We start from the raw sequence: 115,343 nt of genomic DNA on the forward strand, positions 1-115,343 counted from the left end.
CTTTGTTCTTGTGTTTGTATTTATGATGGGTAATTGGCCTATAATATTCTTTATTTACTTCCATGTATCTGCCTTTCTTAAATCATCCAATGGTAATATTTTCACCTTTTCAGTTTGTTCTTCTTTCATAAATAACAAGGTAATACCTACCCCAACATCTCCCAAGTCAAATTTAACGCCCATATGCCTTTCCTTATTGTTCAAAATCAAGGGAAAACCTGGGGCATTTTTATTAATTACCTGTAAGGCAAACAATACCTCGCTGGAAGTGCTTACCATATTCCTAACTTTGTTCGGTATTGTAAATTTCAATTTTAATTTACTTGGGTTATTATCAACTTGATTAATATTAATTAATGCTTTTTCAAGAGGTATTTCGTTACCGTTTTTAATTCCGCGTGGATACAAATACAACTTATAACCATCGTGCATATTACTATTTAGGTCTACAAACTGAAGAAAAGTCATTTCGAGCTCAAAAGCATAAAACTGCTGAGTAATGGAGGTACTAGGTACACTAACACCTCCTGGACCATAAGACGCGGGTGTTGTATAAGTATTACTTCTCTTTTCGGTAGGTTTAAAATTAATAAAAGGGCAAACTATAATATCGTATAAAGATATTAAAGCGTCTTGGGGTTCCATCCAAATTGCTTTTATATCTTCATTTGCATCATCCATTAACAATTCCTTATCCGCCAATATATCCTTTGAATACTCAACCGGAAACTTTTTATCCGAATTGGAAAAAGCCACTGCATCGCTTAATAAAAAATTTTTAAAATATTTTTCAAGGTCACTATCCTTTAATGTCGCCGCCAAAACAATAAATCCGGTACCCAGTAATGCCCCAATCCATCCTATTGGGCCAGCCACCGAACTAGTTGCCCAAATTAAGGGAATTAGGGTTGAAGCTGCAAACGTAACACCTGCAGCAGCATAAGCTATGGACGAATCCGTATCACGCACCTTCATAGCCTGGTATGAATCCGCAAAACAAATAGCAGCCGTTACACCTCCGCCTACAGCACCGAAAAACTTAACTTGTTTTCCTAAATTTAAAAGTTTTAATTCTTTCACATTGGTAACCATTTTAGCATTCTGCCTTACAAACGACATCCTTAACCTTGTGCCAGCCTCTGCTAAATCAGATCCAATCCCCGCAGCATTAACCAAGTTTTGTGCATTATAGTCATTAAATGCATCATTTACAGCCACACCAAAGTTTAATATTTGCAAACCTGTTAACACCCCATTAAATGCTTTACTATCCAATAATTGTCCGGCTTTTACGTTTTTATCGTTTTGCACCAATTGGTCAGGGGCTATTTCCGCTCCATTCTTTATCACTGGCATTTCAACAATATTGGCGCCTCGTTGCACCTGTTTAATTTCCACATCCGTAGAGCCATATAATATTCGGCTAACATCTTCTTTTCCCCTGTATTTTCCATACTTTACAAAATTAGGATCAAGAGTTGCCTCCATGGCATTTAGCCTCATATTTAGTTCCCCATTTCTAATTTCAAAGGAATGTTCCCCATATACATGAACATCTCTTTTTAATCGCTTAAATAGAAACTCTACCTTTTCGTTTACCGTTTTATAAGTGGTGCCATTGCGTGAATGGTATTTAAAATCGAATACACGTTTCTTTTGGGCATCCAACCTAATTTTATATACACTGGACAGTTTGGCACTTATATCGGTATAATTAACTTTGGTTAAAGCTGTAATATTTAATGCACCACTTAACAAGGCATACAATGGATCGGAACCAGTAAAACCCGGGGCTTTACTTTTTACAGAACTATTTTTTGATTCATCTGGCTCCTCGTAGGTGTCAGTGTAGTTATAAACAAAATCGTTCCACTTATCAACAGTACCAGGCTTTTCTTTTTCTAATAATAGGGCATTATCTACATCACTTGGACAAACCAACAAAGCATTCACCAACTGCATCAAGCCAGCCTTCCCATCTAAAGTACCCTCTGGGCAATTATGAAGGTAATCATCCAAACTTTTTTTTACATATTCCGAAGTAATAAAATCACCATATATATCCCTAAGAGTATTTAACTCATCCCTCAGTTCCTTACGCTCCGATACTCCAAGTATTCCCTCAACTTTTGCCCTATCAATACCATATCCAATAAACTCTGGATATATTCTATTAGGATCGCGTTGTTGGGTTGACTGCATGGCTTTTCCTAATTCCATATAGCCATTGCCATATCCTCCCACACTTCTTGAGTTAGCCTTCCTTATCTTATCCAATTCCTGCTGCTTTGCATATTCTCGCGGGTAATTGGTATCCGACATGTTCCACCCTGGAGCTCCTCCATCATATTTCTCAATATTTTCTTTATTTTCGTAAACCAACTTATAACAAGTTAACGCTAGCATAAATAAAGACTGATATTCACTATCAATTTGTATTGGCTCGTAAATTTCAGATTTATATCTTTCTTTTACTTCTTCTATAGTTTCTCCTGTTTGCAAGGCATCTACATAAGCTTTAAAATAAAGAAACTTCTCATCTAAATGATAGTATATATCTTTAGCACAAGCTAAAGGCGAATGCAAAGTGATAAACATATCCTCTTTAATGGATTGCGGATCTTTTTCAAGAGCAGCATTGTCATCAGCAATAATTTCTTTTAGTTTATTATTGAACCAAAATGGCTGCGCTTTATTCTCCGAGAAAAAAGCATTGTGAGTATTATCAAAAGGGGTAATAAAGTTTGTGCTACTTTCAGCTCCTCTTTCGAAACCAGTGCATTCCACTTTAACCATTCGTTCTTCTCGTCGTTGTGTATCGGTACGTATAAGCGTATGATAGTCAATGGACCATTGAACAGGAGAATAGGCAATCCATAGTACAGTACCTTTTTTAAAGGTTTTATCAGAAACAATTTTGCCTGACGATGTTCGGATATCAAGGTATTTACCATCAGAACTTTTATTATTTGCCCATAAAATAGAACTTAGATTTCCTAAATCATCTACTTCGTACTCGTACCAAAGATTCGGATTTCCTTCATCCATAATATACACATAGCCCGCATTCAAGTATGTTTTTGCATAAAAGAAACCTTCTACTGGTGGAACTCCCTCTGGAAAAACTTCTTCAATGGTTTCTGATTGTTGTCCTAGATGTCCACTAATTAATCGGTTAGGTTGCGATTGATCTTTTGCATTATTTGGAAATAGGCCATATCGGGAAAAATGCAAACGAATTCCAGGTTTAGTTGCTGTGAGTTTAGGCCCTACCACTTGCGGTGCACCTGCTCCCTCAACACAAACACTATATTCTGATAATTTATCTGTATGCTCCTTAACCTGATTTTCTTCTAACTGTAAATTTTCATCTGCCATAACTTAAGAATTTTCATTCTCTTCAGGATCTTCAATTTCCCAAATTACTTCTACTTCTTTATTGCTAACTATTCCTGTCAGTTCTACAATCTCTTCTTCCTGTTCTTCAGTTCCATCAGAATTTGGAACTAATTTTTTTACTTTAAATGTTACGCTCTCTCCATCATCTATATTTAGAACAGAAGCACGCAATGTAACTTCTTTAAGAATTTTTGATTCTCGTATAGTATTTTGTTCTTTCACCCACCTCACATTATATATCCTCGGCTCCACTTCCGCATCCCCCCTCTGGATTGCTTCAATATTTCCTTGGGCTTCTTGAAGATCTACCGTATCGCTGTTTAAGGCGGCACCAATATGGTCGAACAGACGAATTTCGGGAAAAGGTATTTGAGAAAGTGGCATGGTAGCTCTTGCATTTGGTTGAGCCACACTAACCATTACGTTTGGTTCGCCTGCAGTAATAGCACCACCATGAGCTGTTAAGTCACCTTGGCAAACTACTGGTACGCCATTAATGAGTACAAATGGATTGCCTTGAGCTACTACGTCGGGTGGACCAACACAAACACACATATCGCCCATAAGTGCTGCGGGTTTTCCATTAATTAAAACATTGGGTGCTCCAGGACCTGAAATAGGACCGCCAACATGTGGTACGGTTCCACTACACATCGGACACACGTGCATACTTCCCATTGTTGCTATTGGTTTTCCGGCCATAATTTTCTATTGTCTAAATAGTAGGTGTTAGTTTATTTGTATGGAAGACAGAGTTTTGGGCTTTTTCGTTGAAATATGAACTTAGAAACATGTAAACTTATGATACGAAATGCTACTTTTTGCAACTGTTGTTGAATCATCTAACACCTCATACCATATTGTAAAACGATAAGCCGAATCTAGCTCCCATGTAGCTTCTTTCATGTTAATAGTTCGCCGTGCACGTTCCTCCTCATTGTACATATCATATAAAAAAAGCCTAAATGGATTTATTCCTTCATTAACTGTGAAATCGTAACAGGTTAAGGGTTTCCCATATATAACAACTGATGAATCTAATGATAGATCAGTTATGTTGTCCTTATTAAATCTCTTTTGATATTCTTCTATCGTAGTATCCGAAATTGTCAACGGTACACTTTTAATTGTATCTTTTTCATTTCCTGTTGTTTGACATGAATATAAACTAAGTACAAATAAAAAAGCTAATAAGTTTCTCATTACTATATGTTAACACTATTAATTAATTAGAACCAATCAGAATGTTTAAATTCAGTATCTAAGATCATCATATTAAGCACAGCCAATACATAATCTAAATGACGATACCTTAGCTTCATTCCAAGATTCATCATGCTTGTTTTGTCATAATAATATTTGCTCTCTTCGCGATATTCATCCCAATGCATATTTTGAAAATCAGGAACATTCCCAATAGAATGACCAAACTCATGGGCTACAGTTACGTGATCAAAAGCCCCATAAGATCTAACAATGTCAATTTTTTTATAGTCCTGCTGTGTAAGCCAAATTTTTCTTTCAGCCCAACACATACGGCTATATGGAGCATTTGGATCGTTTACTTTTTTAGCATCAACGGTCCAATGCTGGTTACTCTTAACCCATTCAATATCAAAGTTTACTTGAAATAATTTATTCTTATTTCGTTTAACAAAGTCTGAATCTCCAAAAGCTTCCAAATCATAATAATTACCCCATATTCCCCAAATCTGTTTATCACATTTATGATGAAACTCTTTCTTTTCCATATAAGTCCATGGGCTGGTTCCTTCTTCGTTTAACCAGTTATATTTCCATCGTTGCTTAATTAGAATGGTATTTCGATATTCTTCAATATGAATATCCATTTCATCGGTGTATTTTGATATATAGTCCATTGCTTCAGCTGGATTATTTCTTACATGATTTCAATCTTCCCACTAGCACCTTGCACAGCTGTTATTTGTCCTTCAACGCTAACTTGCATTCCCGATAAGCCTGCTTCTGCTTGTCCCGAAACACTTGCATTTTGACCACTCATAGCGGCATCGGTTGTTGCAGCAAGCGTTAATGCAGCACTACTATTTACAGTAGTATCTCCAGTCGATTGAAGTGCTAAATTGCCTTCAGCCTGAATGTTTGCATCGGCTTGTGCCGCTACATCAATATTTTGCTGAGCAGCAATTTGGATATTTTCTTCGGCAGATATATTGATATTTTTGGCACTAATGTCAATGTTTTCAACAGAGCTAATCGTTAGTGATTTTGCTTGTGTGTCGAAAGTGATGATACTGCCTTCGTTATCGTAAATATTAATTTTTTCTTCACCTTCTAAATCATTTAATTCGATGGTATGTCCACTACGAGTACGTATGGCTTTAACATCATTGGTATCGCTTGCAAAACTTTCTGGCTTGGCAGCACCATGGTATAGAGCACCAATTACGAAAGGTTTTTCTGCATTTCCAGCTTCAAAACCAACCATTACTTCTTCTCCTATTTCTGGAATAAAATGGAATCCTTTTTCAACGCCACCATGCGGATGAGTCATTCGAATCCATGGTGATGGAGCAGTCAACTGCCAGCTAAACTGAACGCGTATTCTTCCCATACTTTGCGGATCGGCATTGTCTACAACCAAAGCGGTTTGTGTGTGGCATTGCGGAAAGAGCGACACATTTGTGTAGGGTGGATAAACAACATTTTCGGGAATTGCCTCGAAACTATTTTTGTAATCGCCCGACATTTGGCAGGTGTGCATTAGTTTGGTAACAATGAAAGTACCGTAAGGTGTTTCTCCATTGGCTGTTTTTTGTGCGATAGATATTAAACCTCCAATTTTAAGTCCTGGATTCATTGTACTTCCGGTTAAAACAACCATTCGGGCAACATTTGCTTCCCCTTGCTTTACAATCGAATTTTCCAATGCCTGATTTAAATCTCCATCGGCAGTATGCCTGTGAAAATCGACAATGGTTTCTTGTCCAAACATGGCTTCCGATTTTTCGGCCATAAAAGCATGATATCCTGGCAATTCTGTTCCTGCAGCAATCGAGCTTTCTAATTTTTCATTGGAATAGTAATCTCTTGTTACGTAGTTAAATGTTTTGGGATGCGTTTGCATTTTCAGGTTAAAATCGAGTAAGTCGATACCGTATTTTAAGGGTAGGGGCTCAGCACTTTCCGATCCGAAAATTATTTTTTGTCCATCGTAGTAGAACCATTCGCCAAAGCGAGATGCCAAATGACTTAAAAAGCCATAAGCACTTTGATTGTATTGTACGATATAAGGAAAAACATCTCTTGTTATGGGATTGATAGTTGGTGGCGTTTCAATTTGGTAGGATGCAGTTGCCAAACGAACAATTTCGGCCAGGTCTTTTTCTTCGTAACCAATGCAATGAGGTCCATCATCAAGTAAAATGGTAGGACTATAGCCTTTTATTCTGATGTGATCGCCAAGCGATGAAAATTCTGATTTTACCGATTCAGCTTCGGTAATAATTCCAACAAACTCACCTTCAGGAATCGTTGATCCTTCAGCAATATCAGTAATGAGAATTTCTATTTTTTGCCCAATAAAGGATTGTGTTTTATCGATGATGGCAGTGCCTTCTTCGGTAAATTGCTCCCACAATATGCTGATGTCAAAATGATGATGCGTGTTTATTCCTTGAATAATCTGTAAATCAAGAAAATTAGGATATTGCACACCATTTATTTTTATGACTGTATTTGTTTGCAGTGCCATGCTGTTAGAATTTTATCTAGTATATAAATTATTGGAATAGATTTCTTTCCGGAATTAATATTGCTTTAGGATCCTTTCTCTTTGAGAAATACGCTAAAATAAACTCAACACATTCATCGATATTATTTTAGGGGCTTTGCTTTCTTTTTAAGCTTCAGCATTCCAGTCGTTAACAACTGAAACATCTTCGAGAGTGATTTCACGTGCCGATAATTTCATTTTGGTAACCATCGGATGCGATCCTTCAGCATGAAAATATTCGTGATAGGAAACGCAAAGAGCATCTGTAAAATCGAGCCTTTTTAGTCGCGACATAGCATCGCGGCGGTAAAAAGTTACACTTCCACTTTTGCGTTTATCGGGCGAAGCCATCCAATCGAAGAATTCGGTACTAGATGTTGATTCCAATTCCAATTCAATAATTCCTCCACCAACAGGTTTTTGAGAAGCACGTCCGTTAACGGTAATCGATTGATCCATTCCAAAATGGCAATTAATTACTTTTGCTACAGAGTTGTCTATAATAAATTCAGCCAAAAATGACATATGGATAACGTTTTAGTATGGTTGAAAATCAGGCTTGTCCGTTTATTGATTAAGAACTTTTTAATTTGTAAACCGATAAACGGAGGCTGTAAAATGAAAAAATGAAGCTATCGCAAAATACGATAGCTTCTTTATCAGGATATTTTTATTCTTTTTTCAGATAATTCTATACTTTTACCTTATTGGGAATACGTGAAGGTATCCTGATAGTAGTTGAGAGGGACGACATTAGTATGTCGTCCCTCTTTCTTGAGTAAGATTATACCCACTCATTAACATGCTCACCGTTACCCATTTTAATTTCACGGGCAGAGATGGTAAACGATTCAGCCATTGCCATATTATCGAAGGCATTGAATTTTTCCTCATACTTTACAAGGTAACCTTCAGTAAACGACAATTCTTTCTGTTTAGCATCGGTATCGCGCTTTAAGAAAGTTACTGTGCCATCTTTTCTCTCGAAGTTGTTACACATCCATTCGAACATATCGGTATCACCAGTACTTTCTACTGTTAACATGACACGACCGCCACGAGTAACAGATGATGGACGACCTGTTGCATCAACTTCTTGAGTTAAATCGTAATTGCAGGATAAAACATTCATTGTTTTTCCACCTACGTTTAATTTCGCCTTAAATGACATAATAGTAAAATTTAATGTTAATAATAATAATAATACAATTGTGAAATTATGAATAGAATTTATAATTTCCAACAATGCATTGAGTAAAATTACTTGTTCGAGTAATGTTCATTAGAAATTAACATATAATATATTAGCTGTGTTCCTTTCAATAAAGAGCTTTCGTGGTTTTTGTAATTGTTATAAAATTTTATTAATTTTTTAATTTATATGGAATCATTGTAAATTAATAAGTTATGAAAGTATATTGATGTAGATTATTTTTTAAATTTTAATTTGCAATTCTTTTGTGAAAGCGTGTATTGATGAATATAAGCACAATTAGTCATTATTGTAGCTAAATAATTAATTGCAAGCAAGAAACATAAAAATGTCTATTTTACAGGACTTCTAGAAGCATTTGATAATTTAAGCAAAAAATTATGGTTTAATATTTTTACTTGGTAGTAATCTTTCATAATTTTGTTAGTGTGTTTTTATTCCATAATGGGAGTACATTAAACTTAGATTGAATATTCGATGCCTGTAAATAAGACTTCTATAAATAGAGAAAAACGATATGGGAATGCCATTATAGCAATTGGTCTGATCATTTATTTGAGCAGTTTGTTTTCTTGTGGATCAAAAAAAATAGTTCACAATACCATTTATAATGATGAACCTGCAATTGTAGCTTTAAAAGAAAAATATGCGGGAATTCTTCATGTTGAGAAGGATAAAATAAGTAATATTTCTCTTTATCAGGTAATTGATGAGTGGGAAACTGTTAAAGATTCAAATATGCTTAAGCTGGGATCTTTAAATATGAGTTTTGTCCAATATTTATATTATTTAAATCTTAAAACTAAATTACCGATAGGGATTAATGAGCTTTACAAAGGGCGTAAAACTTATTTATTTAATGATTGTCATTTTTTAGAAGAGGGCGATTTGGTTTTTTTTAAAGAAAAGTATCGAGCTGTTAAAGAGGTTGGTTTTTATTTAGATAATGATGTTTTTGTTGCTGCCGATGCAGGTGGAGACCTTTGTTTCCATCATTTACGGGATTCTATTTCCAAATTCCATGTGATTTCAAATGCTAAGATTATTAAGGATGGAAAATGAGAAAACCTTAGGGGATTTCGTGAAGGACATAAATGTGATGCCTTTTAATCTAAAAGCAGAGATAATCGCAAATCTATTGTTTGATCGTGGAGTTTCTTCTGAAAACCTGTTAATTCATTTAAATAGTGCTTTTAATCGCCCTTTTAGAAGGGATATTGAAAAGGCTCAATTGGGAATGAAAGAAGAGAGTGATCAGCTAAGTTTATTTCTTTCTCGAAATGGCATTTACGATTTGTTGCCGGAGGGAATTATTCACGAAAGAATTGAAGGAAAAGGGAAAGAGAATATACAACAACTAATTCAGATTCATCAAAAACAAAAGAAAGAAGAAAAAGAAGCGAGGAGTTTTTTTAAGCCGTTCGAAAATGAATTGTTTAGAGTTTTAGTTAAGATTGAGCAGCAAGAAGTAGGTTTGCTTAAAAATCAGGATCATCAATTTCAAAATTTTTTAATTCGATTTTGGGATATAGATCCAGATATTACGGAAGGTCAAAAACAATTTCTCCTTAAGCTTGCTCCTTTGGCCTATTCTTTAAAGGGAAATATTGCCAAGATGTGTAAAGTGTTACAAGTATTCTTGGAGAAATCGGTTTCTTATAATAGAGAGTTGATCTGTATAAGAAGTGATGATAGAGAAGTGAATAAGGAAATTATTTTGGGGCGGAATTTTATAGTTGGAAATTCAACAGAAGAGCTTCCTATGATTAAGTTTCAGATCGATGGAATTGAGGATGATGAGGTTAAGGATTACTTGGAAGGTGGTTCTATGCATAAGTTTATTGTAGAGTTTCTGGAGTATTTATTGCCAGCAGAATATGAGTTCGAGATTAAGTGTAAAACGGATCTGGAATATGCAACTACAGGCTATGGTGTGCTTGGCTATTCGTCCGTATTAAATTCCTAAAAACAGATTAGAGTTATGATATTAAAAAGTTTATTAGCTGGGGATATTAATGCGATCTCTATCCTGTTTATTTTTTTTGGAGCGATGTTTTTTGCTTTTGCAAAGAGCTTAAAGAAGTTATTTTCGCACGATAGGAAGAAGATGATTCTATATTTGTTAGTTGCAGCACTAGCATATGCAGTTTGTTCTTTGTTTACCATTCAAAATCTAATGTTTTACGGAATAACATCGAACTACATCGCAATTATGGTGATGAGTTTGTTGTTTGGGAGTTTAATGATCATGGCTTTGGAAAAGTATTTCGAATGGCCAGATAAGTTGAAGTGGCTGGCGCAACTAATGTTAATACTTGTTAGTGTGTTAATTGGCTTTGTTGTATTTGTTCAGATTGCCGGTCGATTTGGTGTTGTTGGAATGCATTATTTCTTTTCAACAGCAACAATTGGTGTTATTTTTCCATGGTTATTTCTTCATTTGTTTAATAGTGCAATGGATATTCCTTTGGCTATTTACAAGAAGTGGGAGTATCCGATTAATAAAAAGTACGTAAGACCAGATCATGAAGATTTAAAAAACCCATATATCATTACGCTAGAGTTTTTTAAGTCGAAAGAAGCTGAGTTTATTTCAAGATTTAGAGTTCGCGCTCCAGAGAATATGGATTTTGGAATGTTCTTCTATCATTTCATTAATGATTACAATCAGAAGCATCCTGAGGAGTTGATACATTACGGTGCAAAGGAAGAAAAATTACAGAGTTGGATCTTTTATCGTAGACCACGCTTTATTGGAAGATGGAAACAAGTGAATACAGAGCAAACAGTATTTAGAAATAACATTAAAGAAAACAATGTAATTGTGTGCCAGAGGTTGAGTGATTAATATTGTTTTTTAACAAATAGGATATAACAAAACAGGCTTGCTATTTATTTAGCAAGCCTGTTTTTGTTATGGTCTCATAAATTAGATGAGTTAATCTTGTTCGTATTCGCTATCCCATTCGTTTCCATCATCTCCTTTTTGTCCTTCCATTTTTATTAGGAAGTTCTTAGCCGGAAAATATGGCTTCATATGAATATCAAGATGAACGCGATCTTTTTGAATTGGATCTTGTTCGAAGCGTTTGATGGTGAAATTTTCAATTAATTTGTCAGGACCTGATATGGTATCCAAAAATTGAATGATCTGCTTTAATAGCTCTTTACGTGTTTTTGCATTGAAATTTTCAAAAGCTCTGCGGTTTAAGAAATCCATCATAACCTTGGTTACGTAATCGAATACTCTAACAACCGAATAGGTTTGAAGACCTAGGTTGGCACCATTAAAAAGGGTTTTAGCTGAAAAAGCCATTACTTTTCCATACTCGTTAACCATTGGGATTAAGCCCATTTTTTCAAGGCTAGAAATTTCGCTTTTACGAAGGTCAAATTTCACACCTTGTACTTCGTTAATTCCTCCAAACTTTTTACCTGCAGTTACCTGCGACATAAGTGTTTGATAAACTTTACCAGCTAATGCTCCAGCAGGTGGAACGTAAAGATCGTCATCTTCGTTTAGTTCGTCAAATTTGCCGCGGCCAACAAGCCAGTTACAGGTCATCATTACATTGGAGCGAAACATATCACCACCAGTAAGATTTGCTGCACTAAACATCTCCATAACATCGTCAGCTTCGTCCAAATGTTCAAAATCGGTTACCATCATTACTTTGTTGTCGTAAGCGATTTTTCCCCACTTTTCAATTAGCATGTTTGAACCAAGGTAACCTGGCAATACCATTAAGCCATAGTTGTCGCTAAGGTCAAGTCGATCGTAAGTATTTTTTATTTCGGAGGATACTGCATCGATGAAACGTGTGTTGTCCAAATCTTTTATTTGATCTGGATCGGCATTCATAATGGAAATGTTGTTCACCTTATCCAATTCTGAATTTTTGTAGAATAAGGCAGTGCTTCGATATGATCTTTCTAAGTCTCTGGTTTGTTCAACAACAGTACTTAGGTTTTTCTTAAGTGTTTGAGCGGTTTCAGTAGCTTTCTCTTTGCTGCTGTCAATCATCTCATTAAGATCGTTTGAGCTGTTGATTGCTTCAGACCATATTTCAAGAGTTCTCTTTAATTGTTCGCGCTCTTCTTTTTTTGTATTTTCAGTAAAGAAGATTTTTTTTCTAGCCTTGCGTTCAGGGTTCATGTTTTGAACTCCTTCTATTGCAGTTTCAAGCAGATCAAAACCACCATATTTAGCTAGTGTGTTAAGATTTTCTTCTAATGGCAGATCGTTAGTTGCTAACGAATTTGCGACTTGTTCTTTATTTTGTATCATCGTGTTATCTCTCCAATTCGTTTAATTCTTCAATTAATCCACTAATAGCAGCAGAAAGGGCAGCTTTCGCTTCAGGATCGGTAAGTGCAGCTTTAAGAATTTTATTTGTTTTTAGCTGTTTAATGATTTTATTGTGTTGTTCTTTTTCAGTGGTTAGACTTTTAAGGAACTCGCTTTGCGCTGTTATGCCTTTAATGCCAAAATCACCTAAATTTTTAAATCCAAGCGTTTCTTTTTGACTAGTTCCTTCTGAGGTTTCAAAATCCACTTCAATTTGTGGTTTGTAGTGTTGAAAAACTTCTTCCACAGTATTAAGTCCCTTTATGATGTCTGGTTTGATAGGAGCATCGTAAGTTAACTTTTCAATTAAAAGAGTTTTGTTTTGTGGAATTTCCTGGATAGCCTCACCGGCATCTAATTTTACTTCTGATCCACCAAGCTCAAAATTTCCGTTCATGCTTTGTATTTTTTAAATGTTTATTAATAGGTTTCTATCGTAAAATATAATTGTCGGATTTGCAGAGGCGTTGAATTACGCTTCTTTAAAATCCAGCTGTTTTATTTAACTTTTAGTTTTAATGTATTTTTCTTGTCGAACGATACTGTTACTTTTTGTCCTGATTTAAGCTCATTACCTATAATCATTCGTGAGAGAGGTGTTCGAAGTCGAGTTCGAATAATGTTGCGAAGAGGGCGAGCTCCGTACTGAGGAGAATATCCTTCTGCAGCAAGTTTTTCTCTTGTTTTGTTATTGATTTCCAATTCTATATCCTGTTGTTTAAGTGCTTCGGTAAGCTCCTTAAGTTGTAGGTTGAAAATCTTGGTAATATTTTCTTTTGTTATTGGGGCGAAGGGCACTATTCCAGTTAGTCTACCTAGGAATTCAGGGCGAAAATGATTTGCCATGTTTTCCATTAGTTTGTCTGAAGCGGGCAGTGTTTGGTTTTCACCAAATTGATCAACAATAGATTGACTGCCGATATTCGATGTGAAAAGGATAACTGCATTTGAAAAATCACCGGTTTTTCCTAGTCGATCGTGTATGGTTCCTTCGTCAAGTATTTGAAGGAATATGTCGAAAACTGAAGGGTGAGCTTTTTCGATCTCATCAAAAAGAACAACAGAATAAGGTTCTTGCCTGATTTTATTTACAAGCATACCTCCTTCTTCATAGCCAACATATCCCGGAGGCGCTCCGTATAATAAAGCTGCAGAATGCTCTTCTTTAAATTCAGACATGTCAAATCGAATTAAAGAAGCTGAAGACTGAAATAGAAAGTTTGCCAATTGTTTTCCCAATTCTGTTTTCCCTGTTCCTGTAGGGCCTAAAAAGAAAAATGAGCCGATTGGTTGCCCTGGTCTGTTAAGTCCTGAGCGTGATTCTAGGATGGATTCACAAACCGCAGTTACTGCCTGATCTTGACCAATTACAGAAGATTTTAATGTATCCTCCATGCCTAATAGTCGATCGCGTTCGCGAGTCATGATCTTACCAACAGGAATTCCACTTACTCTGGCAACAGTAGTTGCTAAATTGTGAAAATTTATTTTGTCCGATTGGGTTGATATTTCATGTCGTAAAAGATCGATCATGTTTCGACAGTTTTCAGTCGTAACAATTACATCACTCGATTCGTCTTGCGGTTGACCAATATAAGTAAGGAATTTTCGAAGTCCTGCATCAGCAAGACCAATATCATTAGATTCGCAATTTGTTGCTTCTAGTTGTTTTTCTAATTGATCAATTTCACTTGGTAATGTGTCCATTTGAGCACGTGTACCTGCCATTGTTCTATCAATAAGGTCAATGGCTGAATCTGGTAGTTTTCTTTCGCTAAAGTGACGAGAGGCAAGAGTAACCGCTTCTGCAATTTGATCCAAATGGATTGTTAGTTTATGATGATCTTGAAGTTGAGAGATGGCACTTTCCGTCATTTCAATTGCATGAGCACTATCTGGTTCTTCTATGTTTACATGTTCAAAAAGCCTTTTTAAAGCACTGTCACCATCAATTAATTTACGAAAAGAATCGTTCGGAATCGTCGCAATAAGTACAAAGTAGCCTTTGTTAAGTTCCGATTTTAGTAGGTGAATAACACCTGTATTTCCAGATTTGTCGTCAATTAAGGTTTGTAGGTCATCTAAAAATAAAATTGGACGCTTAAGCTGTTCTAGTTGCTTGAAAACTTTACGAAGGCGATCTTCAATTTCTCCTTTATAGGTTGCTCCGGCTAGAATGTTTTCCAGTTGAAGCTTAAATACTTTTGACTGAGTTAAAAGTTCGGGAGCTTTGCCTTGTGAAACAATTGTAGCTAAGCCATTTATGATTACAGATTTGCCAACTCCAGATTCTCCTGTAATAAGTACGTGAGGTTTGGTGAATCGGCCAATTGTCTCAGTGATATTTAATAGTTCCTGATCTCTGGCTACTACTGGAGAGAGCTGGTTATTTTTTGCTAAAAGGCTTAAGTCAGTTAGGTACTCAAACTCACTTTTTATTTCTTTTGTATTCGTTTTGTTTGATGTTGCTTTACTTTCGCTAGAGAATTTGCTAAGTAATTGATCGCGTTGAAGTGGAAAAGTTTTTAGCTGATCGAAAGTAAATCCTACACCGGGCGTTGTAAGTGCTGTAAGTACGCTTAAAGAGGTAAGTTCATCTTGTTCCGATAGTAAATTGATTTCTTCTGCTTCCTGAAAAATATTATCTACGCCATCATCGGCAGGAATCGGATTGGACAATTTTGTTCCTTTTGGATAGCCTTCCATTCGTACTTCAGCCCATTCTTCCATATAATAAACATCAATATCCATAGAAAATAGTTCTTCACGGATACCGCTGTCTTTGTGTAATAGTCCTTTTAATAAGTGAGCAGGGGAAAAGCAAGGATTGCTATATTCTTTGGCGCAAGATTGAGCTACTATGATGGCATTTTTGATCTCTTCAGATAATTTTAATAAGCCATTTTCGATTTCTACCATGTTAAGTTTTATAATTTAACAATATGTATAAATAAGGCTTGTAATTTAAGGCCTTATAGATCATAAAGTTTTAATATTTTAATTAATCAAGCATAACAAATATAATTATTATATTTTATTAAGTTATTTATTAGAATATTTTTTAGTTAAATAAAAATGGAAGTATTTAATTTTTTTGATAAATTCGTAATTTCTTTACTGTTTGATAATCTATAATTAAAGCTTGTTTGGTTGAGTTAATAGTTTTGTGTCAATAATGATATTTAGAGTAAGATGTACTATACGTTGCCATTGAAGTTTGGGAAGTTATGTGAAAAAAAAGATCATGAACATTGTTCATTGAAAGAATCGATATCTCAAAACTTGTATTTAATAATAACAACTGCTTTAGGGGATTGTTTGTATGATGAAACCTTCGGTTGTTCCATATGGGATAGTGACTTTGATAATAAAGTTAATGATAGTAGGTTGAAAGAAGAAATCAAATCAGGATTATGTTTATCGATTAAAAATCATGAAAGCAGATTGGATGATTTGGGTGTAGAAATAAGCTTCTCGCAAGCTTTAATTGGTGTTGGAGAGAATGTAACTAGCATGAAAAAGAAGTTGGATTTGATCGTGACTGGGAAATTATCACAAACGGATGAACCTTTTGCATTCTCAGGGTACTTTTTCATGGGACCATTGTCCTATTATTAAATTGATTAGAAGTAGATGGAGCATAAAGAGCTAATAAAAGAGAGGATGTTGAGGCAGGCATCACGCATGTGGGCCATTGATGAGGTGTATGATGAATCCTCTTTTGATCCTTTGGTAAGAATATTAATTTCGGCACTTGCAGCAGAAACTGAATCGATCTATCATGAAATGGATCAGGTACAGGATCGTGTCGCCCAAAAATTAATGAATCAGTTGATTCCTCATATCCATGGAGGTGTACAACCGGGTTATTCTGTTGCCATAATTAATCCAACAGATTCAGTTGCAAGCTTACCTGCCAATTATAAATTTTTAAGTAGGGTTCGGAATGAGTTTGACGCGCTTCGGGAAATGCAATTTATTTCACTGCAGGAGGCCTTCCTTTTTAAAGGAGGCATTAAGTATATGCTTTCTAATTCTGCGTATTATCAAATGACAGACTATCGCTTTAAGTCTCGGATTGAATCTGAAGTTCTTAAAGATATTTCTGTTGAAAAAAATGATGTACTGCTAGGGATTGAGATACCAGAAAATAAGGAAGGATTAAACAAGTTTCGTTTGTTTTTCGATTCGAAAGAAAACAGCGTGATTAGAGATACTTTTTATCGACAATTAAAAAATGCAAAATTCTATTTTAATGATGAGAGGTTAGATGTTGACTTTGGTTTATTGAGCGAAGAAGATGATGAGTTATCAGTTGACTGGGGAAGCTCGAATAGTGAACTTGTAGGAATTAAAAAAAGAGTACTATCCTATTACAATAGGCAATTTGTAAAAATAACAAGACCTCTGGGCTCAGAAGCAGATTTTAGTGCCAATGGTTCCCAAAACGAAGGAAATATTTGTTGGTTGAGAATCTGTTTTAATGAGGATTTTGATTCGGGAATATTATCGTCGGTTAATTGTTTTGCAAATGCCATTCCGGTTGTAAATCTTACCGAACGAGAGAAAGTTTTTAAGAGTAGTGAAAACTTATCAGTAATTAGTTTGCAGGATGAGGAAGCTTTCTTTGCTCTGGATGTGGTGGAAGGTGATGATGGAGTTGTTTATGAAGAGTACGGAGTGCAAAATGGAGGCGAATGGGAAAATGGAACTTTCTTATTGCGTAGAGATGGAGTTGCAGGTATGTCGACAGAAAATGCTAACGAAGCTATTAATTTCTTAATCGGAAAATTAAGGAATGAGAGTGCTGCATTTGCAATGCTCGATAATGGTAAGTTCTCCGATGACCTAAAAGTACTTGGTCAAATTGTTTCCCGTTTGCAACAGTCGGTAACTCAAAAGAAAAGATATCATAGTCCTGTGTATATGTTTCTTAAGTATAGAGAAATTGCTGATACAATTTTTGTGAAATATTATACTACCGCAGGAAAGGTTTTGAAAGGAATAAAACCGAATACGCCAATATTGCCATATAAAGGGGTGTCCATTCAACAAACGGGAGGTTATTTTATTACTCCTATGGTGGGTGCTAGAAATGTTTTAAACTCCGATGAGCAATTGTATAACAATAGATATATGATGTTGTCGGGAGGGCGAATTGTTACCAAAAAGGATATTAAATCTTTGGTGTATAATATTTTTGGCGAGATCGTTGAACAGATTGATATTGAAAAAGGATTGATGGAGAGTGAAGATTCTCATACTGGTTTTGTAAGAACCATTGATATAAAATTAAATATCAATCGGGAATTAAGCGAAGATGATGCAATAGTGTTTGAAGGACGCGAAGTTTTGCATGTTTTGGAGGAAAGAGGAAGTAATATTTATCCTTACTGTTTATTTATTAATGGAATGCAAATATTCAAACAATAATGGCAAAAAATACTGTTGAACCTCGTCAGTTTAGGATTGACTCAATGATTTCTAATTTTTTCATAATTCTTTTAATCCCTTTGGCCGCAGCAGTGGGATTTAAATACTATGAATATCAAGCTCCACCCGAAGTGAGTTTTGATGTCTTAGGAGATGATCACATGGAGAATGAAATGTTGAAGTTTCGGAACAATACAGCAGGTGATCATTCTTATGAGTGGAATTTTGGAGATAGTACAGAACTAGTTCAGGAAAAGTCACCAATACATACATTTACGAAGCATGGCGATTATATGGTTAGCCTTACTGTAGATGGCCAGTATGAGTTTCAGGAAGTAGTTCATGTGGGGCAGATAAAGAAGGAAAAGCCTATGGTTATAATTCCAAGAATTGCTGGCCCTAAAAGAATGTATGTTGGAGCCTCGGCTTTTTTCACTTGTAGTACAAAAGGGGGAAGCTCATGGGCATGGCGACTAAATGGTTCTAGTAAGGTATATTCTAAAAAGAAATCTGTTAAATTTTCATTTTCAAAACCTGGTTATAAAACAATTAGTTTGGTTGTTGATGGGAATAACGAGTTTACTGCTCAGAAGAAAGTGTATGTTCGGGTTAAGCCAAGTGAGAAACATAAAATTACAGAGAGTAATAATTCAATTGTCAAAAAGGAAGAGGATTATATTCCAGAGACTCCAGAGGTATACGATATCTTTAAAAGTATTGAAAAAGAAAATGCAAGTAAAAAAGACGAATCATTGCCTGATGATGCGGAACTTACAGCGATGTTTTTGAAGATTGCTAAAGGAGGTGGAGACAAAGAGAAATTCATGAAGTATTTCTATGATAACAATAAAAACCTGATGGTAAAGTGCAATGGAGATCTGATAACATTCGAAAAGTTGGTAAAGGATGTTGAAGGAAAAAACATTGTATTAAAGGAATTTTCTACGATAAGAAAAAATAGTACCAAAATTATGACAGTTACTATTCGCTACAAGAAAAAAAGAGGGTTTAAAAACGATTTGCTATGATAAACGAAAATGAAATGCATTTGCCTGTGAACTGGGTAGATGGTATGAATATTAATAAAAAACATTTTATTGCCCAAGAAAACTCATTTGTTAAGAACAGTATGGGTTTGGCTAATTTATCTGTATCTCCTTTAAGTTTTGGACTGGTTAGGAGTGAGGCAGATTTTTTATGGATGGATATAGATAATGACCTACAGCTTTTGGTAAATTTTAAGCCTGTGGATGTTATTTTTCCAAGTGGCTTTCAATATCGTATTGTAGACGGAAAAGAATTTAAAAAGGAGTTTACGTGTGATTTGCCGAATACTGAAAGTGATGCTGTGTATTATGTTGTTTTGTCGGTAGATCCATTTTCACGCCAGCCAATTGGAATGGCCGATGTAGCAGAAAGCCCAATTCGAAAGCCTTTTGTGACATCAGAAATGAAAATTTCTATTGTGGAAGAGAATGAATTGTCTGAGATGTTATTAGGGCTTAATCATTTAGTAATTGGTAGAATAACAAAGTTCGAAGCAACTTGGACTGTTGATACGGATTATATCATTGCATCAACTTTTGTATCATCGAACCAAAACTTGTTTGATGTTTATAAAAAAGTGGAAATTTACCTTAGCTCAATAGAGAGATTTTCGTCTTCGATTATTAATAAAATCCGCTTAAAGAAACAAGATAACCCACTGGCAAAAGCATTAAATGAAATTTGTTGCAAGTTGTTAGATTTTATGAGCGTTAGCTTATCGAAATATAGAATTTCGACACCATATGGTGCACCTGTTGAAATGGTGATATTGGTGATGGACCTGGCTCGTATTGTGAAAAATTCACTAGATGGATGGCAAGGCTGCGGTAGAGATGAGTTTATGACCTACATTTCAGATTGGTGTAACATTAATGAAGCTGAATTTGAAGATGCATTAAGTCAGGTTATTAAACATCGTTACGACCATAATAAGATAGATTTTTCGGTAGAGAAAATAGTAAGCTTGCTTAGTTTGTTAGAGCAGATGCTACATACTCTTTCTGGTTTAGATTATATCGGTAAAAAAATAGAAACAGACCTATTTGTTAAGGAGGAGACACTGATGGAAGAGGAGATTGAGGGAAGTACTACAGCAAAGAAAAAAAGACCATTCTTTTTTGGTAAAGAGTAGTGTTACGTAATTTGAGTATAAAAAAGTAAAGCTTATTATAATATGAAATCACTTAATGTAAAGCAACGAAGAAAGGCATTTATTAGCTTTCTTTTCTTATTTCTACTAACGTCTTCCTTGGTTGTTGTTATCGTGTTCTTTAATCTAAAAGTTCCTGAAAAGGAAAATAGATATCTTCATAATAGACTTGAGTATCTAAGTTTGGAAGAAAAAAACACAAATCTTTTTGGCGAAAAGATGGATAAGGTAAAAAACTTGATTGATTCCATTGAAATAAAGGGGACCAATATAGAATTTACAGATCAGTTGATTTCCACAGAATTAGCGATAATGAGAAGCAAATTTGTTGCAGAAGACAGCACTTCTCATGTTGGCATGTACAATAATATTATTCTTACTTATCTTGAATTAAAGGAGGCAAAAATTGAATTGCTTAATTTGGAGGATGCTAAAACAGATATTGAATCTTATATCAAGATAATAGAAGAATTGAAAGAGAAGTTAGAAGCAAAACAAAGAGATTTAGATATTTATCGGCACAATGCGAAATAGTCTGAAGTCATTTTAAAGCATAAAAAAACACCTAATGGCAATATTAGGTGTTTTTTTTGTTGTGGGTAAATTGCTTATTCTGGGCTGTGAAAAAATCAGAATAACTTACACACTTTATGTGGTACTACTGATTTTCCGCTACTACTTTTTTAGCATTTTTGTTGTCAGGATTTAATTCTAAAGATTTCCGATAAGCCTTAACTGCCTTCTCTTTGTCTCCTAAATCTAACAGGCATTCACCGTAACTATCAAACGTATTAAAACTATTTGGGTACAATTCTGTATTTAGTTTAAAGATCTTTAATGCCTCTTCTTTTTTACCTTGTCTAATGAGCTGATAGCCGAAATTGTTCATCCAATTCTCACGCAAATCGTATGGGGAGTTCTTAATTTCAATTTGCTTGACAATTTGTACTATTTCATCAATGGTTTTTCCTTCCTCTAGCAATTCTGTTAGTTTTTTTCGATTCAAATTTTTTATTTTCTCTCTTTGCTCGGCTAAAGTTTCAACCTTGCATTCGATTCTTTCGGCGTCAGTAATTTTTGTTGAGTCCATTTTTTCTCTCACAACAATTTTATTGTCTAATCTCTTGTATTGCGTACCATAAATTTGAGGTTTATTTGTACTCAACAAATATCTGTCAGTCGCTACAGCCAGGAACCATTTGTTTATTGTTGAATCCAATTCTATCGCTTTGGTTATTAGTTTTACTGCCATTCCATAGGCAACAGAGTCTTCTCCATGATGAAAAATTAATGCCGCATTATTGTAGTCCTTTGATGTACGTACTTTATTTGAATCTAATAATTCATAGACTCTTGCTTCCCTTATGCTATCGTTTTTTTGTACAATATTCCAATCGATATGATTTGTTCGATCTGCTTGGTCATTTTTAAACATCTCAACCAGTTCGGCATTATCTGCAATATTCTCTTGGGTTAGGTTCGTCGTTTTGCTATTCATAGAGTCGCAGGAAATGAATCCAATAATTGTTGCTAGTAAAATAAAGTTTTTCATGGGTTTATTAGGGTTTAAGTTTCTCGTTTATAAAGCTCAACGTTCTTGCTGATTTTTTTGGGCTCCCGATAGCTATCGGGATCAAACTACTCATCAACGCCTAGGATAATTTTGCTTTTGTTAGCAATAGTATTTATTCCATTTTCTTAAAATCATTCAGTCCAATTTGATGAATCATATAAGGCCACATTTCTGTACCTTTTGCTCCTGAGAATGTCCCAACATTTGATGTTCCTTTAAACTCTCCATTTTCATCAGTTTGAATATCTGAATTGTATGTTAAAGAATATTCAGTCCTGTTTTTCATCAATAAAAGGACTTTCATGTTTTTTTCTTTTTCTTCTTGAGAATCACCACTTGTTGATAAACAAAAATAAAATTCTATAGTTCCTTTTTGTCCATTCTCTTTAAAAATAGAGTCATTTTCCCACGTATCAATTATCTCCTGAAATGGTTCATATTCTATAATCGAGTAGTCAAATTTTGTTGAGTCAATAGGATGTAACTTAATAGTGAATTTACTACCAATTGGAAATGCATATCCATTTGCTGGTTCTGTAGGTAATTCTTGAGAATAACCTATCATGTTTATCGCAATTAAGGTTAATATTAAAAGTATGTTCTTCATATTTATTGAATTTCTGTTGGTTCTATATTATTGCTAACAATCTTGCTAAAATTTTGTGGGCGATTTAATGAGATTTCCTTATCAGTGCGCACCGAAATAAGCCGAGTAAATTTGTTTATATTTTGAACAAACCAATTTTAATTGGCTTGCTGGTTTTTCTTAATTGTACGAAACTTTCAACTGGCTCATCAGTGCCCATGACAATTTAGCTTTTGTTAGCAGCTTTAAATTTTCACAAGGTCACATTCTTAAATCTTTTTAATTTGGGCTGTTTAAATATTTTGTCCTTTAAAGATTCCTTAGATACTTTGACTGCAGTGAATACTTCATTATAAAATACATCTTTACCTGATTTTATAATTTTCAATGGGAGTGCTCCACATTCGTATATATATTTTAGAAACCGATAAGAATCATTTTTAAGATATTTTGTGTCTAATTTATAGTCTCTTGAAAAATATACTGTTGTTGTCCTAAAAGGCTTTATACTTGTTGTTATTGTTATTGAATGGCATTTATGCCCTAATACATTTATTGTGTCGTTAATATTCTCTGTGACAGGCATTGATCTCTGAAAATATTCCTCAATGTTATACTCTTGATATATTTTATTCTCCCAATTCATAAATCGAATAGCACATCTCGAATTCGGATTGTAGTAATCTATAGTGTGGAGTTTTTTCTTATTTCCATAATGAGTTGCCAATTTGTATTGATTTTGCCTTATATATAAAACAGATGTTGCTAGTGGATTAACAAAATATGCTTTAAATTCTTTTTCTGTTATTTTTTCAGGATTAGCATTTTCTATTGCCTTTTGGTATACGATTTTGCCTTCAAAACCTTGTGCATTTACACTATTTGAAAGTCTAAATAAAAGAGTGCTAAATGTTAAAAGTAAAAATAGGTTTCTCACTGTCTTGTTTTTTATTGCTGCTAACGGGCTTGCTAAGTTTCGTGGGCGATTAAAAGATTAATCTTATCAATGCCCCAAATAAGCAAGCCGAGTGAAATTGTTTATATTTTAGCAAACCAATTTTAATTGGCTTGCTGGTGTTTCTTAATTGCACTAAACTTTCAAACTGCTCATCAATGCCCATGAAATTTAGCTTTTGTTAGCAACTGGGCTTTTGTTAACTATTATTCTATTTATCATTTAATACACCTACTCAAAAAACTCATTAGCATATTTGTATGAAAATTGATGATTCAACATTAAGCTTATATCACCCTTTTTCAAATTATCCCCAATAGCAATTAAATGGTTAAATGCTGATCTAACAGCACCTGAACCGACACTTAATCTTCTGACTCCTATTCTATTTAATTTCTGAAAATCGTTGAATAATGGATTGGCTATAATATTCAACGGGGCGTCAATTGCTGACACTAAAGTTTCAACTATTTCCTCAGATAATGCTCCTGGAATAAATACACAGTCGGCACCAGATTTCACAAATGCGTTTCCTCTTTCTATTGCTGTAGCAATTTTTGATGCATCATCGGCAACATCCAACCAATAAACACAAGTCCGTGCATTGATTACAAATGGAATTCCTAATTCTTCTTTCAGTTGAACTAATGATTCAATCTTTTCGAGCTGAAAATCTAAATCGTTTAAGTTTCCGTTTGGCAAGCCATCTTCGATATTAATACCCACTGCACCTGCAAGGATTAATTTCTTAGCATTCTCTTTAACCTCTGCAACAGATTCGCCGTATCCACACTCAAAATCTACCGATAGAGGTATAGATATCCTCTTGGTAATTTGTTTAACTACCGTACAGAGATCTTCGAAATGAATACCCTCTCCATCTGGATAACCAAGAGAGTAAGCAATACCAGCGCTAGTAGTCGCTACCGCATTAAATCCCTGCTTTTCAAAAACAATGGCACTTCCAGCGCTCCAAGCGTTAGGCAAAACAAGCATTTGCTTCTCTTGATGAAGTTGATGAAATTTCTTAGCTAACTCTATTTGTTTTTCTATAATCATCTTAAAAAATATTTTCTATGTTTATACATATCGCCAATACTGTAGTCTATAAATCTATTCCCTTTCAAGCAAAATGATATTGCATGCACAAATAGTTATACTTAGTTGCTTTGCCTTGTTGCTAACTAGTTTATAACACCAATATTGTTGTTATTTCTTATGTGTCAACAACTCATATCAAATTGAACAGTACCAAAGCTAATAAAATTCAAATAAGTGTAAGGCCGTCAGAGTTTTCAAGTTTCAAATTCTTTCCAATTTATTTTAAAGACTGATTAAAAGCTTTAAATGTTTCAAATGATTGTTCTGAATATGGCTTTGATTTATAGATTCTTTCGTTGATTCCTTTTGCATATCCATCACAATGCATAAGCCGATTTTCTGATATGGTAATTTCAAATCTCGCTTCAGTAATAAAGTCTGAAGGCAGGTCATTATTTTTTAAAGTCTTCGCAATAATGGGAGGTAAAGAGTCCAAATAGTACAATAATGGTTTAATTTCCATTTCTTTTGGTGAGATTCTTTTTTCCAATACATCAACCTTCACTTCATCCATTCCTAATTCAGATGCGGCATTCACAATCCAATCGCTCATGTATCCGCCATCCCAATAATTCAAAGTAGAAAAGTAGGAATGAGCTAAACTGTGAATTAAGCTATTTAAGGTCTTTGTTTTTGCCATAGCTTGTCTTTTATCTATTCGTGGTATGTATGAATATAAGTGGTTGCGTGGCTTAACACTTAACTTTGTAAGTGCTTACTACGTAGGATATTCCTTTAGAAATTCCTACGTAGATGAGAACAAGCAATTACCTATAGCCATTGTTGTACGGTGGCTAATTTCTATAGGTAAATTGCATATTACTAATGGTTTGAAATTAATCGATTCTTCTACCTTTCATTTCACGCCCTCCTTGAAAAAGGGTTAAACTATCTATGTTGCCAGCATCATTTTTATTAAAGGTTAATTGTGCATCAACTACTTTTAGATAAAATTCATTTTCAGATTTTGGAAATATATCAACTATCGGTTGTCCTGTGGCTTGCGTTTTTAATTGATTTCCTTCTCTGCTAACGGTAATAATAAATCCCGGTTGGAGTTCGTATTTACCGATATAAGTATCTAAAACAGCATTGGATACTTTTACTTCTTTTATCAAATCGCTTACATCATCCCCAAGTTTTTTTAATGCATTGATACCACCTTGATTATTGGGGTTTAGTGTTACTGATTTTCTGTAATTTTTAATCGCTAGCTCGTTTTTACCTAACTTCATTAAACTTTCTCCAAAACTATCATAGGCATTCGACGATGTAGGAAATTCTGTAATAATAAGTTGGAATACCTTGCTGGCTTCTTCCACTTTATCAGAACCCATAAGTTGATAACCAATATTATTCATTTCTCTTTCACTTAAGTTATAAGCTTCAGAATCTTTTATGCTATTGTAATGAGATATTCCAGCATCAATACCTTTTTCTTTAATAACAAGCAATACCGCATCGGCTACCGACTTTTTAGGTCTATTATAGTCTTTGCCATGCATGATACCTCGAATAGCTATTGTCATTTCGTTAAGCGGTGCACCACCGGTATTATTTAGAAGGACTACCAAAGATTTATCAGAAGTTGCTCTAGAAATATTAGTATTAAAACCATTAATACCGCCACCATGACTTATGGTATAGATACTATCTTTTGAGGATCCTATTTTATCATAGCCAACAGCCCAACCATACGCATAATGCGTGTTGCCAAAAGCAGATATGTTAGGCTTAAAATACATTGTCATATATTCTTTTGGTAAAAGAGTAGTGGTATAAAGAGCCTGATCCCATTTATAAAGATCATCAACAGTTGAATACATCGAACCAGCTGAATATGGAATCGTCATATCTAAGTATTTAGAATTTACATACTTTCCACCTTGTTTTTCGTATCCTGTAGCTCTATTTTTTAAGATATCCCCATGATTATCATAACCCGTATCTGTCATGTTTAGTGGGTCGAAAATTTTATCTTGAAGCATTTCTTCATAGCTTTTCCCAGATACTTTTTCAATAAGAACACCGAGAAGAAAATAACCCGAATTACTATAGCTAAATTTTTCACCTGGTGTAAATTCCAATTCCTTATCAGCAAATTTTCCCACAAATTCTTCCGGAGTATATGGATTGCGACTTTCGTCATCCATGAATTTAGGAAATGCTGTGTAATTTGGTATTCCTGAAGTGTGTGTTAGTAAATGATGGATAGTTATAATATCACCACTGGTTTTTGGATAATCTGGCAGATAGGTGGTAATTGGCGCTTGTAAATCTAATTTCCCTTCCGCTACTAATTGTAAAATTAGCATTGCAGTAAATTGTTTGGTAATTGACCCTAAACGATGTTTTGTATTGGCTTCATTTGGAATATCCCATTCCATATTTGCCATACCAAATCCTTTCTTATAGATAACTTTTCCTTGATCGGATACTAAAACGGAACCATTAAACTTACCATATTCTTCATAGGTACTTAAAAGTTCTTCGATTTGCTCAACTTTCGTTTGAGCAAAACTTATATTGCTTATTAATATTAAAAAAAGTATGAAAATTCCATTTTTGTAAATTGAATAGTTTGAATTTGATTTCATAATTGAATATTTAAATGGTTCATATTTCATTCTAATAAAGCACTAAGTAAGCAAGCCGATTAAATTTACTTATTTATATTTTGAGCAAGACAAGTTTAATTGGCTTGCAGGTTTTTCTTAATTAAGTTGAACTATCAAATTGCTCATCAACGCCCATGAAAATTTAGCTTTTGTGCCTGTTGTTATTTATAAGAATTCCTTTTTTAATATTTTAATCAATTTTTCTGATTCAGTAATGTTATTATCAAATAGACTTAAAGCTTCTCTTACTTTTGGATATTCATCAACAAATTCAATTTCAGTTACTTCTTGTAAATTAAAAAACTCCATGATTTTTAAGAACGACTTTTGATTAACACCCCAAAATTTAATGTATTTTGATTCAGGAATAAATATTTCAATTAATTCAGATTCTGTATGAAAAATTAATCCAATATCAATGAATGTGTCTCCAGTTACTTCTTTTTTGTAATGACTTAAAAATTCGAGGACGTATTTTTTATCTAAATATTTCCCATAATTTGGTTCCGAATCTGCATGGTTAAAGATCAAAGCTGACTCTTCTGGCAATTCTTCACTTAATGCAATGATTAAATCCCATAATCTTGAATTGTCAATATTTATTTCAGCAAAGAAATTAAATGGTAATTCCGAATGCTCTTGATTGTTATCCTTAGGTAATATTTTATATCCTTCAACAATTCTTGCTGTTTCCCGCAGTTCAATTCTCTCTTTCGCAGAAGAGTTCTTTGGGATTTCATCCAATCGTAGAGGACGAATTGTCTTTGGTAGTTCTAATGTTGGTTTCATAATTACAGGTAACGTTTCGCGGGTATGGCGACGTGCCGCATTTCCCGCAGGTCTGTTGATTATAGTTTTGTCGTTCAAATTCTCACTTCTGCATCCAGCCGAGACAGACCGCGGCATGCGCTATGACCCGCTGTTGGCAAACGTTATTTTATTAATTTTGAGTTTAATATTTCTTCCAAGTCATTTTTCGATTTTCTACTCTCAAATTTGAAACTTACAATCATCATGAGGTATCCTGCTAACAACATACCCAATAGAACAAAAATTGCAGGTTCAAACTTGTTTTCATCAATACATGACTTTAATAAAGTAATAAGTCCAAATCCAACTCCACCAAACCAAATAGTCATGAATATGTATGCAATAATATACATTCTCATTTTTACCTTTATTTGTGTACTGCCACATATTTGAGATATTTCACCTATTATTATTGGACGAAAGGAGTTTTTATTGTTTATAATCCTTTTTATTTTAAAAGTATTCTCTTTCAAATATCCTTCGTATGGTTTTGATTGATTGTTCTTTAATCCTATCCTAAAGGTTTTCTTTGGCTCGATATTATGACTGATATTGTTTTTTATTACACTCTCAGATAGTTCAGATTCATATATTAAATATTCTAATGGGAAGAATCTCATATTAATTCATTTTAGGCATTTCTGTAATTGGAAATATATTTATTGAACCAAAGAAATTAATTTATAGCACTGTTGTCTTTAATGTTTGCCAACTAGTTTATAACACCAATATTGTTGTTATTTCTTATGTGTTAACAAATCATATCAAATTGAACAGTACCAAAGCTAATAAAATTCACATAAGTATAAGGCTGTCAGAGCTGTCAAGTTTCTTATTCTTGCCAATTATTTTCTTATTTCAAAGTGAGTTTAATTGCAAATAGTGCTTTATGTAATAAAAAGGACTTCATTTTAGGATCGCTTTTATTATAGCGAAACATGTTCTAATAAAGTCAAAACAAAGTAATCTAGATATTTTTATTGGTGATTGAGGCTTTGCCTATTGAAGTCTACCCGCTTTTACTAAATTGCTTGTGTAGCTTGTAAAATGAAGGACTACAAACTGAGGACCAAGCGAAAGCCTAAACTGTCGTAATTGCTACTTGGATAGCAGTTGCTACGATTCGAAACGGGGCAACGGTTTTCGCCACTGAACCAACCACCACCACGATTATCCAGGTAAGATCCTGATGAAGAACCCTGTGGATTTGTTTGGGAATTGCTGCTATAGCTGCCGTAGATATCAGAACACCACTCCCATACATTTCCACTCATATCGTAAATGCCCAATTCATTGGCTTGTTTGCTTCCTACCTTGTGTGTTTTATTGCCTGAATTATTGATATACCAAGCTACATCATCGAGAGTATTGCTGCCCGAATAGGTGTAGCTATGTGTTAAATTACCACCTCGAGAGGCAAATTCCCATTCAGCTTCGGTTGGCAAGCGATAGTTTAAGCCGGTTTGTTCATTTAACTTGTTAATAAATGTTTGTATTTCGTTCCAGTCGACTTGTTCTACGGGCAGGCTGTCACCTTTAAAGTGGGATGGATTATTATCCATTACTGCAGTCCATTGTGCCTGCATCACCTCATATTTGCCAATTTCAAAACTACTTATAGTAACCGAATGAATCGGTTTCTCATCTGGATCCCCATTATTGCTACCCATTTGGAAGTTGCCACCTTGTACACTAATCATATCCATTCCATTAGCAGTAGTAAACTCTCTTTCTTCGCCATATGTTGTTCCCAAATCATTTGTAGCATATGCGCGTACATAATAGCTTGTGTTCTTTTTTAAATTGAGTAGGGTACTTACAAATTTACCGGCTTTATTTTCGTCTACTGTTTTCCCAGTATTAACATCTAAACTAACATTTGCTGAAGTATGCCAAACAAGGCCTTTTGCTGTAATTTGCATATGCCCGTTACTAGTTAAATTACCACCACAAGTAGCTCTTGTATTTGTTATTATGGAAATTCCCGAAGTGGTGATTTCAGGTTGGTGATAGCTTTCATCTTCTTCTTTGGAACATGCAAATAGTGCCAATAGTAGACTTAGCTGTAGAAAGAGGTGTTTAAGTTTCATTAATCTAATTTTAAGTATGGCAAGCCGTAATAGCTAAGAAGATATTGCTGGTGTTTGCACAAAAGTAAGGCTAGGTTAAACATCATTTTAAGCTGAGAGAATACAAACTTAAGTGAATCTATATAACTATTATCTTGTCAAATGTGTCAAGTTTAACTTTGTGATATAATTCACTCTTATTTCAGATCTGAATTACTTTGATGAAATGTATTTATTGATTTTTCTGGTGAGAATCGGTGGTAAATTTTTATATCCGTAAAGAATTTATTTACATCCAGTATTTTTAACCGCTACCGCACGATTGAGTCGTGTGGTTTTTACAATACCAATAGAAATGCTTAAGTATTTAAAGCCATAAAGACTAAATAGCAGAAGCATTCAGGTATTTTTTTTTTCTCGGTGACACTCCGTGTAACTCGGTGATAGATTTTTGTATCAGTAATGATTTTATTTACATCCAGTTTTTTAAACCACAGAGGGCACTGAGGCGCACAGAGGATTTGCATGACTTGGAAGAATATAAGAATTAGACTGATTTTTTCTCGGTGATACTCCGTGAAACTCGGTGGTAGATTTTTGTATCAGTAATGTTTTTATTTACATCCAGTTTTTTAAACCACAGAGGGCACTGAGGCGCACAGAGGATTTGCATGACTTGGAAGAATATAAGAATTAGGCTGATTTTTTCTCGGTGATACTCCGTGAAACTCGGTGATAGATTTTTGTATCAGTAATGATTTTCTTTACATCCAGTTTTTTAAACCACAGAGGGCACTGAGGCGCACAGAGGATTTGCATGACTTGGAAGAATATAAGAATTAGACTGATTTTTTCTCGGTGATACTCCGTGAAACTCGGTGGTAGATTTTTGTATCAGTAATGTTTTTATTTACATCCAGTTTTTTAAACCACAGAGGGCACTGAGGCGCACAGAGGATTTGCATGACTTGGAAGAATATAAGAATTAGGCTGATTTTTTCTCGGTGACACTCCGTGTAATTCGGTGGTAGATATTTTTTAACTACTAATAGTCTTACTTACAAGAGGTTTTATGCTAATACGAAATGATGTTTGGACATTTTAAAGCATAAAAAAACACCTAATCAAAAGATTAGGTGTTTTTTATTGGGGGTGGGCCCACATGGGCTTGAACCATGGACCCCCTGATTATGAGTCAGGTGCTCTAACCAGCTGAGCTATAGGCCCGACAAAAACAAGACGGTAAAAGTATTTTATTACCTTTGTTTTGCGACTGCAATGTTACATATTTGCATTGAATTATTCAAAATTTGAAACAATTTTTTTTATGCAAAAATACAATTCCATCCCTAATATAATTTTCGATTTTGGAGGCGTGCTCCTTAATATTGATACGGATCAGGCAGTTAAGAGTTTCCAAGCGATTGGTCTTTCCGATGTGGATCGCATTAAAAAAGAATATCAAGAAAATGGATTATTCGATCGTTTGGAAAAAGGAATCATAAGTCCAGAGTTTTTTAGAAGCGAATTAAGAAAATACATAGATGCCGAAGTAACGGATCTGCAAATTGATGACGCATGGAATTCGATGTTGTTGGATTTGCCAGCTGAACGTTTAGAGCTTTTAGATCGCCTAAAAAAGAATCACCGCATATTTCTATTGAGTAATACCAATATCATTCATTGGGAAGCTTATATGGGTATGGTAAAAGAACAGCACAATGTTTGTTTATCTGATTTTTTCGAAAAAGATTATTATTCGCATAATATGGGTTTACGAAAGCCCGATCCTAAGATTTATACAAGCGTTTTAGAGCAAGAAGGTTTGGTGCCATCAGAAACTTTATTTGTTGATGATATGTATGCGAATTACGAAGCCGCAAAATCGGTAGGCATGAAGGCACACTTTTTGGATTTGGAAAATGGGGAAACAGTGTTGGATTTGTTCTAGTAGAGGAATCTATTTTTTACGGAAGCTTCCCATTGTATTGTCGTAATTGATGTAATACAATCCGTTTTGTAATGTTTCCAGCTTTATTTTATTTCCGAATCCTTTAAAAACGATATTTCCGTAATTATCGTAAATCTCGTATAAGGTAGCGTGGGTAAAAAGCAATTCGTCTTTTACCTTTTCGGGTCCAAAAGTAATGGCTGAAAGGGCAGATTCATGCTTAATATCTGCAGAATAATTAGGTGTCCCTGTATAATCAGTTTGATATATTCTGTAAGTGTTTTCGCCAGAGTGCGGACGAACATCCAATTCATACTTATTAAGTTGAGGCTTTCCATTTCCTTCAACTTCTCCTATGGTAATCCATTTATTCCATCGATATTGTTGAACTACAAAAGCTAAGGAGCCTAATTCTCCTTTGGTAGTCCAATGAAGGATGCCTTTTTTATCGACACTAGCAGTTTGGAGGTTAAAAGACGAGCTTGGTTTTATGGCTTCTGGATTAATAACCTTTGGAAAACATCCATTTTTGTAGTGGAGATTAATGTGTAAGTTTTCGCCAATGGCAAATTTAAATTGACTTAAATCAATTTCGAAAGCACTGCTATTAATTTCATCAGTAGAAGTTTGACCATTAACTGTAACCTCATATACACAGAAACCAACACCCGAGTCGGAAAATGGATTCATGACATAGATATTTTTGCCTAAGAAAACGCCATTAAGTTCTAGCTTGTCTCCGTAAGCAAAATTAAAAAGGAAAATGAAGATGATAAGTAATACTTTGTTTTTCAATGTATACAGTGCATTTGGTCTATATGCAAGATATAAAACAAAGAGTGATTAAAAAAAATTAATAGATATTATTTATGAATCCAATCTCCATGGCTTTTAATGATCTCTGTAAGCTCATGAATGGCACTATCACTCGAAATATTCTTTTTAATTAGCTCATGCCCTTTGTACAAGCTAACTTTTCCAGGACCAGCGCCAACATAGCCATAATCCACATCGCCCATTTCTCCTGGGCCGTTTACAATGCAGCCCATAACCCCAATTTTAAGATGAGTTAAATGAGAAAACTGTTTTTTAACCTCGGCAACTACCTCGTGCAACTTAAAAAGAGTTCTTCCGCATCCAGGACAAGAGACAAATTCTGTTTTGGTGGTTCGAACCCGTGCCGCTTGCAATATACCAAAGGCTGTAGAATTGACCTCCTCATGAGAAATGTCACCATTGTTATCGAGCCAAATTCCGTTGGACAAACCATCGAAATATAAGCTTCCTAAATCTGCGGAAGCTTTAATGTGAAGGTTTTCCAGATTGGATTCGCTAAAGGATCTTTTAAAAATAACTGGCGCTTTGCATTTTGCTTCAATCAATCGTAGAGTAAATGCTCTTTGTTCGGCAAAAGCATTCTGATGATTCGATGAGCATACCAAAACCACTTTGGGATTGTCCTTTACCGCCTGAATAAATGCATCAGTTAATTGCGAATAGCTGCATTCTACAAAAAAGAGATCGCTGTGGAAGAAAGATAAATTACCGGTAAGAAACTCATCTGCCTGAAACATTGGATAAGTGTTTTCGGCAAAATTATTCGCCATTTCCCAACATTCCTGATCTACAATTATGCCCAAATCTTTTGGGTAATCAGCAAAAATGGCATCAAAACCATTTACAAAAAGGTAATCGGCAGCTAACTTGCCCTTTTCCCATTCAAAAGTATCTTCGTTTAAAACATAACCTGCCTTCTCTGGCAATTCGGTAGAAATATACGATTCGTGACTAGCATCGGTAACCACAACAGGAACTTTAGAGCTTCCAATATTGCGGATTACTAGCGTTGATCTTTTGTAAAAATCGAATAGGTTAACATCTACATTTTCGATTGGAGCAATCGGCTGGTGCCCTTCTTTTTCTAGAACGTAATCAACCAATTTTTTTCCTACAGGAGATTCAATTTCTGGATCTTCGGTAAGAGAGATGCGAACCGTATCGCCAATACCATCGTTTAATAAAGCTCCAGTTCCAACAGCCGATTTAATACGTCCATCTTCGCCTTCGCCAGCTTCAGTAACGCCTAAATGCAATGGGTAAAACATGTTTTCGTTCGCCATTTCGCTTACCAGCAAACGAACTGTTTTCACCATCATTATCGTATTACTCGATTTAATTGAAATGGCAACATTCGGAAAGTTTTGTTCTTTACAGATTCGTAAAAATTCTAGCGTTGCCTCTACCATTCCTCTTGGCGTATCGCCATATCGACTCATGATTCGATCCGATAAAGAGCCGTGATTGGTTCCAATTCTAATTGCCGTATTGTGTTCTTTGCACAGACGAATTAGTGGAATAAATTTGTCTCGTATTTTTTCTAAATCTTCCTGATACTTTACATCTCCATATCCTGGATTTGCAAAATCAGCTCTTTTATCAACAAAGTTTCCAGGATTGATACGAACCTTATCGACATATTTGGCAGCAATTAAGGCTGCTGCCGGATTGAAATGAATATCAGCAACCAAAGGCGTGTTATAGCCTCTTTTTACCAATTCCTCTTTAATAAATTTAAGGTTCTCGGCCTCTTTTGTGCCTTGAGTAGTAAGGCGAACATATTCTGCTCCCGATTCAATCATTCGAATCGATTGCTCTACACTGGCTTCAATATTATTGGTATCGGTATTGGTCATCGATTGAATGCGAATCGGATTGTTACCGCCTAAGGCAGTAGTTCCAATTAAAGATTCAGACGATTTACGACGAGAGTAGTTAAACAGATCTTTACAAAAAAGTTGATGATTTGAGAGACTCATTTCCTTGGTTTTAATTTAGAAGTACAAAGGTAGCTAATTATGAATTATTAATTACGAATTACGGATTTCTCATAAAAAGAACGGAAGAATGATTAAATTCAACCTCAGATTAGTAGTTTAAAATACATTTCAATGTCAATAAAGGTTCAGGAAGTAAGCAAGTTATACGGAAAGCAAAAGGCTTTGGATAATTTGAGTTTTGAAATTAAACAGGGCGAAATTGTCGGATTTTTAGGGCCAAATGGTGCTGGAAAATCCACAATGATGAAAATAATTACCGGTTACATTCCGCAAAGTTCAGGTTTGGTAGAGGTAAATGGCTTGAGTGTAAGTACTGATTCTCTTGATATAAAAAGACAAATTGGCTATTTGCCAGAGCACAATCCGCTGTATTTAGAAATGTACGTGAAAGAATATCTAGATCATGTAGCATCCATTTACAAGCTAGGAAAATCGAAAGCGAAGCGAATTGCTGAAATGGTTGAATTGACAGGCTTGGGCTTAGAACAGAACAAAAAAATTGCATCTCTTTCGAAAGGATATCGCCAGAGAGTAGGAATTGCACAGGCATTAATTCACGATCCTAAAGTGCTAATCTTAGATGAACCAACAACCGGCTTGGATCCCAATCAATTAATCGAAATCAGAAACTTGATTCAGGAAGTTGGCAGAGAAAAAACGGTGATGTTATCAACTCATATTATGCAAGAAGTTGAAGCTTGTTGTAAGCGAGTGTTAATTGTAAACAAAGGTCAGTTGGTTGCCGATCGAGATATTGATTTTCTAAGCAATCGAAAAGAAGCTAAAATTGTGGAAGTCGAATTCGCAACCGAATTTCCATCAGAACTGCTAAGCGAAATTGCTGGGATAGATAATTACAAGTCTTTAGGAGAGAATCGTTTCTCAATTGTTTCTAATGAGGATATCCGAAAAGATATTTTTGAATTTGCGGTTTCCAAAAACCTCATAATCCTTGAAATGAACACCCAATCGAAAAATCTGGAAGACATTTTCCACGAATTAACAGTTTGATTTAAATTGTTTTGATGTAAATTTAATTTTACAAAATAAACAATATGAAAGAAGATCAAATTACTCAGAAAATAATTAAGGCTGCAATGAAAGTGCACTCTAAGCTTGGGCCTGGATTGTTAGAATCAGCGTATAGTGCATGCCTGTATTATGAACTATTAAAGGCTGGCTTAAAAGTTGAAAAAGAAAAAGCCTTGCCATTAATTTACGATGAAGTAAAATTAGATTGTGGATATCGTATTGATTTATTTGTTGAAGATCAGGTTGTGGTAGAATTAAAATCTATTGTTTCCTTTAAGGATATTCATTTAGCACAAACACTTACCTATCTAAAATTGGCTGATAAACGAATTGGTTTGATGATTAATTTCAATGTTGAAAAACTAAAGTACGGCATTAAGAGAGTTATTAATGGGTATTAACATCTCTGTGCTATGTATTTAAAAATTAAAAAGTAGTTCCATTTCATTAAAAAAAATATCTACCACTGAGCTACACAGAGTGTCACCGAGAAAAAGTTAGATTTAGGTTTCCCTTTGTAATTCTTTGTTCGTATTCAGTATTTATTTCTTTCGGTAATGTAAATCCTCTGTGCGCCTCAGTGCCCTCTGTGGTGGAAGAAAAGAATTGTTAGTTAGATTACATTGTGTAAAATGATTCTACCACCGAGTCCCACAGAGTATCACAGAGAAAAAAAATAAGTCTTTTTTTTCTAAGTCTTGCTCTTCCTCTGTTACCTTTCGTGCTCTCGGTGGTAAAGAAATCTGATATGGATTGATTTTACCTTGTGTGAAATAATTTTATGTGTTCTCTCTTACAAAAATAGAAATCTCCACTACAATAAAGACTTGTAGCTCTTTATTGGCTTGGAAGTCCCTGTTTTTCAGATCAAGCATTTGTTAAAATGTTGTAAAACCAAGAGTTTAGTTTTGTTTCTTTCCAAAATAATCATTTCCTTTGCCTCGAATTAAGTGGAAAGATTTGGCTGCTTGCGACCACAGAAAAAAATGCTAAATGGTGAACTATGTGCTTTTCTGCACCTAGACAACCAACCATTGCTTTCCCGTATCGTGTACTCCGCTATTTACTTAGCGGACTTAAACAACAACGCTTGTCGATTTATTAATTCGTTTAATAATATCGACATCACAACTAATTATTATTTAAATTATGGGATATTTATTTACATCTGAATCCGTTTCAGAAGGACATCCAGACAAAGTTGCTGATCAAATTTCAGATGCTTTATTGGACAAATTTTTAGCTTTCGATCCTAACTCGAAAGTAGCTTGCGAAACTATGGTAACAACAGGACAGGTTATCTTAGCTGGAGAAGTAAAAACCAAAACTTATATCGATGCTCAAGATGTGGCTCGTCAGGTAATCAACCGTATTGGTTATACCAAAAGCGAGTACCAATTCGATGGCACATCATGTGGTGTGTTAACGGCTATTCACGAGCAATCGGATGACATTAATCGTGGTGTAGATCGTGAAGATCCAATGAGCCAGGGAGCGGGTGATCAAGGGATGATGTTTGGTTACGCTAGTAAGGAGACTGACGACTATATGCCTTTATCTCTTGACCTGTCACACCGTTTGTTAATCGAGATGGCGGCTATTCGTCGCGAAGGTAAAGAAATGACTTACCTACGTCCTGATTCAAAATCACAGGTAACTATTGAGTATAACGATAATGACAGCATTAAGCGTGTGCATACCATTGTCGTTTCTACTCAGCACGACGATTTTGGTCCTGATGATGAGAGCATGTTGGCTAAGATTAAAGACGATGTTCGCAATATCCTAATCCCTCGTGTGATTAACATGTTGCCAGCACGTGTTCAGGCTTTCTTCGATGCAGATTTTATCCTTCACGTTAACCCAACAGGGAAATTCGTGATTGGTGGCCCTCATGGTGACACGGGGCTTACTGGTCGTAAGATTATTGTTGACACTTATGGTGGAAAAGGTGCTCACGGTGGTGGTGCATTCTCGGGTAAAGATCCTTCAAAGGTAGACCGTTCTGCGGCTTACGCTTCTCGTCATATTGCAAAAAACCTTGTTGCTGCTGGTGTAGCCGATGAAATTTTGGTTCAATTGTCGTATGCTATTGGTGTGGCACAGCCTGTAGGTATCTTTGTTGAAACTTATGGCAAAAAGAATGTTGAGTTAAGCAATGGCGAAATTGCTGATAAAATTGCTGAGATTTTTGACCTTCGCCCTGCTGCTATTGAGCAACGTTTAAAGCTACGTAACCCTATTTACGAAGAGTCTGCTGCCTATGGTCATATGGGACGTACGCCTCGTACTGTTACGAAAACATTTGCTTCGCCTTATTTCGAAGATAAGACAATGGAAGTAGAGCTTTTCACATGGGAGAAACTAGACTATATCGAGAAAGTAAAAGAAGCTTTTAAGCTTTAAAATCGATTAAAAAATTGATTATTAGCCATTTCATTTATTTGAAATGGCTTTTTTTATGCCGATAATTCAACTCAAAAAAATTTATTTGGGGCTTCCCCTTCGGGTCGGGCTTTCCGTTTCAACTCCTCATTCGTTCCTCATTGCGGGGTTTCCACTATAATCCCTAAGCCAAAAAATAGCATTATTCATACTTAAGATCGTATCATTCGTCCTAAATATTAGATACTTACTTGTATAATCGTATTTTAATCGCTAATTTCAGATAAGAAAGTCTTTTATTATTCAAAGAACTCTTTAAAAACACAATTAGTATTTATTTAAGATCTAAGGTATGAAAAATTGGTATTTATATATTGCACTGCTTTTGTTTACAGCCTGTTCAAGCAGCGGGGATATGATCGATGAAATGGAAGAAATGGTTGAAATTCCCAATGATCAGGAAAACATGATGGAAGAAGAAGAAACAACAACAGCTAATTTTGTTTCCGATGCTCATCCAACATCAGGAACCGCAAGCATTAGTGAAGATGGCTCAACACTATCATTAACCGATTTTAAATCGGACGATGGACCTTTGTTAGAGCTCTATTTAGCTAGCGATTTAACTGCAGAAACCTACGTTTCTCTTGGTGAATTAAAAGGTCTTGATGGAGATTATCAGTACAGTATTCCTACTGGAACCGATTTGGAAAGCTTAAAATACGTTATTGTTTGGTGTGTCGACTTTAAAGTAAGTTTCGGACATGCCGTGTTGCCATAAACGAGTTAAAACAATTAAAAACAGTAAAGTCAGATCTTAGGATCTGGCTTTTTTTAGTTTGCGTCCAGTCCTGAAATAAGCTGACAGTAAAGAGACTTATTTTCGAATAAATGATTTTATTTTTTGATTACACTTGTTTTTTTCTGCTTAATACTTGAAAAGAAAGGTAAGCAAGCCCAACAAATATCATAAACCATACAAAACTAAGCAGAACACTTTTAATCATTACATCAGATTTAATTAAGTATTCTGGAAGAGGCAATTGTATTAGATTTGTGATAATAATTCCTATTATTATTGATATGAATATTTTAAATTTTCTATTCATTTTATTTTTCAGTTTTTTTAATTTTTGCCTCAATAGGGTAATGTATTAAGGTATCCTTAATGCTCTTTTCAATTGGAATGAACTCAAAACCCAATGCTTCTTTAATTTTCTGATTAGAATAGTATTTCACATGATGTGCCGATCGTGCATTTTCTTTGGTAAAACCAGGTTCTTTAAACAAAAAGATTCTTTTTAGAAATGCTACTCTCCAAGCTAACCCAGTCATTTTTTTGTTTGCATATCTTGTTGGTCCTTCAATTCCAAGCTGTTTTGCAATGGTCTTAAAGATGAATTCGAAAGAGCAATTGTCACCATTAAGGATAAAGCGCTCATTTTCAATCTTACTTTCCATTAATTCATGCATCGAACGGCTCACATCTTGAACATCAACATAGCCGGTAATTCCTTTGGTATAGTATTTTAAACCTTTGGCAACCGTACTAAAAAGTTGAGAACTGCCTTTGTTCCATTGCCCTGGTCCCAAAATAATCGATGGATTTACGATTACTGCGCTTAATCCTTCTTCAATGCCACGCCAAACTTCCAGTTCCGAATTAAATTTACTAATCGAATAACCTGATCGTTTTTCTTCAGGACTCCAAGCCGTATTTTCACTTACCGTATCTTCACCTTCTTCCGGAGAACCTAATGCAGCAATAGAACTTACCATGCAAAATTTTCTGATATCAGCATCTAAACAAGCATTTACCAGGTTGCGAGTTCCCTCAATATTAATATCCTGCATGTTTTTATGATCGTCTTTTTTAAAGGAGACCAAAGCAGCACAATGGTAAACATCTTTGATTCCTTTAAGCGCATCTTCCAAAGAAAAAGGATCTAACATATCTCCATCGAACCATTCAATTTTATTAAAAAGCTCATCTGCTTTTTCGGAATAGTAAGCAAAAGTTGTACGTACCATCTCAATGTTGCTGCTCTTGCGTTTCAATGCACGAACCTTTTTTCCTTTCGAAAGCAAATCGAATAGTAAATGTGAGCCAACAAGGCCTGTTCCACCGGTAACTAAAATCATGGAAGATTATTTAAAATAAGTAGTATCCTGTAAGGGATGTAAAGTTAACATCGAAAAGCTATTTCGCCCAATTCAGTTTTATGGTTTGTATCATTTGAGTTGATACGCTCAATGGCACTGGACTGGTTCCGGCTACATTTTCAATAATTTGTTTTTCTTCGGCAGTATAACTTTTATCAGGAAAATTGAACTCTACGATAACTTCCGAAACTCTTCTTGGATCACTCTCCATTATTTTAGTAATGTTCAGCTCAGTTCCTACAATGTCGATATTGTTATCGCGAGCAACAATTCCCATAATGGTCATAATACATGAACCGAATGAGGTTGCCATTAAATCTGTTGGAGAAAAAGCTTCGCCTTTCCCTTGATTATCAATAGGAGCATCGGTATAAATCTTATTTCCCGATTGTAAGTGAATATTTTCTGTTCTTAGATCGCCTAAGTAAGTTGTTTTTACTGTTGTCATGTTGTTTTTGTGTTTAGTGAAAAGTATCAATGTATATTTTGTTTTGTGAATTTACGCTTTACCATTAAACTTACAAATAGCATGATGTGGATAAACACAAAAAAAAATATTTATCTGTCACCTTTTTTTGAGATCAGACTGTTAAAGCTTTATATAAATCAACATAATAATTAAACAAATGAATAGAACAAAAGAGAATATCATATTCGTACTAATTTTTAGTGTGGTTTTTGCGATTGTTACAACAGCTTTTGAATTTTGGATATATGATTGGGTCAAAATTGAGAAAAATATAATTGTAGGTTTAACTGTAAGCATTTTACTTCTTCTTGATAAAATCTATAAATTTTCAGATAAGATAAAACAGAAGCTAACATTTATAAAATAGCTTGTAAATCTTTGCAATTTTCTTTCAAATTAAAACCTAATTAAATTTAAAAATTTCGAATTATAAGCAATCGGAATTCTAGCGAGAACAATCTGCTTTTATGTGTCGATAAAATTGTACTTATACCCTTGATTCTGCAATCACTATGATCATCATGTCTTGTATTTTTTCTATATTTGTGAACTTTTTGACGAATTCTAGATAAATATTACATATAAATGAGCACAAAATTTCCAGATTACAAGAACTTAGATCTTTCACAGATCAATAAAGATGTCTTAAAGGAATGGGAAGAAAACAAGACTTTCGACAAGAGTTTAGAAACTCGTGAAGGAAATCCATCTTTTGTTTTCTATGAGGGACCCCCATCAGCTAACGGTATGCCTGGTATTCACCACGTAATGGCCCGTGCACTTAAAGATATTGTATGTCGTTATAAGACGCTTAAGGGTTTTAAAGTAGACCGTAAAGCAGGTTGGGATACACACGGACTTCCAGTTGAGTTGGGTGTTGAAAAGGAATTGGGTATTACCAAAGAGGATATTGGTAAGAAAATTACCGTTGACGAATATAACGAAGCTTGTAGAACGAACGTGATGAAATATACACGTGAGTGGGAAGATTTGACTTCGAAAATGGGTTATTGGGTGAATATGGATGAGCCATATATCACATACGACAACCGATATATTGAAACTTTATGGTGGTTGCTTAAGCAATTGTTCGAGAAAGGTTATTTGTATAAAGGATATACAATCCAGCCATTCTCACCAGCAGCAGGTACGGGATTGTCAACTCATGAGTTGAACCAACCTGGTTGCTATAAGGATGTAAAAGATACAACAGCAGTTGGTCTATTTAAGATTGAGAAAGACGAAAAAAGTAATTTCCTTTTCGAAGGAATCGACTGTGATGTATACTTCATGGCCTGGACAACTACGCCTTGGACTTTGCCATCGAATACGGCACTAGCGGTTGGCCCTAAGATCAACTATGTACGTGTACGTACTTTCAATCCATATACAGGTAAAGATTGTGTGGTTATTCTTGCTAAAAACTTGTTCTACAATTTCTTTGATAAAAAATACGAAGGACTTGAATTGGGAGAATATGAAGTTGGAAGCAAGCGCTTAACTTTTAAAACTCTTTCGGAACATGTTGGAGCAGATTTAGAAGGTGTTCGTTACGAACAGTTATTACCTTGGGTTAAGCCTGAAGGTGATGCTTTTCGCGTGATTTTAGGTGATTTCGTAACTATTGAAGACGGTACAGGTATCGTTCATATTGCGCCAACTTTTGGTGCGGATGATGATAGAGTAGCGAAAGCTGCTGGAATTTCTCCACTTATTTTCCGTGATAAGGAAGGTAAGATGCAACCAATGGTTGATCGTACAGGTAAGTTCTTCAAAATTGAAGACCTTGATGAGGAATTCGTTAAAAACCATGTAAATACCGAACTTTATGCTCCATATGCAGGTCGTTACGTTAAGAATGCTTTCGATAGCAGTTTAACTGAGAAAGATCCTACTTTGGATGTTGATATTGCTGTTGATTTGAAGAAGAGCAGTCAGGCGTTTAAGGTTGAGAAACATGTTCACAACTACCCACATTGTTGGAGAACTGATAAGCCGGTATTGTACTATCCACTGGATTCATGGTTTATCAAGACGACAAAAGTTCGCGATCGTATGATCGAGCTAAATAAGACGATTAACTGGAAGCCAAAATCAACTGGTGAAGGTCGTTTTGGAAAATGGTTAGAGAACCTGCAGGACTGGAATCTTTCTCGTTCTCGTTATTGGGGAACACCTCTACCTATCTGGGTAAGCGAGGATCGTAAAGAAATGAAATGTATTGGTTCTGTACCTGAGCTTAAGGGCGAGATTGTTAAGTCAATCGAAAAAGGATACATGAGCGAAAACATGCTTGAGAAATATGTAGAAGGTGATAACTCAAAAGAGAACTATGAGAAGTTCGATCTTCACCGTCCGTATGTTGACGATATTGTATTGGTAAGTGAGTCGGGACAGAAATTATTCCGTGAACTAGACCTTATTGATGTTTGGTTCGATTCAGGAGCAATGCCTTATGCACAGCAGCATTATCCATTCGAAAACAAAGAGGATTTCGATAAGAAATTCCCAGCACAGTTTATTGCTGAGGGTGTAGACCAAACACGTGGATGGTTCTTTACGCTACATGCTATTGCAACCATGTGTTTCGATAGTGTAGCCTTCGAAAATATTATTTCAAACGGTTTGGTACTAGATGCGACAGGAAATAAAATGTCTAAGCGTCTAGGTAATGCGGTTGATCCATTCTCAACAATTGAGAAATATGGTTCAGACCCATTACGTTGGTATATGATTACCAATGCTCAACCATGGGATAACTTGAAATTTGATTTAGGTGGTGTTGAAGAAGTTCGTCGTAAATTCTTCGGTACACTATATAATACTTACAGTTTCTTCCAATTGTATGCTAATGTTGATGGATTTACCTATTCAGAGGCAGATGTACCAATGGAAAAACGTCCTGAAATTGACCGTTGGATTCTTTCTCTTCTTAACTCATTGGTGAAAGAGGTTGAAGAGTGCTACGAAGCATACGAGCCAACTCGTGCTGGTCGTGCTATTCAGGATTTCGTGAACGAAAACCTATCGAATTGGTACGTTCGTTTATGTCGCAAGAGATACTGGGGTGGTGAGTATGATACAGATAAAATTTCGGCATATCAAACACTTTATAAATGTCTTGAGACCATTTCTATCTTGGGATCACCAATTGCACCATTCTTTATGGATCAATTGTTTAAAGATCTTAATTCAGCTACAGGTCGTTATACTGATGAGTCTGTTCACTTGGTAGATTTCCCTAAGTACGATGCTGAAGTTATCGATAAGGATTTGGAAGAACGTATGGATATGGCTCAGAAGATTTCTTCTATGGTGTTAGGTCTTCGTCGTAAGGTGAAGATTCGTGTACGTCAGCCATTGAGTAAGATTATGGTTCCAATTCTTGACGAAGCAATGATTCCTCAATTGGAAGCTGTAAAAGGCATTATCCTTTCTGAGATTAATGTAAAAGAGATGGAATTCATTACGGATACATCAGGTGTATTGATCAAGAAGATTAAACCGAACTTTAAGACTCTTGGACCAAAGCATGGTAAAATCATGAAGCAAATTGCTGGTGAGATTGCTAAGATGAATCAGGATGATATCGTGACTTTCGAAAAGGCATCTGAATTTACAATTGTTGTAAACGACGAGAATGTAGTTTTGACTCTTCAAGATGTTGAAATTATCTCTGAGGATATTCCAGGTTGGTTAGTTGCTAACGAAGGAAAGCTTACTGTTGCTCTTGATGTAAACATAACTGAGGAGTTACGTCAGGAAGGTATTGCTCGTGAATTCATCAATAGAATTCAAAATTTGCGTAAGGATAGCGATTTTGATGTTACTGATAAAATTTCATTGGAAATTGCTATGCACGATGCCATAAATGAAGCAGTAAATACTCACAAAGATTATATTGGAAGTCAAACCTTAGCTGTGAGCGTTGAATTGGTTGAAAAATTAGCCGAAAATGAAGCCAAAGCAGTAGAGATTGAGCAGGGTGTAGAGAGCTTTATTAAGATCGAAAAAGTTAGCGAATAATCGATTTTTTGTTATCTTTAAAAAAAAAAGATACTATGACTGAAAAAAAACGCTATACAGACGAAGAATTGCAAGAGTTCAAAGACTTGATTTCTCAGAAGCTTGCAAAAGCAAAGAAAGACTATGAAACCTTGAAAGCTGTTATATCTAATAGCTCGGGAAACGATATTGAAGATACTTCTCCTACTTTTAAAGTTCTTGAAGAAGGTGCTTCAGTTTTATCGAAAGAAGAGGCAGGAAGATTGGCACAGCGTCAAGCAAAATTCATTAGTCATTTAGAAGCTGCTCTAATTAGAATAGAGAACAAAAATTATGGAGTTTGTCGTGAGACAGGAAATTTGATTTCTAAAGAAAGATTGCGTGCTGTTCCTCATGCTACACTTAGTATTGATGCGAAGAACAAGCAACTTTAAAAGCAAATTATAATATACAGAAAATGATTGGGAGAGAAGTCTTCCAATCATTTTTGTTTACCACCATTTGTTTTTATTTATTTGATATCTTAAAATTGATGGTAATTAACGTTTAAAGAATCATTATGTCCTTATTTAAGAGATCGGTAGCACTAATTGTGTTGCTTCTTGTTTTAGATCAGATTGTTAAAATATGGATCAAAACCAATTTAATGCTATCGGAAGATATTCCGGTATTTGGCGATTGGTTTATCATTCACTTTATCGAGAATAATGGAATGGCATTCGGAATGGAACTGGAAGGCAAGTGGGGGAAGGTATTGCTTAGTCTTTTCAGAATCGTTGCTATTTGTGGTATAGGTTGGTATTTGAATGATATTTGTAAAAAGAAAGCACCTAAGGGGCTAATTCTGTCAATAGGATTAATTTTTGCAGGAGCCATGGGGAATATTATTGACTCTGCTTTTTACGGTATGATTTTTAACGATAGTTACTATCAGGTAGCGAGTTTTCTACCAGAAGGAGGAGGTTACTCTTCATTTCTTCATGGTAAGGTTGTAGATATGCTTTACTTCCCTTTAATAGATGGTAATTTCCCATCCTGGTTTCCTATCTGGGGAGGAGAACATTTTGTATTCTTCCGTCCTGTTTTTAATATTGCAGATTCATATATTACAATAGGTGTTGCTTTAATCCTGTTGTTTCAAAGAAAATATTTTATAAAAGAACATGAATAAAAAAAGGCTCCTTTAAGGAGCCTTTTTTTATGATTTAGCCTGACTGGCTTTTCGTCTTCTTTGTGCTTTAAAATACAATATTTGGCTGCGTAAGCTCCATATACCTCCAGCAATTATTAAAAGGAAGATCCATTGTTTGCGTCCCCATTCTGCATCGCCAAATAAGCCTTTCGATAGCATTACAAGCGACATTATCACCAGAAGTAAAGTAACTAGTGCTGCAACATGTCCTATGGCCGCATTTTCTTTTCTAATACCTGGTGTACAGAAATATAGAATAAGGCCAAAAAATGCAGGAATTAAAGCTGTAAACTGCCAATCTCCTACTTCTAAATATCTAGTTACAAAGCCAAATAATCCTGCAAGTAGCAGTACTATTGAATAAACTTTATTGATTTGATATGCTTCTTTCATGAGTCTTATTTTTATTTAAATTAAATTTAAATACTAAAGTACAAAAACTCAAGAACTTTCAAAATAGCTTTCTAATTTAAGAAAGTATAAAGCATAAGAAAGGCCGCCACTCCTGACAGCCTTTCTTGGACAACCTTAAAACTCAACCATGTATTGATTATCTTACCGATACTACTAGGTATTTTGAAGACTTCCAGAATTCAACTGGATCTAGTATAGTAATTCCTTCAACTGTTTCAACTCCCTCAACCTTATAAGAGCTACTTGGATGATTGGTTACTAAACTAATCTTCTTCCCGATAACAGGAATCGTAGTAGTTTTGGTGATATCAATCTTTTCAAATTCACTTGTATTAAAATCTTTACTAAGAACAGCAGTTGTTCCAATTCCGATGAATCCACCGTCTTTAGAAATTACGTTCTTTTCTTTTAGTTCTTTACTAGTTCCAAATACATAGTAAGCTGTATTTAGATTGCTTGTTGTGTTCTCAATTTGTTTTGCTTTGTTTTCGTTTTCAGTATTCAAAGCCAACACAGTTCCGTTTAATTCAGTTACTTTTCCATTTAAGTTTTCTACTTCAATGTTTAGTTTTGCAACTTTATCATTAAGAACAACAATTTCGCCTTCTTTTGTTTCCAATTCTGCTTTTAAACGATCAGTTAACTTGCGTAACTTAGAGTTTTGGTACCAGCTATTGTTTAATTTTTTATCTAGTTCTTCAATCTTTAGCTTATTTTGTTCTAGTAAGTTATTGATTGATGTTAAATCACTTGCAATTTTTTGTTTCTGAGATTGATTTGGATTCTCAGCGTTTACTGCTATGATATTTTCTTTCTGCTTAATAATTTCAAGGTTTTCTTCAATTGTATTTAATGCACCAATAAAATCATTAATAGAAGAATCTTTTTCCTGAGCCATTACAGTTAGTTGCTGATTTTGCTCTCTTAGTTGTTTTAATTCTTTTTGATTACACCCAACAAAGAAAGGAACGATCAACAATGCTATAATAATACGTTTCATAAATTAGTTTTTAGAGATTAGGTTTCGTTACTTGTTTCCAATACATATGTGAATATCATGCCAAAAGTTTCTGATCAGTTAATTTATTGGATTTACTTTCGCAAAGTGCAGCTAATCAGGATGAAATGTAGAGCTTATTTTGTGCTCTAAAAAGAGGTGAGATTTAAGTCCCCAATTTGCATGGGGAATAATTCCCCAGTTTTTGGGTATATAATCCCCAGAAATAGTTAGCAGACTGCGAATAGCATATAGAAAATTTAAGAAATACGACTAAAAAAATTCTTCTTAACTTTACAAGTAGTGATTCAGTTTCTACACAAAAGATTCAAATTCTAGATAAGCGAATGGTCTCAGAGAAAAAAAGCAATATTAAGATTAAGGTGATACTTGGATATATTTTCGTTTTTATAGCGATTTTATCCTCACTCTTTATTGCTTACGGAAGCTATAATAAGCTTCTCGATTCGGTGATTTCACTTTCGAAGCCAGACGCTGAAATGACCAGAATGAATCGTGTGCTTACCAACCTATCGGAAGCGGAGAACAAAATTAGGATCTATTCTTTAACCAAAAAGGAAAGATACCTAGCGCATTATGCTGAAAATATTTTAAACATACAGTCTGACCTTGATTCCTTAAGAGCATATAGTCCGGATAGTAGTAAATCGATCTTTTTAATTGATTCAATGAACTTTTTATTAGAGGAACGTGCTGATAAGTTAGAGCGGTTTGTTTGGTTAAAAAGGTCGAAAGAGAAAGAGAAATTATCTGAAAAAGCAATGAAACAATTAAGTGAAGTTTCGGATGCCACAAAGACAAAAATTAAAACGACTACGACCACAACAACCATTTTAGACACTGTTGTAAGGGCTGTAGAAATGCAGAAAAATGAACAGGAGAAGAAGAAAAGCTTCTTGGCAAAGTTATTTTCTAAAAAGGAAGATGAAAAAGTAGATTCTTCAGAGACGGTAATTCAAAGAACAAAGGTTACTGTTGATACGACCTATTTGCCACAGGCAGATAGTTTATTGAGAAGTTTGGAAACCATGTTGCAAACTGCACAGGCAAAAGAACAATTGAATAGAGAGATTGTGTCTCGAGAAGAGTTGAGATTATTAGAGGAGAACACGATAATTTGGGATAAAATAAAACTCTTGCTTCGACAATTGGAAACGGAGCGTTTGGAGCAATTAGCTATTGATACAAGTCTTGCAAAGAGAGCTGCAAATGATTCTATTTTCATGATCTCTGTTATTATTATCGTGGGATTCGTTCTCGGAATATTGTTTATCATCTTCATTTTAACAGATATCACGAAAAGTAATTTTTACCGTTCTGAGTTGGTTGTAGCTAAGGGAAAAGCTGAGAAATTGGCGAAGGTGAAAGAGGATTTCTTAGCGATAATGAGTCATGAAATACGAACGCCTTTAAATGCAATTATTGGTTTTACGAATCAATTGAATAAAACCCAACTAGAAGAAAAGCAAAAAGGATTTGTTAGAGTTCTTAAGAATTCTTCGAAGCATTTGTTGGGATTAGTGAATGAGATTCTTGATTTATCTAAAATTGAAGCTGGGAAATTGCACATTGAAAACATCCCATTTCGTCCTCATACTTTGATTTTTGATGTTTATGATGTTTTAAATGTGAGTGCAGAAAATCGCAAATTCAATTTCAATTGGGAATATATTGGCGACCCTAAAATTAATTTAGATAGCGACCCTTTTCGAATCAAACAGATTCTTTTAAACCTAGGTAGCAATGCCATAAAGTTTACCAACGAAGGAGAGGTGACGATAAAGGCCTCGGTTATTCCTAGTGATAATTATTCCATTTTTGAAGTGAAAGTTATTGATACCGGAATAGGGATTGATGAAAGTAAATTAGAAACTATTTTCGAAGATTTTTCTCAGGCAGATTCCTTCTCGGCCAGAAAATATGGAGGAACGGGTTTGGGTCTTGCCATTAGTAGAAGACTAGCCAGATTACTTGGTGGCGATTTGTTTGTAGAGAGTGAGTTGGAAAAAGGTTCCTGTTTTACTTTACGCATACCTCTTTTGGAATCAAAGGAGGAAACTATTGATTCTAAAGGTGTAAAGGAGATTCAAATTCCAGAAGCACTTAAAGCAAAAAGATTTTTAGTTGCTGATGATGATCCGTACAGTTTGTTATTGCTGAAAACGATTTTTGGAGGTTGGGGTTTGGAAGCCGATTTTGTTGAAGATGGCTTAAAAGCTTTTGATTTAGTTCGAGAAAAGAACTATGATCTGATTCTTACAGATATTCATATGCCAGAAATGGGAGGGATTGAGTTGTGTCGACAGATTCGAAAATTAACTCAAACTCAAAAAGCTGAGATTCCAATTGTGGCTTTAACTGCAAATGTAAGGGAGTCTGATTTGCAAGAGTACTTGCATTCAGGAATGACAGAATGTTTGGTTAAACCATTCGATGAGGCCAAACTTATTAAAATGCTTTTGGACTTATTTGAGCATAAGGTAGATGATGAATTGCTTGAACTTCAGCTTGCTGATGCTGTTCTTGAAGAGAGTTTATTTGATTTAAGCCAAATAAGGCAGTTTACAACCGATCAGGAATTAATAAATCAAATACTACAGCAATTTATTTTATCGGCGAATGAGAATGTCGCTTTACTGAAGGATGGATTGCAAAAAAAGGATTACTTAGGGATTGGCGAAATATCACATAAGATGCTAAGCTCATTTAACCAATTAAGGGTGATTGATGTGGTGCCTTTATTGACGGAATTGGAAGAATTACTGCATAAAAAGGAAAATGCAAATCCTCAATTTGATGATATTAGTGATTTAATAAAGGAGGTAGAAATCAATACAGAAATTGTGATTTCTAGCATTCAGGAAGAGATATCGGTTTAGAAAAATTTAGATTTCAATTCCGTATTGCTTTATCTTATTGTACAAGGTTTTTCTATCGATATTGAGCATTCTAGCCGCTTTCGATTTATTGTAATTTACTTTTCTAAGGGTAGATATGATCAATTCTTTTTCATTTGCAGCCTGAATTAGCTTAAGGTTCGAACCTTCAACAATAATGTTAGATGCTGCACTATCTTTAAGAATTTCGTTTGGCAAACTAATTAATTCAACTTCCTCTCCAGGACTAAGTAGAACAGATCTTCGCACGACATTGCGCATTTCTCTTAAATTACCCGGCCATGAGTAAGATTTGAACTTCTCTAAAACCTCGGCGCTAAAGCCAGAGATTTCTTTATTTAGTTCATGATTCGATAAGTCTAGGAAATATTTAGCAAACAATTCAATGTCTGCATTTCGATCTCGTAGAGCAGGAACAGTAATTTTAAATTCATTTAATCGGTGATACAGATCTTCTCTAAAATCACCTTTATTTACTGATACAGAAAGATCTTCATTGGTTGCAACGACAATTCGAACATCTACATCAATATCTTTATTGCTCCCTATACGTCTTACTTTTCGTTCTTGCAAAGCTCTTAATAGCTTAATTTGAATCTCGTAAGATAGATTTCCAATTTCATCAAGAAATAGAGTTCCACCTTGAGCGGCTTCAAATTGTCCTTCTTTATCGTTAATTGCTCCTGTAAAAGATCCTTTTATATGACCAAAAAGTTCACTTCCAGCTAAATCGTTCGATAAGGCACCGCAATCTACAGCAACAAATGCTTTTTTCTTTCTTTTGCTATCGTGATGAATTCTACGTGCTGCAATTTCTTTCCCAGTACCACTTTCCCCTTCAATAATAACCGACATATCAGTAGGAGCAACCAGTTTAATGTATTGATCTATTTGAAGAGAATTCGAACTGTTTCCTCGAACAAATTCAATCTCATCTTTTTTCTTTTTTTCTTTTGTCTTTTTTGAACTCTTTGGCTCTTCTGATTTTTCTAAGGCTGAATTAATAAGCAATAGAATTTCATCAGGATTTAATGGTTTGGTTACGTATTCGTAAGCGCCCATTTTAATTGCATTCACTGCCGTTCTTATATCAGCATAAGAAGTCATGATAATGACCGGTACATGAGGATGCATGGCCTTTATTTTCTGTAGAAGTTCCAATCCATCAAAATCAGGAAGACGAAAATCACTTAGAACAAGATCAAATTGAATGTTCTCCAATCTTTTTAAGGCTTCTCCTGCAGAAAATACAGTATCAGCATCAAAACCTTTACGCTTAAGTAAACCTTGAAGCATCAGGCATATTGTTGGATCATCATCAATTATTAAAATCTTCTTCATTCGGCAAGTAATCTTGGTTAATACATTTTAAAGAGATGCAATAAAGAAATTTTCTTCCTTTATCTGCTTCAATCAAAATTACATAAAAAGAGTGGAGGAATGAAATGAGTCGGCTTAATTTATGATTTATTAAGATATTTCTGATATTTAACTGTATAACAATAAAATAAGGCCAGATTCTAAGGAAAGAATCTGGCCTGTTTTATTTTTTGAGCTTTTTAAGTTTATTATTTTGGATCTGAATCAGCTAAAACAAAATCCAGTTGCTTAGCAGCCAAGTTTGCTTTTGTAACAAGTATCTTCACCTCATCGCCTAATTGGTATATTTTTCTGTGATGACGACCAACAATACAGTAGTTCTCTTCGTCAAACTCATAATAATCATCCTCCAGCTCACGAATAGAAACCATTCCCTCACACTTGTTGTCATTCAGTTCTACGTAGAATCCCCATTCAGTAACGCCCGAAATGGTTCCTTCAAATTCCTCACCCACATTGTCGATCATAAACTCAACTTGCTTGTACTTGATTGAGGAACGTTCTGCCTGAGCAGCACGTTGCTCCATATCACTACAATGCTTACACTGCGATTCGGTTTTATCCAAATTAGCCGATTTTCCACCATTTTCATACTGGTTCAACAAACGATGAATCATCATATCCGGATAACGACGAATTGGTGATGTAAAGTGTGAATAGTAATCGAAATGCAAACCATAGTGGCCTACATTATTGGTCGTATATTCAGCTTTTGCCATTGATCGTATCGCCAATGTCTCAACCAAATTCTGAATGTTCTCACCTTTCACATCATGTAATAATGTGTTTAAGGATGTTGATATTGCACTTGCATTGGTTGTTTTAAGACTATAGCCAAACTTGTGAATAAAGTTATTGAAGGTTTCCAGCTTTTGTGTATTGGGTTGATCGTGTGTTCTGTAAACAAAAGTTTTAGCTGTTTTCCCTTTTGGTACCCGACCAACTGACTCAGCCACTTTTTTATTTGCCAAAAGCATAAATTCTTCAATCAACTTATTCGAATCTTTCGACTCTTTAAAGTAAACACTAAGCGGTTTTCCGTTTTCATCGATATCGAATTTCACTTCATATCGGTCAAAATCAATAGCACCTTGCTTAAATCGTCGTGCTCTTAGCTTTTTAGCTATTTTATCGAGGCAAAGAATCTCTTCCTCATAATCCCCCTCGCCTGTTTCAATTACATTTTGAGCTTCTTCATAGGTAAAACGACGATCAGAACAAATTACCGTTCTACCAATCCAGGTTTTACTGATATCACCATTCTCATCCATCTCAAACACCGCCGAGTAAGTCAATTTCTCTTCATTAGGACGCAATGAGCACAAGCCATTCGATAAACGCTCTGGTAACATCGGTACAACTCGATCAACCAAATAAACTGAAGTTGCACGCTCGCAGGCTTCTTGCTCAATAATGCTTCCCGGACGCACATAATGCGTTACATCGGCAATATGAACACCAACTTCCCAATTGCCATCCTCTAATTTTCGAAGCGATAAAGCATCATCAAAGTCCTTTGCATCAGCCGGGTCAATTGTAAAAGTCGTGATATCTCTAAAGTCACGTCGTTTAGCAATCTCTTCTTTAGTGATCTCATCAGAGATTTCTTCTGCCGCTTCGTTCACATGCTCCGGAAACTTATATGGCAAATCGAACTCTGCAAGAATCGAATGCATCTCGGTATCGTTGTCACCTGATTTCCCTAATACATCCGTTATTCGCCCTATAGGATTCTTCGCTTTCTTAGGCCATTCTGTCATCTGAGCAATAGCTTTATCGCCATCTACCGCTCCATTTAGTTGTGACAAAGGAATAAAAATATCGTGAGGCATATTTCTTCCAAGAGGAATTAAAAAAGCAAAGTTTTTTGAGGTTTGAACAACTCCAACAAAACTGGTTTTCTTCCTTTTAATAATTTCGACAACTTCTCCCTCAGGCTGTTTGCTTTTTTTACGTGCGTATAAGTAGACAGTAACTGTATCGCCATGCAATGCACGATTAAGGTTTGCTTGTGATACAAAAACGTCTTCTTCAATATCGTCTGATACAATAAATGCTGCACCACGAGCTGTCATATCAACAGTTCCCGTAATGTTGCCCATTCTCGATTTTAGCTTGAATTTTCCTGTTGAAATTTCAGTCAGTGCATCCAAGTCAACTAAATCGTATAGAATACCAACAATTAATTGTTTTGTTCCCATGTCTTTAATTTCTAAAGCACTGGAAATCTGTTTGTAATTGAATGTTTTTGTTGGGTTGTTTGAAAAAATACCATCAATAAGTTTTGATAAACTTTTGCGGTTATATCTTGGGCTTTCTTTTTTATTTTTTTTCTTAATTTTTTTTGCCATTTCTTAATTTTTGTAATGCTTCAATAGATTTGATCTGGTGAGCAGTTATTGATTTAATGTAAGAATAAAAATCCTATTCTGAGATGTTAATTCTGTGAATTTTATCTTAAGATTTATCTTACTTGCAGCTTTTTCTGCATTAATTTTATCCAATTAAATCAAATTCTATTTACTGTTTTTAGTTTTCCTCTGTTGAATTTCCAGTTTTTTCTTTAGGAGAAGTTGTAAGATTTTCAGCCTTTTTGCTGATGGGAAATCTCATTATCAGAGATGTTGGATAGAATAATTAATAGGACAAAGATAGGTGAAGGAATCTATATTGACAATAAAAAGCGAATATTATGACAAAATATAATGAAAAAGGAGTGTTTGTACCTCCTTATTTTCGAATCGAAAAGGAACTGTAAAGGCTGAAATTAGTTTCCTAAATGACCGCTATCAGTCAGATTTCTAAACTTATTAGCATGTTTAGACAGTTGGAGCAATATTTTTTTATAATTTTACAGACCCAAAAGAATATCGACATATATTAAAGTTATGGAAAACAAGTTGTTCATTTATAACACATTAAATCGCAAAAAAGAATTGTTCGAACCAATAAACGCTCCTCATGTTGGCTTATATGTATGTGGGCCTACTGTTTATGGTGATGCGCATTTAGGGCACTCTCGTCCAGCAATTACATTCGATATATTATTCCGTTTCCTAAAGCATTCTGGTTACAAAGTGCGTTACGTTCGTAACATTACCGATGTTGGACACCTTGTAAACGATGCTGACGAAGGAGAAGATAAAATTGCTCAAAAGGCTCGTTTAGAAGAGTTAGAGCCAATGGAAGTGGTTCAGTATTTTACGGATCGCTACCACACCAATATGGATGACTTAAATGTACTAAAGCCAAGTATTGAGCCTCGTGCTTCCGGTCACATTATTGAGCAAATGGAAGTGATTGATAAATTGTTTGAGAATGGTTTTGCCTACGAAAGCAACGGTTCGGTTTATTTCGATGTAGAATCATACAGCAAGCAACACGATTACGGTAAGCTTTCCGGTAGAAAAATTGAAGATCTTATCTCAAACACTCGCGAGCTGGAAGGACAAAGCGAAAAGAAAAATAGCTTCGACTTTGCACTTTGGAAAAAAGCGAATCCTGAACATATCATGCGATGGCCATCAAAATGGAGCGATGGTTTCCCGGGATGGCACCTTGAATGTTCGGCTATGAGTCAAAAATATTTAGGTTCTGAGTTTGATATTCATGGCGGTGGACTTGACTTACAATTCCCTCACCACGAATGTGAGATTGCACAATCAACAGGAGCACACGGTCACGAAGCAGTTCGTTACTGGATGCACAACAACATGATCACCATCAATGGTCAGAAGATGGGAAAATCATTGGGTAACTTTATTACGCTTGATCAACTGTTCTCTGGTGACAACGATGTGTTAGAGCAAGCTTACAGTCCTATGACGATTCGTTTCTTCATATTACAAGCACATTACCGTAGTCCTCTTGATTTCTCAAATGATGCGCTTAAGGCTGCAGAAAAAGGATTCAACAGATTGATGGCTGCAGTTGCAACTCTTGATAAAATTAAATCTGGCGCAGAGTCAACAGTTAATGTTGAAGAGCTAAAAACAAAAGCTTATGCGGCATTAAATGATGATATCAATACGCCAATTCTAATTGCTCATCTTTTCGATGGTGTAAAAATGATCAACTCATTAGCAGCAGGCAAAGAGCAAATCACAGCAGAGCAACTCGAAGATCTTAAGAAACTTTATAACGAATTGGTTTATGATGTTCTTGGATTGAAAGATGAAAAAGAAGCTGAGGGAGGAGCCAATGAGATTCTTGATAAGCTAATTTCTTTATTGCTTACAACCCGAAACGAAGCAAAACAAAATAAAGATTGGGCGACTGCTGATAAAATTCGTGACGAATTAAACAGTTATGGTATCGCCATTAAGGATACAAAAGATGGTTCCGAATGGGAAATCATTCAATAATATTAACTGCCTTGAGTAATCGAGGCAGTTTTTTTATTTTTAGCTAAATTTATGACTTGTAAGGTCAAACAGATCTTTCTACTAAAATATTCTTGTAATGAAGATTTCTTCTTTCTTAACACTTGTTCTGGTTTTTATACTTTCATCGTGTAATGGTAATAGTGTGAATCGCGACAATGGCAAAGCTAATTCATCGGCACAGGTTGTCGAAAAAACAATTGAGTTTGTAAATAGCTTACGCATTAAGAGTCCGCACAGAGGTGATGTATTCAGCTATGGAAAACAAATTGAGATTGTAATTAATCCTAAAAAGAAGAAAATTGAGATTGATTCAATTCAAATATTTGGAGATGGCGAATTGGTAGGAAGTTTGAAGCAAAAGCCTTGGGTAGCAAAATGGACTCCTATGAAAGCTAAAATGGGAAGACATAACCTAAAAATATTGGCTTATCAAGAAGATGGGAAAGTAGGATTGGTCAATACTTACATCAATATTAAATCCGATAAGGCTCCTGTTGAATACTCTTTTGAAATTGTGAAATCTTACCCTCATGATAAAAGAGCTTACACGCAAGGATTGTTTTTCCACGATGGTTATTTATACGAAGGAACTGGTCAGCAAGGAGAATCTTCACTTCGAAAAGTAAAATTAGAAAATGGAGAAGCACTTTCATTGTTGAATTTGGAACAAGAATATTTTGGAGAAGGAATTACCTACTATCAAGGAAAAATCATCCAATTGACCTGGAATTCGGGAAAGGCTTTCGTGATGGATGCCGAAACATTCGAAAAGACAGATACTTTTTACCCACAAACCAATAAAAGAGAATGTTGGGGAATTACTACAATGAAAGATGAATTGGTCATTACCGATGGTTCTAATGCCTTGTATTTTTTCGATCCGAACAGTTATGAGAGAAAACGGGTTGTTGAAGTATATGATAATGTTGGAAAAGTTGATAGCTTAAATGAATTAGAATATATCAACGGTAAAATTTTTGCTAATGTTTGGCTAACCGATCGTATTGTCATTATTAATCCTGCAACAGGTCAAGTTGAAGGAAGCCTAAATTTGGGTTCAATTATGACCATGTCGGATAAGCGAAAATTGAGAGATGGCGATGATGTATTAAATGGAATTGCCTATGATTCAGCTAATGATCGCATTTTTGTTACGGGTAAGAGATGGCCTAAAATGTTTGAAATCAAACTGAAAGAAAACTAGATTTTATTCTTCTTGTTTTTTCTGTGTTGTTTCTCGTATAATCAATTTTGTTTTAAGCACAATGTTGGTTTTAGAAATGTCCTTGTTTTTATTGATATTGGATAGAATTAGTTGGATTCCTCTCTTGCTAATTTCAATTTTCTGTAGATAGGTCGTAAAAAGCGTCTTAACGAAATCGTATCAGATTTGTGAAAATGAAGAAACTAATATTAGCTCCAGATAAATTTAAAGGTTCGCTAACGGGAATGGAGTTTTGCGATGCTATTGAAAGAGGCATCCGAAAGCATACTTCGGATATTGAAATCGTAAAATTGCCTTTGGCAGATGGTGGTGATGGCACAATTGAGGTCCTGAACTATTATCTGAATGGAGAAATGATCTCTTTGGAGGTTCATGATCCTTTGCATAGAAAAATTCAGGCTAGTTACCTGTATTCCGAAAGCAAAAAAACGGCTTTTATCGAAATGGCCGAAGCTTCGGGTATTCGTTTACTTAAAAACGATGAGGCGAACCCATTGCAGGCAAGTACTTATGGTACCGGAGAATTAATTAAAGATGCTATTGAGAGAGGCGTAGAACATATTATTTTGGGTATTGGTGGTAGTGCTACTAACGATGCTGGTATGGGAATGGCGAGAGCCTTAGGATATCGCTTTTTTGATTGTGACGAGAAGGAACTGAAAGGTATTGGAGCAGATTTAAACCAATTGGCTTTTATTGATGATTCGGAAGTGCATGAAAACTTGTCTAAAATTAAAGTGGAAGTAGCATGCGATGTAGATAATCCATTGTATGGTCCTAATGGTGCTGCTTACGTTTATTCTCGGCAAAAAGGAGCCACTGATGAAATGATAATAGAACTGGATGGTGGTTTAATCAATTTTTGCGAATTGGTAAACAGGCAATTTAAGAGAAATTTACAAACAATTAAAGGAGCGGGAGCTGCTGGTGGCTTAGGGGCAGGTTGTATTTTGTTTTTAAATGCAAAGTTAAATTCGGGTATCGATTTAATAAAGAATGAAGCCAATTTCGATAAGAATATTAAAGGTGCCGATTGGGTAATAACAGGAGAAGGAAAACTAGATGATCAAACATTCTCGGGAAAAGTAATTAGAGGTGTTTTGGATTCAATAACAAAAGAAAAATTAGCTGTTTTTTGCGGTGTAGTCGATTTGACCGATGCTCGAAGAAAAGAAATTAGCATCGATCACATATCAGAAATTGCTACTTACGCTACCGATGTAGATGATTCCATTGCTAATGCAGGAATTTATCTTGAAAAATCGGCGGAAGAGTTCGCAAACAGCTATTTATAGATTAAGTGTTTAATAAAGCAGGCTAGTGTTTATAGGCAGGTTACCATAGGAAGTAGAGTTCTTGGTAAGCTGCTTTTTTTTCAAACTTATCATTCTCTTTCCAGAAACAAACCTGATGCAGTCATCTCCCGACTATAAGCAAGCTGTAATCGTCGGGTTATGACTGTAAAGTATTCTGCTACTACCTTCTGTCTTTCTGCACATCAATTGCATTCATCTGCTCGCCCTATTGGGTCATCTGCTACATATAATATATTCAACTGCATGTAGCAGAAGAACCTACTAGCTGTATCAGAAGAACCTACTAGCTGTATCAGAAGAGCTAACCTACTGTATCAGAATAACCAACACACCGTAGCAGAAATACTTTCCCATGTAGCAGAAGAATAATCCCCTTGTAGCAGAAACACATTTATCCTGTAGCAGAAGAACCTACTTGCTGTAGCGGAATAGTAATAGTTGGTAGCAGAAGAACCTACTTAATGTAACAGAAGAGCTTTTTGATGTAGCAGAAACACATTTGCCCCGTAGCAGACGACATATTTTGAGAGTAGATGCACTTCAAGAGTGCACAAATGGAATACCCTAGCGAACAGAAGCTCCAAAACCAATAGTAAGTGTGTATCACACCAATAAACTCGACAAGTTTGATAGGATGATTATTATGTGAATTTTATTAGCTTTACTACTGTTAAGTTAATTTAATGACTTTCGGATCATAAGATGCTGACAAACAAAAAATTAAAACGATAAAGATGAAAGACAATTTTAAGAGGCTGACTTTTAGTTTATTAATTGCAGTATTTGTTTTAGCTGCAAGTTCTGATTTAATGGCACAAGAAAAAGGATCGACTGATTTAAAAGATTTTAAAGTTGTTTTGGAGAAAACAGAAAACGGAATTAAAATGCAAAGTATTAAGGGAAGTGCTTGGATTGATTTATCGTTTAGCTGTAATACAGATTTACCACAAGCAATTGACGAATATGGAATGACAACTTTGGACAAAGTTTCTTCCGATAAAGACTCTAAACTTGCAGATTTTCTTATTACAATAATGATTACAGAAAATGGAATAGTTCTAAAAGGAATCGAAGGAACTGCGTGGACTGATTTAAGCTTTTCTCTAGCTGAAAATGACAAACAAGCAATAGGCCAATTTGGAATGACAAAGCTAAACTAAACTTAAATTCTTTATTGCTGATGCGAGCAATTGACACGTATCCATTTTCAAAGAAAATGGTTTAACTATATCTTACACTAGCCAAGGGATATTCGACGATTTTAAGTGTAACTTTTGTGATAACTGCATCCGCAGAGCACGAGCTAAAAGCTTGCGCTAGCTGGGGAAGAGGAAGCAAAGTTTGTAAACTTGGGTTTGCTATAATATAAATAAATTTAATTGGCTAGCGAACTTGGTGCATTGATAAGACGACACCTTAATCGCTTACGAAATTTTGTAATACCGTTATATATAATAAAGCATAATGACAAAGATTATTTTATTTTTACTATTGAGCTTATTGAGTAGTAATATTTCTAATTCACAAGAATTACACACAAGGAATACAAATTGGAATAAAGAAAATTTAAAAGGGCAGGTAAAATCCTATATAGAGACTAGGCATAAAGGTGAAAATATTTATGGTTTTGTAGTAGTAACATCTTGTTTAAGAAAAGAAAAGTTTGTGTTTAATAAACAGGGAAATTTAACGGACAGACTTTTTTACAACTGTTCAATCAAAAATCCATATCGTCAATGGACTTATAGATATGATAAAGAAGGCAATCAAGTAGAATTTAAGGAGTGTGAAATTAGTACTTTGCTTCCAGAAAAATGTATTACTTCCGAATATATTTACAAAAAAAAAGGCAACCAAATAGAAGTTATAATGTTTGAGATTAGAGAATTTTTTCCAGAGGCAAATGATGGGAAATATGTGAAAAAAAAATGGATTTATAATTATGACACAAAGACCAATCTGATAAAAGCGGAAGAATTTAGAGGCGAAGATAATTTAGAGCAAAAAATTACTTATACCTATGATGAAAAAGGAAATTTAACAGAGGAAAACCAAGTTTACAATGGAAAAGAACATTCAAAAAGCACTTTTAAATATAGTAAAAGTGGTAATATGATAAAAGAAGAATATTGGTGTGATTATGACGACGATTTAAATAAAACGTTTTATTATAAATACGATGAAAAAGACAATGTGATAGAAATTAATATTTTTTCATCTGCAGGAGACATTATTTATAAACAAGGTACTAATAAATACACATACGATGAAAAAGGAAATTGGATAAAATGTGTGGAATATAGAACTGGAAGAGATGTTCCTTCATTACTCGTATTAAAACGGACTTATAAATATTTTGATTGATTTTTTATAAAAAAATGTTTTAGGTATAGCTCTTGCTAAGTGAAACGGAAATAGAAAAAAAGACAAACTACTTCAGTAAAAGGAGTGGTTTTTTTATTCAGCAATATTCAAATTCCCTTTTTTCTTCTTGAAGAATGAGTTTTTGGTATTTCGCAGGCCAGAATAGCTTTCTAGAATTCCTTTTACGCTGCCAACCAATACTTTTGCTTCTACCATAATGGGAATTCGATTGTCGTCATTACTCAACCAAACGGTCATGTCTTCACCACCTTTAAACATGGTTCCTTCAACTAAAAGAGGAGAGAATTTCAGGCATTCAAAGCGTTCGCCCGAATTTGCCTTAATGGTTTCCAAGCCACGATAACGGATGTATAGAGAGTGTATTTCGTTATCGATTAGCATCGAAAGTGGAATTTTATCGCCTTTCTTGTATTTTGAAAAATCGATGTTTCGTACATAGTAAGCCACCGATAAAATATCAAAAGTACAAGGCTTATTGCTTAGGGTATCCAGCTTGACTGGTTTTTCTCTTTTCTGAATTTGAGAAGTAATTTGATTTTTTTCGTAATCGAACCAGTACTCATGATGCGCATCGTATTTGGCTTCATGTGTTCGCCTGTCGAAGTAGAGTGGTGAAAGAGTTTCAACATCTGCGTAGCAAGTTAAAGTATCTCTAAGCTTAAAGAACCAGTCAAATGCTTTTGCGTTTTTGCCTTCTCCTTTTATTTTAAAAACCTCTTTGCCTTTGTATTGATCTGCAGATGCAGAAAGTTTAACCTCTCCAGCAGCTACCCACAAAAAGCCCCAATTGTAATAGCCTCTAAAAACCAATTCCTCACCGGCATTAAAAGCAAAGTTTTTTTCCAAACATTGCGCTTGACCATTGCAAGTTCCTATTAGTAAGAATAGAAAAAGTACAATACTTTTAAGAAAAGAACCTTGCTTGGAAGTGCATCTAAATTTCATCAGTAATTTTTCTTGATACTTAATACTTGAAGCTTGATACTTTTACTTATTAACGGCACCAATCTTATTCTCAATAGCCTCTACCTTTGTTTTTAAACGGTTGTGCTTATTTTTTTGAATGTCGATGGTCATTGTGGTGTAAACACGTTCAGAGTCTTCCGCTAAAACGTCGTAACAGCTATTTACAAGCGCTAACGCTTCAGGAAGAGCATCTGTTTCAATCAATGTTCCCATTGCCGTTAGCTGGTAGCTAATACCGCTTTCTCGAATCAATTCAATTACCTTGCTAACCTGTTTGCTTACGCTATCTCCTTTGTCGGTAGGAAAAATAGCAAATTCAAGAAGTACTGACATATATTTGTTTGTTATTTGGTCTTTTTAGTTCTGGTTTTCTTTTTGTTCTTCAAAGCATCTTTCTCTTTTGCTTTTGCAATTTCGAGTTCATGCTTGCGTTCCATTTCCGCCTGATGCTTTTGGAAATTGATCTCAGGACCTTGCTCATTAATCTCAATGCGCTCTTTCACCTCCCAATTCGATCGTACTTTCATTTCTTTTCGGAAATAGTGTACCATTTCGGGTTGTAGGTTCTCCTTGTAGTTTCCAGTATCCCACTTTCCATTATCGTTACTGTCTACAATAATTTTAATCATGTAGGTTTCAGGATTTAAGTAGTTGAAAAATACCGTTTGATCTGAATAAATTCGTTGGCTTTGTATCACTTTTTCACTCTTGTTGTTCTTTAACAATTGCACAATAAGAGCTTGTTTTACATTTATCACATCGAGTGTTATTTTGCCGTAATGCTCTTTTTCACGGGTTGTTATCTTGCCCTCAAACTGATCTGAATTGATGCCATAGATATTTAAGAAAGCGGTTGAATCAATATCAACGGCATATTTTGTTTCTGCATCCCAATCAATTTTAATGTGGTAACGAAGCAGGTTTGCAGTGTCTTGTTCAAGTTTATAATCTACAGGTATTTGCAAGGTATCTTGCAGTCGATAAAAATGAATGCTGTCCTTATTTATTTCTGCAAGAGGTTCATTAAAATTAATAATCAGATCCTTGTGTAGATCTTGAGTACTGCTCGTTTTTAAATTGAATTTATAAACAGGCTTCTTAATTTTCATTTTTTCTTGTTTCTTCTTCGAAACCTTAGCCTTTTTCGGATCCTTAAAATTAAATTTCACGGTATCAATAAAACTAACCAACTCGCCAAGCGAATCTGTCTTTAAATATTCAAGCTTCGCTAGTAAAGTATCGCGTTTGTATATGCTCGAATCTTTAATCCAGTAAGAAAGTGTATCATTCGTTCTGTTTTTTTCCAAGATAAACCAATCTGTACTTTCTTCCACATCAATAAAATCAATAGAAAGAGTGTCTGTTCTTTTGGCACTAAATTCAAAATAGATTTTTTCTCTACGATCCCTTTTGTAGGTACTTAAATATTGAAGTGGATTTTCTTCATCAAACATTCTTATATGAATATTTGAAGGCTCTGTGGCAATCATCTTTTGTATTGCAATTGAGTCACCAGCAACACTATCTATTTGTTCAAAAATATGAGCACTTGGCGTGATGATATCATCATAGAAACCAATCATTTCACCTGGGCCATTGTATAGGAAATCTCGATTCCCATCAACCAAAGCAAATAATTTGTAGTCTCCTTTTGATAAATTATTCAATTGAAAATATCCGGCAGAATCTGTTTTTGCAACATAGCTTGGAATCGTTGTTAAGGGAACAGAATCATGCGTATTCAGATAAGCCATTACAATGGTCTTCTCAACAGGCAATTGATCAAAGGAATTGTCCAGTTTACCTTTAATGCTTAAGGAATCTAATTTCTCTCCTGTTGTAAAAACAAACTGATAGTTTTCCAGTGCATTTCCTTCATTATTATCCGCTATTCCTTCACCAAAATCTAGTGTGTAGGTTGTGTTTTCGCGAAGCTCTTCCTCTAATTTCACATAAATAGATCTACCCTTAAGTTTCACTACTGGTTTCTTTTTTAAAGGAGGCGAAATCGTAAAGTTTTCACTGATATCCTTTAATTGAACAAATTCATCGAAGAAAATTTCTATTTTTCCACCTTTAAAATTCGTTGCGAAATTTTCAGGACTTGTTTCGGTAACCTTTGGAGGGGTATAATCAAGAGGTCCACCAGTTGGCATACCTACATTTGCACAAGAATATATAAAAGCTGAAATTGCAAATCCTAAAAGGATATTAAAAGCTATCTTTTTCAAATTGATTGGTTTTGTTAATTGATATTCGGCAACAAAATTACAAAGTTTCAAAACAAAAATAAGTTAATAAAAGTAAAATGGATGCTTCCTTATCATTTTCCCTGTTAAAAAGAGATAATTTTCATGAATTGGCTGCAAATCAGCAATTCGATTTTGTATTTACAAGTGTTGGTGTAAGGGAAGCTTTGTTTGTTCTTTTTGCGATTACACAGGGTTATAAATGTGCTATTTTAAACAATGGTGATTTTTGTGAATCACTACACCCTATAGTAGATACAGCCGACAGAGATAATGCATTTTTATTGGCTTTTCGGAATCAATTCCCACATTTAATCTTGCCCGATGAATACTTAAACATCAAAAGGAATACATCAAAATGGAAAAAATTGCTTCCAGGCACAGTTCGAGATAAAGATGTTGCAAAATATGAATCAGCCTTGCAAATTGAGAATGGCGATGCGGTTTCCATCGATAAAGAGTTTAAAATATCGACAAATCGATTATTGATATCGATTTTGAAGAGTGCTGTTCAGCAAGGAGCAGTCGTTTTAAACCACATGCAATGTGAAAGAAAGAGTAAAAACCAGATTTCTGTTAGCGATCAGCTGAATGATCAGAAGAACTATTTGGTAAACTGTAAGACAATACTCGATTTTTCGCATGAACAGAAGTCGGAAAGTAGAGAGGAAATTCATTTGTATCTGCAAAAGAAAGGTTTGTTTTTAAAACGAAGCCTGAAGTTTGCACTTGATGGTGTGTTGATACGAATGATAAGATATCAAGACTATTTCCTACTCATTTACGAGTCGCAAGATGATAATAAACGGTTTGCACAAAAGTTAATCGATGAAATTAATCGATTGATAAACTGGGATCTGGAATTTTGTTTAGACGATATTGTAGATTCGAAATTGCTTGCGTGTTCCGAGAGTAATAGTCTAAAAAACCAATTGGAAGATGTTGCCAAATTTTTAAAAACGAACTTGTCTTTATCATCTTCACAATTGAATCAGCAAATGAAAGAATTACCAGTTATTGATTCTAATTTCGAAGGTAGAATCGAAATTCAGCAAATAATCGAGTTTGGAGATTATCGCTTCGATGAAGCAAAACAAACAGGAGTAAATCCAACCTCTTTTAAAAACATGTTTTATCGCTATGGTTCCGAAATAGAGGAGTTAACCGAAAAAGCGTATGAGCTGAGACCTAGGTTTGGACCCGGAGATGATTTGTGGACCTATGTTCAAGTTTGGTATCTGTACCATTACGAAATGACTTGTACATACGAGGATTATGTTTCAAGAATAAAGGAAGGTAAGCCAGCAATGAATTCTGATTTGATTGATAATGAGGATAGTTTCTTAAAATATCTCGCTGAATTCAAAGGTGGAGATGTTGTATAACACTTTAAAAATTAATGAATACCAACAAATAGGTATTGTTAAACGGAATCTGTCTATCTACTTTTGAACCGTATTAGTAAAGTAATCTGTCGGTTCAAATGGACTTTTTTAGAAAAATTAAAATAGCGGTTTTAAGTTTACTGTTGCCAGCAATGATTTTGCTAGCCGGTAATGCTGTTTTTAATTGGCACGTTCATAAAGGAGCAGACGGAACTGTAATGGTTCATGCTCACCCTTATCACAAAACAAATAGTTCAGACGGTGCAGCAAGTCATCAACATTCTTCTCACGAATGTTTTTCGATACAACACCTTACTACATTTTTATTTTCTCTTGCTGCAATCCTTTTTTTAGCGGCTTTAATTGGAAAGGCTTTCGAGCTTAGAAACCTTTATCATTTCTTGGTTAAAGGAGGAATTTTAGATGCACTTTTACCGAATCGTGCTCCTCCCGTATTAGCTTAAGTACCATTTTACATTACCTAAGTTCAGGTAATTCTTTTCGAATACACGCTTATTCCTAGTTATTTCTGTGGAGTAAACTTGCAATTCAACAACAAACACATCTAATCATATTAAATTTCGAATACAATGAGAAGTATTACTCATCTGTGTATTAGCATTTTTATGCTAATAAGTCTATCTATTTCAGTTAATGCTGAAAATATTACCGCAATAGTTAAAGGTAAAGTAGTTGATTTAAATAACGAGCCAATTCCATATGCAAGCGTTGCATTAGAAGGCACATCGATTGGCGCAGTAACCAACTTCAATGGAGAATTTGAGATATTGAATGTTCCTGCGGGACATTGTCATATCGTTGCCAGTTGTGTTGGATTTCGAACTGACAAGAAACACTTCGATGTTAAACTTGGACAAGCAAACACACTTACATTCAAAATAAATGAAGACTTTATTGGGCTCGATCAAGTTGTAGTTACAGCCGATCGTAATAAGATCAAACGCAAGGATTCTCCGGTTGTAGTGAATTCAATATCAACAAAACTATTGCAACAAACATCCGCATCAAACCTAGCAGACGGATTGGTATTCTCTCCTGGTTTACGAGTTGAAAATGACTGTAACAACTGTGGTTTCTCGCAAGTGAGAATGAATGGGTTGGAAGGTCCATATACACAAATCTTAATTAATTCTCGTCCAATTTTCAGTGGGCTGGCTGGTGTTTATGGCTTGGAACATATTCCATCAAACATGATTCAACGTGTTGAAGTTGTACGTGGTGGAGGTTCTGCTCTTTTTGGTGGAAATGCCATTGCAGGTACAATCAATATTATTACTAAAGATCCAATCAGTAATTCTTTTAAAGCAGGCGTTAAGTATGGTGCCGTTGGTGTTGGTGCAGATGGTGCAGGGAGTGTTGCCAATGATATTACGGCTGATTTTAATGCCTCTGTGGTATCAGAAGATCACAAAAGTGGAATTTTCATATTCGGAATGAATCGTCAGCGCGAAGATTGGGATGCTAATGATGACGGTTATTCTGATTTGGTAAAATTAGAGAATATTAGTGCTGGTTTAAGAGCTTATCACAAATTTACCGATTTAAGTAAACTGACTTTTGAGTATCATGTAGTAGATGAGTTCAGACGTGGTGGTGATCAGTTAAATTTACCTGCACATCAGGCAAAAGTTGCTGAACAAGTCAAACATAGAATTAACTCAGGAGGGTTAGTTTGGGATCAATTCTTCAATAAGGACAGAAATAGTAAGTTTTCAGTATTTGCTTCTGCTCAACATATTGACAGAGATTCTTATTATGGTGCTGCAACTACTCACGATGAAAATGGGGTGGAATTAGCTGTTCGCATTCCCGATTATGGTGCTTATGGTAAAACAGAAGATTTGGCGATTTCTACTGGTGCACAGTTCTATACAAAAATGAATAACTTGCTATTCGCACCTGCTGATTTAACTTTTGGTATAGAAAATACTTACAATAAACTAAAGGATGATAAGCTGGGGTATTACGACATTGAAAAAAAGGAATTTACTCCAACCACTAATATTGCAGATCAAAAATCAAACACAATTGGTGCCTTTGCACAAAGTAAATGGGATCTTGGCTTCATGAATTTCCTATTAGGTGTACGTATGGATTCATACAATGTAAAAAACGATGAAAACGGACATGAAGAATCAAATACTGTTTTCAGTCCACGCGCCAATGTTCTGTTTAAATTATCAGAGCCTATGCAATTTCGTATGAGCTATGCTCGTGGTTTTAGAGCTCCACAGATTTTCGATGAAGATTTACATATTGAAGCTTCAGGAGCAAGAAGAATCATCCATGAAAATGATCCTAATTTAAAGGAAGAAACATCAAACAGTTATACTGCATCTTTAGATTACACCAAATCTTTTGGTAAAACTCAAACTTATTTCCTTGTAGAGGGATTCTTTACAGACCTGATAGATCCATTTGTAAATGAATTTAGCGAGGTAGATGCTAGTGGAAATATGGTGATGCTTCGAAAAAATGCGAATGGTGCCGTTGTGAAAGGAATGAACTTTGAATTTAAGTTAGCACCTTCTCACAAATGGGATTTCCAGATGGGAATGACGGTTCAATCTAGTAAATATGATGATGCCGTTGATCAGGGAGAAGATGATGATACAGCGAATACAACTACGGATGAGATTCTTAGAACACCTGAAACCTATGGTTACTTCGCATTAAACTGGAAGCCATTACATGAATTTACAACAACTTTATCGGGAAGTTATACAGGGCCAATGAGTTTAATTCACCTTGGAGGTGGAGCTGATGAAATGGGTAATGAGATACAAGAAAGCCTCGTGAAATCGGATCGTTTTACTGATTTAGGTATCAATTTTTCTTATCATTTCGATTTGGGTAGAGATGTGAAGTTGCAGTTCGATTGTGGTGTGAAAAACATATTTAATTCATTCCAGGATGATTTCGATTATGGTTCTGCACGCGATGCAGGATATGTTTATGGTCCATTAAATCCTCGAACAGTTTATTTTGGTGTGAAATTGGGCAACATTTTGTAGAATAATTCCTCTTTCGAGAGATAAGAATATTGGGTTAGTTTTTAAACGGGGCGCTTTCTTTAACAGATGGTTAGCTCCGTTTTTCTTTATTAATTAGTGATATTTTTTTTTTGGTTTGTTTATTGCAGTGTGTTTAAAGTTGCGATTGACTAGGAGGATAAAGAATTCCATCTCAAACAAATAGGTATCAGGCAATACTATATTAAAAAAGTTAAGTAAATTTGTGCGAATAATTTTTAAAGTAGAATTTTTTATGGCTGAGAGTAGAGATACGGGTAGAAAAGACAATATTTATATTGGAATGTTGGCGTCCTTAGGAGTAATTCTTGTTATTGTTGCAGTAATGTATTTTATGGAGCATAGAGATAACAAAAAGTACATTGCCGAAATAACAACAGAGAAAGTTGGTCTGGAAAATGAATTAAAATTACTTTCTCAGGATTACGATTCTTTGCAAACTAGTAATGATACCTTGAATGTTCAACTAAAAATGGAACAAGAGAAGATTTCGGAACTTTTAGATCGAATGAAAGTTTTTAGAAATAACTCTTATGCTGAAATCAATAAATACAAGAGAGAATTAGGAACGTTAAAGGGAGTTTTAAGAGACTATATTGTACAAATCGATTCTTTAAATACACGAAATCAGTTATTAACTGCCGAGAACAAGAGGGTTAAAAAACAAATTGATTGGGTAAAGGATAGAAATGTAAAGCTTGAAGAATCTACTGAATCGATGAAGGAAGTAATTAGCAAAGCCGCAACACTTACGCTTGTTGACCTTTCTTGTTCGCCAATTAATAAAAAAGGAAAGATTGTTAAGAAAATCTCTAAAACAGTAAAACTAAAAGCTGAATTTACAATTCAAAAGAATGTTACTGCAGCAACGGGAGTAAAAGAAATTTTTATTCGAATTACTCGCCCAGACGAAGCCGTTTTAGGGAATCCTGAAAACCTGCTTTTCGATTTTGAAAACACAAAATTGGTCTATTCGGCAAAACGTGAAATTGATTACGAAGGAGAACAATTAGACGTAGCTATTTTCTGGGATAATGATGATAGCTTGATTGGTGGAGAATATAAAGTTGATGTGTTTACAGAAGGACATCACATTGGCACTTCAAAGTTTTTATTGAAGTAAGCTGATAAAAAATATAAAACAAGAAAAACCATCCCGTAAAGGATGGTTTTTTTGTATCTGTAAATTTAAGATTGAATTATTTAAAAATAGTTCTCGATCCAAAGGCTCTAAAGCCAACTAGGATAGAAACGCATCCACTTTCAACTTTCTCTTTTTCTTCATCGTTAGGAATCAATACTCGAATTACAAAATCATCGGTACTTTCTACCATAAAATCCCAAAGGTTGGTATGATCTTCATCAGAATTATCATACAGTAAATTGTAATCGGTATCATACAGTTGAAATTGTATTTTCCCCAAGCTATTTTCTCCCTCCACAAGAATGCGATATTCTTGATCTTTGTAAAATGTCAGTTGTAATTCTGCAGTTTCACCTTCCGATAAAACAGCATTATTCAATTGTCCATTAAAAGTGTACGGATTCAGTTGTGGTATGCATTCTTTTTTCGTGTATTCATTGCATTGCGCAGCTAGTAGTGTTGGTAGCGCGAATAGGCAAATGATAAGTAAAGTTGTTTTTATAGTCATGTTAATTCTATTCATTAAGTACGCTTACTACTACAGTTCTGTCAATGTTACTCTAATGTTGTTATTAATTTCCCTAATTCCTTTAAGTGTCTCGTTCGATGCACTTAATGTAACCTTGTTCCTAATGATCATTTTACCATCTTTTGTTTTGGCTTTTGAAGCTGCAGATCGACTTTGAGAAATTTCTTGAAATTTTGCATCTAATTTCTTCAGTTCAGGTAGTATTTGTTTTATTTTATAGTTGTCTCGATATTGATTTAGTAATCCAATAAGATTCTTTACCGAGTGTTTTTGTTGTGCAATTAAGCTAATCATATCTTTTTGCGGATTGTCCAAATCAACAATATTAGTAGCTAAATAGAGTGTTTCAATCCATCCACCAAATACAATAAGAGCAGCAACTCCACCTCGTTGATTTTCTTTAAGGTAACTATCAGAATTGGTAAAGGTTTCTGTGATAATTGTTAATAAAGAATCCTGATTTTCAATATTTCGTTCCATTCTACGAGCAGTAATTTTTTCCTGTTCTTCAGGAATACCTAATTCGCGTGTAAACTTCTTAATTACAGCAAGATATCTTGCAGCATCTTGAAATTGCTCATAAATACGAATGTAACTAAGGTCAGCACCATAAATACCAATATTAATAGCAATATCAGCTTGCGATAAATAGTTGTCTGAGTTGTTCACCGAATTCATTAAATCTGGTTGATAAGGAAGGTTCATTTTTTTAATGATTTCTGTCACCTGAATAGGACTAGGAACATTATAAAATAAGGTCTTCACAGATTTAAAATTCTGACTTTGTGGAACCACTAATTCAGTTTGTTTTTCTGGTGTAACTTTTTTATTTTGACATCCATAAGTGAAAATCGAAGTCGTTAAAAAAAGGAAAATACAGAATATCTTAATAGATGTTTTAAGCATAGATGTAATGATTTCTCTTAGGTTAAATTTTGTAATAAACTTAAAGTTATACTTTTAGCTAGAATATGCAAACAAAAATGAAATATATACGACCTTGCTAAAAAAACATGTAAATTGGGGAAACAAATCGAATTTGTGAGCGTAAAATGAAAGTTAATTTGATACTGTGACGTATGAGAATTGGGATATTAATTGGACGTATTGGAGGTGTAGATGGGGTCGCTTTAGAGACCGAAAAATGGATAGCTGTTTTGAGAAAAATGGGGCATGAAGTATTTACACTATCTGGTCAGTACGAAGAACGAAAATTTGATCCTACATTCGAAACTCTAGTACCCGAAATGTCCTTTTTTTCTCCGGAGAGTTTTTGGGGGCAAAAAAAAGCCTTTCATTTTCCTGATGGTAATTTAACTGAACTTTTAGAGCACATTCATTTTTACGCCGATTTAATTGGCGATAAAATTATCGCTTGGGCCAGAGATAAAAAAATAGATGTTCTTATTTCTGAAAATGCTTCGGCTCTTCCAGCTCACTTAGAAATGGGATTGGCGATTAAAAAAGCAGTTGTCGAATTGGGAATACCAACCATAACCCACGATCACGATTTTTATTGGGAAAGAGGCACTCGTTATCTTTCTCCTCACGCCGAAATAAACAAAATAGTAGCGGATAATTTTCCCTTACGATTGCCTAATGTATTTCATGCAGTAATTAATACTTACGGAGTTGATACGCTACAAAATCGCTTTCAGCGAGAGGCTGTTTTGGTCCCTAATGTCATGAATTTTGATTTGCCATTTGGGGAAGTTAATGACACCAATATTAATTTAAAAAGAAATCTTGGTTTACAGGAGTCGGATTATATTTTGGCTCAGGTAACCAGAATTGTTCGTAGAAAAGGAATCGAAACAGCGATCAAATTGATTCATATGTTAGAAGATTCTCGCGCGAAATTAATTATTACGGGAAATCATTCCGACGATGAGGGAAATGTTTATTACAATGAGTTGATTGATTTAATACATGAATTAAAGTTGGAAAGACAAGTCATGTTTGCATCTCACATTATTAAAAATCAGCGTAGACAAACAGCAAATAGTACAGCATATTCTTTATCGGACGCATATGCACATGCTAAAGCAAGTACTTATTTTAGCACCTACGAAGGTTTCGGTAACGCTTTTGTTGAATCAGTAATGGGAAAGTGTCCTGTTTTTGTGAACAATTACAAACCCGTTTATTGGCCTGATATTGGCAGCAAGGGTTTCAAAACGGTAATGCTCGAAGACAATCAAATTACAAATCAAGCATTGGCCGATATGAAGGATGTTATCCACAATCCGAAATTGAATAAAGAAATTGGCGAGTACAATTATGAATTAGGGAAAAAGCATTTTTCTTTCGATACACTGGAACAAAAATTACAGGAATTGCTCGATAAAGTTGAAAGATATCGGTCCTAATGGCTTATAATAAAACCTTTAACTCACTTTCTTTAGTGAGTTTTTTATTTGTGTAATCTAGCTTTGTAAGTAAGTTTAGGCCTGGTGTTTTGCCAATTTCAATACTTCCAATTTTATCATCTAACTGCAAATGTTTAGCTCCATTAATGGTTGCCCAAGAAAGTAAATCAAAATAGCTAAGTTCTGGAAATAGCTCTTGAACTGCTTTTATTTCTTCAAAAATTGATAATTTCTGATGTGTTGCTAATGATCCAGTACCAACGCAATAGCGGTTGTATTCGTTTTCTGTGGGAGTAAAAGACTTTCCTAGCTCTAACACGAATTGATTTAGTAGAATAGATTTGGAGTCAGAATTTATTTTGAGAGGCAATTCTAATGCACATTCAGAAAAATCATGATCGATAAATTTCACTTTTGACTTCTTTTTTCGATTTTCATTGTCTTCCAATGGAAAAAAGTCGGCAGCAGCTACAGTTCCAAAAGCTTCTAAATGATTAATTCCTCGTTGAAAGGAATCAGCATTTTTAGGAAATTCTGTTAATTTATTTTTCAGATTGTTAAAAAAATCACCTAAAGTGATTTCTTGAAAATTCTCTTTCGTAAAGGAAGGATAGCTTAAAAGCGTAAATACATCTACAAAGCCAGGCACAATCATACCACTGTAGAATTGCAAATTTTGAATTTCTTTAATTTTTCCACCAGTATCAATTACATCAATAATTGCATTGGCATCATCAAGAACGATAATTCCATTTTTTAATGGAGCAGAGGATACTGGAAAAATATAATTTGCAGAAATCTTTCTCATCGCAACCTCTTGATTTCTTCCAAACTTTTTACTCTTAATTCTTCTTCAAGTAATACTGAATCAGGCCTAATTTGAGGATTAAATATTAAGATGTCTTTAACCTCAAAATGTTGAGTAAACTCTTCTAAATCGTTTTCTCCAGCGAAGAAATTTCCACGCAATTCAGTATAGCTTGAATCAGGATATTCCATTTGAGCCTCATACTTGTTAAACTTCATGTCTTTTGTAATTGGTAAAGGCATAAAGCTTACTTTATGTTCTTCTCCAAGACTGTCTTTTTTCCAAAAGTAGGCTTCAATTTTAGGATTGTCGGTTTGGTCATCTTTAAAAATTTTAATGGATGCACTTACCGTATAAAGTCCTTTTTGCGAAATAGGAATTGTAAAGTCTAATGTGTTTTTATCTTTGCTTGGTATTCTCCAACGAGTTTTCTTAGTCCACAAATTAACCGTATCGCGTTCCATTCTATCCTTTTTTACTTGAATTCGATATTTTGTTTCCAGTCTGTTCAAGGAATCAATAACTTGATCGTAAAGCAAAGTGAAATTTTTTGTGTCGTTGGAATAATAAGTAACACAAGAATCAAACTGGCTACGGGTAAGCTTGTATTTTTTATAAATTGAATTGTAATAATAGCTAGGGCGATAGTTTTTACCTGTACGGTAAATGTTTTTAGTGGAAAGACTACCATCTACAATATGAATATCAATAAGCATATTCGTAAATTGCTGTTCATCTAACTTTGGTTGATATTTATTGTTGTCATTGCATGAAATTAAAAAAGTAAAGCCGATGCAAATGCAGAAGTAGAATATCTTATTCATGAATTGTTTCTTTTTGTCTGATGGCAAAGATAATAAATCAATGAGAATGCCTAGACTGAGAATTGATTTAGCTTGTTTTTTTAATCTTTTTAAACAGTTCGGAAGCAAAAACGAAATCATTTAAGGAATCATTATCCGTATTAAAAATTTCATCCTTAGTGCCTTCCCAGCCTTTGTGACCCTTATTAATGAAAACAATTTTTTCACCAATCTCCATAACTGAATTCATATCATGGGTGTTAATAATCGTTGTCATGTTAAATTCTTTGGTTATTTCTTGAATCAAATTGTCAATCAGAATAGCGGTTACAGGATCTAAACCAGAATTTGGTTCATCGCAAAATAAATATTTAGGATTCAAGGCAATTGCACGAGCTATTGCCACTCGTTTTTGCATTCCACCACTAATTTCAGCAGGAAATAAATGGTTTGCATCTTTTATGTTTACACGATTAAGGCAAAAGTTAACACGTTCCATTTTCTGACTTTCATTCATATCAGAGAACATGTTTAATGGAAACAATACATTCTGCTCAACAGTCATAGAATCGAAAAGTGCTCCTCCTTGAAAAACCATCCCCATTTCTTTTCGGATCAATTTTTTCTCACTGAAGTTCATTCTTGTAAAATCACGATCGTCATAATAGATATGACCATTATCAACTTCATGTAATCCAATAATTGATTTTAGGAGAACGGTTTTTCCCGAGCCACTCTGTCCAATAATTAGATTTGTTTTACCCGCTTCAAATTGAATTGAGATATCATTCAAAACATCCAATTCTCCAAAGGATTTATTGATATTTTTTAATTCAATCATTTCAATAAAATTTGAGTAAGAATCAGATTAGCTAACAAAATCAGAATACTACTATTTACAACAGCTTTTGTACTCGCCTTACCCACTTCCAAAGCCCCTCCCGAAACAAAATAGCCATAATACGATGGTACCGATGTAATAATAAAAGCAAATACTAAAGTTTTAATTAAGGAGTAGGTAATATAGTAAGGAATCAATCCGAATTGAACTCCATATAGAAAATCAGTAATTGATACCGTATCAGCCATATAACTAGCTAACAAACCTCCCATAATACCAACAAATACACTCAATACGTATAGAAATGGGTTAATAAAAACAGCAGCAATAATCTTAGGAAAAATCAAATAACTTGCCGAATTGACACCCATAATTTCAAGAGCATCTATCTGTTCGGTTACACGCATTGATCCAATTTCAGAAGCGATATTCGATCCTACTTTACCTGCTAATATTAAGCCTACAATTGTAGATGAAAATTCCAGAATCATTGACTCGCGAGTGGTATAACCAACTAAATAATCTGGTAACAAAGGGTTCACCAAATTATAAGCTGTTTGCAAACTTATAACTGCTCCCATAAAAACAGATATAATCACTACAATGCCAACAGAATTAACACCAAGCTTATATATCTCTTGTACAATTTGCTTAAAAAAATCTTTTCCTTTTGGAGGCTTAGAAACAACCAGCACAAGAAATCTAGAGAATTTTCCTACGTTTTCGAATAGGTTCATAGTTATTTTACTTTACGATAAAATTACAAATTATTTATTTACAATCTTCTTGTCCAACAATATCATTGTAATTTTCTATTCTTTTTTGAATTGAGATGCCTTTTCAGTATTTTAGGGTATAAATTTACTTCTCTTGAATTTAGTGGAATTTTTCTGAATTCAGATAAAAATAGTCCAATGGATAAAAATAACTATTGTGTGATTATGGCTGGTGGCGTTGGTTCACGATTTTGGCCTTTAAGTAAAAAACAACAACCAAAACAATTTCTTGATATTCTTGGTACTGGTAAAACGCTTATTCAATTGACCTTTGAGCGATTTGCATCCATTTGTCCAGTTGAGAATTTTTTCGTTGTAACAAATGCGAAATACAAGGATTTGGTGCTTCAGCAACTTCCCCAAATAAAGGAAAATCAAGTATTATTAGAACCCCTAAGAAGAAATACAGCTCCATGTATTGCTTATGCAAATTTTAAAATTCAGAAAAGAAATTCTGAAGCTTCCATAATTGTTACTCCTGCAGACCATTTGATCTTAAACGAAACAAAGTTTTTAGATGTATTGGGTAAAGGAATCAAGTTTGTAGAGGATGGAAATCAATTATTGACATTAGGTATTCAGCCTTCTAGGCCAGAAACCGGTTATGGTTACATTCAGGTTTCGAATAAAGCAGTTACGAACAATTCAGATATTTATCCTGTTAAAACTTTTACAGAAAAGCCACATCTCGATTTGGCGAAAATTTTTCACGAATCAGGCGAGTTTTACTGGAACTCGGGAATATTTGTGTGGAAACTAAAAGATATTCAAGAGGCTTTTAGTAGGTATTTACCAGATGTAAAAGCATTGTTCGAGGATGGTATAGATAGCTTGGATACAGAAGGAGAGCAGGCATTCATTGATCAGATTTATCCTGAATGTCAAAACATATCCATTGATTATGGAATTTTAGAGAAATCGGAAAATGTTTTTGTCTACTGTTCTGAATTTGGTTGGTCCGATTTGGGAACCTGGGGCTCACTTTACGAACATTCTTCCAAAGATAATAATGATAATGCTGTTCAAGGTGAGAATGTAATGATGTATGAATCTAAAGATTGCCTTGTAAACGTGCCTGATGATAAATTAGTAGTGGTGCAAGGTCTAAAAGACTATATCGTTGTAGAAACGGATAAAACCTTGCTTATTTGCAGGAAAAGAGATGAACAAGAACTTCGAAAAATTGTTAATGACGTTAAAATTACAAAAGGAGAAAAGTTTGTATAATAAAAAAAGGACCTGAAAAGGTCCTTTTTTTTATATTTCAATTTTCTTATTAGAACTCCCAAAGGTCATGTTCAAATGTGAAAATATCATTTTTAATTTTTTCAGCTTCTAGCATAGAGTTCAAGCCAACTGTATATTCACTAATTGTACGATTGTTATGAACGTTTGAAATTTGTGAAATAAAGCTTGAAAAACGTCTTTTCAAAAATAGATCATCAAATGAGTAGCGTGCAGCATCATTATATGGATTAAATACTTCGTGCGATGCAAGCAAAGGTCTTGCTTCAGGGAAATAAATCCAGAATAATTGCTTTTGCTGAATTCCATCTAATTCAGAATCACCATCTTTAATGTATTCGCGAATAGGGCAGATTCCAATAATTCGAACTTGTAAAGTTGATGTTTGCTTATCGAAGAACCATTGTTCCTTAACCATGTATCTTTTCACATCATCAGTATGCATTTCACCAGGTAGAATTTTTTCTTCTAACTCACCAGTTAATCTATTTCGCTGCATGATGGTGTCATTTTGAGCATCAAATTTAGTGCGAATCTGATCAATAGTCATTGGAACTTTAAATTCATCATCATTAGTTTCATAGGCTGTTAGACCTTCGTTTTCGATTCCGTACATTAACAAATCGATTAAACTATAACGATCATCTTCCGGTGTAGTTGGATAATACATTGGAAGATTCATTTTTTCTCTTAAGTCGACAAATCTCCACACCAATTTAGACCACATTACATCCGATTCACGAATGTTAGAATATGGAATTGGCTTTCTGTTTTTGATATGATCTTTTGTGTATACGCTAGTTGCATTAGTTTGTGCTCCTGCATATGAGGCACAAATCAAAACAAGACCAATGAGTAGTAATAAGCTTCTTTTCATCATATGTAAATTTTATTACTGAATTCTAAATGAAATTGTAGGCAAGTTTCTAGTCACTTTATCAGGACCAACAGCCTTAATATCTTCAATATATAATTTCTGATTTCTTTTTAAATTTCTAAACATCCTAATTTGTTCTGGAGTAAATACGTCAGAACGAGATGATTGATCAACCGTAAAGCCTTTAACAATGGTTGAAACGGTAAAGCCAGTAATTTTAAAAGTTAAATCAAAATCAAACTGATCCATAACTGCATCAACTCCAGTTTGAGCTAAAAGTAAGTTTTTCTTTATTTTTCCGCCGCTTAAATCAGCAACTTTAGCGATAGGATCTGGAATTGGTTTCACTCTAAATTTAACCTTACGTAAAGGTCGCCAACCATCCTCAAATTGAGCTTCAACGCTAACTAGTGCATCTCTAAAGGCAACTGTTGGTTTAGCAATATAGCTATTCCCTTTTTTTATTAGCTTTCCATTCGTCATCGTTGCACGAACTCTATCGGAAGAAAATCCAGGAGCTGAAACGCTTACAGGATTATCAACACCTACGTAGAAAACATTCATTTTTGTTGCAGATACTACCACATTTGGTTCTGCTACAATATAAGTAGACTCAAACGGATAATCCTTTTCAATACCAGATGGACTTCTGTAGGTAATAATTCCACCCCATTTCATTTCACCTACTTTATCAGCTTTTGCTTCGTAAATTCCTCTTCCATCTTCAAAATCTGAAATTGGTCCTCTACGGTCTATAACAATTTTAGGATTTTGTGTTGTATCAATAGCTGCTAAAAATACTTGAGCTTCGTATTTATCACCCTTTAAAATATAACTTGATGGTGCGAAAACCTCAGCTCTTAATTTATTGAACTTAAAAGATTCTGCTTCAATTTGGTTAAATAAATAACTTACCACATCAGATTCGGTACTTCGAATGTCTGTTTGAATCTTAGATAAAAGAGTTACAGCACCAATTAATGGAGTGTGAGAAAACTGTTTTGATTCCCACGAATAATTAGGATCACCTTTTTTATTTTTTGCAGGCTTTTCTGTATTCAAAGTTTTCTCTATTGCATGACGAAGAGTTGAATCTTCAACATGACGCAACATCAATTCACGATACGATTGAATAAATTCTTTTAATTTTTTGCCTTGTCCACCAACGATCATTATTTCAGGAGGAACATCAAGATTATCTTTACTGCTGATGTTCGCCATATCATAGTCTTCACCATCAGCTCGCTTTACAATACGTTCTTTTAATTCAGATATAAAAATGGTTAATTCATCAGACTTCACTCGAATACTATCTGCTAGATTCCAAGCTTCCTGTACTTTTGCTGGATTTGCTTCTAATGCAATTCTGAAGGCATCATATTTGGTTTGGTTCTTCTCTTCAAAAGTTCGAACAGTTTTTGCTAAACCATTATCGATAATAGTAAAAGCATCCAATACCTCATTTGATACATTTATTGCCAACATTGCTGTCAGGAATAAATACATCATTCCGATCATTTTCTGCCTTGGTGTTTCTTTACAATTCGATGCTCCCATATTAGCTTAGCTTGACAGTTAAATTAATTTTTCTTCTTTACATCCATCGCGCTTAGCATATTACCATAAATGGTATTTAATGCCGCAAGGTTTTCGTTTAACTGTTCTGTCTCTTTCTTGTAAGCTTGTGCGTTTTGCAATGTTGCGGTAAGCGTTTCCAATACCTTATCTAAATCTTCGTGAACAGTTTTAGAATTGTTCATTTGCTCATTTCCTTGTTTCAATTGCAATTCATAAACTGCATTCAAAGAAGAAAGGTTGTTATTTAATGATTCCATAGAACCATTGAAAGAGCTGCTATTTTCAGAAATTTTACCAAAATCAGTTTGTAAGGATTTGTCAATATTTTGGTACGATTCAATTAATTTATTTCCAGACTCGTCCACTTTACTTGCAAAACCTTGACTTGAAGTAGCTACTGTGTTAGCAGTTTCTTGGTAAGAATTGCTAAGCTTTTGAGCTGATTCTGCTAATTCTTGAGTAGACTCTGCATATTTGTTAGAGAATTGTCCAACAGATTCAGAAGCACTTTGCAGGCTTTGAATGTATCCGTTAGTCACAACTGCTGCTTCAGAAAGATTAGAAAGATTGTCGGCAGCATTGGTTAGTTTTGCTAGCCCCTGACTTAAATTTGAAATCTTATCAGGCTCAACACTCATCTTTTCTAATAAAGATTGTAGTTGCTCTAATCCTTCAACTTGTACACCTCCACCAGCTCTTTCTCTTGGTTCTAGACCAATTAGTTCGGGATACACCAAGCTCCAGTCTGGTTGTTCGTGTGGAGGCTCAAATGCCGAGAAGAAAAAGATGATAGCTTCTACAGTCATACCGACAGTAAGAAGTTCTCCAGCGTATGGATAATGCTGAATTTTAAATAGTGCTCCAATCAAAACTACGGAAGCACCCCAACCGTACACGTAGCCCATAAATCTTTTCCACCTTGGTGATTCAACTAATTCGGTAATATTCATGATCTGATTGTTTGAATAAGGTCTAAAATAAATAGTATACTGGTAAAATGTTATTTACCTAAATGAGTTCTAACACAACGGAAACCAATATAAGATTTAGCAGTGTCCTGATATTCATATGTTCTGGTTGCACATTGTAAATAATATCCTATGTCTTTCCAAGATCCACCTCTAACAACTTTTCTTTTTAAAGCTGGAGGGTCACTTGGCAAAGCATTGTACTGATAATTTGGATTCATATCATGAGTGAAGCTATAAGCAGATTCTGCATATACCGCAGAAGTCCACTCCGCTACATTACCTGCCATATCGTAAAGTCCATACCCATTAGGTTCATAGGTACCAACCGGTAAAGTAACCAAACCTCCATCGTCTACATAGTTTCCTCGTAATGGTTTGAAATTAGCTAAGAAACACCCTTTCTCGTTACGAGTATAATCTCCTCCCCAAGGGTATAAGTTCAAAGAAATACCTCCACGAGCTGCATATTCCCACTCTGTCTCTGTTGGCAAACGATATTCAGGAACATCAGGTTTTCCATTTCTTCGAAGAGCAGAATTGTGAAATTCCGTTCTCCAACGACAGAAAGCACGAGCTTGCTTCCAACTTACGCCCACAACAGGATATTCATCGAAAGATGGGTGCCAGAAATATTGTTCAGCCAATGGCTCATTATAAGAATATGTGAAATCGTGAATCCAAGCTAAAGTGTCAGGATAAATATTCAATGTTTCTTTAATGATGAAAGAGGATCTGTCTTCTATACTCTGACGTCCACCTTGGTAATCATCTACCAAACCTTCGTATTCACCTGTTTCGCTATTGTAACGATTCGATTTTTTTGCAGCTTGTTGCAAATCCACCCATTCGTATTGGTACTTTAACTTACGCGAATCAATTTCTTTATTTCTGAAAAATCTTTCATGAGCTGGTAAATACATCTCTTCTAGAATTTCAGTGTATTCTTCGTTATCCCATTCTAATCTTTCATCCCAATTGATAAAAGGAGGGTCGATAGGATTACCATTTTCATCTTCTGCAATTAGAAATTCTTCAAATTGTTGACCTAAAAGTTCGCGAGCAATTGAATCTCTAACCCAATTTACAAACTGACGGTATTCATTATTCGTAATTTCCGTTTCGTCCATCCAAAAAGACTCAACAGATACGGTCTTGGCAGTAGCATTAAGTGCCCATGCTACATCCTGATCATTAGGTCCGACAGTAAAGCTTCCGCGAGGAATTAATACCATTCCATATGGTTTTGGTTCAAACCATTTTCCTCTTTGACCCGCACCAATAAGTTCTCCGTTTCCAGTGTTTTTTCCACAACTGGACAAGAACAATAAAACAATTACACAAAGTGTTGTAAGTAGTTTATTCATAGTGGTTTTATAAATTATGCAACTTGCATAGATTTTCAAATGTTATTACAAAAATCGAATACTCTTATATTTTTGATTTCGACGTTCCAATTTAGTATTAAATCGGTAAGCCAATAAAAACTCGTGCGATCCCTTCGCAATCTTCGATGTGGAAATATCATAAGCATATCCAATTTGAATTCCATTATTGAATAATACTCCTAACATTCCAACAATGGCATCATCAACCCTATATGAAACGCCTCCCCAAATCCTTTTATTGTATCTGATGTTAGTATTTAAATCAAACTGAGATACAACAGCGTCGGTTTTATAAAATATCGAGGGTAAAATTTCCCACGATTCGTTTAGTTCGTATCGATATCCTGCCATTCCATAATAATGACGTGCAAGATAAGTTTCGACAGTTTCGTTATAACCAATATTTGGTTTGTTTAAATGACTTACGGATGTTCCGACATAAAAGTTATTGGTATGATAATAAAATCCCAATCCTAAATCAAAAACAAGTTTGCTGTCATCAATATTTCCAGCTCCCAAATCATCTTCAGCACTAACAAAACCGTCTCCTGTTGGCACAAACCATTCACCTTTAAGTGAATTGTTCTGAAACCCGACACTTACTCCAATATTTAAAGAACCTGTACTTATTTTTTTCTGATATGCATAACTAAAACGCATTGCAGTATTCTTTTCAAAGCCTAACTTGTCACTTAATATGGTTAAACCGATCCCATGATCAGCACCCATAAATGATATAGGAGTGCTTACATTAACAACGGTACTAACTGGTGCATTATCGAATCCAACCCATTGTTGACGATTAATTGCTGACACCAGAATATCTTCCTCAGATCCTGCAAAAGCAGGGTTTACAGAAAGAATGTTGAACATGTTTTGACTAAACTGTGGATCTTGCTGAGCTTTAGCTAGTAAAGATGAGCAAGCCAATAATATGAAGAAAATAAATTTTTTCATGTAAAATATTATGGTTCAGTTAATGCCAAAAACTATGAGGAGTAAAGTAAATAAAAATAAATGTTCCTTACAAGTTTTATCAGAGGTTCAGCCCCATTAGTCATTATTTTTTATGTTTCCATGCAAAACTTAATTTCTATCTGTCTAACATTAAATTAAATAACACAAGATCAGACTTCTTAGAAAAACAGTGTGATCAGTTATTTTAACGTAATTCTTATTTACGATGGTTTTATTGTTTTGTTAAGGATTTTTGAAATTTTTCTTGTAAAGTAAACAATAATTTGTAATTATATGATGATAGGGAGTAAAAGAATGGTAATAAAAAAGGGCTATCTACATTTATAGATAGCCCTTAATTTTTTTTTAAGTTTTTTTATTTTTTAGCCGTGCTTGTTTTCTTTTTGGCTGTTGTTGTCTTCTTTTTAGTTGTTGTTGCTTTCTTTTTAGCTGGTGCTTTTTTCTTCGCAGGTGCTTTTTTAGCAACTTTACTAGTCTTCTTTTTAGGTGCTGACTTAATTATCTTTAGGCAATCTTCATAGCTGAGTGTCTTAGGATCTTCAATATCCTTAGCCAATCTGTAATTTTCTTTTTGATAAGATATATATGGTCCCCAACGCCCATTCAGAATCTGAAGCTCAGCATCCTCTTCAAATGATTTAATATGTTTCAAACGATCCTTTTCACGCTTCTCTTCAACCAACACAATAGCACGCTCCAAATCAATGGTCATCGGATCATCAACATCTTTGTGTAAGGATGCAAATTTACCGTCATGACGGACATAAGGTCCAAATCGACCAATCGCAACCACAACTTTCTTATCTTCATAAAGACCTAGATCTCTTGGTAACTTAAATAAATCTATTGCTTCCTCCAGCGTAATAGTTTCAAGATGCTGTCCTGTTCTTAAGCTGGCAAATTTAGGTTTCTCTTCATCCCCTTCGGCACTTTCTCCAAGCTGAGCCATTGGACCGTAACGACCAATACGTACAAGAATAACTTTTCCTGTTTTAGGATCGTTGCCTAAAATCCTCTCACCTGTCTCTCTTTCAGACTCTTCGAGTGTTTTCTCAACGTTGGCATGGAACGGATGGTAAAATTTACCAATCATTTCTTGCCATACCATTTTACCAACTGCAATCTCATCAAATTCCTTTTCTACTTCAGCAGTAAAATTGTAATTCATGATATTTGAGAAATGCTTTATTAAGAAATCTGTAACAACCATTCCAATGTCCGATGGAAATAGTTTTTTGTTTTCAGCTCCTGTATTTTGTATTAAAGTCTCTTCTTCGATAGCATCATCAATCAAATTAAGAACTTCGTACTGACGTTGAACACCATCACGCGATTCTTTAACCACATAACCTCGATTTTGAACCGTTGTAATAGTTGGTGCGTATGTTGATGGACGTCCAATGCCCAAGTCTTCCAACTTCTTTACTAAACTTGCCTCAGTAAATCGTGGTGGACGATGTGTAAAGTTTTGAACCGCCTTAACAAACTCGCTTTCCAATTTATCACCAACATTAACTTGCGGAAGAAGAGATTGCTCTTGCTTCTGTTCTTCGTCGTCAGTTGATTCTAAGTAAACTTTAAGAAAACCTTCAAACTTAATCATCTCACCAGTTGCAACGAATTTTTCCTCGTTGGTTGAAATATTAATTTTGATATTCGTTTTCTCAAGCTTTGCATCACTCATTTGTGAAGCAATCGTACGTTTCCAAATCAAATCGTAAAGACGCTTCTCATTCGATTCACCCTCTACTTTGTGCTTATTAAGATATGTAGGGCGAATGGCCTCGTGAGCTTCCTGCGCACCCTTACTCTTCGTACTGTATTTTCTGATTTTCACATAGTCAGCACCATGCAAACGTGTAATTTCTTCTTTAGCCGTATTCAATGCAGTCTCAGATAGATTTACCGAGTCTGTTCTCATATAAGTAATATTTCCCGCCTCGTACAAACGCTGAGCTACTGTCATGGTTTGAGAAACAGAGAAACCTAACTTACGACTGGCTTCCTGCTGTAGTGTTGATGTTGTAAAAGGTGCAGCTGGTTTTCTTAAAGATGGTTTCTTTACGATATCATCAATATGATATTCTGCATTCTTACAACTAGTAAGGAAATCAAGAGTTTCTTCTTTTGTCGAAAATCGTTTTGGAAGTTCGGCCTTTAAAGTTTTTTCAACTCCTTTTTCATCAGTAATAGTAAATTGAGCAATAACTTTAAAGAAAGACTCAGACTCGAAAGAAATAATTTCTCTTTCTCTTTCAACAATTAATCGTACTGCTACAGATTGAACACGACCTGCTGACAATGATGGCTTCACTTTTTTCCACAACACCGGGGAAATTTCAAAACCAACCAATCTGTCAAGAATTCGTCTTGCCTGCTGCGCATTAACCAAATTATCATCAATCTGACGTGGATTTTCTACCGCATTCAGAATTGCATCTTTGGTAATCTCGTGAAAAACAATACGTTTTGTTTTCTCTTTCTTTAATTTAAGTTCCTCAAACAAGTGCCAGGCAATAGCCTCTCCCTCGCGGTCCTCATCGGAAGCGATCCATACTGTCTCTGCTTCTTTCGCCAACTTCTTCAGTTCAGTTACAACCTTTTTTTTGTCCGTCGAAACAATATATTTAGGTGTAAAGTTGTTTTTGATATCAATACCAAAATCTTTCTTATCAAGATCTCTAATATGTCCAAAACTGGACTTTACAAGAAAACTATCACCTAAAAACTTTTCAATTGTTTTTGCCTTTGCAGGGGACTCAACAATAACTAAATTCTCTACCATCGCATCACTATTTATGGAAAATCGTGCTCTAAAATTTTGTGCAAAGTAAAAACATATGCGCCCTAAGTTCCAAATTTTATGATACTAATTTTTAAATTGCTTATTTTGGTTATCTGAAATTGATCTATATAATAAGGAGTAATATGATGCTTATTAGTTCGAATTTTATTTGCTATTTTTACAGCACAAAATTATTAATTGGTCGATAATGTTAGAAAACAATACTGAGTTAAACTCAAATTTAGAACAAGAACCGAAATCACAATTGCAGCGCTTTAAAAAAGCGTTAATTATATTCTGGGCAATTTTTGTGATTGGTGTTTTAGGAGCTGTATTATTTTTCGCTGGAGTTTCGAATGGAACTTTTGGTTTTATGCCCTCTTTTGAAGAGTTGGAGAATCCGAAAAGTAGTTTGGCTACAGAAGTTTATACTTCAGATGGAAGTTTACTTGGAAAGTTTTATTTTCAAAATAGGTCATTTGTAAAGTATGATGAATTATCTCCTTTTTTGGTTGATGCATTGATTGCAACTGAGGATGTTCGATTCAAAGATCATTCAGGTATTGATGTTCGTGGATTGGGTCGTGTTGCCAAAGGTTTGGTTACAGGAAATCGAAATGCTGGTGGAGGTAGTACTATTTCACAACAATTAGCAAAAATGCTTTTCCCGAGAGAAAGCTTTAGTCAAAAATTGGATATCGTTTTCCGGAAGTTCAGGGAATGGGTAATTTCTGTTAAGCTGGAGCGTAGCTATACCAAAGAGGAAATCATGACAATGTATTTTAACAAGTTTGATTTCTTAAATCTAGCGGTAGGAATTAAATCGGCATCAAATGTTTATTTTAATACTACACCTGATTCTCTAAAAATTCACGAAGCCGCTATGCTTGTTGGTATGGCAAAAAATCCGTCGTATTTTAATCCATTAAGGAGAGCAGAATTAACTTTGAACAGAAGAAATGTGGTTTTGTCACAAATGGTTAAGTATGATTATTTAACTAAAATAGAGTATGATTCCTTAAAAAATCTTCCTTTGGGAATTGATTTTCAAAGAGTAGATCACAAAAGGGGAATGGCTCCTTATTTTAGAGAGTATCTTCGGATGTCGTTAACAGCTAAAAAGCCTGAGCGTAAAAATTATGCATCATGGAATGTACAGCGGTTTAAACGAGATTCATTAGAATGGAAGAATAATCCATTTTTTGGATGGTGCAATAAAAATAAGAAAGCAGACGGGGAACCATACAATATATATAAAGATGGTCTGAAGATATACACAACCATTGACTCGCGTATGCAAAAGTATGCTGAAGAAGCCGTAAAAGAGCACCTAGGTCTTGAATTTACAAAAGGCGTTTGATCGTGAGAAAGAAAACCATAAAAATCCTCCTTTTTCGGATGATTTATCAAATGAAGATGTTGAAAATAATCTGGTAACTACAATGAAACGTAGTGAGAGGTATCGTGTTTTAAAGAAAAATGGAATGAGTATGGACTCCATTCGTTTATCTTTCAATACGCCTGCAAAGATGAAAATCTTTACTTGGAAAGGTGAGCGTGATACAATTTTATCTCCTCGAGATTCTATGCTTTATTATAAAGGTTTCCTAAGAGCCGGGTTCATGTCGATGGTACCACAAACGGGTGAGGTAAGAGCCTATGTGGGTGGACCAAACTATAAGCATTTCATGTACGATATGGTCAGCCTTGGTAAACGTCAGGTTGGTTCTATTATTAAACCGTTTTTATATACTGTAGCTATGCAGGAAGGTTTAACACCATGTGATAAGGTTCCTAATATTGCTCAGACCTTTGATGTGGGCGATGGGACAACATGGACATCACGTAACTCAACCAGAGCTCGATCTGGAGAAATGGTCACATTAAGATGGGGGCTTGCCAATTCTGTTAATAATATCTCAGGTTGGGTATTGAAGCAATTTAAACCTCAGGCTGTTGTTGATATGGCTAAAAAAATGGGAGTTGTAAGTAAAATTGCAGCCGTTCCATCTGTATTTTTAGGAACATCCGAAATTACTGTTCGTGAAATGGTTGGAGCTTACGGAACCTATGCTAATAAAGGTGTTTATATCAAACCTCGTTTTATTTCGAAAATTGAAGATCATAAAGGGAATTTGATCGCTCAATCGGTTCCAAGAAAACGAGAAGTGATGGACGAAAAAACAGCCTATTTAATGACTAACTTATTGCAAGGAGTAGTTCAAAAAGGGACTGGTGTAAGACTACGTTTTACCTATAATTTATATAATCCAATGGGTGGCAAAACGGGTACAACTCAAAATCATTCTGATGGTTGGTTCATGGGAATTACACCTGAATTAGTATCTGGAGTATGGACAGGAGCGGAAGATCGCTCGATTCATTTTGAAGGGATTAGGCAAGGACAAGGAGCGAATATGGCCTTACCAATATGGGCTTTGTACATGCAAAAGGTATATGCGGATAAAAGCATTGGTCTTACCCAAGGTGATTTTGAAAAACCTCGAGGCGTTAATATCAATTTAGATTGTAATCAGGTTTCTAATGAAAATAATAACAATGATTTAAATGAGTCTGAAGATGAAGATTTCTTTTAAATCTAGTCGGCCAAAATAATTGGCAGTTTATCTAATTTTGATTAAACTTGCAAAACGATTTGGGTTCCGGAAGGAATAATAGGGAATCCTGTTAAAAACAGGAGCTGTCCCCGCAGCTGTAAATCTCGATTCGATTTTCGAATCTATATTTTAAACGATAGACCACTGTTCTGGTGAACGGGAAGGTGTTTAAAATTGAGATAAGCCAGAAGACCTGCCTAAAATCATGAGTTTAGCTTTCGGGTAAGAAAAGCAGAAAGATTCAATTATTTCTTTCTAATTCCGACGCAAGCAGATTCGAACTGCCATATTCGAATCGAGAAAATTCATAGTAACTGTAAAGGCCGAAACGAAAGTTTCGGCCTTGTTATTTTATCTAAATAGGGTTTGAAACACTTGCCCAACTTTACTTACCAAGTGAATTTTAATATCGAATTTGGAAATATCCAATCCTTTTGAGTTGTGCTTAGGAATAAAAATTTGTTTGAATCCTAGTTTTTCAGCTTCTCTAATTCGTTGATCGATACGACTTACCGGCCTTATCTCACCTGACAAACCAATTTCTCCTGCAAAACAAACTTCTTTAGGAATTGAGATGTCGGTACTTGAGGAAAGAATAGCAAGAATCACAGCCAAATCAATTGCAGGATCATTTACTTTAATTCCTCCGGCGATATTTAGGAAGACATCTTTTGCGGACAATTTAAATCCAGCTCTTTTTTCAAGAACCGCTAATAGCATGTTCAATCGGCGAAGATCAAAACCTGTTGAAGAGCGCTGAGGTGTTCCATAAGCAGCAGAACTAACCAATGCCTGTATTTCTATAAGAAAAGGTCTCATTCCTTCTATAGATGCTGAGATTGTTACTCCGCTGAGGCTTTCGTCTTCATGAGAGAGAAGAAGTTCTGATGGGTTTGAAACTTCTCTAAGTCCATTGTGTTGCATCTCGTAAATTCCCATTTCGGATGTAGATCCGAAACGATTTTTTGTGGAGCGTAAAATTCGATACATATGGTTTTGGTCTCCTTCAAACTGAAGAACAGTATCAACCATGTGTTCTAATATTTTAGGTCCTGCCAAATTGCCATCTTTAGTAATGTGGCCAATAAGCAGCACTGGAGTTGCCGATTCTTTTGCAAAGCGTAACAATTGAGCAGTGCATTCTCTAATTTGCGAAACACTACCAGGGCTTGCTTCAATCGTTTCTGTTGCCAAGGTTTGTATCGAGTCGATTACAATGATATCTGGATTTGTATTTTTCACATGTGAAAAAATATTTTCCATTGAAGTTTCACTAACAATCAGGCAATTTTCATTATCCGAATTAATTCGATTACCTCTTAGTTTAATTTGCTGAGCACTCTCTTCCCCAGATACATATAGAGTGGTATAGCTTTTTAAATGAAGTGCAATTTGCAAAGCAAGTGTCGATTTTCCAATACCAGGTTCGCCTCCAATTAGAATCAAAGATCCTTGTACTAATCCACCTCCTAGAACTCGATTTAATTCATTGTCCTTTGTGTCAAAACGAGCTTCTTCAGAAGAGGATATTTCAGATATTTTAAGCGGTTTATTCTTTTTGTTTTGCCCGTTTGAACCAACTATTTGAGTCGATTTAGATTTGACAACAACTTCCTCAACAAAGGAGTTCCATTCGCCGCAGGAAGGGCATTTGCCTACCCACTTTGCTGATTCGACTCCGCAGGATTGACAAAACCATGCGCTTTTTGTTTTTGCTTTAATTGCCATATAATTAAACGCTTATAGATTGCTTGTTTTGATGATTTTATTAATGATTCCGGTTGAAGAAAACCCTTCGATAAAATCTAAAGTAATAATCTCACCACCCTTGGCTTTTACGATATCGTAACCAACAATATCTTCAGCATTGTAATCGCTTCCTTTAACTAATATGTCTGGTTGAATAAACTTAATCAAATCGTAAGGCGTTTCTTCATCGAAGAACACAACCATATCGATAAAACCTAAAGATGCAAGAAGTAAAGCACGAGAATACTCATCGTTAATAGGGCGGTTAGGACCTTTCAATCGTTGAACTGAAGCATCTGTATTTAATCCCATGACCAATTTATGCCCCAGGTTTGAAGCTTCTGCTAAGTATTCCAAATGACCGCGATGTACAATATCAAAACAGCCGTTTGTAAAAACAATTTTCTCCTCTTTAAATCGCCAGGTTTGCAAAAGCTTATATGCATCTTCTTTATTGGAAAAGATTTTATTTTTAATGATATCTAGTTTATTCATCGGTTTGTTTTTATTGAAAGTACTAATGTACAAGTATTAAATAGTAAGAGCAAAGGTTCAAAATAGCTGCGACATGAAATAGTTCGTTTTCTATCGTTATTTTTTGATTTTATGGCATAAAAAAAGGGCTGATCGATTAGAACAGCCCTGTACTTATAAAATGAGTTAGTTTAGATCAATTTATTGGTTTCAGTATCGGGGAAAACCAAAGCAGGTTCCCAAGTCTTAGCTTCTTCAAATTCCATTGAGGCATAAGAAATGATAATTACCACATCGCCTACAGCGCACTTACGAGCAGCAGGACCATTTAAACAAATAGTGCCAGAACCTCTTTCTCCCCGGATGATATAGGTTTCCAGGCGCTCGCCATTGTTAACGTTAACAATCTGCACTTTTTCGTTTTCAATAAGGTTGGCTGCATCCATTAAATCTTCGTCAATGGTTACTGATCCAACATATTGTAGATTCGCACTGGTTACCGATGCTTTGTGAATCTTCGATTTGCAAACTTCAATATACATGTCGCTTAAAACTAAATATTATAAAGAAATATTATCTATTAGTCTCACTTTTCCTACTTGAACAGTGATACAAGCAATTCGATTATTCGAATCTTCCCATTTTTCAATGGATTTTAAACTCGTATCATCAACAATCTCAAAGTATTCAACTTCCAGATAAGCATTATTATTAATCTCGGTTACAACCCACTCTTTTAATTGGGATACGCCAAAATCGGGCACTAAGTTACAAGCTTTAAATAAAGTTTCAGATATTTTTCCAGCATTTTTTCGTTCAAGTTCTGAAAGTAGCATATTCCTTGAACTCATTGCTAGTCCATCTACCTCTCTAATAATGGGACATGGTACTATATTTATGTCTAGTTTAAGATTTTTTGTCATCTGCTTAATAACAGCAACTTGTTGGAAATCTTTTTGTCCAAAATAGGCATTATCAGGATTAATATAGCTGAAAAGTTTGCTCACAACCTGTGCAACACCATTAAAATGCCCCGGACGATTTTTCCCTTCCATTACCTGTTCAAGCTCACCAAAGTCAAAAATACGTGTATCAGGCTCCGGATAAACTTCCTCAACTTCTGGAATAAAGATTAAATCTGGTTCGAATTCAGATAACATTTCCAGATCCTTATCTAAGATTCGAGGATAAGTTTTTAAATCATTAGGATTATTAAATTGAGTAGGATTTACAAAGATACTTACAACAGTTATATCGTTGTTTTTTACAGATGCCTCCGTTAAGGACAAGTGCCCTTGATGAAGTGCACCCATTGTAGGTACAAATCCAATTGTTTTTCCTTCCGCTTTAAACTTGCTGATTTTCGCTTTGGTTTCAGCAACAAGTTTGACTATTTCCATCCCAGTAAATTGTTCTGTAAAAATCAGATTGACTTTTAATTTAAGACTGCAAATAAAATAAATAAATATATACGAGAGAAATTATTATGGCATTTAATTGCATTGTGCTTGCTTTATGCCTTGGTTTTGATCCAGTTTGTTAAATATTTTTACTAATTTTGCGCAGATAATCTGTATTAATATTAGCGACTTATATGGAAAAGACAAAAGTATTGTTTGTTTCACAAGAAATTACCCCTTATCTTCCTGAATCTGAAATGTCTGAAATCGGCAGACACTTACCTCAGGGAATTCAAGAAAAAGGAAAAGAGATCAGAACTTTCATGCCGAGATATGGATGCATCAACGAGAGAAGAAATCAGTTGCATGAAGTTATCCGCCTTTCAGGAATGAATTTAATAATTGATGATACAGATCATCCCTTGATTATCAAGGTTGCTTCGATTCAAGCAGCTCGTATGCAGGTATACTTTATTGATAATGAGGATTATTTTCATAGAAAGAAAATATTGCTTGATGAAGAAGGCAATGGCTTCGAGGATAACGATGAAAGAGCAATCTTTTTCGCACGCGGTGTACTTGAAACGGTTAAAAAACTAAGATGGGCTCCAGATGTGGTGCATTGTCAAGGTTGGTTTACTGGTTTAGTGCCATTGTATTTGAAAAAATCTTTTAACGAGGATCCATTGTTTACGGATACAAAAGTTGTGTTTTCGATTTATGATGATGAATTTCCGACCGAATTCAGTAAAGGTTTCAAAGAGAAATCAATTATTGAAGGAGTTAGTTCTGATGATGTAAGTGTATTGGATGATGCAAACTATGTTGCTCTTCACAAACTTGCAATAGATCAATCGGATGCCTTAATTATGGGTAGCCCTCAAATAAACGAAGAAGTTAAAGCTTATGCTGTTGCTTCGGGTAAACCTTTCCTTGATTATAAAAGTAAAGAGGAATATGTGAGTGCTTATTCTGATTTTTATGACGAATTGGTAGCAGGATAATTTCTGCAAAAAAGATATATAAAGGTGTATTTGAGCATTAGCTTAGATACACCTTTGTTTTTTAAGGAGTCCAGTTAAAATGCGAACAGAAGTTTGGTTGGCTTTTGAACTTATAGTATTTTAGGGGAATTTATGATAATTTATTAAAGCTGCTTTTTTTTGAGTAACATCACTGGAAATGAGTTTGATGTATTTTAATAAATTGTTTTGTTAATATGTTTCGCGTGGTACCGAAACTGAAATATATGTATTTATGTGTGGAATAGTTGGATATATTGGAAAAAGGGATGCTTATCCTATTCTGGTAAATGGATTGAAAAGACTTGAGTATAGAGGTTACGATTCTGCAGGAATTGCTCTTAGAACTGAAACAACGAATGTTTTTAAATGTAAAGGAAAAGTTCAGGATTTAGAAAATCATGTTTCTGGTCTGGATACTTCCGGACATATAGGTATTGGTCATACACGTTGGGCAACACATGGTGAGCCTAACGATCAGAATGCTCATCCTCACCGTTCGATGAATAATAAGTTTGTAATTATTCACAATGGGATTATTGAGAATTATGCTCCATTAAAGGAAAAACTAATTCGTAGAGGTTATAAATTTGAGAGTGATACCGATACTGAAGTTTTAGCTAACCTAATTGAGTATATATACTTAAAAGGGAATGTTACTGCTGAAATGGCAGTACGTTTAGCTCTATCAAAAGTAGTTGGTGCTTATGGATTAGTGGTAATTTGTGAAGATGAGCCAGATCAATTGGTTGCTGCTCGTAAAGGTAGCCCACTTGTAATTGGTGTTGGAAAAGGGGAGTACTTTTTAGCTTCTGATGCAACGCCTATTATTGAATATACTCAAAGTGTAATATACTTAAACGATGATGATGTTGCTATCATTAGTCGTGATGAGTTGACTTTAAAAACAATTCACAACGACAAATTAACACCGCATATTCAAGAATTAGATTTGGATATTGAACAAATTGAGAAGAATGGTTACGAACACTTCATGTTAAAGGAGATCTTCGAACAAACTCAATCTATTAAAGATACAATTAGAGGTCGTATATCAACAGCAAATAAAGAAGTTTTCTTAGGTGGAATTAACGAGGTTATCCCTCAGTTGGTAAATGCTCGCAGAATTCTTATTATTGGTTGTGGTACTTCGTGGCATGCAGGAATGGTAGGTGAATACCTATTTGAAGAGTTTGCCAGAGTTCCGGTTGAAGTTGAATATGCTTCAGAATTCCGATATAGAAATCCAGTTATTTATAAGGACGATATTGTATTGGCAATTAGTCAAAGTGGTGAGACAGCTGATACTTTAGCTGCTATCAACCTTGCTAAGCAAGCTGGAGCAACAGTTTTGGGTATTTGTAATGTTGTTGGTTCTAGTATTCCTAGAAATACTGATGCAGGTGTTTATACACATGCCGGACCGGAGATTGGTGTTGCATCAACTAAAGCATTTACTGCACAGGTAACTGTTTTGACTATGATGGCTATGTTAGTTGGTTATAGAAAAGGCACTTTAGAAAAAGAAGAGTACCATAAATTGATCGCAGAATTTGCAAATCTTCCTGGAAAAATTCAGAGGATTTTGGAAAAAGAAGAGGACATTAAAGAGCTTTCTACAAAATATGTTGAGTCAACTAATGCATTATATTTAGGAAGAGGTTATCTTTTCCCGGTTGCATTGGAAGGAGCTCTTAAGTTGAAAGAGATTTCTTACATCCACGCAGAGGGGTATCCTGCGGCTGAGATGAAACATGGTCCTATTGCTCTTATCGATGAGCAAATGCCTGTTTTTGTAGCAGCGACCAAAGATAAATCTTACGAGAAGATTGTAAGTAATATTCAGGAAGTGAAAGCTCGTAAAGGTCATGTTATTGCAATTGTTACCGAAGGTGATACTGTGATAACAGGAATGGCTGATCATGTGATTGAAATTCCGGAAACATTAGAGGCTTTGGCTCCATTGTTGACAGTTATTCCATTCCAATTGATTTCATACTACATTGCGGTATTGAGAGGTTGTAATGTGGATCAGCCAAGAAACTTGGCAAAGTCTGTTACAGTAGAATAATTTCGATTTTAAATCATATAAAAGAGGGATGTAATTATTACATCCCTCTTTCTTTTATCTGTTGTTGTACTGTTGTTCGTAAAATTTTTCGTAATCTCCAGAGAGGATATTTTCTAACCAATCCAAGTTATCAAGATACCAATCAACGGTTTTTTCAAATCCTTCTTCGAATTGAATGCTCGGTTTCCAGTCTAGTTCTTTTTCTATTTTCGAAGCATCAATAGCATAACGCTGATCATGTCCGGCACGATCTTTAACAAAAGTGATTAGCTTTTGGGAAGTGCCTATTTCCTGATCTAGTTTAGCATCCATAATATCACAAAGCTTTCTTACCAAATCAAGGTTGGTCCATTCATTATTGCCACCAATATTATAGGTCTCACCTAACTTTCCATCATGAAAGATGGAATCTATAGCTAAGGCATGATCTTCCACGTACAACCAATCTCGAACATTATCGCCTTTTCCATAAATAGGAAGCGCTTTTTTATTTTTAATATTGTTGATTACTAGTGGGATTAGCTTTTCTGGAAACTGATTTGCTCCATAGTTATTGGAACAGTTTGAAATTACAACAGGAAGCTTATAAGTGTGAAAATATGCTCGAACCAAATGATCAGAACTAGCCTTTGATGCAGAATATGGACTTCTTGGATCATAAGATGTTTCTTCGGTAAAGAAACCTGTCTTGCCTAAGGATCCATACACCTCGTCTGTCGAAATATGATAGAATTTCTTTCCAGCCATTTGATCTTTCCAACTTTCCTTTGCTGCATTTAATAAATTTACGGTACCAACAATATTGGTCGTAATAAATGCTAATGGGTCAGAAATAGAGCGATCTACATGAGATTCTGCGGCTAAATGCAATACACCTTCGAATTGATACTTTTGAAATAAATCAGTGATAAATGCTAAATCGGTTATATCTCCTTTAATGAAAGTATAATTCGATTTGCTATCAATATCTTTTAAATTCTCTAGATTGCCGGCATAGGTTAAGGCATCTAAATTCACAATGTTATAATCGGGATATTTGTTGACAAATAATCGAACCACATGCGAACCAATAAAGCCTGCTCCTCCAGTTATTAAAATATTCTTTTTCAAGATGTGATATTTTATATTGATCTCAAATGAATTGGGATCATTAAACAATTTCTATTCTTTTATTTAAAGGCTTTTTTGCCAATTCCATGCTGAAAGTAGAGTGTCATCAAGTGTAGCTTCCGATTTCCAACCCAATACTTTATTGGCATTGCTTGTTTCAGCATAAATTTGTTCTACATCACCTGCACGTCGTTCAATGATTTTATGTGGCACTTTTTCGCCAGTAGCACGTTCGAATGAGCTAATAATTTCTAATACTGATACGCCTTCGCCTGTACCAACGTTGAAAAACTCATAATTGTTTAATTGTTTATCTCGTAGCAATCTTTCAATGGAAATTACATGCGCTTTTGCTAAATCAACAACATTAATGTAATCACGAATACAAGATCCATCAGGCGTATTGTAATCACTTCCAAATACACTAAGTTCTGCACGCATTCCTGCTACTGTTTGTGTTAAGAATGGAATAAGATTGTTCGGAACGCCTAATGGTAGTTCTCCAATTTTTGATGTAGGATGAGCTCCAATAGGATTAAAATATCGTAAGGCAATACCTTTTAGTTCTGGATTTGCATTTATCGTATCGCGAATAATATCTTCACTAATCATCTTTGTATTTCCGTATGGAGATTCTGCGGGTTTTCGAGGCGTTTCTTCCGTTACTGGCAATTTGTCTGGCTGGCCATAAACGGTACATGATGATGAGAAAACCAAATTAGGGATGTTGTGATCCTTCATTGCATCTAAAATATTCATCAAAGAATTGATGTTATTTCGGTAATACATCAATGGTTTCTCAACGGATTCACCAACAGCCTTATTGGCAGCAAAATGTATAATAGCACCAATATTTGTATGTTTTTTGAAAAATGCAATACTTTCTTCTCTCACGCTTAAATCTACCTTCTCAAAAAGAGGTTTAATTCCAGATATTGCTTCAATACCATCAAGAACTTCTATTTTAGAATTAGAAAGATTGTCGGCGATAATAACGTGATATCCATTGTTTTGAAGCTCTACAACAGTATGCGATCCAATATATCCAGTTCCTCCAGTTACAAGTATTTGCTTATCCATGCGTTAAAAATATTTAATGTTGAGGTATGCTTGTTTTAAAAGAAGACTTTTAAGTAACTTGAATACCTGTTGTAAATTTTTAATTGTATCGATTAAATTTACAATAATTTACTTAATAAACGGATAGGTTGAATTGAGTTAAATTTCTTTTCGGTGCAGAAAATATTGGTTTATAGGGGATTAATAGCTTGCTGCAATTATTCAATTTGAGTGGCATATATTTTTGATTATATTTGTGTATTATGCTAGACGTATCGAAATATATTAAAGATCTATTGTTTATTCACGATTGTGTGATATTACCTGGTTTTGGTGGGTTTGTGGCCAACTATAAGCCAGCAGATATCGATGAAGAGATGAATCTTGGAATTCCTCCTTCTAAATCAATTGGATTTAACCGTAATTTATCTCAAAATGATGGTTTGCTGATTAATAGATTGTCTGAAGCTGAAAATTTGACTTATTCTGAAGCTGAAAAATCTATTCAGTTTTTTATTGAAGATCTTCGTGTTCGTATTCAGCGAGGCGAAAAGGTAATATTAGATAAGATTGGCTGTTTTTATAATGACAGAAGGCATAATTTACTATTCGAACCTTCGAAAGAATTAAATTATTTGGTTGATGCTTTTGGTATGGAACGCTTTTCTCTTCCAACTCTTTCACCAATAAGTGATGAGAAAAATCATCCTGTTGCCATACCTCAAGTAAAAGTTAGAACGCTTTTCACCAAGAAAAGACTTTGGTATGCGGCAGCTGCAATTCCATTTATATTAACAGTTGCATTACTTCCAATGAATTCGGAACGAAATGGTAGTGAGGCATCTATGATATCAATAAATGAAAAAAAGGAAATAACTGAAAAGTTTGTTCAATTGGATCCTGTTGTATCTCCTCCTGAAGATTTGGTTGCATTTGAGCCAAAATTGACGAAGAAGAGTAAGTTAGAAAAAACTCAAAAAGGAAGATTTTATTTGATTTCTGGGAGTTTTACTTCAATTGAGAATGCAGAGATATTGCGTCAGGAGTTAATCTCGAAATCTTATCCAGCAGTGATCATTGAAAACAAAAATTTATACTCGGTTGCGGTTAATCAATTTACAAATCGAGCAGCTGCAGATCAGTTTAAAAAGAAAGTAATTGCTAAGAATTCAAAAGCTTTTTGCTGGGTTCTTCAAAAATAATAAAAAAAAGCGCTTTCCATTGGAAAGCGCTTTTTTTGTCTCTTTATCTGAACTATCTAATCTCAGAACCAGGTTTTATTGCTTGATCTGGAGATACGAAAGATAACTTACCATCAGCATCCTCAGCCATAAGAATCATACCTTGCGATTCGATACCCTTTAGCTTACGTGGCTCAAGATTCATCAAAACACTTACTTGCTTTCCGATAATTTCTTCTGGCTTATAGTGCTCTGCAATACCTGAAACAACCGTTCTCGTATCAACTCCTGTATCAACTTTGATTTTCAAAAGCTTCTTTGTTTTAGCAACCTTCTCAGCTTCGGTAATCGTACCAATACGAATATCCATTTTCATGAAATCGTCGAAATTGATATTTTCTTTAACCGGAGTAGCAACTCTATTTTCAAGTTCATTGGCAACTTTAGTTGCTTCTAGTTTATCAACCTGAGCTTGAATCGTTGCATCTTCAATTTTCTCAAACAATAATTCCGGCTTATTAATCTGGTGTCCGACAGGAATAACAACGTCTTTCATATCTGCCCACTCAATACGATCTATATTAAGGAATCCACGAAGTTTCTCTGCTGTAAATGGCAAGAATGGCTCCATCAAAGTAGATAGGTTCGCTGAAATCTGTAAAGAGATATTTAGAATAGTCTTAACTCGTGCCTCATCGGTTTTAATCACTTTCCAAGGTTCTGTATCGGCTAAGTATTTATTACCTAATCGAGCTAAATTCATAGCTACTTTAAGTGCCTCACGAAAATGATATGTTTCAAGATTCTTCTCAACCTCAGCTTTAAGAACAGGAATTTGAGCTAATGTTTCTTTATCGAAGTCAGTCAACTCACCAGCCTCAGGAACTAATCCTCCAAAATACTTGTGAGTTAATACCAAAGCACGGTTCACAAAGTTTCCAAAAATGGCAACCAACTCATTATTATTACGTGCCTGGAAATCTTTCCAAGTAAAATCGTTATCCTTAGTTTCAGGTGCATTTGCAGTTAATACGTAACGCAATACATCTTGTTTCTCAGGGAATTCTTCAAGGTACTCGTGCAACCAAACTGCCCAATTTCTAGATGTTGAAATTTTATCGCCTTCTAGATTTAAGAACTCGTTTGATGGTACATTCTCTGGTAAAATATATGAACCTTCAGCCTTAAGCATAGCTGGGAAAATGATACAGTGAAATACGATATTATCCTTACCAATAAAGTGAACCATTTTTGAATCCTCAGCTTTCCAATACTTTTCCCAATCAGGCGTATGCTCTTTAGTTGCTGAGATATATCCAATAGGTGCATCGAACCAAACGTAAAGCACTTTTCCGTCAGCTCCCTCTACGGGAACAGGTACACCCCAATTTAAATCACGGGTTACTGCTCTTGGGTGAAGACCATTGTCTAACCAAGACTTACACTGTCCGTAAACATTTGGCTTCCATTCTTTATGCTCCTCTAGAATCCACTCTTTTAAAAAGGGCTCATATTTATCAAGAGGCAAATACCAGTGCTTTGTTTCTTTCAACTGTGGCTTATTTCCCGTAATTGCTGATCGAGCATCAATCAGATCAGTTGCATTTAAAGATGTTCCACAACTTTCGCACTGATCTCCATAAGCTTTCTCATTTTTACAATGAGGACAGGTTCCTGTAATATATCGGTCAGCTAAAAATTGATTTGCCTCAGAATCGTAAAATTGCTCCGATGATTTCTCAATGAACTCAGCTTTTTCGTTTAGAGTCTCAAAGAATTCAGTTGCTGTTTCATGATGTATCTTCGAACTTGTTCTTGAATAAACGTCAAAAGAAATTCCGAATTTTTCGAAAGAATCTTTAATTATATTATGGTATTTATCAACCACATCTTGTGGGGTAACACCTTCTTTTTTAGCCTTAATTGTAATAGGTACACCGTGTTCGTCCGAACCTCCAATTAATAACACATCCTCACCTTTCATACGCATATAACGCACATAAATGTCAGCAGGAACGTATACGCCCGCTAAATGCCCAATATGTACCGGCCCATTCGCATAAGGAAGAGCAGTAGTAACAAGTGTTCTGTTAAATTTTGTCATCTGAGATTTATTTTTTTTCTAAGGAATGTCTTAATCTGTTTTGAGATAAAAAATTCCTCAGTTAATTTTGATTATCTAAATTGATGATCAAAATTTTACTTTTGATCGAATTGTTTGCAAAGATAAGATAGAATTGGCAAAAATGTAGTTATCCATTTGTATTTTATTCTTAATTTGTTCTTACTTCTAAAAAAAACTAAATAGATATGTATCAGCCGGCTGCTTTAATTAAAGGAGATAAAATTGGGATTGTTTCTCCAGCAGGGAAAATGGATCCTGAAAAGGTAGGAATAGCCGTTCAGAAATTGGAAGATGTAGGCTACAAAGTGGTGTTGGGAAATCATGTCTTCGATGAAAAAGATCAATTCGCCGGTAGTGATATGGATCGCTTATCGGATTTTCAGAAAATGTTAGACGATCCAGAAATTAAGGCGATTCTATGTTCTAGAGGTGGATATGGTTGTGTGCGAATATTAGAACATTTAGATTTTGATTTGTTTATGCGTAATCCTAAATGGATTATTGGATATAGTGACATTACTGTGTTCCATAGCTATTTGAATAATATTTTAGGTGTCGAAAGTTTACATGCTACCATGCCAATCAATTTTCCTGCAGAAGGTGATGACAATAAATCTGTACGATCTTTAATTAATACCATATCAGGAGATCAAGAGGATTATTCAATCTCTTCGCATGAATTGAATAGAATTGGGCAAAGTGAAGGGGAATTGGTAGGAGGTAACCTATCCATCCTGTACAGTTTGCGTGGAACGGTTATGGATTTTGAAACACATGGTAAAATTCTTTTTATAGAAGATGTTGGTGAGGAATTGTATCATTTGGATCGAATGATGAGAAACCTAAAAATAGGTGGTAAACTCTCAGAATTACAAGCTTTGATTGTTGGAGGAATGAGTGAAATGAAAGTAGGTAATCCAAATTTTGGGAAATCTGCTTATGAAATTATCAACGAAGTGGTTGAGCATTACAATTATCCCGTTGTTTATGATTTTCCTGCAGGTCATATTAAAGAAAATTGGACTTTACCAATGGGTCGATTTTTAAAATTAAATGTAAGTGATCAAATCGTGAACTTTTCTTGGGAAAGTAGTTCTGAAAATAAATGAGATGGCAAAACACAACGAATTAGGAAAGCTTGGAGAAGATCTTGCAGCAAAATATTTGCTTAAAAATGGATATAAGATTATAGATCGAAACTGGATTTATTTGAAAAAAGAACTAGATATAGTTGCTTTAAAAGAGAATCAATTGGTTGTGGTGGAAGTCAAATCAAGATCCACAGAATATTTTGAGCATCCAGCAGATGCAATTACTTTATCGAAGATCAAGTTTTTGGTAAGAGCAACACAAGATTATGTTGATTTAAAGGAAATGGAATACGAAGTCCGATTTGATGTTATTAGTGTGATTAAAGATGGTGAAAAGTATAAAATAGAGCACATCGAAGATGCATTTATTGCACCTGTTGATTAATCTGCAAGATATTTGTCAATTGTAGCAAGAAGTTCCTCAAAACGAATAGGTTTGGATAAGTAATCATCACATCCAGCATCTAATATGCGTTCTTTATCCCCTTCTAGAGCATAGGCCGTTTGTGCAATTATTGGAATTTCTTGATGATTTTCTTTGATACGACGAGTTGCTTCACAACCATCCATTATTGGTAAACGAATATCCATTAAAATAACATCGATATCTTCTGAACTCTCAATAATATCAACCGCCTCTTTTCCATTTTTTGCCCATAGTAATTTCGATTCCGTTCTGCTAAGTGCTGCATCAAAGAACATGTTGTTGATTTCTTCATCTTCAACAATCAGAATTCGTTTATTTTTCCATTTGTATTTTTGAGCGTATCCTGTATCTTTCATGATTTCTTGGATCTATTTAACACAATCTTAGAACTAAATATACAAAAATGCATCTAGTATAAAAAAAATGATTTTCTAATTTGGTCAAATTGTTGTTCTTATAATTTAATATGCTCAATAGAAATGGAGCTTGTGAAGAATCAAAAAAATATTTTTAATTTATCTAGATTGTAAATTTGACGTGGATTTTGATTCAATTGACCGATTAGAAGATGGTCTTTTTTTTGTCTTTAGAACGATTTTTTTAATACTCATGAAGATAGATCTTTAGGCTTGTACCTAAAAGTAATTATATTTGTTTATTGCTTACGTATTTTTAAATCTGAACAAAGTATTAAACAATGAATATAGAAGAATTAAGAGATTACTGTATTACAAAGAAAGGCGTTACAGAAAGTTTCCCTTTCGATGAAGAAACGCTCGTTTTTAAAGTGATGAATAAAATGTTTTTGCTCACAAACATCAATAAAGAATTGAGCATGAACGTAAAATGTGATCCTGAAAAGGCCATTGAATTACGAGAGGAATACAGTTCTGTTTTACCAGGTTGGCATATGAATAAAAAACACTGGAATACGGTAAATATTGATGGTAGTATTTCAGATAATCAACTTAAAGAATGGATTGATGATTCTTATGACGAAGTAGTGCGTAAAATGACCAAGAAAATGCAAGCAGAATTATTGAAATAGAAACTTTTACTTAAACAACTAATATAGTCATGAAAAGAACCTTAATTACCTTAATGCTAATTGCCTTTTGTAGTGTTAATATGCTATGGGCTCAAGAAAAGCAAGAAGAGAAAAAATTTAGCACTGTTGTAGATGTTCCTACAACTGAGGTTCGTAATCAGGAAAGTACCGGAACTTGCTGGGCATTTGCAGGAACTTCTTTCATTGAAGCAGAACTTATTCGTTTAGGTGCAGGCAATATTGATCTTTCTGAAATGTTTACTGTTCGTCATGCCTATTCTCAAAAAGCATTACGCTATTTCCGTTTACACGGGAAAGGTAATTTTAGCGAAGGTGGTCAAGCTCACGATGTTTTAAACGTAGTGAAAGAATTTGGATTCATTCCTGAATCAGCCTATTCTGGTAACGAATACCAAAGCGATTTTCACATCCACAGAGAAATGGTGAAGTCTACCAAAGCCATGTTAGATCAAATTGTTAAAAATCCTAATCGTGTGATAACTCCGGTTTGGGAAGAATCTGTTAACGGAGTTTTGGATACTTACATGGGCAAAACACCAAAAACATTTACCTATGAAGGAACTGAAACTACACCAGCAGCTTATGCTGAAAAATTAGGGTTTAACACTGAGGATTATATAGAATTAACTTCATATTCTCATCACCCATACTACAAAGAATTCAATCTTGAGATTCCAGATAACTGGTCTCACGACCTGTATTACAACCTTCCCATTGATGAGTTAATGGAAGTAATGGACAATGCATTAATGAATGGATATTCAGTTTGTTGGGATGGAGACGTAAGTGAGAAAGGTTTTTCTCATAGAAACGGATATGCTGTTTTACCTGCTAGTAAAACAGCGGATATGACAGATTCAGAGATTGCTAAATGGGAAAAGGATGTGAAAAAAGCTGAAAAGAAAGTAAGTCAAAAAGGAAAAGAGCCAGAGGTTGATCAGGCATTGCGTCAGCTTACTTTTGATAATTTTGAAACTACCGATGATCATCTAATGCACCTAACTGGTATTGTTAAAGATCAAAAGGGAACTCGTTACTACAAGACTAAGAATTCATGGTCAAAAACTTCGAATAAAATGGGAGGTTATTTGAATATGAGTGAAGCTTATGTTCGTTTAAAAACTGTAGCTATTATGGTTCATAAAGATGCTATTCCAAAAGAAGTTAAAAAGAAATTAGGTTTGTAGAGACAAACTGTAAAAGTGAAAGGGTGTCATTTTTTGACATCCTTTTTTTTTGCTATTTTTTCGCTTGTATTCTTGTGTTCAGTTCGTAAACTTGGATTAAAATTAAAGATTTATTTCTTATTCATCGTAAAATAGTTTGGCCTGAATAAGTATTAATATGAAAATAATTTATAATATTGTTTCCCCCATCTTTTAATTATTAACCACTATTTTGCATGAAAACCCTGGATCAAACCTTTCTTAAATCCCTCAGGAATGGCAATGAAAATTCATTTAAGTGTTTGTATAACAAATATTTTGATGCACTTTATTTGTTTGGGCATAAATATATTTCTTCCCAAGATGTTGTAGAGGATATTATTCAGGAAAGTTTTGTTAAAGTTTGGGAAAAGAGATCTTCTTTTTATCACGAAGCAGCTTTAAAAGCATTTTTATATAAGACGGTTCGAAATTCTTGTTTGAATCAAATTGATCACCGAAAGGTTCGAATGACATATGAAAATCAATCTGCGAAAGACATTCATGATGAAGATTATTTTTTGAAGAATGTTATTGATGAAGAGGTAAGAAGGATTATAGCCGAAACAGTCCAAAAATTGCCAGAATCTGCAAGGTTAATTTATTTATTAGGTTTAAAAGGGCTAAAGAATTCTGAAATAGCAGAAGATTTAGACATTTCGATCAATACGGTTAAGACACAAAAACAAAGAGCAACGAAGTTTTTAAAGGAAAATCTGAAAGATCTTTTTATTTTCTTACCATTTATGGTTTAGGGAATTAAGAATAATATATCATAAAAGGGGACAAAAGTTGAAAAATTTGTCACCCTTTTTTTATTTATACCTGTTATAGTAATTGTTAATCGCACACATAGAATACGAATATGAATAATTTACCATCTGGATTTAAAATTGCAGACTTAATTGTGAAAAGGCTTGAGGGGAAGCTGAACGCAAAAGAAGAGCAGTTTTTGGAAGAATGGAAATACGCAAAAGAGGAAAATCTGGTACTCTTCCACAAGCTTTCTCAAAACCCAGAAAAACAATATTTTGAGAGAGAGTCTAAGCTCGAGAGTGCTAATAAAACTGAGGTTTGGGACAAAATACAAGCCAAAATTAGGAATGATAAGCGTATTCGCTTGAAGCAAATTTTAATAAAAGTTGCAGCTGTTTTAGTAATCGTTGCTAGCGTTGGAGGAGTTCTTACATCTATAAATAAAGATGTTGTTTATAGTGAACCTTTAGCAATAATACCTGGAAAAAACCAGGCACTTTTGGTATTGAGTGACGGGGAGAAATACCAACTGAACGAGAAAGTAAATTTGAAAGAGAAAGGTATTTTAATTTCAAATTCGACTGAAGAATTGGTTTATAAGAAATCAGCAAAAGATGAACTTTCTAACAAGCTTACCTATAATACCATAATAATTCCTAAAGGAGGAGAGTATAAGTTGACCTTATCTGATGGAACAAAAATTTGGATGAATTCGAATTCAAAATTGCGTTATCCATCTGAATTTGGAAACGGGGTTAGAAAAGTTCATTTGGAAGGAGAAGCTTATTTTCAAGTTGCTAGAGATGAGAAGCACCCTTTTATTGTAGATGTTACGGATGCTGAAGTGAAAGTTCTGGGAACTTCCTTTAACGTAAATGCTTACAATGAGCAAGAGGAAATTGTGACAACCTTGGTAGAAGGAAAGGTTGAGGTGAATGATGAATACCGAGGTATTCGTCAAGAATTACTTCCTAACGATCAGTTGAGTTTTAACAAGCTAAGTGGTCAAACATCAAAAAAAGTTGTTGATCCTCATTTGTTTACAGCATGGAAAGATGGGCGAATTGTATTTGATAATCAGAGCCTTGATGATTTGATGCTCCGACTTTCGAGATGGTATGATATTGATGTTTTCTTTCTTTCAAATTCGATTAAAGATCTAAAATATACTGGAGATGTAGCACGTTACGATACAATCAATAAAATTTTAGAGATGATTGAAGTAACAGAGAAAGTAAAATTTACAATAAAGGATCGTAGTGTTATGATCGAAGAAAATAAAAGATAAAAAAAGACCGGAATCTGCAGCCACAGATTCCGGCAAAGTCAATAAACATTTCTTTTTGGAGAAATGTAATACTAACCAAATCACATTCAAAATTATGAAAAAAAATCGGGAAAAGTCTTTTATGCAGAAAAGAAAACCAATTCTTGCTAAAAGACTCTTGCTTTTATTTCTGATTGTTAACGTCTTTAATTTTCAGGCTTTAGCAAATCTTCAGGGTGAAATTCTGGAGTTAGAGATGTCAAGCAGTACATTAATTGAGGTTTTTGAAAAAGTTAAGGAGAAAACCAATTACACTTTTCTTTACAATGTTGATGACATAAAAGAAATTAATAACGTTAATATAAGCGCTTCGCCTAAAAGTGTTAAAACAATATTAACCGACTGTCTTAAGGACACTGGTCTTACTTATGAGATTAGAGATGAGGTAATTATTATTAAGCCACAAGCTAAAAAGGAAACTTCTCAGAAGGAAATAAATCCTATTCAAGCGGAAAAAAAAGTTGGCGGTGTTGTAACTGATAATTCAGGTGTCGGATTACCAGGTGTTTCTGTTTTTATTAAAGGTACTAGTATTGGTACAACCACTAATATTGATGGAGTATACAAGTTACAATTACCGGATGCAACGGAAACAACTTTAGTTTTTTCGTTTATTGGAATGGACACTCAGGAAATAAAAGTTACTAATCAGAGCGAAATTAATATTGTTCTAGAAGCAAATTCGGAACAAATTGAGGAGGTTGTTGTAACCGGTATGGTTGTAATGGATAAGCGATTATTTACTGGTGCTAGTCAGAAGTTAAAAGCAGAAGAAGTTAAATTGGCTGGTATGCCAGATGTTAGTCGTGGCTTAGAAGGTCGTGCTGCTGGGGTATCTGTCCAGAATGTTTCTGGAACTTTTGGTGCTGCTCCTAAAATCCGTGTTCGTGGTGCTACTTCCATTTATGGTAGTTCTAAACCATTATGGGTAGTTGATGGAGTGATCTTGGAAGATGTGGTTGAATTAACCTCCGATGCGCTTTCGTCGGGTGATGTAACAACTTTGATCAGTTCTGCAATTGCGGGTATAAATGCTGATGATATTGAAAGTTTCGAAGTATTGAAAGATGGTTCGGCGACCTCCATTTATGGTGCTCGCGCAATGGCTGGAGTTATTGTTATTACAACAAAAAAAGGTAAAGCTGGAGTAAGTCGTATCAACTATTCAAGTGAGTACACTTATCGATTAACTCCTTCTTACAATGATTTTAATATCATGAATTCTCAGGAACAGATGTCTGTTTACGAAGAGATGCGTGAAGGTGGTTGGTTAAACTATGCTGATGTAGCTAACGCTCGCGAGAGTGGTGTTTATGGAAGAATGTACCAACAATTAAACCAGATTGATGCTTCGGGGAACTTTTTGTTAGCAAATACTCCGGAAGCTAAAGCAGCATTCTTACGTAAGGCTGAATACAGAAATACCGATTGGTTTAAGGAGTTATTTAAGACCAATATCATGCAAAGTCATTCTGTAAGCATGTCTTCAGGAACAGAAAAGTCTACTTATTATGCTTCAATTAGTGCATTAGTTGATCCAGGTTGGACTAAAGCTAGTAATGTGAATAGATATACTGCTAATTTTAAGTCGAATTATAAAGTATTTGATAATCTTACGTTTAATACCATTAGTAGTGCTTCTTATCGTAAGCAAAAAGCACCAGGTGCATTAGCTCAGGATACGGATGTAGTAACAGGAAAAGTGAAAAGAGATTTTGACATAAACCCTTACTCCTTTGCCTTGAACTCATCTAGAACTTTAGATCCTAATGCAGACTATATACGTAACTATGCTCCTTTTAATATCAATAGAGAGTTAGACGAAAACTATATTGATTTAAATGTAGTGGATGTGAAATTCCAAACAGAATTAAAATGGAAAGTTACTCCTAAAGTAGAAATAAGTGCATTGGGTGCTCTTAAATATCAGTCAACTTCTCAGGAGCATAACATTACTGAATTTTCTAATCAGGCTCAAGCTTATAGGGCAATGCCTAATTCAACGATTCGTGATCGAAATTCATTCTTATATAAAGATCCAGATGATCCTTATGCTTTGCCAGTAAGTATTCTGCCTGAAGGTGGAATTTACAAGCGTACTGACTATAAGATGTTAGGTTATGATTTTAGAACAACAGCTTCCTATAAGGATGTATTCAATGAGACACACATCATAAATTTGTATGGTGGTATGGAAATCAACTCAATAGATCGTAAGAAGACAAACAATACTGGTTGGGGATTACAATACTCTATGGGAGAGATTCCATTTTACACCTATGAGTTGTTCAAAAAAGGGATTGAAAATAATAACTTGTATTATGGGATGGAAAATACCAGATATCGTAATACAGCTTTCTTTGGAAATGCGACTTACTCCTATATGGGGAAATATACACTTAACGGAACGCTTCGTTACGAAGGAACTAATAAGTTAGGAAAGTCAAATAGTGCACGTTGGTTACCTACATGGAATATTTCTGGTGCATGGAATGCTCATGAAGAGATTTTCTTTGAATCATTAAAGCCAACGGTTTCGCACTTTACTTTAAAGGCATCGTATAGTTTAACGGCCGATCGTGGGCCACACTATGTTACCAACTCTTTAGTTGATATCAGAAGTAGAAATCCTTGGAGACCAACTGCAGGAATGAAAGAAAGTGCCCTGTATATTGAGTCCTTAGAGAATAGCGAATTAACTTATGAAAAGAAACATGAGTTTAATGTTGGTGCTGATATTGGATTCTTAAATAATCGCATTAATACCACAATTGACTGGTATACTCGTGATAATTATGATCTGATAGGCCGAGTAACTACGCAAGGATTAGGTGGTGAAGTTTCTAAATATGGTAACGTTGCTTCTATGGAATCTCATGGATTTGAGTTCTCTATTTCATCAACTAATATTAAAACAAATAACTTTTCTTGGGTTACCAACTTTGTTTATTCCAAAAACAAGAATAAGGTTACAGAATTGGAGACCAGATCGCGTGTAATTGATATGGTGAAAGGTAATGGCTTTGCTCGTGAGGGGTATGCTGTTCGTTCAATCTTCTCAATTCCATTTAAAGGTTTGAATAATGAAGGTTTACCAACTTTCCTTGATCAGAGTGGAAATGTAACGGTTAGCGATATTTATTTTCAAGAGAGAGAAAATCTTGATTTCCTTGAATATTCAGGATCTGCTGATCCAACAGATATTGGAAGTTTGAGTAATACATTTACCTATAAAGGATTTAGATTTAATGTTTTCATGACCTACTCATTTGGAAATGTTGTTCGTTTAGATCCTGTTTTTAACGGTAATTATTCAGATCTTGATGCTTTGCCACGCGAATTTAAGAATCGTTGGGTTCGACCAGGGGATGAAAATATTACTACGATTCCTGCTATTGCTACTGCAAGACAAGCAGATAATATTGGCTCAGGAGATCTTGCAACAGCATATAATGCTTACAATTATTCTTCAGATCGAATTGCTGATGGAGATTTTATCAGAATGAAAGAGATTTCATTAGCTTATGATTTCTCAAAAAATGTAGCAACTAGATTGGGTGTAAATAATCTTTCAGTGAAACTGCAAGCAACAAACTTGTTTTTGTTGTATTCCGATGATAAACTAAATGGTCAGGATCCTGAATTCTTTAATGCAGGTGGTGTAGCAGCACCAGTACCTAAGCAGTTCACATTTACATTGAAATTAGGATTGTAGAAGTAAAAAAGTTTAAACATGAAAAGAATAAATATATTATTTATAGCTCTTTTGGCATTGATTACCGTTTCGTGCGATAGTTTTTTGGACGAAACACCAGACAATAGAGCAGAGGTGGATAGCCAATTGAAAATAAGAAAGTTATTGGTGTCCGCATATTCTACAGGTAATTATGCATTAGTTACTGAAGTATCGTCTGATAATGTTGACGACAATGGTAAATCTAATCCTAATACCACTAGGTTTTACGAGCAAATAGCCAATTGGGAGGACATTACTGAAGTTGAAAATGATGATCCTAAAACGATCTGGGAAGGTGCTTATGGCGCCATTGCACACTCAAATGAAGCCTTAGCCGCTATTGCAGAATTAGGCGAAGCCGAATTGGCAGCAGAAAAAGGAGAAGCTTTAATCACGAGAGCTTACAATCATTTTATCTTGGTAAATGTTTTTTGTCAACACTACAATACAGGATCTAGTTCTTCTGACTTAGGAATTCCATATATGGAAACATCAGAAACTACTTTAAATCCGCAGTATGAGAGAGGTACTGTAAAAGATGTTTACGAAAAAATAAATACTGATATCGAGGCTGCCTTACCATTAATAAGTGATGACATTTATGAAGTAAATGCCTATCATTTTACAAAAAAGGCCGCTTATGCATTTGCTGCACGTTTTAATTTATATTACGAGAAATGGGCAAAGGCCAAGGAATATGCAAGTAAGGTTGTTACCGATAATCCTTCTACACAGTTGAGAGATTGGGCAGCATTAGGAGCATTGCCTCGTCAGCCAGATCCAGTAACAAATGCATATATTAATGATGCGGCAAATTTATTGGCTGCAACATCTGGTTCTAATATTGGACTTTATTTTGGTGCATATTACCATGGTTCTCGTTATAACCATTCTCGAAAAATTGCTGATGAGCAAACCTTATTAGCACCACTCCCATTTGGAGGTATTTCGGGATCTGATTATAATTTTGGACCTTTTGTTTATGCAGGTACTAATCTTGATAAGACTTTGTTTTATAAAATTCCATTTCTTTTCGAGTATACAGATCCTGTAGCGGGCATTGGTTATAGAAGATCTGTAATGATACCATTTACTACCGATGAAACCTTACTTGTTCGAGCTGAAGCAAAAGCAATGTTGGGAGAAAATGATGCAGCCTTGGCAGATTTAAATGCGTGGAGTTCTAACTTTTTTAAAGGGAATGAAGCTACATTGACTCAGGTAAACGATTTCTATTCTAATTTGCCATTTTCATCAGAAGTATCTGCAAGTCAAAAGAAAAGGTTAAGTCCCAAGTTTACGCTTGCAACAGGTACTCAAGAAAATTTAATTCATTACGTATTGCAGTGCAGAAGAGTTTTAACTCTGCACGAGGGATTGCGTTGGTTTGATATTAAGCGATATGGAATTGAAGTTCCTCGTTACCAAATTCAAGCAGACGGTACATCAACAGTAATAGATGTTTTAGAAGTGGAAGACTTAAGAAAAGCAATTCAGATTCCTCAGGATGTTGTTTCTGCAGGTTTTGAAGCAAATCCGCGCTAAGTACTAATTTTAAAAAGAAAAATGATGAATAATATAAAATATTGGCTATCACTGGCAATAATGATAATTGTTCTTGCTGCTTGTACTGATGACGATGACCCTAACACCGATGTTAGTGTTATTAGTATTGGAACGGGAGAGAGCAACGATTTTGACAAATATTTGGAGAAAATTTATACCGAGCCATATAACATTAGTTTCCAGTATAAACTGGCGGATATAGAGTCGGATATGAACTATCAGTTGGTTCCTGCGACCTATGAAAACTCTGTGAAAATGGCTAATCTGGTTAAGTATCTTTGTTTAGATGCTTACGAGGAAGTAGCTCCAGAGGGCTTTTTAAAGGTGTATTTTCCTAAAATGATGATGATGGTTGGTTCTGGTGCATACAGAAATAATGGTACAGTTGTATTGGGAACGGCAGAAGGTGGTTTAAAAATCACTTTGTATGATATCAACAATTTGGATATATCTAATGTTGAAAGATTGTATGAATATTATTTCCGCACAATTTTCCATGAATTTTCTCACATTTTACATCAAACCAAAGATTATACTACAGATTTTGACAAGATTTCTTCAACGGAGTATGTTGGTGGATCATGGAATGATGCTTGGGATGGAAAATCGTCTTTAGAAGCAGGTTTTATTAGTGACTATTCTAGTAAAGAAACGAATGAAGATTTTGTGGAGTTAATTGCCCATTATATTACGAATACAGAAGAGTCGTGGGCTGCTAAAATTGAGCCTGCAGGAGATTCTGGCAAAGCAATTCTTGAGCAGAAAATAACTATCGTTAAATCTTATATGAAAGAGGTTTGGAGTATAGATATGGATGACTTACGTGCAGCTATTCAGACTCGTGCTGAGAAATTAGACGAACAAGATTTTGATTCAATAACAATAGAATAAGAGCTATGAAGAAAAATATATATATAGTGCTGTTTGGTTTGTTATTAAGCATTGGTGCAGTTTCGTGTGATAATGAAACAGATATGCTTTTTGAAGAAACAGCAGCCGAGCGTAAAACTGCGGCAATACAGGAGTTTGATGAAGCCCTTAAATCTTCAGAACAAGGGTGGTTATTTCAGTATTTTCCAGAAGAAACCCAAAAGTATGGTGGTTTTAACTATGTAGTGAAATTTAACCAGCACGATAGTGTTTCTGTGTGGACTGAATTAGTGCCAGATGCAGAACCTGAAATCTCTTTATATGATTTGATTTCGTACGGAGGTCCTGTACTTACATTTAATACTTATAATCCATTTATGCACGCTTTTGCGACACCTTCAGCGGCAGAATACAATGCCAAAGGTGGTGATTCTGAGTTTCTTTTGATGTCGAACGATGAGGCTGTGATTTCTGTTAAGGGAACCAAAACCGGAAATGACATGCGTTTGATTAAAATGACTGAAACTCCTGAAGCTTATTTTGCTAAAGCAAAAGAGGTTTTAGATTTTCTTGGAGGTGCTTCGTTTGGTACTGTAGTTGATGGAACTGAGGTTACTATTATTCTGGCTGGAAGACAATTAACTTTTGTATATAACGATGGAAAAGAGGATGTAAATGAAACAATTGCTTTTGTTTATACGGATAAAGGAATTCGTTTGTACAAGCCAGTTGAAATACTAAATGCATCTGCACAAGATTTCACATTAAACAAAGAAAGCAAGCAATTTATAGCTGATAATGGAGAGTTAACTGTTGATATTGCATTTGCTCCTATCGATTTGACTTTAGCAAGATGGTCACTTGATACTAGTGTTGAAACGGATCGTTCTGATGCTATAAAAATAGCTTGGGATAATGCTCACGCTGCAAACAATAGCACATGGGGTGAGAACTTATATGGAGAAGTATTTATGGGCTTATGTTATGCTGCCTATAATGATATTGGAATGTCCTTTTACTCATTTACTGCTGCAGGTAAAGCTTATAGATCTCATTATAACTTGAGTTTTGGCGGAGTTGTAGGGCATGAGGATTATTTAAATGTTATTAAAATTGATGGTGGTTTTAACTGGAAATGGTATGGGCACTTTGAAACGTTTGTAAATGTTGTTGCAAATAATGCACCTTACATTACAGAAATGGATGATGCTGAAAATCCTACACAAGTTAAATTGACTAGTGCTGCAAATCCAGAAGTTTGGTTTATTTTAAGACAATAATCTTTAAGAATAAGTAATACACGATATGCCTCTACAATTTTATTTGTAAGGTTGTAAGCATTTTTTATAAACAATTTAGTATGTAGTTAAAAAGGCAGCCCATTCGGCTGCCTTTTTTTTGTAATCATTTTTTTGAGAAATAGAATAAAAAACCAACCAGTACCCAACAGTTAATGAAAAAGACTATCTTTGTTTCTTAAATACGATTTTAAAAGCAATAGATTATGCCTTCAAAAATATTCTCCGTTACAACTGATTCGGGTGTGCCAAAATACAAACAGTTGATTAATTCTCTATATCAATCTATTGAAAATGGTGATGTTCAGATTGGAGATCAGTTACCATCTATTAACTCGATATGCAAAGAATTTAAACTGTCACGAGATACTGTGTTGGTTGCATTCAATGAATTGAAGGCTAGAGGGGTAATTTCATCGGTACCCGGTAAAGGTTATTATTTAGAGAGTAATATTACGCAGTTAAAGCACAAAATATTTTTGCTTTTCGAAGAGTTTAATGTGTTTAAAGAATTCTTATACAACTCTTTTTTAGAGAGTTTGAATGAAGTTGCAACTGTAGATATTTTCTTTCATCATTTTAATGAGAGAGTATTTAAGGAGCTGATAGAAAATAACAATGGAAAATACACTTCTTACGTTATAATGCCTGCCAAGTTTAAGGATGCCTATTCAGTTTTAAAGCAATTGCCACAAGATAAAGTTTACATTTTAGATCAAACCAACCCTACGCTAAAAAAGCACTATCCTGCAGTTTATCAGAATTTTGAGAATGATGTATTTAAATCTCTTTCTTCAGGATTAGATCTGTTGAAGAAATATAAAAAGATGTATTTGGTGTATCCTGGCGGTAAAGAACCAGAAGGCCAAATGAAGGGCTTTAAGAAATTTGCAAAGCAATACGACAAGGAATGGGAATTCGAGATTATTACCAGCCTAAAAGGACATGCAATCCAAAAATCGGAAGTTTATATCGTACCGAACGATCATGATATGGTTCGCTTGGTAAAAGAGGCAAATGCCAACCAGTTTAAAATTGGTGAGGAATTAGGAATCATTTCTTATAATGATACGCCACTTAAAGAGGTTGTAGCTGATGGAATTACTACGATTAGTACAGATTTTAAGGAAATGGGAGAACTACTTGCAAAAATGGTACTAGGCGGTGAAAAAGAACTAATTCAAAACAAGTGCGAGCTGATTAGAAGAAGATCCTTATAATCTGGATTCAATTGATTTAAACCCAAATTTCGAATAGATTTTTGGGTTTTAATGAAAAAAAACTATATTTACCCACCAGTACCAACCAGTAAGATATTCATTAGTGATGAAATTGAT

Annotated in this window: 95 protein-coding genes, 1 tRNA gene and 1 riboswitch; of the genes, 45 read left to right on the forward strand and 51 right to left on the reverse strand. The window is 34.9% G+C overall.

Annotation, left to right across the window (positions count from 1 at the left end):
* Window positions 1-54: 54 nt before the first annotated feature.
* From L3049_RS14370 to tssD (L3049_RS14400), 7 genes are all read right to left on the reverse strand, one after another.
* On the reverse strand, window positions 55-3,378 hold the full coding sequence (locus L3049_RS14370) for a toxin VasX (protein WP_275110509.1): 3,324 nt from the start codon (window positions 3,376-3,378) through the stop codon (window positions 55-57).
* 3 nt (window positions 3,379-3,381) lie between these two features.
* A complete protein-coding gene (locus tag L3049_RS14375) occupies window positions 3,382-4,101 on the reverse strand; it encodes a PAAR domain-containing protein (protein WP_275110510.1) in 720 nt (239 codons plus the stop codon).
* An 81-nt stretch (window positions 4,102-4,182) separates the two neighbouring features.
* The gene (locus L3049_RS14380) at window positions 4,183-4,602 is read right to left on the reverse strand and encodes a hypothetical protein (protein ID WP_275110511.1); all 420 of its coding nucleotides are present in this window, start codon (window positions 4,600-4,602) and stop codon (window positions 4,183-4,185) included.
* A gap of 26 nt (window positions 4,603-4,628) precedes the next feature.
* Window positions 4,629-5,279, reverse strand: a complete 651-nt coding sequence (locus L3049_RS14385) for a hypothetical protein (RefSeq protein ID WP_275110512.1) — start codon at window positions 5,277-5,279, stop codon at window positions 4,629-4,631.
* A gap of 20 nt (window positions 5,280-5,299) precedes the next feature.
* Window positions 5,300-7,132: a type VI secretion system Vgr family protein gene (locus L3049_RS14390; protein ID WP_275110513.1), complete on the reverse strand. Its 1,833-nt coding sequence runs from the start codon at window positions 7,130-7,132 to the stop codon at window positions 5,300-5,302.
* A gap of 147 nt (window positions 7,133-7,279) precedes the next feature.
* Window positions 7,280-7,678, reverse strand: coding sequence for a type VI secretion system tube protein TssD (gene tssD, locus L3049_RS14395; RefSeq protein WP_275110514.1), 399 nt, complete (start codon window positions 7,676-7,678; stop codon window positions 7,280-7,282).
* A 259-nt stretch (window positions 7,679-7,937) separates the two neighbouring features.
* Window positions 7,938-8,324 carry a type VI secretion system tube protein TssD gene (tssD, locus tag L3049_RS14400; protein WP_275110515.1) on the reverse strand — a complete coding sequence of 129 codons (387 nt, stop codon included), beginning with the start codon at window positions 8,322-8,324 and terminating at the stop codon, window positions 7,938-7,940.
* A 519-nt stretch (window positions 8,325-8,843) separates the two neighbouring features.
* Here tssD (L3049_RS14400) and L3049_RS14405 point away from each other — a divergent pair.
* The 3 genes from L3049_RS14405 to L3049_RS14415 are packed head-to-tail and all read left to right on the forward strand — an operon-like array spanning window position 8,844 to window position 11,214.
* Complete coding sequence (locus tag L3049_RS14405; protein ID WP_275110516.1) at window positions 8,844-9,428, forward strand: NlpC/P60 family protein; 585 nt, start codon at window positions 8,844-8,846, stop codon at window positions 9,426-9,428.
* Window positions 9,418-10,332 (forward strand): hypothetical protein, encoded by a 915-nt coding sequence (locus L3049_RS14410; RefSeq protein ID WP_275110517.1) that lies wholly within the window; start codon window positions 9,418-9,420, stop codon window positions 10,330-10,332. The genes L3049_RS14405 and L3049_RS14410 overlap by 11 nt, the downstream gene beginning before the upstream one ends.
* A gap of 15 nt (window positions 10,333-10,347) precedes the next feature.
* A complete protein-coding gene (locus L3049_RS14415) occupies window positions 10,348-11,214 on the forward strand; it encodes a TssN family type VI secretion system protein (protein WP_275110518.1) in 867 nt (288 codons plus the stop codon).
* Window positions 11,215-11,304: 90 nt separating this feature from the next.
* Here the strand turns inward: L3049_RS14415 and L3049_RS14420 are convergent, their stop codons facing one another.
* The 3 genes from L3049_RS14420 to L3049_RS14430 form a co-directional block, all read right to left on the reverse strand.
* Complete coding sequence (locus L3049_RS14420) at window positions 11,305-12,654, reverse strand: DUF5458 family protein (protein WP_275110519.1); 1,350 nt, start codon at window positions 12,652-12,654, stop codon at window positions 11,305-11,307.
* Between the two features lie 4 nt (window positions 12,655-12,658).
* A complete protein-coding gene (locus tag L3049_RS14425) occupies window positions 12,659-13,111 on the reverse strand; it encodes a hypothetical protein (protein ID WP_275110520.1) in 453 nt (150 codons plus the stop codon).
* 101 nt (window positions 13,112-13,212) lie between these two features.
* Window positions 13,213-15,633, reverse strand: a complete 2,421-nt coding sequence (locus L3049_RS14430; protein ID WP_275110521.1) for an AAA family ATPase — start codon at window positions 15,631-15,633, stop codon at window positions 13,213-13,215.
* A 339-nt stretch (window positions 15,634-15,972) separates the two neighbouring features.
* Here L3049_RS14430 and L3049_RS14435 point away from each other — a divergent pair, with 339 nt between their 5' ends.
* Genes L3049_RS14435 through tssO form a run of 5 tightly spaced genes read left to right on the forward strand, consistent with a single transcriptional unit; the run spans window position 15,973 to window position 20,878 of the window.
* Window positions 15,973-16,332 (forward strand): GPW/gp25 family protein, encoded by a 360-nt coding sequence (locus L3049_RS14435; protein ID WP_275110522.1) that lies wholly within the window; start codon window positions 15,973-15,975, stop codon window positions 16,330-16,332.
* Window positions 16,333-16,347: 15 nt separating this feature from the next.
* Window positions 16,348-18,147 carry a hypothetical protein gene (locus L3049_RS14440; protein ID WP_275110523.1) on the forward strand — a complete coding sequence of 600 codons (1,800 nt, stop codon included), beginning with the start codon at window positions 16,348-16,350 and terminating at the stop codon, window positions 18,145-18,147.
* Window positions 18,147-19,175, forward strand: a complete 1,029-nt coding sequence (locus L3049_RS14445; protein WP_275110524.1) for a PKD domain-containing protein — start codon at window positions 18,147-18,149, stop codon at window positions 19,173-19,175. Before L3049_RS14440 ends, L3049_RS14445 begins: the two co-directional genes overlap by 1 nt.
* Entirely contained in the window at window positions 19,172-20,326 is a 1,155-nt protein-coding gene (locus L3049_RS14450) for a hypothetical protein (RefSeq protein WP_275110525.1), read from the forward strand. The genes L3049_RS14445 and L3049_RS14450 overlap by 4 nt, the downstream gene beginning before the upstream one ends.
* A gap of 42 nt (window positions 20,327-20,368) precedes the next feature.
* Window positions 20,369-20,878, forward strand: a complete 510-nt coding sequence (gene tssO / locus L3049_RS14455) for a type VI secretion system TssO (protein ID WP_275110526.1) — start codon at window positions 20,369-20,371, stop codon at window positions 20,876-20,878.
* Window positions 20,879-21,002: 124 nt separating this feature from the next.
* Here tssO and L3049_RS14460 read toward each other — a convergent pair whose 3' ends face one another.
* The 10 genes from L3049_RS14460 to L3049_RS14505 all read right to left on the reverse strand — a co-directional run bounded on the left by L3049_RS14460 (window position 21,003) and on the right by L3049_RS14505 (window position 31,283).
* On the reverse strand, window positions 21,003-21,896 hold the full coding sequence (locus L3049_RS14460; protein WP_275110527.1) for a tetratricopeptide repeat protein: 894 nt from the start codon (window positions 21,894-21,896) through the stop codon (window positions 21,003-21,005).
* Between the two features lie 133 nt (window positions 21,897-22,029).
* Window positions 22,030-22,524 (reverse strand): hypothetical protein, encoded by a 495-nt coding sequence (locus L3049_RS14465; RefSeq protein WP_275110528.1) that lies wholly within the window; start codon window positions 22,522-22,524, stop codon window positions 22,030-22,032.
* 232 nt (window positions 22,525-22,756) lie between these two features.
* Window positions 22,757-23,440, reverse strand: a complete 684-nt coding sequence (locus tag L3049_RS14470; RefSeq protein ID WP_275110529.1) for a hypothetical protein — start codon at window positions 23,438-23,440, stop codon at window positions 22,757-22,759.
* A 249-nt stretch (window positions 23,441-23,689) separates the two neighbouring features.
* The gene (locus L3049_RS14475; RefSeq protein WP_275110530.1) at window positions 23,690-24,517 is read right to left on the reverse strand and encodes an isocitrate lyase/PEP mutase family protein; all 828 of its coding nucleotides are present in this window, start codon (window positions 24,515-24,517) and stop codon (window positions 23,690-23,692) included.
* Between the two features lie 259 nt (window positions 24,518-24,776).
* The gene (locus L3049_RS14480; RefSeq protein WP_275110531.1) at window positions 24,777-25,199 is read right to left on the reverse strand and encodes a hypothetical protein; all 423 of its coding nucleotides are present in this window, start codon (window positions 25,197-25,199) and stop codon (window positions 24,777-24,779) included.
* A gap of 196 nt (window positions 25,200-25,395) precedes the next feature.
* Entirely contained in the window at window positions 25,396-27,156 is a 1,761-nt protein-coding gene (locus tag L3049_RS14485; protein ID WP_275110532.1) for a serine hydrolase, read from the reverse strand.
* Window positions 27,157-27,342: 186 nt separating this feature from the next.
* Window positions 27,343-28,083, reverse strand: a complete 741-nt coding sequence (locus tag L3049_RS14490) for a hypothetical protein (RefSeq protein WP_275110533.1) — start codon at window positions 28,081-28,083, stop codon at window positions 27,343-27,345.
* 26 nt (window positions 28,084-28,109) lie between these two features.
* Entirely contained in the window at window positions 28,110-28,607 is a 498-nt protein-coding gene (locus tag L3049_RS14495; protein WP_275110534.1) for a hypothetical protein, read from the reverse strand.
* A gap of 435 nt (window positions 28,608-29,042) precedes the next feature.
* Entirely contained in the window at window positions 29,043-30,077 is a 1,035-nt protein-coding gene (locus tag L3049_RS14500) for a formylglycine-generating enzyme family protein (protein ID WP_275110535.1), read from the reverse strand.
* A gap of 1,132 nt (window positions 30,078-31,209) precedes the next feature.
* Window positions 31,210-31,283 (reverse strand) — tRNA-Ile (locus tag L3049_RS14505).
* 100 nt (window positions 31,284-31,383) lie between these two features.
* On the opposite strand from L3049_RS14505, the gene L3049_RS14510 reads away from it, so the two are divergent.
* On the forward strand, window positions 31,384-32,007 hold the full coding sequence (locus L3049_RS14510) for an HAD family hydrolase (protein ID WP_275110536.1): 624 nt from the start codon (window positions 31,384-31,386) through the stop codon (window positions 32,005-32,007).
* 9 nt (window positions 32,008-32,016) lie between these two features.
* On the opposite strand, the gene L3049_RS14515 is transcribed toward L3049_RS14510, so the two are convergent.
* Both L3049_RS14515 and ispG read right to left on the reverse strand, forming a co-directional pair.
* Entirely contained in the window at window positions 32,017-32,802 is a 786-nt protein-coding gene (locus L3049_RS14515) for a hypothetical protein (RefSeq protein WP_275110537.1), read from the reverse strand.
* A 68-nt stretch (window positions 32,803-32,870) separates the two neighbouring features.
* Window positions 32,871-34,823 carry a (E)-4-hydroxy-3-methylbut-2-enyl-diphosphate synthase gene (ispG, locus tag L3049_RS14520; protein WP_275110538.1) on the reverse strand — a complete coding sequence of 651 codons (1,953 nt, stop codon included), beginning with the start codon at window positions 34,821-34,823 and terminating at the stop codon, window positions 32,871-32,873.
* 132 nt (window positions 34,824-34,955) lie between these two features.
* Here ispG and gldA point away from each other — a divergent pair, with 132 nt between their 5' ends.
* The 4 genes from gldA to L3049_RS14540 all read left to right on the forward strand — a co-directional run bounded on the left by gldA (window position 34,956) and on the right by L3049_RS14540 (window position 39,042).
* The gene (gene gldA / locus L3049_RS14525) at window positions 34,956-35,855 is read left to right on the forward strand and encodes a gliding motility-associated ABC transporter ATP-binding subunit GldA (protein WP_275110539.1); all 900 of its coding nucleotides are present in this window, start codon (window positions 34,956-34,958) and stop codon (window positions 35,853-35,855) included.
* A gap of 44 nt (window positions 35,856-35,899) precedes the next feature.
* Entirely contained in the window at window positions 35,900-36,277 is a 378-nt protein-coding gene (locus L3049_RS14530; protein ID WP_275110540.1) for a GxxExxY protein, read from the forward strand.
* A 748-nt stretch (window positions 36,278-37,025) separates the two neighbouring features.
* Window positions 37,026-38,282: a methionine adenosyltransferase gene (metK, locus tag L3049_RS14535; RefSeq protein ID WP_275110541.1), complete on the forward strand. Its 1,257-nt coding sequence runs from the start codon at window positions 37,026-37,028 to the stop codon at window positions 38,280-38,282.
* 331 nt (window positions 38,283-38,613) lie between these two features.
* Window positions 38,614-39,042: a DM13 domain-containing protein gene (locus tag L3049_RS14540; RefSeq protein WP_275110542.1), complete on the forward strand. Its 429-nt coding sequence runs from the start codon at window positions 38,614-38,616 to the stop codon at window positions 39,040-39,042.
* 329 nt (window positions 39,043-39,371) lie between these two features.
* On the opposite strand, the gene L3049_RS14545 is transcribed toward L3049_RS14540, so the two are convergent.
* Window positions 39,372-40,403, reverse strand: coding sequence for an NAD-dependent epimerase/dehydratase family protein (locus tag L3049_RS14545; protein ID WP_275110543.1), 1,032 nt, complete (start codon window positions 40,401-40,403; stop codon window positions 39,372-39,374).
* Window positions 40,404-40,461: 58 nt separating this feature from the next.
* Entirely contained in the window at window positions 40,462-40,872 is a 411-nt protein-coding gene (locus L3049_RS14550) for an OsmC family protein (protein ID WP_275110544.1), read from the reverse strand.
* Between the two features lie 178 nt (window positions 40,873-41,050).
* Here L3049_RS14550 and L3049_RS14555 point away from each other — a divergent pair, with 178 nt between their 5' ends.
* From L3049_RS14555 to L3049_RS14570, 4 genes are all read left to right on the forward strand, one after another.
* Window positions 41,051-41,260, forward strand: coding sequence for a hypothetical protein (locus L3049_RS14555; protein ID WP_275110545.1), 210 nt, complete (start codon window positions 41,051-41,053; stop codon window positions 41,258-41,260).
* Window positions 41,261-41,478: 218 nt separating this feature from the next.
* Window positions 41,479-44,919 carry an isoleucine--tRNA ligase gene (ileS, locus tag L3049_RS14560; RefSeq protein ID WP_275110546.1) on the forward strand — a complete coding sequence of 1,147 codons (3,441 nt, stop codon included), beginning with the start codon at window positions 41,479-41,481 and terminating at the stop codon, window positions 44,917-44,919.
* Between the two features lie 35 nt (window positions 44,920-44,954).
* Window positions 44,955-45,332 (forward strand): TraR/DksA family transcriptional regulator, encoded by a 378-nt coding sequence (locus L3049_RS14565; protein ID WP_275110547.1) that lies wholly within the window; start codon window positions 44,955-44,957, stop codon window positions 45,330-45,332.
* A gap of 125 nt (window positions 45,333-45,457) precedes the next feature.
* Window positions 45,458-46,069 (forward strand): lipoprotein signal peptidase, encoded by a 612-nt coding sequence (locus L3049_RS14570; protein ID WP_275110548.1) that lies wholly within the window; start codon window positions 45,458-45,460, stop codon window positions 46,067-46,069.
* 27 nt (window positions 46,070-46,096) lie between these two features.
* Here L3049_RS14570 and L3049_RS14575 read toward each other — a convergent pair whose 3' ends face one another.
* Together L3049_RS14575 and L3049_RS14580 are read right to left on the reverse strand one after the other, a co-directional pair.
* Window positions 46,097-46,483, reverse strand: a complete 387-nt coding sequence (locus tag L3049_RS14575) for a hypothetical protein (protein WP_275110549.1) — start codon at window positions 46,481-46,483, stop codon at window positions 46,097-46,099.
* 157 nt (window positions 46,484-46,640) lie between these two features.
* Window positions 46,641-47,504 carry a Cbp1 family collagen-binding glycoprotein adhesin gene (locus tag L3049_RS14580; RefSeq protein ID WP_275110550.1) on the reverse strand — a complete coding sequence of 288 codons (864 nt, stop codon included), beginning with the start codon at window positions 47,502-47,504 and terminating at the stop codon, window positions 46,641-46,643.
* Window positions 47,505-47,848: 344 nt separating this feature from the next.
* Here L3049_RS14580 and L3049_RS14585 point away from each other — a divergent pair, with 344 nt between their 5' ends.
* On the forward strand, window positions 47,849-50,401 hold the full coding sequence (locus L3049_RS14585) for an ATP-binding protein (RefSeq protein ID WP_275110551.1): 2,553 nt from the start codon (window positions 47,849-47,851) through the stop codon (window positions 50,399-50,401).
* Window positions 50,402-50,407: 6 nt separating this feature from the next.
* Here the strand turns inward: L3049_RS14585 and L3049_RS14590 are convergent, their stop codons facing one another.
* Both L3049_RS14590 and rnr read right to left on the reverse strand, forming a co-directional pair.
* Window positions 50,408-51,760 (reverse strand): sigma-54-dependent transcriptional regulator, encoded by a 1,353-nt coding sequence (locus L3049_RS14590; protein ID WP_275110552.1) that lies wholly within the window; start codon window positions 51,758-51,760, stop codon window positions 50,408-50,410.
* Between the two features lie 227 nt (window positions 51,761-51,987).
* Entirely contained in the window at window positions 51,988-54,150 is a 2,163-nt protein-coding gene (rnr, locus tag L3049_RS14595) for a ribonuclease R (protein WP_275110553.1), read from the reverse strand.
* Between the two features lie 537 nt (window positions 54,151-54,687).
* On the opposite strand from rnr, the gene cysS reads away from it, so the two are divergent.
* From cysS to L3049_RS14620, 5 genes are all read left to right on the forward strand, one after another.
* The gene (cysS, locus tag L3049_RS14600) at window positions 54,688-56,163 is read left to right on the forward strand and encodes a cysteine--tRNA ligase (protein WP_275110554.1); all 1,476 of its coding nucleotides are present in this window, start codon (window positions 54,688-54,690) and stop codon (window positions 56,161-56,163) included.
* A gap of 97 nt (window positions 56,164-56,260) precedes the next feature.
* Complete coding sequence (locus L3049_RS14605) at window positions 56,261-57,388, forward strand: glutaminyl-peptide cyclotransferase (protein WP_275110555.1); 1,128 nt, start codon at window positions 56,261-56,263, stop codon at window positions 57,386-57,388.
* 194 nt (window positions 57,389-57,582) lie between these two features.
* Window positions 57,583-58,704, forward strand: coding sequence for a glycerate kinase (locus L3049_RS14610; RefSeq protein ID WP_275110556.1), 1,122 nt, complete (start codon window positions 57,583-57,585; stop codon window positions 58,702-58,704).
* Window positions 58,705-59,459: 755 nt separating this feature from the next.
* A complete protein-coding gene (locus L3049_RS14615; protein WP_275110557.1) occupies window positions 59,460-59,885 on the forward strand; it encodes a hypothetical protein in 426 nt (141 codons plus the stop codon).
* Window positions 59,886-60,189: 304 nt separating this feature from the next.
* A complete protein-coding gene (locus L3049_RS14620) occupies window positions 60,190-61,089 on the forward strand; it encodes a hypothetical protein (protein ID WP_275110558.1) in 900 nt (299 codons plus the stop codon).
* A gap of 93 nt (window positions 61,090-61,182) precedes the next feature.
* Here L3049_RS14620 and L3049_RS14625 read toward each other — a convergent pair whose 3' ends face one another.
* The 3 genes from L3049_RS14625 to L3049_RS14635 are packed head-to-tail and all read right to left on the reverse strand — an operon-like array spanning window position 61,183 to window position 64,307.
* Window positions 61,183-62,055 carry a DUF3108 domain-containing protein gene (locus tag L3049_RS14625; RefSeq protein ID WP_275110559.1) on the reverse strand — a complete coding sequence of 291 codons (873 nt, stop codon included), beginning with the start codon at window positions 62,053-62,055 and terminating at the stop codon, window positions 61,183-61,185.
* A 42-nt stretch (window positions 62,056-62,097) separates the two neighbouring features.
* Window positions 62,098-62,409 carry an MTH1187 family thiamine-binding protein gene (locus L3049_RS14630; protein WP_275110560.1) on the reverse strand — a complete coding sequence of 104 codons (312 nt, stop codon included), beginning with the start codon at window positions 62,407-62,409 and terminating at the stop codon, window positions 62,098-62,100.
* Between the two features lie 11 nt (window positions 62,410-62,420).
* Window positions 62,421-64,307, reverse strand: coding sequence for an Ig-like domain-containing domain (locus L3049_RS14635; protein ID WP_275110561.1), 1,887 nt, complete (start codon window positions 64,305-64,307; stop codon window positions 62,421-62,423).
* 77 nt (window positions 64,308-64,384) lie between these two features.
* Between L3049_RS14635 and L3049_RS14640 the strand changes: the two genes are divergently transcribed.
* From L3049_RS14640 to L3049_RS14655, 4 genes are all read left to right on the forward strand, one after another.
* The gene (locus tag L3049_RS14640) at window positions 64,385-65,710 is read left to right on the forward strand and encodes a hypothetical protein (protein ID WP_275110562.1); all 1,326 of its coding nucleotides are present in this window, start codon (window positions 64,385-64,387) and stop codon (window positions 65,708-65,710) included.
* 98 nt (window positions 65,711-65,808) lie between these two features.
* Complete coding sequence (locus L3049_RS14645; protein ID WP_275110563.1) at window positions 65,809-66,174, forward strand: hypothetical protein; 366 nt, start codon at window positions 65,809-65,811, stop codon at window positions 66,172-66,174.
* A 126-nt stretch (window positions 66,175-66,300) separates the two neighbouring features.
* A complete protein-coding gene (locus L3049_RS14650; RefSeq protein ID WP_275110564.1) occupies window positions 66,301-68,745 on the forward strand; it encodes a TonB-dependent receptor in 2,445 nt (814 codons plus the stop codon).
* 253 nt (window positions 68,746-68,998) lie between these two features.
* Window positions 68,999-69,886 carry a coiled-coil domain-containing protein gene (locus L3049_RS14655; protein WP_275110565.1) on the forward strand — a complete coding sequence of 296 codons (888 nt, stop codon included), beginning with the start codon at window positions 68,999-69,001 and terminating at the stop codon, window positions 69,884-69,886.
* 76 nt (window positions 69,887-69,962) lie between these two features.
* Here the strand turns inward: L3049_RS14655 and L3049_RS14660 are convergent, their stop codons facing one another.
* Both L3049_RS14660 and L3049_RS14665 read right to left on the reverse strand, forming a co-directional pair.
* Window positions 69,963-70,430, reverse strand: coding sequence for a hypothetical protein (locus L3049_RS14660; RefSeq protein ID WP_275110566.1), 468 nt, complete (start codon window positions 70,428-70,430; stop codon window positions 69,963-69,965).
* 15 nt (window positions 70,431-70,445) lie between these two features.
* Complete coding sequence (locus L3049_RS14665; RefSeq protein ID WP_275110567.1) at window positions 70,446-71,342, reverse strand: hypothetical protein; 897 nt, start codon at window positions 71,340-71,342, stop codon at window positions 70,446-70,448.
* 173 nt (window positions 71,343-71,515) lie between these two features.
* Here L3049_RS14665 and L3049_RS14670 point away from each other — a divergent pair, with 173 nt between their 5' ends.
* Window positions 71,516-72,805 (forward strand): glycosyltransferase family 4 protein, encoded by a 1,290-nt coding sequence (locus tag L3049_RS14670; RefSeq protein WP_275110568.1) that lies wholly within the window; start codon window positions 71,516-71,518, stop codon window positions 72,803-72,805.
* A 4-nt stretch (window positions 72,806-72,809) separates the two neighbouring features.
* Here the strand turns inward: L3049_RS14670 and L3049_RS14675 are convergent, their stop codons facing one another.
* The 4 genes from L3049_RS14675 to L3049_RS14690 form a co-directional block, all read right to left on the reverse strand.
* The gene (locus tag L3049_RS14675; protein ID WP_275110569.1) at window positions 72,810-73,613 is read right to left on the reverse strand and encodes an amidohydrolase family protein; all 804 of its coding nucleotides are present in this window, start codon (window positions 73,611-73,613) and stop codon (window positions 72,810-72,812) included.
* The gene (locus L3049_RS14680; RefSeq protein ID WP_275110570.1) at window positions 73,610-74,437 is read right to left on the reverse strand and encodes a DUF4296 domain-containing protein; all 828 of its coding nucleotides are present in this window, start codon (window positions 74,435-74,437) and stop codon (window positions 73,610-73,612) included. The genes L3049_RS14675 and L3049_RS14680 overlap by 4 nt, the downstream gene beginning before the upstream one ends.
* 67 nt (window positions 74,438-74,504) lie before the next feature.
* Window positions 74,505-75,257 carry an ABC transporter ATP-binding protein gene (locus L3049_RS14685; RefSeq protein WP_275110571.1) on the reverse strand — a complete coding sequence of 251 codons (753 nt, stop codon included), beginning with the start codon at window positions 75,255-75,257 and terminating at the stop codon, window positions 74,505-74,507.
* Window positions 75,254-75,994, reverse strand: a complete 741-nt coding sequence (locus tag L3049_RS14690) for an MlaE family ABC transporter permease (protein WP_275110572.1) — start codon at window positions 75,992-75,994, stop codon at window positions 75,254-75,256. Before L3049_RS14690 ends, L3049_RS14685 begins: the two co-directional genes overlap by 4 nt.
* A 177-nt stretch (window positions 75,995-76,171) precedes the next feature.
* Between L3049_RS14690 and L3049_RS14695 the strand changes: the two genes are divergently transcribed.
* Window positions 76,172-77,260 carry a mannose-1-phosphate guanylyltransferase gene (locus L3049_RS14695; protein ID WP_275110573.1) on the forward strand — a complete coding sequence of 363 codons (1,089 nt, stop codon included), beginning with the start codon at window positions 76,172-76,174 and terminating at the stop codon, window positions 77,258-77,260.
* Between the two features lie 49 nt (window positions 77,261-77,309).
* Here L3049_RS14695 and porN read toward each other — a convergent pair whose 3' ends face one another.
* The 6 genes from porN to topA form a co-directional block, all read right to left on the reverse strand.
* Window positions 77,310-78,155 carry a type IX secretion system ring subunit PorN/GldN gene (porN, locus tag L3049_RS14700; protein WP_275110574.1) on the reverse strand — a complete coding sequence of 282 codons (846 nt, stop codon included), beginning with the start codon at window positions 78,153-78,155 and terminating at the stop codon, window positions 77,310-77,312.
* 15 nt (window positions 78,156-78,170) lie between these two features.
* Complete coding sequence (gene porM, locus L3049_RS14705; protein WP_275110575.1) at window positions 78,171-79,712, reverse strand: type IX secretion system motor protein PorM/GldM; 1,542 nt, start codon at window positions 79,710-79,712, stop codon at window positions 78,171-78,173.
* 23 nt (window positions 79,713-79,735) lie between these two features.
* The gene (porL, locus tag L3049_RS14710) at window positions 79,736-80,683 is read right to left on the reverse strand and encodes a type IX secretion system motor protein PorL/GldL (RefSeq protein WP_275110576.1); all 948 of its coding nucleotides are present in this window, start codon (window positions 80,681-80,683) and stop codon (window positions 79,736-79,738) included.
* A 50-nt stretch (window positions 80,684-80,733) separates the two neighbouring features.
* Window positions 80,734-82,068, reverse strand: coding sequence for a T9SS ring complex lipoprotein PorK/GldK (porK, locus tag L3049_RS14715; RefSeq protein ID WP_275110577.1), 1,335 nt, complete (start codon window positions 82,066-82,068; stop codon window positions 80,734-80,736).
* Window positions 82,069-82,113: 45 nt separating this feature from the next.
* Window positions 82,114-83,046, reverse strand: coding sequence for a PorP/SprF family type IX secretion system membrane protein (locus L3049_RS14720; RefSeq protein WP_275110578.1), 933 nt, complete (start codon window positions 83,044-83,046; stop codon window positions 82,114-82,116).
* Window positions 83,047-83,422: 376 nt separating this feature from the next.
* Window positions 83,423-85,852, reverse strand: a complete 2,430-nt coding sequence (gene topA, locus L3049_RS14725) for a type I DNA topoisomerase (RefSeq protein ID WP_275110579.1) — start codon at window positions 85,850-85,852, stop codon at window positions 83,423-83,425.
* 208 nt (window positions 85,853-86,060) lie between these two features.
* Here topA and L3049_RS14730 point away from each other — a divergent pair, with 208 nt between their 5' ends.
* Complete coding sequence (locus L3049_RS14730) at window positions 86,061-87,212, forward strand: transglycosylase domain-containing protein (RefSeq protein WP_275110580.1); 1,152 nt, start codon at window positions 86,061-86,063, stop codon at window positions 87,210-87,212.
* On the forward strand, window positions 87,190-88,449 hold the full coding sequence (locus L3049_RS14735) for a transglycosylase domain-containing protein (protein ID WP_275110581.1): 1,260 nt from the start codon (window positions 87,190-87,192) through the stop codon (window positions 88,447-88,449). The genes L3049_RS14730 and L3049_RS14735 overlap by 23 nt, the downstream gene beginning before the upstream one ends.
* Window positions 88,450-88,493: 44 nt before the next feature.
* Window positions 88,494-88,685: riboswitch (cobalamin riboswitch) on the forward strand.
* 136 nt (window positions 88,686-88,821) lie between these two features.
* On the opposite strand, the gene radA is transcribed toward L3049_RS14735, so the two are convergent.
* From radA to panC, 4 genes are all read right to left on the reverse strand, one after another.
* Window positions 88,822-90,198 carry a DNA repair protein RadA gene (radA, locus tag L3049_RS14740; protein ID WP_275110582.1) on the reverse strand — a complete coding sequence of 459 codons (1,377 nt, stop codon included), beginning with the start codon at window positions 90,196-90,198 and terminating at the stop codon, window positions 88,822-88,824.
* A 12-nt stretch (window positions 90,199-90,210) separates the two neighbouring features.
* The gene (gene rfaE2, locus L3049_RS14745; RefSeq protein ID WP_275110583.1) at window positions 90,211-90,714 is read right to left on the reverse strand and encodes a D-glycero-beta-D-manno-heptose 1-phosphate adenylyltransferase; all 504 of its coding nucleotides are present in this window, start codon (window positions 90,712-90,714) and stop codon (window positions 90,211-90,213) included.
* A gap of 170 nt (window positions 90,715-90,884) precedes the next feature.
* The gene (gene panD / locus L3049_RS14750; RefSeq protein ID WP_275110584.1) at window positions 90,885-91,235 is read right to left on the reverse strand and encodes an aspartate 1-decarboxylase; all 351 of its coding nucleotides are present in this window, start codon (window positions 91,233-91,235) and stop codon (window positions 90,885-90,887) included.
* Between the two features lie 18 nt (window positions 91,236-91,253).
* A complete protein-coding gene (gene panC / locus L3049_RS14755) occupies window positions 91,254-92,093 on the reverse strand; it encodes a pantoate--beta-alanine ligase (RefSeq protein ID WP_275110585.1) in 840 nt (279 codons plus the stop codon).
* A 194-nt stretch (window positions 92,094-92,287) separates the two neighbouring features.
* On the opposite strand from panC, the gene L3049_RS14760 reads away from it, so the two are divergent.
* Together L3049_RS14760 and glmS are read left to right on the forward strand one after the other, a co-directional pair.
* Window positions 92,288-93,097 (forward strand): glycogen/starch synthase, encoded by an 810-nt coding sequence (locus L3049_RS14760; RefSeq protein WP_275110586.1) that lies wholly within the window; start codon window positions 92,288-92,290, stop codon window positions 93,095-93,097.
* A 253-nt stretch (window positions 93,098-93,350) separates the two neighbouring features.
* Window positions 93,351-95,186: a glutamine--fructose-6-phosphate transaminase (isomerizing) gene (gene glmS, locus L3049_RS14765; protein ID WP_275110587.1), complete on the forward strand. Its 1,836-nt coding sequence runs from the start codon at window positions 93,351-93,353 to the stop codon at window positions 95,184-95,186.
* Window positions 95,187-95,240: 54 nt separating this feature from the next.
* Here glmS and rfbB read toward each other — a convergent pair whose 3' ends face one another.
* Together rfbB and galE are read right to left on the reverse strand one after the other, a co-directional pair.
* Entirely contained in the window at window positions 95,241-96,296 is a 1,056-nt protein-coding gene (gene rfbB / locus L3049_RS14770) for a dTDP-glucose 4,6-dehydratase (RefSeq protein ID WP_275110588.1), read from the reverse strand.
* 63 nt (window positions 96,297-96,359) lie between these two features.
* Window positions 96,360-97,376, reverse strand: coding sequence for a UDP-glucose 4-epimerase GalE (gene galE / locus L3049_RS14775; RefSeq protein ID WP_275110589.1), 1,017 nt, complete (start codon window positions 97,374-97,376; stop codon window positions 96,360-96,362).
* Window positions 97,377-97,618: 242 nt separating this feature from the next.
* On the opposite strand from galE, the gene L3049_RS14780 reads away from it, so the two are divergent.
* Window positions 97,619-98,557 carry an HU domain-containing protein gene (locus L3049_RS14780; RefSeq protein ID WP_275110590.1) on the forward strand — a complete coding sequence of 313 codons (939 nt, stop codon included), beginning with the start codon at window positions 97,619-97,621 and terminating at the stop codon, window positions 98,555-98,557.
* A 52-nt stretch (window positions 98,558-98,609) separates the two neighbouring features.
* On the opposite strand, the gene metG is transcribed toward L3049_RS14780, so the two are convergent.
* A complete protein-coding gene (metG, locus tag L3049_RS14785) occupies window positions 98,610-100,640 on the reverse strand; it encodes a methionine--tRNA ligase (RefSeq protein ID WP_275110591.1) in 2,031 nt (676 codons plus the stop codon).
* A 206-nt stretch (window positions 100,641-100,846) separates the two neighbouring features.
* Here metG and L3049_RS14790 point away from each other — a divergent pair, with 206 nt between their 5' ends.
* Window positions 100,847-101,770 carry a S66 peptidase family protein gene (locus tag L3049_RS14790; protein ID WP_275110592.1) on the forward strand — a complete coding sequence of 308 codons (924 nt, stop codon included), beginning with the start codon at window positions 100,847-100,849 and terminating at the stop codon, window positions 101,768-101,770.
* 1 nt (window position 101,771) lies between these two features.
* Window positions 101,772-102,137 (forward strand): YraN family protein, encoded by a 366-nt coding sequence (locus tag L3049_RS14795; RefSeq protein ID WP_275110593.1) that lies wholly within the window; start codon window positions 101,772-101,774, stop codon window positions 102,135-102,137.
* On the opposite strand, the gene L3049_RS14800 is transcribed toward L3049_RS14795, so the two are convergent.
* Window positions 102,134-102,535, reverse strand: a complete 402-nt coding sequence (locus tag L3049_RS14800) for a response regulator (RefSeq protein ID WP_275110594.1) — start codon at window positions 102,533-102,535, stop codon at window positions 102,134-102,136. The genes L3049_RS14795 and L3049_RS14800 overlap by 4 nt on opposite strands.
* 341 nt (window positions 102,536-102,876) lie before the next feature.
* On the opposite strand from L3049_RS14800, the gene L3049_RS14805 reads away from it, so the two are divergent.
* From L3049_RS14805 to L3049_RS14845, 9 genes are all read left to right on the forward strand, one after another.
* A complete protein-coding gene (locus L3049_RS14805; RefSeq protein ID WP_275110595.1) occupies window positions 102,877-103,227 on the forward strand; it encodes an MmcQ/YjbR family DNA-binding protein in 351 nt (116 codons plus the stop codon).
* Between the two features lie 29 nt (window positions 103,228-103,256).
* Window positions 103,257-104,435: a C1 family peptidase gene (locus tag L3049_RS14810; RefSeq protein WP_275110596.1), complete on the forward strand. Its 1,179-nt coding sequence runs from the start codon at window positions 103,257-103,259 to the stop codon at window positions 104,433-104,435.
* A gap of 215 nt (window positions 104,436-104,650) precedes the next feature.
* Window positions 104,651-105,208, forward strand: coding sequence for an RNA polymerase sigma-70 factor (locus L3049_RS14815; RefSeq protein ID WP_275110597.1), 558 nt, complete (start codon window positions 104,651-104,653; stop codon window positions 105,206-105,208).
* 110 nt (window positions 105,209-105,318) lie between these two features.
* A complete protein-coding gene (locus L3049_RS14820; RefSeq protein ID WP_275110598.1) occupies window positions 105,319-106,497 on the forward strand; it encodes a FecR domain-containing protein in 1,179 nt (392 codons plus the stop codon).
* Between the two features lie 94 nt (window positions 106,498-106,591).
* On the forward strand, window positions 106,592-110,251 hold the full coding sequence (locus tag L3049_RS14825) for a SusC/RagA family TonB-linked outer membrane protein (RefSeq protein ID WP_275110599.1): 3,660 nt from the start codon (window positions 106,592-106,594) through the stop codon (window positions 110,249-110,251).
* A gap of 18 nt (window positions 110,252-110,269) precedes the next feature.
* Window positions 110,270-111,817, forward strand: coding sequence for a RagB/SusD family nutrient uptake outer membrane protein (locus tag L3049_RS14830; protein ID WP_275110600.1), 1,548 nt, complete (start codon window positions 110,270-110,272; stop codon window positions 111,815-111,817).
* A gap of 24 nt (window positions 111,818-111,841) precedes the next feature.
* Window positions 111,842-112,729, forward strand: coding sequence for a zinc-binding metallopeptidase (locus L3049_RS14835; RefSeq protein ID WP_275110601.1), 888 nt, complete (start codon window positions 111,842-111,844; stop codon window positions 112,727-112,729).
* Window positions 112,730-112,734: 5 nt separating this feature from the next.
* A complete protein-coding gene (locus L3049_RS14840; RefSeq protein ID WP_275110602.1) occupies window positions 112,735-113,988 on the forward strand; it encodes a DUF4302 domain-containing protein in 1,254 nt (417 codons plus the stop codon).
* Between the two features lie 224 nt (window positions 113,989-114,212).
* Window positions 114,213-115,226 carry a GntR family transcriptional regulator gene (locus tag L3049_RS14845; protein WP_275110603.1) on the forward strand — a complete coding sequence of 338 codons (1,014 nt, stop codon included), beginning with the start codon at window positions 114,213-114,215 and terminating at the stop codon, window positions 115,224-115,226.
* Window positions 115,227-115,343 lie beyond the last annotated feature (117 nt).

This window comes from Labilibaculum sp. DW002 (assembly GCF_029029525.1).
In the GTDB taxonomy this organism is placed as follows: Bacteria; Bacteroidota; Bacteroidia; order Bacteroidales; family Marinifilaceae; genus Paralabilibaculum; species Paralabilibaculum antarcticum.

Excerpts from the sequence above, each read along its gene's own strand:
- L3049_RS14370 (WP_275110509.1), bottom strand. The coding sequence starts at position 3,378 with ATGGCAGATGAAAATTTACAGTTAGAAGAAAATCAGGTTAAGGAGCAT.
- L3049_RS14375 (WP_275110510.1), bottom strand. The coding sequence starts at position 4,101 with ATGGCCGGAAAACCAATAGCAACAATGGGAAGTATGCACGTGTGTCCG.
- L3049_RS14380 (WP_275110511.1), bottom strand. The coding sequence starts at position 4,602 with ATGAGAAACTTATTAGCTTTTTTATTTGTACTTAGTTTATATTCATGT.
- L3049_RS14385 (WP_275110512.1), bottom strand. The coding sequence starts at position 5,279 with ATGGACTATATATCAAAATACACCGATGAAATGGATATTCATATTGAA.
- L3049_RS14390 (WP_275110513.1), bottom strand. The coding sequence starts at position 7,132 with ATGGCACTGCAAACAAATACAGTCATAAAAATAAATGGTGTGCAATAT.
- tssD (WP_275110514.1), bottom strand. The coding sequence starts at position 7,678 with ATGTCATTTTTGGCTGAATTTATTATAGACAACTCTGTAGCAAAAGTA.
- tssD (WP_275110515.1), bottom strand. The coding sequence starts at position 8,324 with ATGTCATTTAAGGCGAAATTAAACGTAGGTGGAAAAACAATGAATGTT.
- L3049_RS14405 (WP_275110516.1), top strand. The coding sequence starts at position 8,844 with ATGCCTGTAAATAAGACTTCTATAAATAGAGAAAAACGATATGGGAAT.
- L3049_RS14410 (WP_275110517.1), top strand. The coding sequence starts at position 9,418 with ATGGAAAATGAGAAAACCTTAGGGGATTTCGTGAAGGACATAAATGTG.
- L3049_RS14415 (WP_275110518.1), top strand. The coding sequence starts at position 10,348 with ATGATATTAAAAAGTTTATTAGCTGGGGATATTAATGCGATCTCTATC.
- L3049_RS14420 (WP_275110519.1), bottom strand. The coding sequence starts at position 12,654 with ATGATACAAAATAAAGAACAAGTCGCAAATTCGTTAGCAACTAACGAT.
- L3049_RS14425 (WP_275110520.1), bottom strand. The coding sequence starts at position 13,111 with ATGAACGGAAATTTTGAGCTTGGTGGATCAGAAGTAAAATTAGATGCC.
- L3049_RS14430 (WP_275110521.1), bottom strand. The coding sequence starts at position 15,633 with ATGGTAGAAATCGAAAATGGCTTATTAAAATTATCTGAAGAGATCAAA.
- L3049_RS14440 (WP_275110523.1), top strand. The coding sequence starts at position 16,348 with ATGGAGCATAAAGAGCTAATAAAAGAGAGGATGTTGAGGCAGGCATCA.
- L3049_RS14445 (WP_275110524.1), top strand. The coding sequence starts at position 18,147 with ATGGCAAAAAATACTGTTGAACCTCGTCAGTTTAGGATTGACTCAATG.
- L3049_RS14450 (WP_275110525.1), top strand. The coding sequence starts at position 19,172 with ATGATAAACGAAAATGAAATGCATTTGCCTGTGAACTGGGTAGATGGT.
- tssO (WP_275110526.1), top strand. The coding sequence starts at position 20,369 with ATGAAATCACTTAATGTAAAGCAACGAAGAAAGGCATTTATTAGCTTT.
- L3049_RS14460 (WP_275110527.1), bottom strand. The coding sequence starts at position 21,896 with ATGAAAAACTTTATTTTACTAGCAACAATTATTGGATTCATTTCCTGC.
- L3049_RS14465 (WP_275110528.1), bottom strand. The coding sequence starts at position 22,524 with ATGAAGAACATACTTTTAATATTAACCTTAATTGCGATAAACATGATA.
- L3049_RS14475 (WP_275110530.1), bottom strand. The coding sequence starts at position 24,517 with ATGATTATAGAAAAACAAATAGAGTTAGCTAAGAAATTTCATCAACTT.
- L3049_RS14480 (WP_275110531.1), bottom strand. The coding sequence starts at position 25,199 with ATGGCAAAAACAAAGACCTTAAATAGCTTAATTCACAGTTTAGCTCAT.
- L3049_RS14485 (WP_275110532.1), bottom strand. The coding sequence starts at position 27,156 with ATGAAATCAAATTCAAACTATTCAATTTACAAAAATGGAATTTTCATA.
- L3049_RS14490 (WP_275110533.1), bottom strand. The coding sequence starts at position 28,083 with ATGCCGCGGTCTGTCTCGGCTGGATGCAGAAGTGAGAATTTGAACGAC.
- L3049_RS14495 (WP_275110534.1), bottom strand. The coding sequence starts at position 28,607 with ATGAGATTCTTCCCATTAGAATATTTAATATATGAATCTGAACTATCT.
- L3049_RS14500 (WP_275110535.1), bottom strand. The coding sequence starts at position 30,077 with ATGAAACTTAAACACCTCTTTCTACAGCTAAGTCTACTATTGGCACTA.
- L3049_RS14510 (WP_275110536.1), top strand. The coding sequence starts at position 31,384 with ATGCAAAAATACAATTCCATCCCTAATATAATTTTCGATTTTGGAGGC.
- ispG (WP_275110538.1), bottom strand. The coding sequence starts at position 34,823 with ATGAGTCTCTCAAATCATCAACTTTTTTGTAAAGATCTGTTTAACTAC.
- gldA (WP_275110539.1), top strand. The coding sequence starts at position 34,956 with ATGTCAATAAAGGTTCAGGAAGTAAGCAAGTTATACGGAAAGCAAAAG.
- L3049_RS14530 (WP_275110540.1), top strand. The coding sequence starts at position 35,900 with ATGAAAGAAGATCAAATTACTCAGAAAATAATTAAGGCTGCAATGAAA.
- metK (WP_275110541.1), top strand. The coding sequence starts at position 37,026 with ATGGGATATTTATTTACATCTGAATCCGTTTCAGAAGGACATCCAGAC.
- L3049_RS14540 (WP_275110542.1), top strand. The coding sequence starts at position 38,614 with ATGAAAAATTGGTATTTATATATTGCACTGCTTTTGTTTACAGCCTGT.
- L3049_RS14545 (WP_275110543.1), bottom strand. The coding sequence starts at position 40,403 with ATGATTTTAGTTACCGGTGGAACAGGCCTTGTTGGCTCACATTTACTA.
- L3049_RS14550 (WP_275110544.1), bottom strand. The coding sequence starts at position 40,872 with ATGACAACAGTAAAAACAACTTACTTAGGCGATCTAAGAACAGAAAAT.
- L3049_RS14555 (WP_275110545.1), top strand. The coding sequence starts at position 41,051 with ATGAATAGAACAAAAGAGAATATCATATTCGTACTAATTTTTAGTGTG.
- ileS (WP_275110546.1), top strand. The coding sequence starts at position 41,479 with ATGAGCACAAAATTTCCAGATTACAAGAACTTAGATCTTTCACAGATC.
- L3049_RS14565 (WP_275110547.1), top strand. The coding sequence starts at position 44,955 with ATGACTGAAAAAAAACGCTATACAGACGAAGAATTGCAAGAGTTCAAA.
- L3049_RS14570 (WP_275110548.1), top strand. The coding sequence starts at position 45,458 with ATGTCCTTATTTAAGAGATCGGTAGCACTAATTGTGTTGCTTCTTGTT.
- L3049_RS14575 (WP_275110549.1), bottom strand. The coding sequence starts at position 46,483 with ATGAAAGAAGCATATCAAATCAATAAAGTTTATTCAATAGTACTGCTA.
- L3049_RS14580 (WP_275110550.1), bottom strand. The coding sequence starts at position 47,504 with ATGAAACGTATTATTATAGCATTGTTGATCGTTCCTTTCTTTGTTGGG.
- L3049_RS14585 (WP_275110551.1), top strand. The coding sequence starts at position 47,849 with ATGGTCTCAGAGAAAAAAAGCAATATTAAGATTAAGGTGATACTTGGA.
- L3049_RS14590 (WP_275110552.1), bottom strand. The coding sequence starts at position 51,760 with ATGAAGAAGATTTTAATAATTGATGATGATCCAACAATATGCCTGATG.
- rnr (WP_275110553.1), bottom strand. The coding sequence starts at position 54,150 with ATGGCAAAAAAAATTAAGAAAAAAAATAAAAAAGAAAGCCCAAGATAT.
- cysS (WP_275110554.1), top strand. The coding sequence starts at position 54,688 with ATGGAAAACAAGTTGTTCATTTATAACACATTAAATCGCAAAAAAGAA.
- L3049_RS14605 (WP_275110555.1), top strand. The coding sequence starts at position 56,261 with ATGAAGATTTCTTCTTTCTTAACACTTGTTCTGGTTTTTATACTTTCA.
- L3049_RS14610 (WP_275110556.1), top strand. The coding sequence starts at position 57,583 with ATGAAGAAACTAATATTAGCTCCAGATAAATTTAAAGGTTCGCTAACG.
- L3049_RS14615 (WP_275110557.1), top strand. The coding sequence starts at position 59,460 with ATGAAAGACAATTTTAAGAGGCTGACTTTTAGTTTATTAATTGCAGTA.
- L3049_RS14620 (WP_275110558.1), top strand. The coding sequence starts at position 60,190 with ATGACAAAGATTATTTTATTTTTACTATTGAGCTTATTGAGTAGTAAT.
- L3049_RS14625 (WP_275110559.1), bottom strand. The coding sequence starts at position 62,055 with ATGAAATTTAGATGCACTTCCAAGCAAGGTTCTTTTCTTAAAAGTATT.
- L3049_RS14630 (WP_275110560.1), bottom strand. The coding sequence starts at position 62,409 with ATGTCAGTACTTCTTGAATTTGCTATTTTTCCTACCGACAAAGGAGAT.
- L3049_RS14640 (WP_275110562.1), top strand. The coding sequence starts at position 64,385 with ATGGATGCTTCCTTATCATTTTCCCTGTTAAAAAGAGATAATTTTCAT.
- L3049_RS14645 (WP_275110563.1), top strand. The coding sequence starts at position 65,809 with ATGGACTTTTTTAGAAAAATTAAAATAGCGGTTTTAAGTTTACTGTTG.
- L3049_RS14650 (WP_275110564.1), top strand. The coding sequence starts at position 66,301 with ATGAGAAGTATTACTCATCTGTGTATTAGCATTTTTATGCTAATAAGT.
- L3049_RS14655 (WP_275110565.1), top strand. The coding sequence starts at position 68,999 with ATGGCTGAGAGTAGAGATACGGGTAGAAAAGACAATATTTATATTGGA.
- L3049_RS14660 (WP_275110566.1), bottom strand. The coding sequence starts at position 70,430 with ATGAATAGAATTAACATGACTATAAAAACAACTTTACTTATCATTTGC.
- L3049_RS14665 (WP_275110567.1), bottom strand. The coding sequence starts at position 71,342 with ATGCTTAAAACATCTATTAAGATATTCTGTATTTTCCTTTTTTTAACG.
- L3049_RS14670 (WP_275110568.1), top strand. The coding sequence starts at position 71,516 with ATGAGAATTGGGATATTAATTGGACGTATTGGAGGTGTAGATGGGGTC.
- L3049_RS14675 (WP_275110569.1), bottom strand. The coding sequence starts at position 73,613 with ATGAGAAAGATTTCTGCAAATTATATTTTTCCAGTATCCTCTGCTCCA.
- L3049_RS14680 (WP_275110570.1), bottom strand. The coding sequence starts at position 74,437 with ATGAATAAGATATTCTACTTCTGCATTTGCATCGGCTTTACTTTTTTA.
- L3049_RS14685 (WP_275110571.1), bottom strand. The coding sequence starts at position 75,257 with ATGATTGAATTAAAAAATATCAATAAATCCTTTGGAGAATTGGATGTT.
- L3049_RS14690 (WP_275110572.1), bottom strand. The coding sequence starts at position 75,994 with ATGAACCTATTCGAAAACGTAGGAAAATTCTCTAGATTTCTTGTGCTG.
- L3049_RS14695 (WP_275110573.1), top strand. The coding sequence starts at position 76,172 with ATGGATAAAAATAACTATTGTGTGATTATGGCTGGTGGCGTTGGTTCA.
- porN (WP_275110574.1), bottom strand. The coding sequence starts at position 78,155 with ATGAAAAGAAGCTTATTACTACTCATTGGTCTTGTTTTGATTTGTGCC.
- porM (WP_275110575.1), bottom strand. The coding sequence starts at position 79,712 with ATGGGAGCATCGAATTGTAAAGAAACACCAAGGCAGAAAATGATCGGA.
- porL (WP_275110576.1), bottom strand. The coding sequence starts at position 80,683 with ATGAATATTACCGAATTAGTTGAATCACCAAGGTGGAAAAGATTTATG.
- porK (WP_275110577.1), bottom strand. The coding sequence starts at position 82,068 with ATGAATAAACTACTTACAACACTTTGTGTAATTGTTTTATTGTTCTTG.
- L3049_RS14720 (WP_275110578.1), bottom strand. The coding sequence starts at position 83,046 with ATGAAAAAATTTATTTTCTTCATATTATTGGCTTGCTCATCTTTACTA.
- topA (WP_275110579.1), bottom strand. The coding sequence starts at position 85,852 with ATGGTAGAGAATTTAGTTATTGTTGAGTCCCCTGCAAAGGCAAAAACA.
- L3049_RS14730 (WP_275110580.1), top strand. The coding sequence starts at position 86,061 with ATGTTAGAAAACAATACTGAGTTAAACTCAAATTTAGAACAAGAACCG.
- radA (WP_275110582.1), bottom strand. The coding sequence starts at position 90,198 with ATGGCAATTAAAGCAAAAACAAAAAGCGCATGGTTTTGTCAATCCTGC.
- rfaE2 (WP_275110583.1), bottom strand. The coding sequence starts at position 90,714 with ATGAATAAACTAGATATCATTAAAAATAAAATCTTTTCCAATAAAGAA.
- panD (WP_275110584.1), bottom strand. The coding sequence starts at position 91,235 with ATGTATATTGAAGTTTGCAAATCGAAGATTCACAAAGCATCGGTAACC.
- panC (WP_275110585.1), bottom strand. The coding sequence starts at position 92,093 with ATGGAAATAGTCAAACTTGTTGCTGAAACCAAAGCGAAAATCAGCAAG.
- L3049_RS14760 (WP_275110586.1), top strand. The coding sequence starts at position 92,288 with ATGGAAAAGACAAAAGTATTGTTTGTTTCACAAGAAATTACCCCTTAT.
- glmS (WP_275110587.1), top strand. The coding sequence starts at position 93,351 with ATGTGTGGAATAGTTGGATATATTGGAAAAAGGGATGCTTATCCTATT.
- galE (WP_275110589.1), bottom strand. The coding sequence starts at position 97,376 with ATGGATAAGCAAATACTTGTAACTGGAGGAACTGGATATATTGGATCG.
- L3049_RS14780 (WP_275110590.1), top strand. The coding sequence starts at position 97,619 with ATGCTAGACGTATCGAAATATATTAAAGATCTATTGTTTATTCACGAT.
- metG (WP_275110591.1), bottom strand. The coding sequence starts at position 100,640 with ATGACAAAATTTAACAGAACACTTGTTACTACTGCTCTTCCTTATGCG.
- L3049_RS14790 (WP_275110592.1), top strand. The coding sequence starts at position 100,847 with ATGTATCAGCCGGCTGCTTTAATTAAAGGAGATAAAATTGGGATTGTT.
- L3049_RS14795 (WP_275110593.1), top strand. The coding sequence starts at position 101,772 with ATGGCAAAACACAACGAATTAGGAAAGCTTGGAGAAGATCTTGCAGCA.
- L3049_RS14800 (WP_275110594.1), bottom strand. The coding sequence starts at position 102,535 with ATGAAAGATACAGGATACGCTCAAAAATACAAATGGAAAAATAAACGA.
- L3049_RS14805 (WP_275110595.1), top strand. The coding sequence starts at position 102,877 with ATGAATATAGAAGAATTAAGAGATTACTGTATTACAAAGAAAGGCGTT.
- L3049_RS14810 (WP_275110596.1), top strand. The coding sequence starts at position 103,257 with ATGAAAAGAACCTTAATTACCTTAATGCTAATTGCCTTTTGTAGTGTT.
- L3049_RS14815 (WP_275110597.1), top strand. The coding sequence starts at position 104,651 with ATGAAAACCCTGGATCAAACCTTTCTTAAATCCCTCAGGAATGGCAAT.
- L3049_RS14820 (WP_275110598.1), top strand. The coding sequence starts at position 105,319 with ATGAATAATTTACCATCTGGATTTAAAATTGCAGACTTAATTGTGAAA.
- L3049_RS14825 (WP_275110599.1), top strand. The coding sequence starts at position 106,592 with ATGAAAAAAAATCGGGAAAAGTCTTTTATGCAGAAAAGAAAACCAATT.
- L3049_RS14830 (WP_275110600.1), top strand. The coding sequence starts at position 110,270 with ATGAAAAGAATAAATATATTATTTATAGCTCTTTTGGCATTGATTACC.
- L3049_RS14835 (WP_275110601.1), top strand. The coding sequence starts at position 111,842 with ATGAATAATATAAAATATTGGCTATCACTGGCAATAATGATAATTGTT.
- L3049_RS14840 (WP_275110602.1), top strand. The coding sequence starts at position 112,735 with ATGAAGAAAAATATATATATAGTGCTGTTTGGTTTGTTATTAAGCATT.
- L3049_RS14845 (WP_275110603.1), top strand. The coding sequence starts at position 114,213 with ATGCCTTCAAAAATATTCTCCGTTACAACTGATTCGGGTGTGCCAAAA.